Genomic DNA, 115,343 nt, shown 5'->3' with positions numbered 1-115,343 from the left:
TTTTTATTGATCTCTTCAAAAGCTGCATCAAGGTATCTTTTTTCTACCCAGCTTAGCTTTTCCAGAACGTGTAAATCCATCTTCGGATATAGGAAATGTAAGGTATTTGCTAATCGTAATCTTTTCTCTACCAAAGGCTTTCTGAAGTTGTTAGATAAGAGGTATTCATTATAGATGGTTTCTTTGTCAAACTTCAATATCGTCAGGATTAAGGCAGTAACAATTCCTGTTCTGTCTTTTCCTGCAGTACAATGATAAAGAATCGGTTTTTCTGATTCCATAATCTCCGTAATGATCGTTTTTATGGTCTCCGGATTCTCCGTAACGTATTCACGGTAGAAATCTATCATTCTTTTGTCGGCATCAGAAGCATTTACTTTTCCTTTTAAAACCAACTTTCTTGCTTGTGACAACTGGTCTCCTTCATCTTCAAAAGCAGAATATTTCTTATAGGTAATCCCATTCGGAAGTTGATCCGGATTCTGAGAAATTTCTTTTGAATTTCTTAAATCTATAACTTCTGTTATCTCTAATTGCCCAATCTTATCAAAAGATTTCTTTTTAAGCTTATGAAGATGTGCACTTCTGTAGAACATTCCTTCTTTTAAAGTTCGTCCTTCAGTATTTTTAATATTGCCTAATGCACGGAAATTGTGAACTTTTTTGATTTCAAATACTTTTTCCGTTTCATTTTTACCATATTCCGGGGTTTCAAAATGCTGTGTTTTACATGAGAAAATACAGAATAATGAAATGGTAATAATTGGTATTTTAATTAATGTATTCAATAGTTTTTTTGTTTAGCCACAAAAGTTTTTGAACACTTAAACTTTTGTGACTTTTATGGTTTAAGATTTATTTTAAGTTTTGACTAAAGCCAATGGACTTGGTTTTATTTTTATTGATAATTATCCTTTAGATATTAATAGATCGTTGGATACTCTATCTCGTTGATACCTACAAAAAACAACACATCTCCTGATTCATATTGTACAGAAACGTCATCTTCAATCGCGAAATTCCGGGTTCCTATCCTTGAGATAATACTTAAACTTCCGTTTGTTAAAGGCCAGTTAAGACCTTTAGTTGTTATATTATTCACTGATGGAAAAGGATAAAGAGAAATCATTTTATTCTTTACACCTTTCAACTTAAAATCGTTAGGAATAAAATAATATTCGGAAAACTCATCATAGAATTTAATTTTCATGCGGTCCTTGAAGGCATAAGCAACCGTCAGATTACCAAGAAAATGATCCTGTTCTCCTCCACTTCCACCAAAAACATCAACTTCTAAAAACCCTTTTTCCAAAATAATTTCCAACGCCTTATGAAAATCTGTTTTGTCCTGATCTAAAGTAAGAATAAATTTATCCTGATACATATCTTCATCTGATCCGGAATGAGAATCAAAATCACCGGAAATAAAATCCAGCTTATCTAAAGGAAAACCCATTCTTTTAAGATAGTGAAAAGCGCCGTCCGTGCAGGCAATTAAACTATAATTTTCAGGATTGGGCAAAGATTCCGGAGCATCTCCGTTGATGAAAAGTAATACTTTATCTCTCATTCGGGTTCCAGTATTCTTCCGGTTCGTTGTTCAATTTTGAGATGTATCTTGCCAATACGAAAAGATAATCTGATAATCTGTTTAAATATTTAATGAGTTCCGGACGTACTTCTTCAGCCTCATTTAAGAACACCAATGAACGTTCTGCTCTTCTGCAGATAGTTCTTGCTGCATGTAAAAATGTTGCCGGTTTTCCACCTCCGGGAAGAATAAAATACTGAAGTGGCTCCAGCTTTTCATCAAAGGTATCCATCCATTGTTCCAATTCTTCAATTTCTGTTTCTGAAATAATGATGGGAAGACGCGATTTTCCGTTTGCCAGCATCAGTTTATCTACAGGTGTAGCTGCTTCTGAGCCTACCGTGAATAAATCAAACTGAATTTTCTTCAGTTGTCTCAACACTTCTTCATTTTCAATATGACTTTTTGCAATTCCGATGAAAGAATTCAGTTCATCTATATTTCCGTAGCTATCCACTCTTGCACTGGCTTTGGAAACTCTTGTTCCGCCGTATAGTGCCGTTTGGCCTTTATCTCCTGTTTTTGTATAAATTTTCATACTACTAAAATACTTTTTTTTGTACAATGTGAAAAGGAAAATTTAGCAATAACGTCCTATTCTGCCTGAAAAAATGATTAACTGACACTAGAAATTAATGTCAGTTAATATTTGCATATGGGGGCTTTATATCTTTTGAGATGACTTTGCCTTTGTTAAGAATGACAACGCAAATGCCAACCCTTTATTTATACATTAAAAAGTATAATTAACATTTAGCTGAAAAGTTGTTCCGTTAAATCCAAACTGATTCACCTCCCAAGGATATTTGAACCTTCCTCCAAGGTCCGTTACTACATCTCCTTTGCTGTCTATTATATCCGGATAAATATTAAATAAATTATTTACGACTCCGGAAACTTTAAGGTCATTCGTGATTTTATATGTTAAAACGATGTCTGTAACTACCTTTCCAGAAAATGTCTGATCTTTGGCAGGATCAGTTGCGTGCTGCCAAGTAACAGAACCAAAGTAAGTATTATTAAGATTAAAGTTAAACTTTGAAATATCATACGAAAGACTAAGAATAGTTTTTGTTTTTGGCCTTGCAGAGGTAATTCTGGATTGTTCTTTTCTATCAAAAAAGTTTTCTGAGTAACCATTTTCAGCCAAAATAGGTGGAACTGCAATATTATCTACTATTTTAGTTTCGTTATAATTGAAAGCAGCAATAATTCCCAATCTTCCTTTACCAATAGCTGAAGTGTAATAATTAGCTACAAAATCTACTCCCTGAGTAACTGTATTTACAGCATTGGTGAAAAACTTCAAGGAGGTTATTTTATTATTGTCTAATATTACTTCCACAGGGTTTGTTGTATCCGGACTACCCGGAGCACCGGTTTTGTAACCAATATCTCCTGAGAAAAGTACTCGGTCTTTAATTTTTATTCTATAATAATCTGCTGTAACAGTAAGGTTTTTAAAAGGTTTTACGGCAAATCCTCCAGTAATGTTAAAGGCTTTTTCAGCATTTAATTTTGGTACCCCAAGATCAGATCTTACAATTGGAGAGTCATTATTAAAAGTACCCTGATTAGCTACAGTATTCCCTGTAATTTTGGTTTGAACATTGGAATAATAAATTTGGTGTAATGAAGGGGCTCGAAATCCTGTCGAAACAGATCCACGGAAAACTAATTTATCATCTAACAACTTATATCTTGCATTTCCTTTCCAGGAAACATTATTTCCAAAATCACTAAATTTTTCATACCTCATAGTTCCTCCAAGTAATAAGTTTTTTGTAATATCCCATTCAGCATTCATATAAGCTCCAATATTTTGACGATTTTTCTTGACTTCATTTTGAGGCTGCAGTCCTGGAAATGATTCTGCACCACTTCCTACATAAGATGCTTCCTCTCCTGCCGTTGCCTGATAGTTTTCATTGCGCACTTCAACACCAGCTCCTAAAACGACCGCACCAAAATCCCGGTTGATATCTATGTTTCCTATAATATTACTAAACTGATGACCACCTGCTTTAAAACGGGTTGGTGAATTTACACCCAAAGATGTATTAATGGTGTTTCCTACAACATAATCTACGGCATTAGAGCCAAAGGTTGCACTACCATCGAAACTCCATTTTCCAAACATGCCTTTCCACCCGGAGGTTAAATTATAATCATAAACATCTGTTTTAAATTCCGGCTGAAATCCATTGTAAGGCTGTCCTTTTGGAGTTAATAAACCAAAATCTGAAGCTACCCAATAGGGTGTTCTATATAAACCATAACTAGTTCCATTCCTGTAAGTGGTACCACCAAAAGCATAAAATTTGCCTGTTTCACCTGTTGGCAATTCAAAATTTACAAACATATTGGCAACTTTTGTCTCCGGCTGTCCTATAATCATTCCTAAACCAGGATTAGCTTGCGTCCAGGCATTATCCACCCCAAAAAGTTCATCTTTTGTAGTAGATCCGGCACGGTTAGTTTTATTTTGGGAAGAATATCCCAATGTAAGATTCAAGCTTCCTTTTTTTGCAACCCGGATTCCCGTATTAAAATCTGCTCCGATATTAAAGCCGTCTCCCTTTGAAGTAATACCTGAAAAAAGATTGACTGTACTTTTTCCAACGCTGTTCTTAAGAATAATATTGATCACTCCTGCAATAGCATCAGAACCATATTGTGCAGAGGCACCATCTCTCAATACTTCTACATTCTGTAAGGCGGCAGATGGAATACTTTTCAGATCTGTACCTACCTCACCTTTTCCAGGTGTATCATTTACATAAATTAAAGCACTTTGATTTTTTCTTTTACCATTCACCAAAACTAATGTTCTGGAAGGCCCTAATCCTCTTAAATCTGCTGGATCAAAGTGAGCTGTTGCATCAGAAACAGTTTGTTGTGATGAATTAAAAGATGGCACGGCATACGTCAAAGCTTTATCAAAAGTAACCTGCCCTGTGGATTTTAATTGTACTGCCGAAATATTATCAATAGGAATTGCAGAGGTAATTATGGTTCTGGGTTTGGTTCTACCCGTAGTAACCACAACTTCATCTATATTGTTTTCTTTTACAGTTTCCTGAGCATATGCCATAGTACCAGCTCCGCTTAATACTAATGCACAGATTTTTTTATTAAAGATTTTCTTTTTCATGTCAAGTATTAATAATTAAATAAATTTAGAAAAAAATTAAATACTAAGCATAAAAACTAAACAAATAATAAGAATTACATCTACTACTTCATAAAAAGTTATTAATTTACGAACAATAAAATAATTAATTTACAGAATATAAAATGGCTTATTAATGAAATACAGCAACAATTTTATAATTTATACGAAAAATAATTAGCTTAAATCACAAATAATAATAATTTTATTCTTTCTGATCAGTGATTTTAATAGGTTAAAAATTGCATCTGCTATGGCTCGCAATAACTGGTTAAAAAAATGGCCGGCAAAAGCCGGCCAATCCAAATTATTTATTTACCTCTACGTATTGTATGATGGTCTGGTTTTTGGGATTGTAGATAATAGTACTACTATGGGGAAATCTTTTCAGCTTATAATACTGAATACTTTTATCGGTTTTAATATCTTCTAGAAAGCTTGTATCAAAGGTATTATCAGGAAGAAATTTTGAAAGAAGGGTTATTTTACTGATGATGCTTTGTCCATCAATTTTTCTTGCTGTTTTATCTGATTTATCTTCATCGGAAGTAGCCTGTTTTTCTAAAAAAGGAAGCACTACTGCGATGTCTGCCTTATATTTAAAGATATATCCTTCGGTACCTGTAGGAAGTTTTATTTTTTTCCCTTTTTCTTCTGAGATCATATCTGATCCGGCATTAGGAAAAACAGTATTGAACTTCACATCCTCAGAATTAGTCAATGAATTAATAGATTCGTTCACTGTTTTTTTAACAGTCTCTTCTACCGCTTCCTGCGCTTTCTGCTGTACTTTGTCCTTAGTTTCCTGAACCGTCTGGTCTATTTTTTCTTCAATTTTATTGCATGATACTAATAAAAAAGTGGCCATAACAGGCAAAATATACTTCTTCATAATTCTAAATAATCATTTTTCTTTTTATTAATATACTTCTCTTAAACGGAAAAGTAGTCTTCAATATTTTAGCAAAGAAATAAAATATTTTTTCAGCAGCAAAAATCCTCCTGACAAACTGTTGTCATCACCTGCTCTTATCTTTGTATCAACAATAACAAACAAAAACGATACATTATGACAACTACAGCAACTGCAACCAAGCAATTCATGACTACTGAGCAATTATTAAAGGACTGGCAAGGGCACAGAAACCTGACAAGAAGAGTGATTGATGCTTTTCCTGAAAAAGAATTATTTGAATTTTCAATTGGTGGAATGAGACCTTTCTCTAAAATGGCAACAGAACTTCTCAATATTGGTGGAGTTGCCCTAAAAGGAATCGTTGACAACAATATAGAAGCATACAGTGAGGAGGGGATTAATCCAAAGACTAAAGAGGAAATCCTGAAAAAATGGGATGAAGAAACTGAGGTAATCAATCATTATTTCAGACAAATTACAGAAGAGCGTTTTCAGGAAACTTTTAATTTATTCGGACAATATGAGTTCCCGGTATATGAGAATATCCTTTATTTCATAGACAATGAAATTCACCACCGTGCACAGGGATATGTTTATTTAAGAGCTTTAGGTATTGAGCCGCCTTTCTTCTGGGAGAGATTTTAATAAAAACTATTTAATAAACCATTTCATCTATTTACCAATAAAAGTCAATCCACCTCAGCAGTTCTCTGCTGAGGTTTTTATTGATGTCTTTCCATCATTTTGACTAGAATTTCATTCATCCTTATCCGAAGGCTTTCCGGCTCCAGAATAGTGGCATAATCTGCAAAAGTGATAACCCAACGAGGAAATCCATCGTTGATCCATTCTGTTTCAAAAGTAAGCTCCATTCCCTGCTCGGTTTCTACTTCTTCTACCAAGCCATAGTATTTTTTGGAGTTTACGATATGGGCCATTATTTTCTTATCAATCAACAGTTTGGCTTTGACTTTATTTCCATGTGATTTTCTGTAATCGTTGATCTGACCGTATTCCTGTAAAAAAGGAGTTTGTGTTTTGGAAATCTGCAGAATCCTGTCTACCCTGAACTGTCTGAAATCTTTCCTCAGCGTACAGTAAGCCATGATATACCAGAAATTAAATTCAAAAAAAATCCCTACCGCTTCAATAGTTCTGTTGGTTACTCTTGAATCTACCGTTTGATATTCAATATTCAACTGTGTTTTCTCAGCAATACTTTCCAGAATTATGGGAATTACATTCTTCAGAGAATCTTCTTCTTTCTGCTGAGTGTGAAAATTAAAAACATCAATCTGTTTTTCAACATTCTGAATCAGATTTTTATCCGAATGCCTCAACACTGAACGTACCTTTTCCATGGCGGTCTGATAGTGATTCCCCAAACTTTGATGGGAAAACTTCTGCATCAGCTTTTCAGCAGTAATAAAACTCAATACCTCTTCTTTGGTAAACATCACCGGTGGAAGCTTGTACCCATCCATTAGAGAATAGCCTGTTCCTGCTTCTCCAACAATTGGAATTCCCGCATTCTCCAGCGTTTTTACATCCCGATAAATGGTTCTTACACTGACATCGAATTTTTCAGCCAGATCCTGAGCTCTTACTACAGGTTTAGACTGCAGCTGGGTAAGAATAGCTGTTACGCGGTCGAGTTTTTTTAGATAGTGATCATTCATATTGCTTTAGCAAAGCTAAAATTCTTTTTTGAGGTACAACTTATAAATATAGCAGCTTTTTCATTAATTTTATTTCTTACAAAACAGAACTTTTTTATGCGTCACACCCATTTCATCCAGACTATAGAAAAAATTTTAAAGCTGGAACAACCGGTAATAGATGGGCTTGTTTCCCACCTGGAATCCAAAACTTACAGAAAGGGAGATTTCCTTTTGAAAGCTGATGAAACCTGCAGATATTTTTACTTTATTGAAAAAGGATTAGTCAAGCTTTTCTTTGATAATGGTGATAAAGATTTTATTATGACGTTTTTTGCTGAAAATGCTTTTTTTGCTGAACTGAGTGGTTTTCTTACCGGTATGCCATCAAAATATATGATTGTTGCTTTAGAACAAACTAAAGTCCTCCGAATCCATAGAGATGTGATTATGGATTTATGTAAAAAATATCATAGTGCAGAGACACTTTTCAGTAAATTATATTCAAAAGCTCCTGTCAATATGATGGGAAGGATCAGTGAAATGCTGGAAGATGACGGAAAAAAGCGATATTATAATTTTTTGGAACAGAGACCAGACCTTATTCAACGGATCAGTCTTGGAGATCTTGCTGATTATATTGGAATCACACAGGTTTCTTTGAGCAGAATCAGGGCGCAAAAATCTTAAATAGAAAATAACTGGGAAAGGCAAATAGCTTCTAACATAGAGTTTTCTTATAAATTTTGGTGACTATATATAATTTTACACCATTGTCATTGACTACGTCGAATCTTCGATTTCTGACGAAGGAAGAATCTCATGCGTGGCTTAGATTCTTCATTTCACTTCGTTACATTCAGAATGACAGAGTCATAGTAATAAGATAACCGTATTAGTGTAAAATTGTATATAATTACCTAAATTCTTTATTTAATTTCAACGTTCTGGAGATCCAATATTCTTGTATTACATCCTCATTTCTTTTGATATATTATTTATCATTTGTAAAAAAAAGCCAGAAAATTCCATTCTACATTTGTCATATAATTAATCAAAAACAAATATTATGTCACAAAGAATCAATGCATTTGCAATGGGAAACAAAGCTATAAATGCGCTAAACAACATGGGATTTCAGGTACAGAACTCTTCATTGGATAATCAGTTTTTAGAACTGTTGTATTTTCGGGTTTCTCAAATGAACGGATGTGCTTTTTGCCTGGATATGCACTCTAAAGAATTAAGAGCAAAAGGTGAAACTGAACAAAGAATATTTCTGGTAAGCGCCTGGAGAGAATGTGCTTTTTATACGGATAAAGAAAAAGCTGGCCTGCTTTGGGCAGAAAGCTTAACAACATTGAATGGCAAAGAAATTCCAGATGAAATCTATTCACATGTAAATCATCATTTTTCTGAAACGGAAATTGTAGACCTGACAATGGCCGTTATTGCAATCAATAGTTATAACAGAATTAATATTGCTTTCGGGGCGAACGTAGGCGCCTATCAGGTTCCTGAAAAAGCACATTAAACAATATTTATGAAATGTAAAAGCCTCAGCATAATTATGCTGAGGCTTTTATTTTAATTTTCTTTGAGAGTATTCACCAGTTTATCGAGATTTAAACTTCTCGCCGAGGCATCAAAGATTTCACGATAAGTTCCTTCTTTGTTATAAAGTTCATCATGAGTTCCGCTCTCTACTACTCTTCCTTTTTTCATCACATAAATTGTATCCGAATCCAGGATTTGAGATAATGAATGAGAGATAATGATAACGGTTCTTCCAGCTTTAATGGCATCCAGAGAATTTTTGATCTGTTCCGTGGCAATAGCATCAAGACTTGCTGTAGGTTCATCCAGAAATATAATCGGAGGATTTTTCAGAAACAGTCTTGCAATAGCAATTCTTTGTTGCTGACCTCCTGAAAGCTGAGTAGCATCATGCTGATATCCGGTAGGAAGATCCATGATCTGATCGTGAAGATATGCTTTTCTTGCTGCAGCCTGAATTTCTTCAAAATTGGCATTCATATCACCATAACGGATGTTATCTTCAATACTCCCCTGAAAAATGTGGTTTTTCTGAAGAACAAGTCCAAGATCACTTCTCAGAAATGTATTATCATATTCATTTAAATTTATTCCATCCAACAAAATTTCTCCTGAATCCGGCAGATAAAATTTACACAAAAGATTAATCACCGTTGATTTTCCTGCTCCGCTTAATCCTACCAATGCTGTTGTTTTTCCATTTTCGATTTTCATAGAAACATCATGTAAAGCATGTGTTCCGTTGGGATAAGTAAAGTTTACATTTTTAAGTTCAAAAGTTCCTTTAATTTTTTCCTCCACAAAACTTCCGTTCTGTTCTGTTTCATTATCAGCATTAAGAATATCAAAATATCCTTCGGCATAAATCATTGCATCATTCATATCATCATAAATTCTGTGCAACTGACGGATAGGAGCTGATACATTATTAAAAAGCATAATATGAAGCATAATTGCTCCAATGGTCATCTGCTGATCCAATACCAGATAAACAGTCAGAAGGATAATCAGTACTACTCCAAATTGCTCAATAAAGGTTTTTAAACCGTCATAAATAAAGTTGGTTCTTCTTGTGAACATCTGACTTTCCATCAGCTGCATCTGGAGATCATACTGTTTTTTACCTTCAAATTTTTCACGCACAAAACTTTTAATCACCATAATAGAATTCACCAGGTTCAAAAGGCCTGAAGTCTTCTTTTCTCTTTGATTTCGAAGTTGTCTACGAACTCCACTCAGTTTTTTAGCCTGCAGCGAACTTATGTAAAAATAGATCGGAACAATGATTGTAGAAACCAATCCTACATACACATTCTGCATATACATGATGATAAGCGCAATAATAGCATTGGAAAAAAGCGGAAGAATATCTATGAAAAAATTCTGGACAAGCTTAGTTAAACTTTCAATTCCACGGTCAATCCTGATCTGTAGTTTTCCAGATTCATGGTTTTCATCATTAAAGTAAGCGACACGATAGCTCAGAATTTTGTCAATAGCAGACTGTGCCAAAACAGAACTAACATTGATTCTGATTTTTTCCCCATAAAACTTCTGTCCGAAATTGATGAAAATATTCAGTAATTCTTTTCCCAATAAAATAATGGAGATGATGATAAGGATATGAATCCCCTCGGTCATAGGGTGCGGAAGGCGGGTCAATTTGGTAACTTCATCTACGGTATACTTCAGGACAATTGGGTTTACCTGTGCTGCCAGAGCTCCAAGAAAAGTAAGAAACAATGTTCCATAGATCATTAATCGGTAAGGTCTGATGAATGGAACAAGCTGTTTATAAATCCCGAATAAAGTAACTGTTCTGTTGAATGGTTTTGCCATAGGAAGTATTTAAACTGAAAAACGTACCGTTTCGAAAAGAAAAGGTACGTTTTTATTATTATTTTTAACTATTAATTGTTTAAATTTTATCCTTCATACATATACGTCGTAAGATAATGCAGTTCCGGCTGGCTTACTTTTTTAGATTCTGCCTCTGCCTGCTCCAGAGAATATTGTGAATTGATTTCTTTTTTCTGGAAAACAAATGAGTTATTTGCATTTTTATCCACTACCTCGGCAAAGATATGCTCTATCTCTGAGTTACCTAATGAAGCAAAACTGACATCTTCAAAACCATACATCAGTCTCAGATTATCATATTCCTTAAAGTTTTCATCAACAAATCCCTGCAGATGAGTTTTTGAATCAAAATTACCTGCCCAGATGTTGTAAGCATATTTTTTCTTCTTCGGTTTATCTAAAATGCTTTGATATACAAAGTTTTCTCCAAGATAAGCTTCTCTTACCTGCGGATCATTCGCAAGATCTTCGGGAAGACCTTCTTTCAGGATCTTTCCTTCAAACATAATATACGTTTTATTGGTGATCGCAAGGGTCTGCTGTACGTTATGGTCGGTGATCAGGATTCCAATGTTTTTATCTACAAGACTTCTTACAATCTTTTGGATATCTTCTACCGCAATTGGGTCAACTCCGGCAAACGGTTCATCCAGAAGGATAAAGTTCGGGCTTGTAGCCAAACAACGGGCAATTTCTGTTCTACGTCTTTCCCCACCGGAAAGAAGATCTCCTCTGTTTTTACGAACGTGCTGTAAAGAAAACTCCTCAATCAGCTCATCACATTTGATTTGCTGTTCCCGTTTTGAAAGTTTTGTCAGCTGCAATACTCCCATAATATTTTCCTCTACAGACAGTTTTCTGAAAACTGAAGCTTCCTGTGCCAGATATCCGATTCCTTTTTGGGCTCTTCGGTACATAGCATCTGTAGTAATCTCCTGTTTATCCAAGAAAATTTTTCCTGAAGTAGGCTTAACCAACCCTACGATCATATAAAACGATGTAGTTTTTCCTGCTCCGTTCGGACCAAGCAAACCAACAATTTCTCCCTGCTGAACCTGTACAGAAACGCCTTTTACAACTTTTTTAGGACCGTATTCTTTGATTAAGTTTTCTCCGCGTAAAATCATAGGGCAAATATATCAAAAATATAAACTTCACTTATAGGTTAATGTAAACTTGTTTATCTAAAATATGAAACTTGTTCACTTTCAGTTTGTGTAACTTTTTATCTTTTCAACCTACTTATTATAAAAAAATTCAATCAATTACAAACATTAAGAAATGGAAAATTACGGATATACTAAAACAGAAAATACAGGAAACCAACAGCAATACAATATGCCCTACCGTTCAGAAAAAAAACTTCCTGCAGCCCTATTAGGCATTCTTGTAGGCTGGCTGGGCTTAAATAAATTTTATCTTGGATATACCAAAGAAGGCATTATTCAATTGGTTCTGAATATTGTGACCTGTGGTGTTGCTTCTATTATTCCTTTTATTGAAGGCATCATCTATCTTTGTATGGATGACAAACAGTTTGATGACACCTATGTTCATGGAAGAAAACCTTGGTTATAATTAAATATCAACACTTTATGATATATTTTTATTAATTTAGAGTAACTAATTAATAAAAATATTCACCATGAAAAAATTAACAAAAAAAGATTTAAAACAAATCAAAGGAGGTTATTATTATACCTATCCTGATAAAAATGGAAACTGCTTTCCAGGATGGTATCTATGCCCAACAAAAATTTGTCTTTTAGACCATCCCGACAATCCGATACATCCTGAAGATCCCTTCTGCCAGGGAAAATAAATAAAAATCACTTCCAAGTAAGTCATATAAAAAGCTGTCTCAATGAGGCAGCTTTTTTATATTTTCATCAATTAATCTGGACAAGCTACATGGTTGATTGTACATGGATGCCAGATACCTTTACACATTGTCCCGCAATTCGGGTCATCAATGATTACTTCTCCTCCTTTAATTCCTTTCAATTGGTTTCTTTCAACCTTTTTCAAATTTTTCATAATTACCTAATTTTTAATTTTTAGAATTCTAATATAAGAATATTCTCCACATAAAGAATTATTATGAAAATATTTTAAAAATATTGCTAAAAAAAATAGACTGCCTTACTGACAGTCTATTTTCTTTTATGTATGGAAATTCTTTTATCTATTTAAAATCATTGCTGCTTCCTTAGCAAAATAAGTAAAGATCATATCTGCACCTGCTCTTTTGAAACATGTAAGATTTTCAATAATAGTTTTATCATTATCCAGCCATCCGTTCTGAACTGCTGCTTTCACCATTGCATATTCCCCACTTACGTTATAAACTGCAATCGGAAGATCAATAGCTTCACGTACTTTAGCAACGATATCCAGATAAGGAAGCCCCGGTTTAATCATAATAACATCTGCTCCTTCGTCGATATCTTTAAATACTTCATTCAAAGCTTCGCGGGAGTTGTGAAAATCCATCTGATACGTTTTTTTATCTTTCGGAATTTCAATATTTTCTTTTGGAGCACTGTCTAAAGCACTTCTGAAAGGTCCGTAGAAAGAGCTTGCATATTTGGCTGCGTAGCTTACAATACCAACATCTGCAAATCCGCTTTCTTCCAATGCTTCACGAATAACCTGAACTCTGCCATCCATCATATCGCTTGGAGCCACAAGATCTGCCCCTGCTTCTGCATGAGATACTGACATTTTTGCTAATGCCTCGTTGGTAGCATCATTTAAAATTTTCCCGTTTTCGATAATTCCGTCGTGTCCGTAGATTGAATAAGGATCTAAAGCAACATCAGGCATTACCACCATTCCAGGAACAGCATCTTTAATCGCTTTGATTGTATTCTGCATCAATCCGTTTTTGTTCCATGCTTCTTTTCCGGTATTGTCTTTCAGATTTTCGGATACCTTCATGTACAAATTGACAGCTTTTACGCCTAAAGAAAATAATTCCTTACATTCTTTTACTGTTAAATCTATGCTTCGCCTGAAAATCCCCGGCATCGACGGGATCGGTTCTTGCATGTTTTCGCCCTCCATTACGAAGATCGGCATTACAAAATCATCAGTTGTAAGTACATTTTCTCTTACCAAACTTCTGATAGATTCATTAACTCTAAGTCTTCTATTTCTTGAATGTATCATTTTGGAATACTTTTTGAATAAGTTTCTACAAATTTACTACAAGTTATACAAAAAACTATTGTATGAAATTGTAGAATTTATTATATTTGTTATATATATTCGAGAAATTATAAATTTGATGAAAAAACTTTTACTTTTAATTCTATTTATAGGCACTTTTGTTGGATTTTCCAACAATTTACAAGCTCAGCTTAGAGAGCCGGGTTCCATCACTCAGAAGGCAGATGATGGTGTTTTGCTTGCCTATCCAAATCCTGCAAAGGATTTCCTTATTATTAAGGCAAAAGATTCTTCTTTAAGAATCAAAAGTGTGACTTTTTATTCTATTTTGGGTATGCAAGTTGCCAACTATACAGTCAATATGAACTCCGGAGAGATTAATATTGAAAAATTAAAACCCGGAAAATATCTGATTCGTTATATTTTGAGCGACAATACGCAAAAAGTTACTCAAATCGTGAAACAATAAATTAACATCCTGATAATCATCAGGATTTTTTCTTTTATAGCAATCTCGTTTAATATTTCCGTAACTTTAAGGACTTTTTTCTACTAATTGTAAAAAACAACTTAATGCTAAGAGCTGAACATATTAAAAAGACCTATAATACCGGAAAAAAGGTCGCATTGGATGATTTCAGCATCCATGTTCCTAAAGGAAGTATTTATGGACTTTTAGGGCCTAACGGAGCCGGAAAAACATCATTCATCCGTATCATTAACCAAATTACCCAGGCAGACTCCGGAGAGATCCTAATCAATGGAGAAAAACTGAACCCCAATCACATCAAAGATATCGGTTATATGCCTGAAGAAAGAGGGCTATACAAGAATATGAGTGTAGGTGATCAGATTCTTTATTTCGGAGAACTGAAAGGGATGAGTAAAAATGACGCCCTGAACGAAGCAAAAAAATGGTTTGATAAACTGAACATCGACCAATGGTGGAAGAAAAAACTTTCTGAACTGTCTAAAGGGATGGCCCAAAAAATTCAGTTTGTGGTAACAGTACTTCACAGACCTCATCTTTTAATCCTTGATGAACCTTTCTCAGGTTTTGATCCTGTAAATGCTAACTTAATCAAAGACCAGATTATTGATCTTAAGAATAACGGAACCACCATCATTCTTTCTACCCACAGAATGGAAAGTGTAGAAGAAATGTGTGACTATGTGGCATTGATTAACAACTCCAAGAAAATTATTGACGGAAGAGTTTTTGATGTAAGAGAAAAATTCAAGAAAAATATTTTTGGAATTACTCTTTCTGAAGTAAACAACGAACAGCTGGAAAGCTTCAGAAATAAATATGAAATCTTCAACTTTTCCAATGAAAACAGCCTGGTTTCTTTTGACCTGAAAAATGAAGCTGATCAGAATAATATCCTTCTTGATCTTGTGCATGTAGGGAAAGTAAGATCATTTGACGAAAGAATTCCTAGTATGAATGAAGTGTTTATTAACGCTGTAAGTAACCATTCTTAATTTTATGAAAAATATTTTTTTAATTACAAAGAGGGAGTTTCTTACACAGGTTAAGAAAAAATCCTTTATCATATTGACTTTATTGGCACCTGTTATGATTATTGCCTTTGGTGCAGTGATCGGATTAATGTTTAAAGCCAATGAATCGCACAGTATTATTGAGGTTGTTGACAAAAGTGGTTTATTTATCAATCAATTAAAGTCTAATGATAAACTGAACTACGTATTCGTTTCTGCGGCAGATGAAAATTCTAAAATCAACAATTTAAAAGGAAACGAATCTCTGGACGGAGTTTTAATTTTACCAGAATTAAAAGGCCAGAATTACGAAGAACTTGAAACGGGAGCCAGACTTGTTATCAATAGTAAAATGGGCTTTGATACCAAACAAAAAATTGTTTCCGATATTACCAACGTTGTTAAAAAAGAAAAAATCAAACAATTGGGGATCCAAGAAACTCAATTGAATGATCTTGATAAAAGTTTCAGTCTGAAGACCATAAATGTTGCAGATAACAACAAAGAGGATTCTGACCTTACTTTCGGCGTTAAATCAGGACTTAGTATGGTTTTGATGTATGTTACCTTCATGTTCATTATTATCTATGGAGTAAGAGTAATGCGAAGCGTTCTGGAGGAAAAGAACAACCGTGTTGTAGAGATTATTATTTCTTCTGTAAAACCTTTTGAGCTGATGATGGGTAAAATCCTTGGAGTAACATTGGTTGCTCTTACCCAGTTTCTGATCTGGATTACCATGTCTGTGATTGGAGCTTTGGTTTTAAATACCGGATTCTCTCCTCTTCAACAGAATGTTCCGGGCGCCAATGAGCAAATTGCAGATAAACTGGATATGGCGCAGCTTGCTACTCAGATTTCCCACAGTTTATTGGAACTGAATTTCCCACTGATTATTTTTGTGTTCATTGTTTTCTTCCTTTTAGGATATATTTTCTACAGTTCCATTTATGCAGCTATTGGGTCTGCAGTGGATAATGAAACAGAAACTCAGCAGTTTACTTTATTTGCGATCTTACCATTAACCCTGGGGATGTATGGAAGTTTCTCATTAATGAATAATCCTGATGGCCCAATGGGCTTCTGGTTATCTATTATTCCATTTACTTCACCGGTAGCCATGATTGCCAGAATACCTTTTGGAGTTCCGGCATGGCAGATTGCATTATCTATTGTTCTATTACTGGCAACTACTGTATTTATGATATTCCTTGCGGGAAAGATCTATCGTGTAGGAATTTTGATGTATGGAAATAAAGCTACATTGAAAGAGCTTTGGAAGTGGATTAAAGGTTAATTCCCCAGGCAGGAAAAACGAACAACTTAAAAGGGCAAATTTACAAATATGTGAATTTGTCCTTTTTCTTTTTAAACATGAAAAGAAATCTATTTGTAAGGAGATTTCATCTGAGTTCTTGGATAACTAAAAGATAAAGAGGAATTTAGGTTTGACGCAAAGTCTTAGAATCTTCCTGTGATACTTTTTAAGAAGGCAAAGGTGGAATCAATTTCATTGATTCTTTTTTAAACGGATGAATAATCATTTAGGTTCATCATTGGTTTATTATAATTCTTAGCATTCTGAAGATAAATTGGTTAGACAATTCACCTTTTCTTTAAGTAAATAAGAATGTAATGCAGAGTTAGAGTAGTAACCAGCTTTTACACTTAGTCCATGGTTTACTTCCCTTATTTCTTTTATGTATTTAATTCAAAAAATCCCGGAAAGTAGTTTTCCGGGATTTCTTATTTATATTCTGAATAAAATGTTTTATTTGAATATATAGCTTAAGGTAAGAGCTATCACCTGTTCAGACTTTTTCTTATCAGTACCTTTGGTTTCTTTTTTAAGGCCAGGATAAGTATCCCCAAGACCTAAGTCATATTTTAAAGCTACTTCAAGTTGTCTCTTATAGCTATATCCTACTCCTAATCCTATTCCCCAGTTAAAGCTGTTTGCTTTTCCATTTACCCCTGAAGGCTGTGAAGGATCAGTAACATCCGGATCATAATAAGGTCTGTTTGCAGGAACATCTTTAACATTTTCGCTCAGCAAAAAGTTAAATCTAGGTCCCAATAGTCCAAAGAATTCAGATTCTGCTTCTGAAAAATACCCTTTGAAATAAAGAGGTACACTCAGATAGTTATTAGCATATACTGCATTATAACCATCCATATTTTTAGCATCACTATCTTTACCTGTTTCTCCGCCTCCATAGTATAGAACTTCAGGCTGAATATAAAACTGGTTTGTCTTTCCTACGGGAATTAAAGCCAAAGCTCCACCTTGAAAGGTGTATCTTGGGCCTGAAGGATTATGGGCATTAGATACTCTGGAATAGTTTAAGCCTGCTGTAAGCCCGAATCTTGTATTCTTCCACTGCACTTGTGCAAAGGATAAAACAGAAAGGGTTAAAGCTGAGGCTAATAAAAGTTTTTTCATATTATTTGGTTTTATATTATCCTAGAATCTTAGCTACAGTAGCACCAATATCAGCAGGAGAATCAACAACGTTGATACCATTCTCTCTCATGATTTCCATTTTTGCCTGAGCTGTATCTTCTGCACCACCTACAATAGCACCAGCATGTCCCATTGTTCTTCCTTTTGGAGCTGTTTGTCCAGCGATAAATCCGACAACCGGCTTAGTAGATCCACTAGCTTTATACCATCTAGCAGCTTCAGCTTCTAATCCACCACCAATTTCGCCAATCATTACAACAGCTTCAGTTTCAGGATCGTTGATGAATAATTCCAACGCTTCTCTTGTAGTAGTTCCAATAATTGGGTCACCACCAATACCGATCGCTGTAGAAATACCGTAACCTGCTCTTACTACCTGATCAGCAGCTTCGTAAGTAAGGGTACCTGATTTTGAAACGATACCTACTTTACCTTTTTTGAAAACGAAACCTGGCATAATACCAATTTTAGCTTCTTCAGAAGTAATGATTCCAGGGCAGTTTGGTCCAATTAATCTGCAGTCTCTGTCAGCAATATAAGATTTTACTTTTACCATATCAGCTACAGGAATACCTTCAGTAATACATACAATTACTTTAATCCCTGCTTCAGCAGCTTCCATGATAGCGTCTGCCGCAAATGCCGGTGGTACGAAAATAATACTTACGTTTGCTCCTGCTTTTTCAACAGCGTCAGCTACTGTATTGAATACTGGCTTTCCTAAGTGCTCGCTTCCTCCTTTTCCTGGAGTAACACCACCTACTACGTTTGTTCCGTATTCAATCATCTGACCAGCATGGAAAGTACCTTCGTTCCCTGTAAATCCTTGTACAATTACTTTAGAATCTTTGTTTACTAAAATTGACATTTTATTGTTGTTTTAATTTATTTATTATTTTATTAATGCTCACAAATTTACTCAAATTTCTTTGATTTTGGACAAAACCTTTGGAATTGTTTATTTGAGATTTCTCAGTTTTACTTCTTTTTTCAGATAAGTCTTGAAATCTTCGGCAAACATTCCGATATAGGTACCTTTTTCAAGGTCTCTGTTCACTCCGGTTTTCCCTAAAATTACAGATCCGCTCTCAATTTTATTTCCGGAAGCGATACCCACCTGTCCCCATAGGGTTACTCCATCTCCAATCACACAACAACCGGCAATTCCAACCTGAGAAGCTATTAAACATTTCTTCCCGATTATAGTGTCATGCCCTATCTGAATCTGATTATCCAAAACGGAACCTTCTCCAACCACTGTAGAATCTGTAACACCCCTGTCTATAGTGCATCCATTTCCTATTTCCACATTATTTTCGATCACAACATTTCCTACTGAAATCAAACGGTCAAAGTTTCCATCTAATTTCCTGTAATAGAAAGCATCACCTCCCAACACCGTATTAGACTGAATGATTACATTATCTCCAATAACGGTTCTATCACCAATCACTACATGAGGGAAAATTAAAGTATTTTTCCCAATTTTCACATTGTTTCCGATTACAGCAGAGGAGTGAATTTTTGTTCCCTCGCCAATTTCAGCATCATGAAGTTCTTCTGTGAAGTTGTAAATTCTTGTAAAATGGGTATTGATCTTATTAAAATCTCTGAAAGGATCATCAGAAATCAGAAGTGCTTTACCTTCAGGGCAATCTACTTCTTTATCAATCAAAATAATGGTAGCAGCAGAGTTGAGTGCCTTATCATAGTATTTGGGATGATTCACAAATACAATCTCTCCCGGTTTTACCATGTGAATTTCATTGGAACCCAACACTTCAAAATCTTCAGGGCCAACAAATCTGGAGCCAATCAAATCGGCAATCGTTTTAAGCTTTTGTGGAGAATGAAATCTCATAACAATAGATTTTCTTATAAAACAAAATTCGGACTGCTAATGCAAACCGAATTTATGTAAATTTTATTTATTCTTTTACTCTTTCTAAGTAACTACCGTCTTCAGTGCTTACTTTAATTTTGTCTCCCGGTTCAATGAACAAAGGAACCATTACTCTTGCTCCTGTTTCAACGATTGCGTTTTTAAGAGCATTGGTAGCAGTATTTCCTTTTACACCCGGATCAGCTTCAATAACATCCAGGTATACAGACTGTGGAAGTTCTGCAGAAAGTGGAGTTTCATCTGCTTCTTTCAAAATGATTGTTACTTCTTCACCTGCTTTCATCAAGTTTGAGTTTTCAATCATTTCTTTATTTAAATATAGCTGAGAAAAATCATCGTTATTCATGAAGTGGAATCCGTTCTCATCATCATAAAGATATTGGAACTTTCTTGTGATTACTTTTACTTCTTCAATTTTGTGACCTGCAGAGAATGTATTATCTAATACTTTTCCGTTTGTCACAGATTTTAGTTTTGTTCTTACGAAAGCAGGTCCTTTTCCTGGTTTTACATGAAGAAACTCAATTACTTTAAAAATATCATTGCTAAATTCGATGCAAAGACCTTTTCTAATATCGTTACTTGTTGCCATTAATATATATTATCTTTTTTTACTTAATTCTTAGCATTTTTAGTTGCTGTCTTTTCCTGTCCCGTATCCCTTTACAATACCTCTTGGAGAGTTTTGGATAAACTGAAGAATTTCATCTCTCTCAGCTGTAGGAAGCATTTCTTTTTCAATATATGCCAACGCTTGGGAAACGTTCATCTTCATTTGGAAAATAGCTCTGTAAATCTTTTGAATTTCAAAGATTTTCTCATTGGAAAAACCTCTTCTTCTAAGACCTACTGAATTAATACCAGCATAAGAAATAGGATCTCTTGCCACTTTCACATAAGGTGGAACATCTTTTCTAATTAAAGACCCTCCTGAAATCATCGTATGTTTTCCGATCTTACCAAACTGCTGAACAGCAGATAAACCTCCCATTACAGTAAAGTCTCCGATTTCAACATGTCCTGCAATACCGCAACCATTGGCAATAATCACATTATCTCCTATGATACAGTCATGGGCAACGTGGGAAGTAGCCATAATAAGGCAGTTGCTTCCTACTTTGGTATAACCTAAAGCTTTTGTTCCTCTATTTACTGTTACACATTCTCTTAAAGTAGTATGATCTCCAATAATGGTTCGTGTATCTTCACCATCGAACTTTAAGTCCTGAGGAATTGCAGAAATTACAGTCCCGGGAAAAATCTTACAATCTTTTCCTATTCTTGCCCCATCCATGATGGTAACATTTGGACCAATCCATGTTCCTTCTCCAATTTCTACATCCCCTGCAATTGTAGTAAATGGTTCTACAATTACATTTTTGCTGATTTTCGCACGTTTATCTACGGCTGCTAACTGATGAATCATTTAATCAACTTTATTTTTTGCAACTTGAGCCATAAGCTCTGCTTCTACTGCCACTGTGTCTCCTACATATCCGTACCCCTGCATGTGTACAATACCTCTTCTGATAGGTTCTATCAATTCAATTTTGAATATAAGGGTATCTCCCGGAATTACTTTTCTCTTGAATTTTACTTTATCAATCTTGATAAAATATGTAGAATAGTTTTCAGGATCAGGAACGCTTGCCAATACAAGAATACCTCCAGTCTGAGCTAATGCTTCTACTTGAAGTACTCCAGGCATTACAGGCTCCTTAGGGAAATGTCCAACGAAGAAAGGTTCATTCATTGTTACATTTTTTAATCCTACCACATGAGAGTCTGAAAGTTCAAGAACTTTATCAATTAATAAGAACGGAGGTCTGTGAGGCATAAGCTTCATGATTCCATTGATATCGAATACCGGTTCTTTTGTTAAATCAAAATCCGGAACGTTTTTCTTTTTCTGCAATTTCCACTGACGGTTTAATTTTTTTGCAAATTGAGTATTTACAAAATGGCCTGGTTTGTTGGCAATTACCTTACCTTTAATTTTCACTCCTGCCAAAGCTAAATCACCAATTACATCTAATAATTTGTGTCTTGCCGCTTCGTTCGGATAATTTAAGTTAAGATTATCAAGAATACCATTTGGTCTGATGGATACATTATCCTTACCAAAGGCTTTTTTCAATTTTTCTGTTGTTTCAGGAGTAAGATCCTTATCCACATAAACGATCGCGTTAGAGATATCTCCTCCTTTAATTAATCCGTGATCTAAAAGCATTTCCAATTCATGTAAGAAACTGAATGTTCTTGCTGAAGAGATTTCGTCTTTAAATTCGGTAATATTTTTAAGGGTAGCGTTTTGAGTTCCTAAGACTTTAGTTCCAAAATCTACCATAGTAGTTACTTCGTAAGTATCTGAAGGAATAATGGTAATTTCTGAACCTGTAGCCGGATCACTGTAGGTAAGAACTTCTTTTACTACAAGATATTCTCTGGCAATATTCTGATCTACAACTCCTACACTTTCGATAGCTTCCACAAAATATTTTGAAGATCCATCTAAAATAGGAGGCTCAGAAGCATCCATTTCCAACACTGCATTGTCTATATCACAACCCACTAAAGCAGCCAAAAGGTGCTCACAGGTAGTAATTTTTACGCCAAGCTTTTCTAATGTTGTACCTCTCTCTGTTGCTACTACATAATTAACATCAGCTTCAACCTGAGGGTGTCCCTCTAAATCGGTTCTTACAAATACAAATCCCGTATTCTCCTTTGCGGGTTTGATGGTAAGTTTTACTTCTTTACCAGTATGAAGGCCTATTCCAGAAAGAGTTACCTCTTCCTGAAGCGTTTTTTGCATATCACTCATTAGTATTATCTTTTGAGTTATTCTCAAGATTATTTATTTTGTTGACTATCCCAGGTAGATTTCTGAAATGAACATAGCTTCTTAAATAGTCATTGTAGCTGATTGCCGGTGAACCATATAAAGTTTCTCTATCGTTAACACTTGAATTCACGCCGCTCTGAGCCTGAATTTTCACCTGGTTTCCGATTTTAATATGTCCGACAACTCCTACCTGACCTCCAATTTGATTCCAGTCTCCGATGGTAGTAGAACCTGCAATTCCGGCCTGTGCTGCAATTACATTATTCTGTCCTATTTTTACGTTATGGGCAATCTGGATCAGATTATCAATTTTTGTACCTTTTCCAATAATGGTAGAACCAATTGTTGCCCTGTCAATACTACAGTTTGAACCAATTTCCACATCATCTTCAATAATTACGTTCCCAAGTTGAGGAATTTTTTTGAATCCTTCAGCGGTGGGCTGAAACCCGAAACCATCTCCACCTACAACAGTATTGGAATGAATTACACAGTTGTCCCCAATAATACAGTAGTCATAAATTCTGGCACCACTGTCTATTTTACAGTTTTTACCAATTTTTACTCCTTTACCGATATATACATGTGGATAAATCTGTGACCCCTCACCAATTTTAGCTTTTTCCGAAACATATGTAAATGCTCCTATATAAGCGTTATCACCTATTATCGCTGAATCATGGATGGATGAACCATCTTCAATACCTTCTTTTCTTCCTCTCATTTCCTGATATAAGTTCATCAGAACCTGAAAAGATAGATAAGCATCTTTTACTACAATTAAGGTTGGGTTATAACTATTTTTATCCAGAAGTTTTTCTGAAACGATGATTACAGAGCATTTTGAGGTATCCAAAAAATGAGAAAACCGATCTTGTGCTATAAAAGAAAGATGTCCTGATTCTCCATTTTCAATTGGAGAAACCCCTGTAATAAGTGCATTCTCATCACCTATTATTTTTCCGTCAATAAAACTTGCAATTTGCGAAGCTGTGAATTCCATATTCTGCAAAGATAAGAAATTCTATAATTTGCAAACATTTTTTGATTTCAGATATTCAATTTTAATATTATTTAAGAATCCAAACGGGAGATATCCCTTGGAAACATAAGAATATAGCGAGTGGTTTTATTTACCATCAACCCTGATAAAAGCTGATCTTCCGACTCGTGAAGCTTCATTCTTTTCCCATTTTTCTGCAATAAATAAATCGGTTGCTTTTCGGTATCGTAAGGTAAAAGTTTTCTTTTTATTTCATGAACCAATTCTTTCCCATTATCAATTCCAAAAAATTCATTGGTGATTTTTATTTTTTCTTCAATAATCTTCCCATCAAAAGGATGCGATGAAATAATAGTCTTCGGAAGGTTTCTCTGGATAACACTTTTACACCAATAGGATAAAACGAAATCATCAGAATTCTGCCACTCTTTCATAGCCTGAATCACATCATTATCATCTAAACTGGTAAACCTTTCTATGTCTTCATCTGTTGCAGCACTCTTTCCACGATATAAAAAGTATTTCAGATTCTCTGTTGCCGGAAGTTCAATTCCCTGAGAAATTAAATATTTTGCTCTTTCAAGGATCTTCACCAACAGAAATTCAGCCAATGCAGATGTCTTATGATAATATACTTGCCAGTACATGAACATTCTGGCTGTTAAAAAGTTTTCTATAGAATAAATTCCTTTTGCATCAATCACCAACTCCCCTTCTTCACATACATTCATCATGGAAATAATTCTCTGGGTATTAATATTTCCTTCTGATACTCCCGTAAAAAAGCTGTCTCTTTTCAAATAATCTAACCTGTCAACATCCAATTGGGATGAAATCAGCTGATTAAAGAACTTTCTGTGGTATTGCCCCTGAAACATTTCAATAGCCATGGATAACTGGCCGTTAAATTCTTCGTTCAGTTTATTCATTAATAATAAAGAAAGTTTCTCGTGATGCCAGTCGTCCATCAGCATATTCTCCAAGGCATGAGAGAATGGCCCATGCCCAATATCATGCATTAAAATCGCCAACATAGCACCTTTTTCCTCTTCTTCGGAAATCTTAACTCCTTTCTGCTTTAAGGTTTCCAAAGCTGTAAACATCAAATGCATCGCTCCCAGGGCATGATGGAACCTTGTATGGGTAGCTCCGGGAAAAATCAGATTCAAAAGACCGGTCTGCCCAATCCTTCTTAATCTTTGAAAGTAAGGATGTTCAATAATATCAAATAAAATTTCGTGAGGAATTTTGATAAATCCGTGAACAGGATCGTTAATAATTTTTAGCTTATTCTGCATTGGAACGTCTGTATGAGTAAACAAAGTTAGGGATTTAAATTTGAAGGATGATTAAATTAGTATTAAAAGACTGGAAGCTAGAAGAGGGAGGCTGGAAGTTATTGAGTACAATGAGTAACAATGGTCTACTGATTTTCTGAATACTTACTCCATATTGATTTTTAGTATTAACAACCTCCAGTGGCTTCCTTCTTCCAGCTCCCAGCCTCATTACTTCCTGAAATTATTCATCAAAAAACCTTTGCTGTTCTTACATGAATCACTTATCTTTGAGAAAACTCAATCCTCTTGATGAGAAAATATTTTCTTTTCATTTTATTATTTTTAAATCTACATTTTTCCGCACAGGTTTTATCTGAAAATCAAAAACTGGAATCCCTCTGCAGAGTTTGGGGATTTTTAAAATATTATCATCCTCAGGTAGTCAAAGGGAATCTGAATTGGGACCAACAACTTTTCAAGAAGATAAATGAGCTTGAAAGAATCAATGACAAAGCTGCATTGAACGATCTATACTCCAACTGGATTGCAAGTCTTGGAAAAATTAAGGAATGTACAGAATGTCTACAAGAATCAGATAAAACTTATTTCCTGAAAAACTTTGATCTGAGTTGGATAGACAATTCCGCCACCTTTACTCCAGCTACTTCTCAAAAACTTCATTATATTGAAAACAATCGGAATATTGGCAACCATCATTATATAGGAAAAGGAGGACGAAAAATATTCTTCAGAAATGAAAATTCTTATGGGTCGCAATTCACTTCCAAACAGGTCAGCTTATTAGAATTGTTCAGATATTGGAACTATGTAGAATATTTTTTTCCCTATAAATATCAAACAGATCAAAATTGGAATGATGTTCTTACAGAAATGATACCCAAATTTATTAATGTTAATAATGATAACGATTATCAATTAACTTTAGCTGAATTGGTAACAAAGACTGATGATTCACACACTTATCTTTTTTCACCACTCATTAGTCTTCATCTATATGGAAACAGAAAACTTCCTGTAGAATATTCCTATGCAGAAGGGAAATTAGTTATTACAAGAATTAATGACAATCGATTTCGTGAGAAAACTCCATTCAACATCGGTGATGTTATTTATGATGTGAATGGAAAAACAATTCCACAAATGGTTAACAGCCTTGGAAAACACGTCCCTGCATCCAACTCCTGGGGAAAGGTGAATAAGGTAAAAAGTAAACTTCTTTTCAGTAATAGTGATTCGCTTTCCGTAAAGTTAGAAAGAAACGGACAAAATCTGGAGGTGGCTGCTAAAACGTATTTTGTTAAGGATATTATTATTAAGAAAGTGCCAGTTCCTCAAAAATGGAAGTTTCTGGATGAGGAAAAGAAAATCGGATACGTCAATATGGGAGTCCTGGCTAAAGATGAAGTGAATGAAATGTACAGAGAACTGAAATCTTCGGAATCTATCATTTTCGATCTTAGAAATTATCCCAAGCTTACCATCATCCCTTTAAGTCAATTATTACTTCCCCAATCTACCGTTTATTATCAGTTTAACTTTCCGGAAACTAATTATCCCGGAAAATTTTATAGTAGAAAGAACAATATTGGCAGGAAGAATCCCGATTATTATAAAGGAAACATAATCGTTTTGGTAGACGAAAATACGCAAAGTCAGGCAGAGACCACAACCATGATGTTCAAACAGCATCCCAAATCCAAAGTGATCGGGAGCAATACTTCGGGAGCTAACGGAGATATTATCAAGTTTAGAATTGCAGACTTAGATACTTGCTTTACCGGCCTTGGCGCTTATTATCCGGATGGAAGAGAAACCCAAAGAATCGGGATTATTCCTGATATCCTTGTCAAACCAAGTGTGGAAGGAATAAAAAACGGAAAAGACGAAGTTTTGGAAAGAGCCTTGCTGTATATTAAAAATAAGAATTGAAAAGCTACAAAAATGGGAAATATCACGGGGTATTTCCATTTAACTAATATTTAACTTTTAAACTCTCGAATTTGTGAGAATTTAAAAGGATTTGGTCAACATTTTGATACAATAACCATGTAAAAAATAAATTATGTCAGAAAAGATATTATGGATAGATGATGAAATAGATTTACTTAAACCTCACATCGTATTTTTAGAAAAGAAAGGTTATCAGGTAACCCCTGTTAACAACGTGAATGAGGCTTTGGAACTTATGGATTCAGAGAAATTTGCCCTAACACTCATTGATGAAAATATGCCTGGTATTTCCGGGCTGGAAGCAATTCCTATGATTAAGGAAAAAGATAACTCTCTAAAAATAGTAATGGTAACCAAAAGTGAAGAGGAACACATCATGGAGGAGGCTATTGGTTCTCAAATTGCAGATTATATCCTAAAGCCTGTAAATCCTAATCAGATATTACTTTCGTTAAAAAAGAATCTTCAGCAGGATAATCTTGTAGAACAAAAAACTATTTTACAATATCAGCAGGAATTCAGAAACCTGTCTATGGAACTATCCTACTTGAGAACCTATCAGGATTGGGCTGAATATTATAAAAAAATCCTAAGCTGGGAAATTAAGTTCGATAAGGTTGCAGATAATGAATTTGCAGATCTTTTACAATCACAGAAAGAAGAAGCTAACATTCAGTTTGCTAAGTTTATTGAAAAAAATTATGCAGACTGGCTTATTGACTCTGATAAGCCTCTGATGAGCCACACGCTTTTCAAAGAAAAGGTAAAGCCTGAGGTAGAAAAGGATAAAGTACTTTTATTAATGGTTGACAACCTTCGTTACGACCAGTGGAAAGTGATTGAGCCTTTATTTACGAAGTATTACAATAAAGTTTCGGAAGATTATTATTACAGTATTCTTCCAACCGCTACACAATATGCAAGAAATTCCTTCTTTGCAGGTTTAATGCCATCAGAGATTGAAAAACGTTTCCCGGATAAATGGTTTAATGATAATGAGGAAGGAAACAAAAATGAGTTTGAACGTGACTTTCTGGAAGATCAGATGAAAAGAATTGGCCTTGGATCCAAATCTATGAAGTATCTGAAAGTATTGAACGCAGATTTTGAAAGAAAGATCTACGATGACTTCAATCAGCATAAAAACAATGACTTATTGGTGATTGTCTATAACTTCATTGATATTCTTTCTCATGCGAAAACTGACAACCATATTGTGGATCAGCTTATCCGTGATGATAAAACGTTCCGTTCTTTAACACTTAACTGGTTTGAAAACTCTTCATTGATAAAGATTATTAAAACAGCAGCCGAAAACGGATATAAATTAGTTATCACAACAGACCACGGAACTGTTTACGTTAAAAAGCCAAGTAAAGTAGTTGGCGACAGAGAAACATCTACCAATATCCGATACAAAACAGGGAAAAGCTTAACGTATGACGACAGCGATGTTTGGGCAATTACCAATCCGGAAAAACTTTTCCTTCCAAAAGGAAACTTAAGTTCGAAATATATTTTTGCTAAAAACAATATATTCCTTGCTTACCCTAAGAACTACAATCATTTTGTAAATTACTATAAAGAAACCTATCAACATGGTGGAATCTCATTGGAGGAATGTATCATTCCTATCAGTATTTTAGAACCCAAGTAGTTTTTTAAATTTGGCGTTTAAAGCAGGAAAAATCAAATGATTTTTCCTGCTTCTTTTTTTATAGTCTGTAAGAGTTCATATCTTCGTAAAAAATAAAAATATGTTCATTATTTCGCTTACGTATAAGGTAGCCATTGAAAATGTTGAGCACCATATTCCAGAACACAATTCCTTTCTTCAAAAATATTATGATTCAGGACTGTTTATTACTTCGGGAAGAAAAGAGCCACGAACCGGGGGAATTATTGTCTGTAACGCTTCCTCTAAAAATGTAATTGAGCAGATCATTACAGAAGATCCTTTTCATATTCATCAGGTAGCAGACTATGACATCACTGAATTTATCCCTACGAAATACAACGAGAATTTTAAAATATTTATAGAAGACTAATGAGATTAATTACCTACAATGTTAATGGAATCAGAGCCGCATTTACCAAAGATTTTTTGGGTTGGCTTACCACCGCCGATCCGGATGTGATCTGTATTCAGGAAAGTAAAGCCGGAAACGATCAGATAGACATCGAAAGCCTTGAAAAATTAGGATACCATAGTTATTGGCATTCAGCAGTAAGAAAAGGCTATAGCGGGGTCGGAATCGCGTCAAAAGTAAAACCCAATCACGTGGAGTACGGTTGTGGTATCGAAAGTTATGATAATGAGGGAAGAATTATCCGTGCTGATTTTGATGGATTCTCTGCAATTTCAGTATATGTACCTTCTGCATCGAATATTGAAAGACTAGATTTTAAGATGCAATTCTGTCATGATTTCCTTGAATATATTAAAAATTTAAAGAAAGAAATTCCCAACCTGATTATATCCGGTGATTTTAATATCTGCCATGAGGCTATTGATATTCACAATCCTGTTGGTCTAAAAAATGTTTCAGGATTTCTTCCTATGGAAAGGGAATGGATGACTGATTTCATTAATGAATGTGAATTGATTGATAGTTTCAGGTTTTTTAACAATGAACCTGATAATTATACATGGTGGAGCTACAGACAAAATTCAAGGGAAAGAAATAAAGGCTGGAGATTGGATTACAATTTCACCTCCTATAGCTTAAAGGATAAACTTACGCGAGCTGTTATTTTAAAAGAAGCTGTTCATTCCGATCACTGTCCTGCCCTATTGGAATTAAATGTATAATGATCCTTATATCTAACAAAGCAAAAGCCAGCTGAAATCAGCTGGCTTTTTTTAATTTAAATCATAAAATTAATCGACAATTTCATATTCGACCGGAATAGTACCATGATTAACATCTCCGATCTCATCGAACGCTGCTTTAGACATGTCTAAAGATCTTGATGAATGGAAAGGCCCTCTGTCATTAATTCTCACTATTACCTCTTTACCATTCTTAAGGTTTGTTACCTTAACGTTTGTTCCAAATGGAAGCGTTCTGTTTGCTGCAGTAAACTTTGAGTTATCAAAGATTTCTCCGCTTGCGGTTTTTCTACCGTTAAATTTATCGTGGTAGTACGATGCATAACTTGTTTTTTTCGCATCTAAGGCATTACTTGTAAACGAGTAAACACCTAAGGTTGAAATCATCATTATGATTACGAGAATGAATCTTTTCATCATTTTGAACTTTTATTGGTTTTGACAGGGCAAAAGTATCAGGAATCTCTTTATATCCCTATTCCAATTGTTAAAAACCGTTAACAAAAACCAAATTATATATTAACTACCTTTGTAAGACCCTATGAATAGGGATTTTAAACGCTACTGTTAAAAAACGTTAAAAAAAACATCAAAATGTTAATTTAATTAACTAATTCATGCATAATTCCAGAAGAACAAATTTATAAATAACTAAAATTCAAATAGTTACAAATTGTCAAAATATTGATTATACCCATAAAACTAACTTTAAAAAGCTGTAAATGTTAAGAATCGATATAGGATAAAATAGCTGATAGAATAGCTCAAGTGCTATATAACCAGATCATCTAAAAATATTTTAACAGCAATATTAATAGTAAAATTTATGCTGATTGGATTATTATCTCAAATCTTCTTCTATTTTCATCCATTAATCATCTGAAAGACCATCTTCTCTTTATAATCATTTTCCAAAAGTAAGTGTTAAGAATCAGATTAAAAAGCTTTTCAATAAAAAAATAGACTAACTATAGTTTACTTTTTCTATTATCTCAGATCTCAGGAACAGGATGATATCCAAAAGTGGTTCAATTCATTAAATATGTTGCACATTGCTCGTAAGTTAATTATAGCTCTTTTAAAGTGATTAAAACTAATTGAACAATAAGAAGCTCAGATGGCTTATAACTGGCACCATTACATTCTCATTTAAAAGATAAAAAAAACCAACGATTAAATCGTTGGTTTTAATATGTAATTAAATAAAAATTCTTTTATTTTAAGTATTCTAATACATAATCGTATGTTCCGTTAGGATACACTACAGACATGCTAGGTGAACCTGTAATTGCATTTCCAGCCGTAGTAACAACATTGTAAGAATATAAGCTTCTATCGTAAACTACTCCAGAACCTGATTTGTAAATAGTGATTGCATACATAGTTGTCATTCCACTAGGAGCAGGAATATTTACTGCTGTAGAAGTTCCACTAGCTACAAAAGATCCTTTGATAGCATAAACCTGCTTATCAACCCCTGGGCTAACATTAACAAGTGTATTTGTTGTTGTCTCAGCTGTTCCGATAGTTACTTTTGGAGAAACAGCCCCACCTAATGGTAACCATCTACCTGTTGTAACTGCAGCACTACCTGTAGCACTACCTGCAGCTATAGGATTGGAAAAATAATAAAATCCTGGTGCAACAGTAGATACTGTACTTGGGTTATTAGCTCCTGTTAAAGTATTTCCTGTTCCAGTATTGTAAACAATCATACCATCAAAACCAGTAGGAAAATTAATACCGTCAACATTATCCGTTTTAAAAACCCATGTAGTAAGGTTTGTTCTTGGATATACTAAACCTTTTCCGATTGTATTAGATGAATTTGCACTTTCATCAAAATTTGAACTTGCATCAAGAAATGCGTTCTCATCCGTAATTGTAGCAACCGTCTGTTGGTTAGTTGCAATTTGAGCAAAAGATAAATTAGACGAAAGGAAACAAAATATGCTAAATAAAACTATTTTTTTCATTGTATTGGATTTTTAAAGTGTTAATTATAAGATATTGTAACCCATCTTGTACCGTCAGAGACATACTGTTTCCCTCTAAATTGCAGAAGAGTATTAGTACCAGCAACCGGAACACCATTTGCTGATACTACTGTAACAGTAGAACTTGCTGTATTCTGATTAGAAATAACTACTACTCTACCAGCATTGGTAGGATCGGCAGCAGGTAATGTAATTGTAAGTCCAGCAGCAGCATTTGTTACAATAAAGAAATCATTCCCAGTGACCGTATAAGCAGCATTAACTGTAGTGGCAGAACCTACAATACCTTCATACCTTTGAGTAGTAGATGAACCACCACCTACAGGTTTCCAAACATTGTTACCGTTTGTACCGTCATAATAATAGAATCCTGTAGCTGTAACATTAGTTGTCTTAGCAGTAGCAGTTCCGTCTACTAAATTTACGAATACAAGCGCACCATTCTGAGCACTAGCTGCAGTAGCATCTCCATTTGCATAGGCTGCATCTTTAGCTAATAATTGAGCTCTTGACAAACGAGGGACTAATAAGGCGTCAGGTCTAGTAACGTCAGCGTTAGCTACAACGTCTAGAGTTGCGGCAGGTGTGGACGTGTTAATCCCCACTCTCCCTTGCTGAGCCTTGGAAAGAGCCGTAAAGGCAACGAGCATAGTTGCTGTTAATAAAAATTTTTTCATAAGTTTTTAAAGATTTTAATTACATTATTTTTCATCAAAATTTCCAAAAAGGAAAATGTATCTCAACTTGCGATTATTATCTTAAGGCTAATATAAATAAAAAAAAACATATTTTTTGAGTTTTAGCCCAATTTTAATAAATAACTTATTGATAGCATATGATTTAAAAACATTGCTTATTGCGCAAATTTAAGACATAATTTTTTAATTTACATACTTTATGATAGAAAATTAAAAAATCTTAACACTTAAAAATACAACATGCTGAAAATCAATTATTTAAAAAAAATACCATAAATTATTTATGTTAAATCCTATTAATATCTGATTTTTCACCTCTCAGAAAGCAAAACTTTTCTTCCTGATTAATAATGTTTTATATTTCTATAATAATTCACCGTATAAATCAAACTCTTCTGCTGAAGTAATCTTCACATCTGCAAATTCTCCGATGGAAATATAAGTATCTTCAGCGGATACCAAAACGGTATTATCTACGTCCGGAGAGTCGTATTCTGTTCTTCCGATAAAATAGTTCCCTTCTTTACGGTCGAAGATACATCTGAACACTTTTCCTACTTTTTCCTGGTTCTTTTCCCAAGAAATCTGAGACTGCACTTCCATGATTTCTTCTACCCTTGCTTCTTTTACTTCCTGTGGAATATCATCTTCCAATACATAAGCACCGGTATTTTCCTCGTGAGAATAGGTAAAGCATCCTAATCTGTCAAATTTCTGCTCTTTTACCCAGTCTTTAAGTTCCTGGAATCTTTCTTCAGTTTCCCCTGGGTATCCTACAATCAGGGTTGTTCTGATTGCCATATCGGGAACTTTTTCTCTGAATTTTCCTAAAAGAGCATCAGTTTTCTCATGGGTAGTTCCTCTTTTCATTGATTTCAACAGATCAGAATTGATGTGCTGAAGAGGAATATCTATATAATTACAAACTTTAGGTTCTTCACGGATAATATCTAAAACATCTTCAGGGAAACCACTTGGAAAAGCATAATGAAGACGGATCCACTCTACTCCTTCTACTTTTACTAATTCTTTCAGCAAATCTCCTAATGCTCGTTTTTTATAAATATCCAACCCATAATACGTTAGATCCTGAGCAATAAGAATTAATTCTTTGGTTCCTTTTTTGGCCAATTTCTGAGCTTCAGATACCAACTTCTCAATAGGAGTGGAAACGTGACCTCCTCTCATCAAAGGAATAGCACAGAAAGAACATGGTCTGTCACATCCTTCTGAAATTTTAAGGTATGCATAATGTTTAGGAGTAGTAGTTAATCTCTCCCCTACCAATTCATGCTTATAGTCTGCACCAAGATGCTTTAATAACATAGGAAGATCTCTTGTACCAAAATACTGGTCTACATCCGGAATTTCTTTAACCAAGTCTGGTTTATATCTTTCAGAAAGGCAACCTGTAACGAATACTTTTTCTACTTCACCTCTGTTTTTAGCCTCTACATAATCTAAAATGGTATTGATAGATTCTTCTTTAGCATTATCAATAAATCCGCAGGTATTAATAACAACAATATCCCCACGGTCTTCGTGAACCACTTCCTTCCCATTGGCTTTCAGCTGGCTCATTAATACCTCAGAGTCATATACATTTTTGGAACATCCAAGTGTAACTACATTGATTTTTTTCTTCCCTACCGATTTTGTACGCATCTTTTTGATTTTGAGTCTGCAAAGATACAAAATATTAAAGAGTAAAGATTACAAAAATAAAAACCACTTTAAAAAAGTGGTTTTCAATAGTATACTTTAAAAGTTTTTTTCTTTAAAGCCAGGGGCATTTTGGTCTTTTTCTGAAAGGACGGCATCTTTTTCATCAATCTGCCAATCTATATTCAGGTCAGGATCGTTAAATCTTACACTTCCTTCCGATTCTTTATTATAAAAATTGTCACATTTATAAGAGAATACTGCATTTGTGCTTAATACAGAAAAACCATGTCCAAAACCTCTTGGTACATAAAGCTGCAACTTATTTTCTGCTGTAAGTTCAATTCCGAACCATTTTCCGAATGTAGGAGAATCTTCTCTAAGATCTACCGCCACATCCCATACGCTACCTTCAAGACAAGAAACTAGTTTTGCCTGGGCATGCTCCCCTTTCTGAAGATGTAATCCTCTTAATACGCCATAAGATGATTTAGAAATATTATCCTGAACAAAATGTCCGTTCATTCCTGTAAGTTCTTCAAACTTTTTTTCGTTGAACTTTTCAAAAAAGTAACCTCTATCATCTTCGAAAATGGTAGGCTCTATAATATAACAGTCTTTAAGCGGGGTTTCTTTAATTTTCATAATTTATTGGATCCTTAATTAATTATAGGGTTTCAAATTTATTTTAATATTTTGAAAAATGTTCTCCATAAAATACTCAAATCTTCTTTGAAAGAAATATTTTCAAGATAGTTCAAATTCATTTTTACTTTATCCGGAAATATTATATTATCGTTATACGACAAAGGATCTTTCTGAGATTTTAGCAAAGTATCTTCATTACTATATTTAATACTCGCTTCGGAAGTTAATCCGGGTTTTAATTGTAAGACTTTACGATCTTCTCCCTCCAGGCTATCATAATATCCTTCAATATCAGGACGAGGCCCTACAAAGCTCATGTCACCTTTTAAAATATTAAAGAGCTGAGGAAGTTCATCAAGTTTATACTTTCTGAGTATTAATCCTATTGGGGAACTTTTTCCTTTTTTGGGGTCAATTGTTTTTAATTTATAGATCATAAAAACCTTTCCATTCTGTCCAACTCTTTTTTGAAAAAAAATACCGTTAGACCAGGTATCCAGGCTTGATATTATAAATAAGAGAATGAGTAGAGGAAATAAGGGAAATAATAAAAGAATTGATAAAACACAATCAAAAATAATTTTCCCAAACCTTCTATAATTCATCAGAAAAAATATTAACCTTTAAAAAACTTATTGATTATAGTTGCAATCCTTTCTTTTTCTTCTTCAGTAAGATTAGATCCTGATGGTAGGCACAATCCGTTCTCGAATAATTTCTCAGAAATATTTGTTCCATAATAAGGAGCATCAGCAAAGACAGGTTGTAAATGCATTGGCTTCCAAAGCGGTCTTGATTCAATATTATCTTCTAAAAATGCGAGTCTTAAATCTTCTCTGTTTTTTCCAGCAATATCTGGGTTAACAATGATTGCAGAAAGCCAATGATTGGAATAAAAGTCTGAATTCGGTTCAGAGAACACTTCTACTCCATCGATATCTTTAAAAACCTCAACATAAAAGTCATGCATCCCTCTTCTCGCCTCTATACGATCTTTCAGCACCTCCATCTGACCTCTTCCGATTCCTGCCACAATATTACTCATTCTATAATTGAATCCGATATGAGAATGCTGATAGTGAGGAGCATTGTCACGAGCCTGAGTTGATAAGAAAACAATCTTATCTTTGTCTTCTTGTGTATGACTTACCAATGCACCACCGCCTGAAGTAGTAATAATTTTATTTCCGTTAAAGCTCAGAACTCCGAAACGTCCAAATGTTCCACAAGCTTGCCCCTTATATGTTGATCCCAAAGCTTCCGCTGCATCTTCAATTAGATCTATTCCAAATTCTTTCGAAATCGCAATAATTTCATCCATTTTTGCAGGCATTCCGTATAAGTGAACAATAATGATAGCCTTTGGTTTCTTCCCTTTTTGAATTCTGTCTTCAATGGCTTCTCTTAATGCTTTTGGACAGATATTCCATGTATCCGGTTCACTGTCTACAAAAACAGGAGTTGCTCCGCAATATGCAATAGGATTTGCAGATGCAGAGAATGTCATAGATTGGCAAACTACTTCATCTCCGTGTTGAACACCTGATTCAATTAACGCAAGGTGAATGGCTGCTGTTCCTGCAGATAGAGCAGCAACTTTTACGTCTTTATTTAAAAATTTTTCTAAATCTTCTTCAAAGCCGTTCACGTTAGGCCCCAACGGTGCCACCCAGTTTTCTCTAAAAGCTTCGTTGATATATTTTTGCTCGTTACCTCCCATATGTGGTGAGGAAAGCCAGATTTTTTGTGACATTGTATTTTTTTTATTGTGCACTATATCCTCCATCAATTAATAAATCAATTCCGGTAATCCATTTTGATTTATCTGAAATTAAAAATGTAATTCCATTCACCACATCTTCAACTTCCCCTATGCCTAGCGGATGCATTTTTTTTATTTCTTTTATGCTTTCTTCACTGATTGAATCTAAAATTTTAGATGACATTTCAGTGGTAACCATACCTGGTGAAATACAGTTCACCCTGATTCTCTTGGAAGCTAATTCTAAAGCTAATGCTTTTGAAGCTGTAACCAGAGCACCTTTAGACATGCAATACGCTGCTTTAGCAGGCTGTCCTAAACTACCCATCACAGAACTGATAAATACAATAGATCCGCCTTCAGAAGAAAAATTCCCTTTTTTCTGAAGAATTTTAGTGATCAATAATGCAGGAATAGTATTTACCTGAAGAATGTCAGTTAGAAAATCAGATTTTACAAATTTTAACGGAATTGTCCCTTCTTGACCAGCAGAATATACAAAGCCTGTAAAAGGTTCACCAGTTTCTTTTGCTGAGGAAGAAATAGCAGCTTCTAATTCTTTTTCATCTTTTACATCCACTGCAAAATAACTATGCCCGGATCCTTCACATGATTCCAGAACTTCTTTTAATTTATCTTCTGATCTTGCAATAAGTACTAATTTAGCTCCTTTCTTAGCAAGGTCAATAGCTGAGGCTTTACCTATTCCTGAAGAAGCTCCAACAATTAATATTTTGTGATTAGCTAATTCCATTCTATTTATTTTTCAATCATCTCAATGATTTTATCCATAGAAGTCATTTCACTGATTTCTTCTGGTTCGAATGATTTATCAAAAGCATCTTCTAATTCAACGATAAGATTCAGGTGCTTCAATGAATCCCAATTTTCGATATTTCCTTGTGTAATTTCAGTTGGAAATTCATTAACCGGCATTTCAAATACTTCAGCCATTATTTCTATAATCTTTTCTTTCATAGTTTTTATTTTATATTAATTGTATAATAATCTTTTATTTCGATATTTTGACTTGGATCAAAATTATAATATTTAGATCCATCCTCAAGCTCTTTTTCTAGTACAAACCCTACTTTTTCCAAAAAATCTTTTGTCATTACATTCTTTTTGCTTGGAATGTACTCTGCTTTCAAAGGCTTATTACTTATAGAAGTTAGATTTTTAATGATACTCAATAAGGTTATCTTCTCAATTTCCCGCCCCAAAATACGACAGCTTAGTAAATAAGAATCTAAAAAGAACTCATCTTCATTTTCATCGATAATGCATTCGATAGTTATTCCGTTATCTCCAAACTTGTCTTTAACATTAGCACAGAAAATATGTCCTCCATTATCCATCTTTGCTTTCAAATCTTCCTCCGTATAACGTTGAGTACGGAGATTGAACTGATTGGTTTTTTGGGTCATCTGCGCCAATCTGGTAATATTACCATCATTAGCTGGGATAATGTCTACCACAATATCAAGACTGGACAGATAATCATCCATATTTTCAAAAACCTTTTTACTCTCATTTCGGAAAAAGTTTTCTTTGTATTGTTCAGTCTTTTTTATGTCTTCGTTAGACAATTCAAAAGTTGAAAAATATTCATTATAAACACTCCAAAAGAAATTAACCAACTCGTAAGGTTTTTCTGGAAAATCCGGCACAGTTACTTCGGGTAAAAATTCTTTCACCAATCCTCTCTCAATTGGATTATCATCAATAAAAACAAAACTATCTGTACCTATATTAAGTTCTTCTGCAATCGATTTTATATTTTCAGCTTTATTTTGCCAATTAATTCGATAAGCAGACAGTACTTTATCATTGATTAGATTATTAAGATTATTATTCCAAAGCTCTTGTACATCTTCAAAGTTATTTTTACTACAAACAGCAAGAATAACTCCTTTACGGGATAATTCTAGTAGTAATTCCTGAAAACTTTTAAAGGCATTTCCCGGATAATCTTGTCCTAGTTTAACCCCATGCACTCCATCTTCACCTACAACTCCTCCCCAAAGTGTATTATCACAATCAAGAACAATACATTTCTTTCTTTTCAGACTTATAAAATCCAACTGTGACAAAAACCATTTTTTAAAAGGCTTAGCCAATTTAGGGTTAATAATCATCTGCGAAGTAAAAAAGAATCTCCAATCTACTTTGTCTAAATGTTGTTTTTCAAAGAATTGATTAATGTCTATTATCTTAAGATTAGACTGTCTAAGCATAAGATCTTTTAAAAAGACATTATTAAACTGAGAAATAGCATCAGAAACTTCTGCATTTTTAATTTGCCAGTTATTTTGAAAATTTTCAGATAGAGTCAGTATTACAACTCTTTTATCAGTAATTAAGTTTGTAATTAATGAAATCTTTGATTTAATTTCCTCAATCTCGTCTATTTGATTATCAGGAGTTTTACTTGGATCTACCTGATAGAACAATATAATATTGTCAAAATCCTCCGTGGGTAATGATACATCACCATAGCCACTGAATATTGAAGAATTATCAAAAAGATATTCTACAGTATAATTTCTATAAATATAATTTCTCATCATTTTTCCAGTAATTCAATAAGTCCCAGATTAGGATTATATAAAAAACAAATGTTTCTTCCATTAAACGCTACTGCCGGGGTTGGCGAAATCACCTGCACAAAACGTTGTTTTTTAAGTTCTTCTATTTTTTGCTTAAAGTTTTCCACTTCGTAACAGATATGATATAAAGATGATCCTGACTTAGATAAAATTTTAGAAACAGGATTTTCTTCTGCAACTGGTTCAACCAATTCAATTAAATGATCGTTCTCATTTTTTAAGAACAATAAATTCACGCCTTGTAGCGGATCAAAAATAACTTCAGAACACGTTTCGTATCCTAAAGATAAAAATGTTTTCACGCTTTTCTCAATGGACTTAGTTGCTAATCCATAATGGTGTACTTTCATTAGTATTCTGTTAATTCGCAAATATGTGTATTAGATAAGTCTATTGATGCAGCTGCCCAAGACAAACCTGCTCCAAAACCACTTATAATAATTTTTTTATTTTCAGAGTTCCAATTCCTTAATTCACTTACAATCGTTAATGGAATGGTTGCAGAACTTGTATTTCCAAATTTGTCTAAACTTATTGGCACATTTTTCATGTCATATTTCAGTTTTTTTGCAAAAAACTCTATCATGAATTTATTCGCCTGATGGAAAACTATAGATCCATAGTCTGCAATGTTAGTACCTGTTTTTTCTAAAAGCTCTTTAATGCTTTTCGGAACTACACGTAGGGTAAAATTGAAGACATCAATTCCGTTCATATACACCTCCAAATCATTTCCTATACTTCCGTCTTCTCGTTCTTTTTCAAGCAAACTTTCTTCCGAAAATGGTTTTCTAGATCCTCCTCCTGGAACACAAACCGCACTCCAACCTTCTCCATCTGTATGAAGTACAGCATTGAAATCACCTTCCCCTTTCTCTAGTAAAGTTGCTGTTCCAGCATCTCCATACAATAAGGCATTTGTTTTATCCTTTGGATTAACTATTTTTGAGAATGTTTCACCATCTAAAAGCAAAACACGGTTTACATTTGGTAAGTTCAGATAGGATAATGCAGTGGTCAATGCATAAACATATCCACTACATGCTAAAGAAACATCAAAACATAGAGTATCTTTACTTAATCCTAATCTATGCTGTAGAATTGGAGCTGTTGCCGGAATTCTAAAGTCTGACGTCTGAGACATAAAAATCAGGACATCAATAGTACTTCTATCGATATCCATTTCATTTAATAATTGTTCTGCGGCATTGTAACATAAATCAGATGCACAAGTATCCTTATCTACAATACGACGTTCTACAATTCCAACAGATTCAATTGTTTTCTTAAGTTCATCTTCGGGGAAGAGATCCCCAAGGCTTTCATTTTTTACTATGTTTTTAGGAACACAGGCAGAAATACCTTTAATCAATACATTGGGTATCTGAATAAATGCCATAATTATCCTTTTACGATATTATAGATGTCTTGGATTGTTTCGGATTTCTCAATATCCTTACTGGATAATTCTGCATCATATTCTTCCTCCATAACGGCCAGTAAACCTAGCGCTGCTAAAGAACTCCATTCTTCTAAATTTTTGAACTGTGTATCCATTGTTAATTCTGATGCTTCAGTATCATCAAAAATTGTTGCAAAGTCTTCTATAAATTTATTTTCGTTCATTCTTAATTTATTTTTTAATTATATTTTCATTTTCACGGCAGGAATTCCTATATAGGTTCCTTCATCTTTGATTGTTCTCAATAATATCGCACCAGCACCAAGAATATTTCTATTTCCGATTTTCTTTTTCTGGATTACCCCACAGCTAAATCCAAATAAGTTAAGATCCTCTATAATTACAGCTCCTGAAATCTGAACATTTGGACTAAAAACATTATAATCGCCTACGATGTCATCATGTCCTAAAGTAGCTCTGGTATTAAAAATATTAAAATTCCCTATTGTTGTATTGCAACTAAAAATAACATTCAAAGATAATATATTTCCTTCTCCTAAATGAATTGATTCTTTTCCTAAAAACTGAACACTAGGATGGATAATATTTGGAAATATTAAATTAGGATTATTGAGTCTATTTTTTATTTGATAAATTAGCTGAGGACTACCTATTGCAATAGCAACTTCCAAAGGATAATCAACATGATTCAAAGCATCCACTTTTCCAAGTACTTTTCCAAAGCGGTTCTCATATAAGTCATCAGCATCATCATAGAATCCTACAAATTCATACTCTACCCCTTCATGTTCTAACTGGTCTCTCCAAATACAGTATACTTCCTGCCCAAATCCTCCTGCACCTATTATTGCTATTTTTTTCATTATTTTCTAATTAAATCCATTAAAAGCTTCTGTTGTTGCCTGTCCTTCCTGAGAAATTCCCTCTTTTATAAACACTTTTTTTATAGTAAGGAAGAATATCTTTACATCCAAAGAAAAGGATAAATGATCTACATACCAAACGTCTAATTCAAATTTTCGTTTCCAGGAGATTGCGTTTCGTCCATTTACTTGAGCCCAGCCTGTAATTCCAGGTCTAACATCATGTCTTCGTTTTTGCTCCATATTATATAGTGGAAGATATTGAGGTAATAAAGGTCTCGGCCCTATTAACGCCATATCACCTTTCAGGACATTTATTAATTGTGGAATTTCATCCAAGGAAGTTTTCCGCACAAAGGATCCAATTCCTGTCAATCGGTCAGCATCAGACAACAAATTCCCATTTTCATCTTTTTTATCGTTCATTGTCTTGAACTTCACAATACTAAAGATTTTCCCGTTTCTACCTGGTCTTTTTTGAAAGAAAAAGGGTTTACCTTGATTAGCTATAAATAACCCTATGGTCACAATAATAAATATTGGAGCGAAAAGAATCAGTCCAACAAACGCTATAAGAAAATCAAAAAATCTTTTGAAAAAATATCTATACATTTTCAATATATTAATTTCTTAACATTTTGTTCCAATATTCTATGTTCTTTGTAGTAAACAAACTTTCTAGCCATCCCTCTATAGATAATTTTTGATATAAACTATTTTCTAATGGCTGAAAATCTTTTTCAAAAAAAGCTTTATCTAAAACTAACTTTTCCCGATCAATAATATAAAAATTATTTTCATTATAAAAAGGATACTTTTTTATTTCCGAATTGGTAGTAATAAGTTTTTTGTTTGCACCAATCGCCTCAAAAGTTCTCATTGTGAGCCCTGTCTGATAAGGATGATTAATATCCAAAATTACTTTTGATTGTTTATAAAACTCTACCATTTCTAGAGTTGTCAAAGAATTAAAACTCAATTTTTTATAATCGAATTTTTTAAATGTAGGATCAATTATACGTTTAATAAAATAAACCAATTTCCCTTGCATAAAAAAGTAATTGAATGCCGTTAGACCATTCGTCTCACACCATTTACTAAGTTTATTAGCAATAATATATCGATCAGAATGAGCCGTTCCTAAAAATAATAAATCGTATTTTTTACCTGTAGAATCATTTAAATCAGCTTTAAATTGATCATAATAAAAAAGCGGAAGAAAGTTAATATTAAATTTTTTTGCATCCTCCAAATCAAATGAAAATGATTTATCATACAAATCTAAATGGTTAGAGGTGTTAGGAGTATTTTTAAAGGAATCCCAATTGTAAAAAATTAAAATACAATTGGGATTTATTTCTTTAATTTTTCTTAAAAAAAATGCAGGTACAACCTCTCCCCGAATGACCAATACATAATCCAATTTCGTTTTATCCAGGTCCTTTAATATTGAATTATAATATTTAATAATATCATTTTTTATCAACCGTGGAGCAACTCTTAGAATACCCTTTGTAAAATTATTACTAGCAGGCCTTTCATCATAATGAATGGTATTAGCACCATACGATTTTAATTTATCAATAATTAGATTATAGCCTCCAAAATTCTTTACTAAAAAAAACAGTATATTTTTACCTTTTAATGAATATAAATCCACAAGTATATTATTATTTATATAATCCTTTAGCTTTCATCTCGTCAATCGATTTTTGATACCGATCTTCCTGTACTTCTTGAGTATTTACCCAATCTGTAAACTTCTTAAGACCTTGTTCAAAAGTAACTTTTGGTTCAAATCCCAAAAGAGTATTTATCTTAGTTAAATCTGCATAATTATGACGAATATCTCCTAAACGATAGTTTCCTGAAACTACGATAGGAACTTCTACCCCATAATTTTTAACCAATCCATTTGCTACTTCTAAGACATTGGTTGCAATACCAGTCCCAACATTAAAAACCTGATTATTTGCTTCTTCTTTTTCTAACCCTAAAATTGTTGCATCTACAACATCATCAATAAAAACAAAATCCCTGCTTTCTTTTCCATCTTCAAAAATGTTGATTTTATTTCCATTTTTAATTTGGGTAGAGAAGATAGATAAAATTCCGGTGTAAGGGTTTTTTAATGATTGCCCCGGACCATAAACATTTTGGTAACGAAAGGCAACTCCTGCGATCCCAATTGTCGGACATACCGTTAAAACCATTTGTTCTTGATTCTGTTTAGTAATACCATAAACAGAAGAAGGGTGTATTTTAGAAGCTTCATCAGTTCCCACTAAAGTTAGTGCAGAAGAGCCTGGATATTTTACTTCAAAATCTGCTTGATCCATATAATCAGCAGTACGTTGTGTAGGATAAACTACACCTAATTCTTTACTAATATATTTTCCTTCCCCATAAATAGAACGTGAAGAAGCAACTATTACCTTTTTAATGTTATGCTTTGTATTTACTAATAGATCTAATAATAAAGCGGTTCCATTAATATTAACGTCAATATACTTTTTCACTTCGTACATAGATTGTCCCGTCCCTGTCTCAGCAGCATAATGTACAATAGCATCCTGCCCTTCGATAGCTTTTTTCCAATCATCTTCGCTGGCCACTGTTCCTAAAATAAAATTCACTTTATCTTTGATGCTTAAGTATAACGGCGATGTTTCAGCAGGATTTTCTCCATGAATTTGTGGTGAAAGATTATCTAAAACTGTTATATTATAACCTTTATCAATTAGTTTTAATGCTAAGTTAGAGCCTATAAAACCTGCCCCACCTGTGATAAGTATATTTTTCATAAAATGATTTTAATTATTTAAAAGTACCATTTGGATTGGTTTTCTCCCATGTCTTGGTTTCAAAATTATATTTTTTTACAATTCTTGCTGGCGAACCTACAATTACGCAGTAGTCTGGAAAAACACCTTTAACGACAGAATTGGCACCTACAACACATTGCTTTCCAAGTATTGTGCCAGCTTGTATTGCAGCTCCAATACCAATAAAACAATTTTCACCTATTATTGTTTTTTTTATTATTAATTTTTGTTTTAAAATGTGTTTATCTATTTCTGTATAATCGTGATCTATGTTGGTTATAAACACATTAGCTAAAATTGTACTAGAAGCACCAATGACAAGTTTATCTCCGGAAGTAATATGTACATTTTGTCCAATCGACACATCTTCATTTATTACTAATGTTGAATTTTCACCGTATACTTCCAGTCTAACATTCGGATAAATTCTAACACGTTTTTTTATAAAAATCTTATTTATTCCTGATAATGCAGTAGGGTTTCCCATGTAGGAAGGGATACCGAATTCACCAAAGAAAGGTTTATAAATTAAAGCTCTTAAAGCCCAAAAATATTTAATTAACATAATTATTATAGATTCATTAACCGTGTGAGCCCCAAATATAACAATTGGAACCTATCTCTAATTTTTTTATATAAACTTTGATTAGAAACCCCTGCTGTTGTTGATGTATTCTGTCCATGTCTTCTGAACAACATACAAGGAGTATCAATAAATTTAACTTTATATTTAGCATCAGCAATAAAACCTATCCACCAATCATGAAACAGAAATAATTTTTTGGGAAAAGGTAAAATATCGTTTAATAATTCTCTTCTAAATGCTAAACAACATCCAAGGTATGAGCTGCGATAAAAATTTTTAAAAAAACCTTGCTTAGAATTATTGAGTACAAAATATGATTCATGAATTACTTGAAGATGTTCATCAACAACTTTACAATTGGAGACAATAACTTCATAATCCCTAAGGCCTTCAAGACTTAGCCTTACTTTATTTGGTAACCAAACATCATCCTGATCTGACAGGAATATGACATCTCCGCTACATACATTTAAAGCATTTTCAAAATTACCAACAACACCTTTACGATTTGTATTATGAAATATTTTTAGCCTAGTATCATTATATTTTTCTATAATCTCAAGCGTATTGTCTGTAGAACCATCATCAGAAATTATAACTTCATCATTTTCATCTAATTGAGGTAGAATACTGCTAATTTGTTCCCTAATATATTTTCCCCCATTATAGGTACAAATACATACAGAGATTTTATTTTTTTTTGTCATTTGCAAGATTCGAAAATTTCAGTTTGTAAAAATACTAGTAATTTTGTAAATATAATATTAAAAGTATGATTAATTATAAGAACGTATTTTTGTTGCTATTACTGCTATGTACTAATTATATTTTTGGACAAACAAAAATATCAATAAATGTTACATCATATGGAGCTAATGGTAAGGATCAAATAGATGATACAATGGCTTTTCAAAAAAGCATTGATGAATTGGCAAATAAGAATGGGGGTACACTTATAGTTCCAAAAGGGACTTATTATATCAGTCACTTAACTTTTTTTGGTCAAAAATACAGTAATATCAGTATAATAGGAGATAATGCAACTATTTCCCAACTAGTTCCCAAACAACGTAAAACAATACGTGAAGGGTTATTTAAAACTTTTGCACAAAGATATGCTGCCGACGGATGCTTTGTTTTTGATGCACAGGTATCTAATCAGAAGGATGATCGTTACAGTATAAAAAGCATCTATATGCGTGGTTTGAGTTTTAAATCTAATGTTGAAAAAAATGGTTTTGATGAACTTCTTCACCAGGTTTCAGCTCATGGTGTAAGTAATTTCACCATTGAAAACTGTAACTTCATTGGGTTTTACGGTGATGGAGTTGCTATTAATGCAGGAACAGATTTTAACATTAATTCATATGCATACAATAAAGACGTAAAAATTAAGAATTGTACATTTGATGGAGTCAATAAAAACAATAGGCAAGGAATCAGTATTTATTATTGTGACACTTTCATTATTGAAAACTGTAATTTTAAAAATATAACAAGATCCGATATGCCCGGTGCCATAGATATTGAACCTGATCGTGATTTTTTAGTTTCCAGAAATGGTAGTATCAAGAATTGTAATTTTGATAACATTGGAGGCATAGCAGCAATTACTATTATTTTACAACCCTCTACAGATCTTAATGCTTTTTCAAATAAAAATTATATCGTCGAAAATTGTAATTTTAAAAACGTAAACAGTTCCTTAGCGATTATAGGAAACGACTCTTTTAGATCCTTTAACAATAAGGAAAATGCAGTTATTTTCAAAAATTCTAAAGTAGTGACTTCTTTTAGTGCTGTTGATTTCAGAAAAGCATATGGTGTATTAGTTGACCAGGTGGATTTTACTAACATATATAATACCGGAAATAATGTTGTTACAGAGGGAGGAGCAACAAATATAACTTTTCAAAACTGTACTTTTGACGGCATTAAAAATAAAAATGGTCTTGGATTCCATGGGGAAACTAAAAGAATTAATTTTATAAACAATATTTTCAAAAATTTTACAGCAACTGGTGTAACGATCAACGATATTAATGGGGTTGGAGAGTTTAGCAACAATAAGTTTTTATCAACTCAATCTAAAAATAGCTTACCCCTTATAACTCAATATTATTTGTCAAAAAAACAAATTTTAAAAATGAAGTTTAATAATAATATCAGCGAACAGAATTTTAGTCCTTTAGATATTAACTTTTTTTATAAGCCTAAATAACCACCTTCCTATGCAAAGTAAAATTACCCAAAAGAGACCAGCAGGTATAAAAAAAATAATCACTGACTTCTAATATTTTTTAATCTCAAAATATGCAAGGCAGCAAATTTTTCTGCCTAAGTAAATCGAATTTTAAGAAATTGTAATGATTTATATTGATAACAGAGCTTAAGTAAACGCGGAAGGTCTACAGAAAAAAATATAGATAAAGAATCTTTTCCTTTATAAAATACTTTTAAGTCTTTTATAAACATCTTGTACCTGATAAGGGCTTGCTCCTTAGTATGGTTAACTGATGAAAAATCCTGGACCAAATGACATGGTATAATTCCTAACTTATCAATCTTATTTTGTTTTACTTTATGAATAAAATCATGATCACAAAAATCAAGAAATAAATCTGGATTATATCCCCCAATCTTTTCAAAAAAATCAGTATTAATCATTAATCCGGAATTAATACAACTTACTCCATCCAATAAGATTTCATTAGTGGTAGGAACCTCCATAGGATAAGATCTAAAATATCTATAATTAGCAGGAGACATTAAATTTCCATTACTAAATACTAAGGGGCAGTGTATTTTCAGGGCAGGGTTAATTTGTAAATAATTTGAAAAAAAATCTAAGGGAAGTTCTGTATCTTGATCTAATAATACTATCCAATCTTTCTTCAGTTTTTGAGCCAGCTTTGAAAATTCGTTATAAGCATATGGTAAACCTTCATTTTTATAAGTTGTCAGATAATGAACATCTATTCCTGTCTCCGTTAAAATCTCTGATTTTACAACTTCATTTCCAGATTTTGGCGTATTATCGTAAATAATAACCGTAATATTTTCCTCTTTTTTATTATATTTTAAAATACTTTTTATTAGAGATTGATAGGTTATACAACTCTGTAGGGTTTCGTTGTATAAAACAATACCAAAAGCAATATCTTTTTCTAAAATAGCCATGATGAGTATTCTTTAAATAATTCTGAAATAAAAATAATGTAATAAAAAAACACAAAAGAAGTTGCTAACACTATAAAATATGCAAATATTCTCAATTTCTTGTGGAATGCGAGGATCAATAAAGGAAATAGTACAATCTGAATAATAGATAACAACTCAAATGTCCTCAAAGAGAAGGTAAGACCAGTTGTACTAAATAAGAAAAAGAAAATTAAAGAAAGGCAATGTATTTTCAGCATCAGATCAAAGCCTTTATAATTAATTTTTTTTCTTTTCCAATATAAAATTACGAGATAGAATAATGAAATTAATATTTTAAAATTAAATAAGTTTATTTTTTTGTCTTCATAATCTTTTGCAGTAAGATAAACTGCAGCTTTACTATAAATACTATCCAGGTGTAGAATTTTAATAAAATTTAAATTTAACAAAGGAACTAACAAACTAAAACCTAATGCAATAAACAGCCATTTATATTTTATATTAAATTTGCTAACAAACCATATAATTATAAAAATAGCTGAAGAGGAGTGAAATAATAATGCAAGGCCTATTTTAGCAAAAAAAACTTTATCTCTTCTTTCTTCCAAATCTTTCAGAGACCAAAGTAAAATTCCTGAAGAAACTGATGCTCTGATCGTAGTCATATCCTGTATAAAGAATAGATTTCCTACATATAATAATATTGCTAATACAAAAAAACGGTAATCTTTTATTGCAAAAATCTTAATTCCCAACGATATAAAAGCAAAAGTCACAAATGACCACCGCGCATAATCTCCAGTAAACCAACTTATTACATAAGGAATAACAAATACTGAAACTTCAGTTTTAAGATCAAAAAAATTCCCTCGTAATGCTTCAGAAAAAAATTCTTTATATAGAAAATAATCATTATCAATATCTTCGTTTCTTGTGCCCGCAAAAAGAGCAAGCACCACTACTAAGATACTACATACTATATAGGTATTCCTTTTATTTTTAAATAAAGAAATTATAAAACTAAAAATATATAAATATAAATATACAAACATAAACTAGTCAACATTTTTTAGGTTTAGCATTAAAAATCTTTAAATCCAAGCACAATTTTTATTTGTGTCTCTTCATGAATTCCGCTTTTATTGCAGAACTTTTTTAAGATTAATCTCTGTATTCCTACTTTGTAATGCTTTTGCTATTTTGATATTCCGCTCGCTTTTAAGAGCCTCCAAACCTTCATTAAAACTCTGATAATGAATATACTCATAATTAAGCTTATAAAAATCGCCAATCTTTTCAGAAAGTACGATAGGAATTATTCCATAATATAAATATTCAACCATTTTGGTTGGACAAGCCACGTTATTGACCACAATATCATCCCGAAGAATGAAACCATAATTTGCTTTAGCATAATATTCTACTAATTCACCAGGCAAAACAGATAAAATCTTTATATTGTCATTTAGGATACCTTGACTTTTAAAAATATTCTTCATTTTTTCAATTTCACCGGTTAAAATAATATAATTTATAGTAGGTGAAAGATTATTCTTAATTATTTTGCACATAAGCTCAATATTTTGCCACTTTTGGGTATTCCCACTATAGATGACATTTACTGCTTCATTAACGCTATTTACATCAATTAGCTGATCAGCGACCAAATTACTGGGCATTATTGTATAAACAATATAATTGTGATTACCCGGATGTTTTTGAAGATAATATTCCTGCATAGCTTCAGTAACACAAATTATATTCTTGACTTTCCAGAAAATGATAGTTTCCAAAATCTCAAATATTCTTGAATGAACAGGAAGATTATTCAAAAGCAATTCTTCAGGTACAACGCCATGAACATCTAAAGCATATTTACTATTAAACGTTAACAAGAGTGGAATAACATTAGGCAATACATTAAACAAAGAATGTATATAGATTAATTTTGATCTAAAAAAAAGTTTAAAAATTAATAGGATATGTAAAAAAGCATTACAGCGAATAACCGTTACTTTATCTTTTTTTTCTACTTGTTTTTTCACATTCTTCAAATAGGAAACAGATAAGTATACTCTTTCATCTGACAAGAAAAAAGTGTCAATACTCTGAATTCTCTGAATCATTCCATCCTTAATATTTTCTTTATTAGGGTAGTCAGCTAAAAATAAAATCATAATTAATCTTTTAAAAAAAATAATTTTCTAAAAATAAATAATAATAAAAGGAGATAAATAAAATAATTTAATGCATATCCGTAACTTATTCCCACAAATCCAAAATAATTAATGAATAAAATAGATAAAATTACAAACAATAAATTGTAAAAAATTTCTGTAAATAAACTCAATTTAATCATTCCTCTGCCTACCATCTGAAACCCTAACACCCATGAACAGATTTTAAAAAAGTCTCCGATAAACTGAAATAAAAAAAGTTCCCCAGATTTTGAGAAACTAGCTGTTGACAAAATTTGTATAACTAAATTTCTGGCACAATAAATAATTATAAAAACCAGTAATGCTGCTGGTATTATAAGTTTGTAGGCATTAATAATCTCAGCCCTCAACTCTTTTTTCAATCTTATTTCTGAAACACGAGGTAAATAATAAGTTGATATAGAAAGCGAAAAAAACAAAAGACTGTAAGTTGATATTCTGGTAACCAGCTCCCAGTAACCAGCCTCAACATATCCGAGATGGGAAATAATATATTTTCTAACAAAAAACTGAGAGGTCGGAACAAGTGCTGTAGAAGCAATAGCTAATAAGGCAAATTTAGACAACTTTAGCCCCTCCTCTTTGTTGAATGGAGAACTAAAATTTTCCTTGTTCAACCATTTTTCATTTCTTACCATATAAAGGGTAAGTAAAAAAATAATAGATTGATTAGTAACAAGACTTACTAATGCTCCGAAAATATTGAGTTCATAGATAAAAAATGCAGAAATAATCAATCCAAGTATACTCCCATAGATATTTATCTTATTAAATTTTTCAAAATTTTTATATCCATTCAGTATGGATAATAAAAAATTATTAAGACCATAGAATAATACTGTAAAACCAAAAATGATAATAACATTCTTGTAATCTGTGGTCTGTAAAACATAATTTGAAATTTGGGAAGAAAATACAATTAATAAAATACCAATACTAATTCCACTAAACAAAACAATTTTAAATGCAGTGGATATAATATGAGTTATTTTTTCTTTCTCAAAATTATTATACTCAGCTATATATTTAACAATCCCATTGTTTATAGTTCCTCCAGCAAAAACAAGTATTACTGAAATGAAACTTGACAATTGCCCGATCATCCCCAATCCTTTTGGCCCCAATATTAAAGCAATTATCTTACTTAATAAAAAGGCTGTAATTATTTTCACCAGTGCAGAAACAGAAGAAAATAAAGAAGATACAACAAATCCATTATTCTTCAGGCTGCTAAGTTTATTTTTAATTTTTCTCACTTAAGGAAGAAATAAAATTCACAATTCTTTCGCTTGCTTTTCCATCACCATAAGGATTATGTAAATCACTCATGGCCTTATATCGTTCTTTATTATTTAGCAAATCATTGGTTTCATCTACAATCATTTTCTTATCAGTTCCTACAAGAATAACTGTACCTGTTTCAACAGCTTCAGGGCGTTCGGTAGTGTCACGCATAACCAAAACAGGTTTGCCTAAACTCGGTGCTTCTTCCTGAACACCTCCGGAGTCCGTAATGATTAGATAAGACTGATTCATAAGCCAGACAAAAGCCGGGTAAGCCAATGGATTAATTAATGTGATGTTATCAATATTTGAAAGAATCTCGTAGACAACATTTTTAACATTTGGATTTAGATGTACCGGATAAATAATCTGTACATCTGGGTTTTCTAATGCAATTGTTTGTAATGCCTCACAAATATTGATAAATCCTTTTCCATGATTTTCTCTACGATGCCCAGTTACCAAAATAATTCGTTTACCGAGATGAATTACTTTTTTTAAATCCTCAATTTCTTTATTCTCAATACTTCCCACAATTGAAGTACTTTCTAACAGTGCATCAATAACTGTATTACCCGTTACCAATATCTCTTTTTCAGAAATATTTTCCTGTAATAAATTATTTTTGGAGCCCGTTGTTGGGGCAAAATGATAATCCGCTATTCGTCCACTTATTTGTCTGTTCATTTCTTCAGGAAACGGGGATCTCTTATCATAAGTACGTAATCCTGCTTCAACATGACAGATTTTGGATCCAGAATAAAAACCTGCAATAGCAACAGCCATACTGGTTGTTGTATCACCATGTACATAAACAAAATCAGGTTTGAATTCTTCTAAAACACTTCCCATTCCCACAATAATATTAGCTGTAAGGGAATATAAATTTTGATTTGGCATCATTAAATTGAGATCATAATCGGGAATAATTTGGAAAAAATCCAATACTTGATCTAGCATTTCACGATGTTGAGCTGTAACACAAACTCTGGTCTCAAAGTTTTTATTTTTAGCAAATTCTTTTACTAAAGGGGCCATTTTTATAGCTTCCGGTCTTGTACCAAATACTATCAAATTTTTTATTATACTCATATTCTAAAACCTTTTCCACCATTTTTTTTCTTCAGCATTATATCCATAGCCATATTTATTACCATATCCAAGATAATCTTTGCTTACATCATTCAAGACAAATCCTACATTTTTAATTTTTTGAGAGTCAATGCTTCTGTTAGCAAACTCTATTAATGTATTTTCGGTATATCTTGATCTGGTAACATATAATGTTGCATCAGCCATTTCAGCAAAAAGGAAAGTATCTGTTACTAACATTAGTGGTGCTGTATCCAAAATAATATAATCATATGAATCGTTTAATGCATCAAGCAATTTTTCGTATCGGCCATTTGTAAGCAATTCTGTTGGATTCGGAGGAATACTTCCTGAATAAATTACATCCAAATAAGGATTAAATGTAGATACGTGAATAATATCTTTAAGAGCTGTTCTATCATCATATAAATACTCAGTAAGCCCTAAAAGACCTTTTCTTGCAGCATTATATCTTTGAAGCTGCGGGTTTCTGATATCAGAACCTATAATAATTACCTTTTTGTTTGGTGTTGCAAGAGTAAGTGCGAGATTTACAGAGACAAATGTTTTTCCTTCCCCTTTAACAGTTGAAGTAACAAAAACAACTTTTGCCCCTTTCTTTTTAGGTAATAAGAAATTCATATTGGTAATAAGAATTCTGAAAGCTTCTGCTAAAGGTGACAGATCATTAACTTTCACCAATTCATCTTGGCCTCTTTCAAGACTTGGGATCTCTCCTATAATAGATTTACCATGTGAAAGCTTTTCAAGATCATGTTTAGATTTTATTTTATTATTAAAGAATTCTTTACAATAAATAACAAGGAATGGTAAAATTAAACCAACAAGTAGAGAAGCTGCCAGATAAAGCATTTTTCTAGGAGCTACAGGATTAGGAGATGCATACGCATAATCAATAATTCTAGCTTTACTTGCTGTAACAGCCAATGAAATTGCTGTTTCTTCTCTTTTTTGTAATAGAAGCAAATACAGGTTTTCTTTTATCTGTTGCTGTCTCTCAATGCTTCTAAACATCTTTTCCTGTGCAGGAATTTTAGTAATTTTTGAACTTATACTATTTTGTTCACCCTGATATTGATTCTTTGCTAGTTGTAATCCTGTTCTATTTTTCACCAGACTTTCCATAACGGAACCTCTCAGAGCAGATATTTGTTTATTAAGGTCAATGATTAAAGGGTTTTGAGGCGTAGCATTTTCAAGCAATCTATTTCTCTCCAGAACTAGCTGATTATAAGCCGATATATTAGTAGAGGCAGTCGTATTATTCAATCCTACATTGGAAGGCAATACCTGGGTATTATTTTGTCTTCCCATAAAATCGATTAAAGCATTGGTAAGTTCAAGTTGAGACTCCAATTCAATTTGTTTTGATCTTGCCTCAGCAGATGTTTCAAGATTTATTTTAGCTTCTGTTGATAAATCTGTAATTTGATTGCTTGATTTGAAACGTTCTTTTTCATTTTCAACTTGTCCTAGTTCCTTTGAAATAAGATTGATTCTATCATCAATGAAGTCTTTGGTTTTTTGAGACTCAGAGTTTTTATCACTGATAGCATCATTATTATATGCTTTTACCAAAGTATTTACAATATCCCTAGCTTTATTGATATTCGCATAATTTAATGACAAATTGATAACTGTAACATCCTTATTAGCTAGGCTTACCCCTAACATTTTTTGCAAATAATTCACAGTACCCTCTAAAGAAGAATAGGTAAAATATATATTGCTAATATCTCCTGCCTTAGTTTTATTGAAAGCAGGATTTTTGCTAATCAACAGATTAACATAAGGTAAACTAATTGTTTTATTAAACTCTGTTTTAATTTCCGGGAAATCATCACTTGTTAAAACAATATTTTGCCCAGAAACTTTAATGGTTACAGGTGTTATTTTATTCGGATAATCTTTTTCGTTAATAACCTGAATAATAAAAGGTGATGTTTCTTTATAAAGTTCCTTATCATTTAATTTAGACTTAGCATATATTGAAGTTTGTAAATTATTCTGCTTTACAACCTCCTGCATAAGTTTTTTAGACTTGAAAATTTCTATTTCATTATCAATACTATTTGTCCCCATTCCTCCAAAACCGGATAAGTCTTGTAACATGCCAAATTCACCTGCTGCAGAAGGTGTCTTTTTAGCATCTTTAATCAATACCGATGACTGAATATTATAGATAGGAGTAGCAAACTTTAAATAAAAATAAGTTGCTATTAAACATATAATAGGTATAATAATAAACCATACCCAATTTTTCAGGTAAGGTTTAATTAATTCTTGAATATTAATTTCTTTTTCTGATTCTTCAATAACTGGGCTATCCATTATTTAGTTTTAAATTTTAAAATTTTCTATGTTATTTAATAACAAGTATTTATTAATTAATTTTCTAATTAGAGTCTTGCATCCACTAAGCTTCTATCTATACAAGCCTTAGTATCAAAAATAACACTATCTTCTTTCTTTATTTTTCCAAAATCTAATGAGAGAAACTCTTTGTGAGATACAGCAATAATAATTGAATCATATTTTTTATTTTCCTCAAGCTGATCAAGAATAGTTACCCCATATTCATGTTTTACTTCTTCTTTATCTGCCCATGGATCAAAAATATCTACCTCTACACCATAGTCTTTTAATTCATTATAGATATCAATAACTTTTGTATTTCTTACATCAGGACAGTTTTCTTTAAAAGTTACACCTAAAATTAAAGCCTGGGAATTTTTGATAATATTTCCTTTAGCAATCAGCAGCTTTATCACTTTTGACGCTATAAATTTCGAAATTGAATCATTTACCCTCCGTCCTGATAATATGACGTCAGGATGATAACCCAGTTGCTCAGCCTTATGTGCCAGATAATATGGATCTACGGAAATACAGTGTCCACCAACAAGACCAGGTTTATATTTCAAAAAGTTATATTTTGTTCCGGCAGCTTCAAGAACATCATTGGTATCAATCCCCATTCTGTCAAAAATAAGAGCCAGCTCATTAACAAAAGAAATGTTTACATCTCTTTGAGCATTTTCAATGGCTTTTGAAGCCTCTGCAACTCTAATACTTGGTGCTTTATGAGTACCTGCTGTAATTATTTTTTTATATAAATCATCAATTTCCTGTGCTATTTCATCTGTAGAACCGGAGGTGACTTTCATTACATTGGTTAAAGTATTAATTTTGTCACCAGGATTAATTCTTTCAGGAGAATACCCTACAAAAAAATCTTCATTAAATTTTAATCCTGAATGTTTTTCCAGAATTGGAACACATTCTTCTTCTGTACAACCAGGGAACACAGTAGATTCAAATATAACAATATCTCCTTTCTTAATAATTTCTCCCAGCATCTTTGATGCAGTAAGCAATGGATTCAGGTCAGGTGCATTATATTTATCAATAGGCGTGGGCACAGTTACAATAAAGACATTACATCCGGCTATTTTCTGAATATCACTTGTCCCTCTATAGCCACTATTCCCTTTTGATTCATTATAACGGTTTAAACAGTCTTTAAGTTTATCAATATCCGCCTCTAATGTCGAGTCATGACCATTATTAAGTTCATTAATTCTTTCTGTATTAATATCAAAACCCAACACCGGATAATGATAAGCAAACTCCAAAGACAAAGGTAATCCTACATATCCTTGTCCAATAATGGCTATATTATATTTCATTCTTTGTGATTCTTTCAAATAATTAAATTAACAATGGGAATTTGATAATTTAATCACATCCTTTTATTTTTTACTAAATAAGCCTATAACAACAGCAATAGCTGTAACACCAATAGAAATAGCAGTCAGATAAAGCCCTGTGTTAGGGTTCTGTCTTGATGCAATTTCTTTTGCTTTAGTTGACTGAACAATAATGGCGTCCCCTTGTTTTAAGTTAAAAAACGGAGAGTTAATTAAGTTAGCATCCTGCAAATTAATTTTACCATGAGTAACAGTCCCATTTTCAGTTCTTATTACTAGCACATCTGTTCTTTTTCCATACCCGGTTAAATCACCAGCAAGTCCCAAAGCATTCAAAATAGTTGCCTGTCCGTTAGTAATGGTATAATCTCCTTGTCTATTAACCTCCCCAAGTACTGTGATTTTAAAGTTAGTAAGTCTTACGCTTACAGTTGGATTAATAACATATTGGCTTACTTTTTCTCTTAATTCATTTTTAACTTCAATAAGCGTTTTATCTGTTGTACTAATTGTACCAATAACCGGAAAATCTATATTGCCATTATTATCTACAATATAAGTAGGTCCTGATGATGTAGTCATTCCCTGATTAGGCATATTTCCTCCTGCTAGGACATTGTTAGTCTGAATCAACTCAGAGGAGGAATAATTCTGATTAAATGGCCTTACGACATCCATATCTTTAGCAGTAATAAGAATAACTAGTTGATCTCCTATTTGAACTGTATTACCTGAATTTTTTGCAGATGATTCAATGGCGACTTGTTCTATATTCTGCATATAGTTTAAATCATTCTTAACATTATCTTTAACCTTACATGATACTAATAAGAGTATAGAAAACAGTCCTAATATTCTACTTTTCATATTTTAAAATTGTACAAATATACATTTATATTTTTTTCCTATTTATCCAAAACCTCGTAGATGGAATTATTACTTATAAATTCCGGTACGATTAATTTAAGAATCTTAACCACTTCTACTTTTTCCTGCATTATTGAGGCTTCTGTTATTTGGTTTACCAAACGTTCTATTTCTGAAAACGACATTGTAGGATCTTTGGAAATCATAATTTTCTCATTATGTGTAGGAAGGGTTTTTGCATTGTCGCTTAACAGCTCTTCGTATAGTTTTTCTCCAGGTCTTAGTCCTGTATAAATAATCTTGATATCAATATTAGGTTCAAAACCTGATAGTTTTATCATTCTTCTTGCTAAATCGAGAATCTTAACCGGTTCTCCCATATCGAAAACGAAGATCTCCCCTCCATGCCCCATAGTTCCGGCCTGAAGAACAAGCTCACAAGCTTCCGGAATGGTCATAAAATATCTTACAATATCAGGGTGTGTAATGGTAACAGGTCCTCCTGCCTCAATCTGTTTTTTGAAGTGAGGAATAACGGATCCGTTTGAACCCAAAACATTTCCAAATCTTGTTGTAATGAATTTTGTTGTATTGCCTTCAGCATGTTGTAAAGACTGAACAAATAATTCAGCAGCTCTTTTAGAAGCTCCCATTACATTGGTAGGGTTTACTGCTTTATCCGTTGAAATCATTACAAATCGGTTGACATTGTAACGACTGGATAAAACCGCAATATTCTTTGATCCTAAAACATTTACACGAATTGCTTCGTTTGGATTATCTTCTACAAGAGGAACGTGCTTATAAGCTGCCGCATGGTATACCATTGAGAAGTTATAAGCCTGAAATAATGGCTCTACTCTATGAATATTAGACACATCAGCTAATACAAACTTGAATCTGATATGAGGAAATTTTTCCTTCATTTCAAGCTCAATATCATATAAAGGAGTTTCCGCCTGGTCTAAAACAACAATTAAAGATGGTGTAAACTGTGCAACCTGTCTTATGATTTCACTGCCAATAGATCCTGCACCACCTGTAACCAAAATATTTTTACCATGATGTCTGCTTTTAACCTCCTCATTTTCAATCTTAATTGGCTTTCTATTAAGTAAGTCTTCAATCTGAAGATTTCTAATAGATCCTCCCAAATCACTATCCCTTAATTTTTGTACTGAAGGGGCTTTAAATACATTAAGATCCTTTTCTAAGAATAGATTAACCCAGGAGTTCATCTCGTCCTTAGCCATCATTTCTTTTACAATAATGATTCCGTCAACAACAAGATCATCTTTTGTACTATTTTCAATTTTTTCTTTTGCATAGATTGGTTTGCCAAGAAGTGATGCTCTTTTTGAATCTGTTCTCTGCGTTAAAAATCCTACTACCTGATAGGGAAGATTTGGATTATCCAAGATAGCTCTTGCAATGGCAATAGACTGCTCATCAATTCCCAATACTAAAATTCTTTTCTTTAATGCACTTCTTCTATATTCTCTTACTATATGAAAAAACTCTTTTACATAAAGTCTGAAGAGAAATAATCCCATAAAAGAGATCACAAAATATAAAACCAGATAAGGAGTGAGAATAAATTTACCTCCTGTAATCCAAAAATATGCAATATTTATCGTGGCTACGACAAACATGGTACAAAAGCACGAAATAAGGAGTTTAAATAAATCTATAAAAGTAGAATGTCTGATAATCCCTGCGTAGGTTTTAAAAATATACATAAAAACAGTATTCACCAATATGATAAAAGCAAAAACAATACTTTTATCTTCATGATAAATAAATTCTTTTTGTGTAATTTTTTCTATAATATAGGTAGAAAGGAATAGAGATATAACTAGAATAATAATATCTATTACTAATATTATCCATCTAGGAAGATATCTTACGTCCGAGAGATTGACAACATTATCTCCTCCAAATATTTTTTTTCTGAGAGAATTTACATTGTCTATTTTTGTGTTCATATTTTTAGTTAGTGTAAGATCCAATTATCCACCAATGATAATTTCGATACAATCATGCAAAAATAAAATAAAATTTTATTTAGTTACTGAAATCAAAAATAAATTTGATGTTTAACTATTTTCTGAAATCATTAGAAGTCAGTTAATAGAGCAAAGGGTTGACAAAAATCATACCATAAAAATTCAGCAGGGGGTGATATTTACGAAGAATATTCTTTCATAAAAAACTATTTTCTTCTTTTTTCAGTTTAAAAAAGTTGATTTTTAAGATTTAATCAACATTCAGTCAAAAATATCATTTATTTTCTCATATTCAAAACCTCTGCTCATCAAATATTTTATAGTCTTTGCTTTTTTTTGATATTCCTGAAGCCCTTTTTGCTTAGAAAAATATTCTTCATAAATTCTCGTGATAGTTTTTATATAATCATCTTCATATATTTCATCAAAACACATATTAATTAGCTTTTCAGAGATTTGCTTCTGCTTAAGATTCATTCTGATTTTATTCCTGCCCCAATGTTTGATGTAAAATTTCCCTCTAATATAGCTTCTGGTAAACCTTTCTTCATTAAGATAATTTTCTTTCATGAGGTAAAGGATAATTTCTTCCTTTGCCTCATCAATCAGTAAAAACTCTCTCATTTTCTGCTCTACCTCGGCATGGCAACGATCCTGGTATACGCAATAGTTCACCAGTTTCAGTTTGATTTCATCAAAAGTAAAAGATTTTTTTTCCATATGAATAAAAAAAGAATGAGCTTCCGCCCATTCTTTATACTATATATTATAAGCTTTATTAGTAGTTAAATAATGCTTTACCTTCCATTAATTCATTCACGTTCTTTCTTACAGATGCAAGAACTTCTTCATTCTTGATATTATCTACTACTTCAGAAATTAATCCGGCAATAGTTTCCATATCATTTTCTTTCAATCCTCTTGTCGTAATAGCAGCCGTTCCTAATCTGATACCAGATGTTGTAAATGGAGACTTATCATCGAAAGGAACCATATTTTTATTACATGTAATATCGGCAAGTACCAATGCTTTTTCTGTTTCTTTACCGTTTACTCCTTTATTTCTAAGGTCTACCAACATTAAGTGATTATCTGTACCTCCACTCACGATATCAAATCCTCTGTCAGTCATCGCTTTTGATAACGCTTGAGCATTAGCCTTAACCTGTTTTGCATACGTTTCGAACTGACCATCCAAAGCTTCTCCGAAAGCAACCGCTTTACCAGCAATAACATGCTCTAGCGGACCTCCTTGGATTCCCGGGAATACAGCTCCATCCAATACCTGGCTCATCATTTTTATTTCTCCTTTTGGAGTTTTGTGACCATATGTATTTTCAAAATCTTTCCCCATCATAATCATTCCTCCTCTTGGACCTCTTAAAGTTTTGTGAGTAGTAGTGGTTACTACGTGGCAGTGTTCAAATGGTGAATTTAATAATCCTTTTGCTACTAGCCCTGCAGGGTGAGCGATATCAGCCCAAAGTGTTGCTCCGATTTCGTCTGCAATTTCTCTGTATTTAGCATAATCAAGATCTCTTGAATAAGCAGAGAATCCTGCGATCATCATTTTTGGTCTTTCTCTTAAAGCAACTTCTCTCATTTGGTTATAATCGATAAGACCAGTTTCTCTTTCTACTCCGTAAGAAACTACTTCATACTGAATTCCTGAGAAGTTCACTGCAGAACCGTGAGTAAGGTGCCCTCCCATTGAAAGGTCCATTCCCATAATTTTATCTCCTGGTTTCAAAACAGCAAGATAAATGGCTGCATTTGCCTGAGATCCGGAATGTGGCTGTACGTTTACATAGTCTACTCCGAAAAGTTCTTTTGCTCTGTTGATCGCTAAAGTTTCAACCTCATCTACAACTTCACATCCTCCGTAATATCTTTTCCCGGGATATCCTTCAGCATATTTATTTGTAAGTACACTTCCCATTGCTTTCATCACGTTTTCAGAAACAAAGTTTTCTGATGCGATAAGCTCTAATCCATGGGCCTGTCTTTGTCTTTCCTTTTCAATCAGGTCGAAAATAATATCCATTTTACTTTTAGTTTTTGAAATTTTTCACCCCAAATGTACGGAATTTTCGTTGAGATTTTGGCATCAAAAAATATGATTTTAGACCTGATATTTCATAAAAGCTTTAAAGTATTGTCTATTTATGAATTTTGTTTAACACCCCCCTGCAATAATTTTTAATGTTGCGTTTGATACCGATCAGTATTTCATACATCTTAAAACTTTTCTTCCGAGAATTCTTTATTAACCATCGCTCCTGCTAAATTACCTTGTGCCACTGCACTTGCTACAGATCGCATCATAGTTACATTATCGCCACAGGCAAAAACTCCGGGAACTGATGTTTTCTGCATGAAATCTACTTTGATAAATCCCTGATCTGTCAACTCACAACCTAAGTCTGAAACATCAAGATTCTGCTCAAAAGGTATCTTCGCATATAAAGCTTTTAAAACAATGGTTTTCCCATTTTTAAAGACAACTTTTTGAATCTGGCCATTTTCATGTTCAATGCTTTCTATCTCATCTTCATTAACACCAATTTCATGATCTTTCAATTTTTTTGTCTTTTCCTGAGTAAGACTGGATTTTCCATTGGTAAATAAGGTCAGTTTCTTGGTCATATTAAAAATCAGTTTTGAAAACTCAAAAGCCATATCACCGTTGGCTAGAATTCCCGTCACTTCATTTTTCACCTCATATCCGTGGCAGTACGGACAATGTAATACAGAAATTCCCCAACATTCAGCAAACCCCGGAATATCCGGCATAATGTCTTTTATTCCTGAAGCTAAAATAATTTTTTTCGCATAGAATCTTTCACCGGAAGATACTTCAGCTTTAAAGCCATCAACGTTCTTCATTAATTTTACAGCTCTTTCGTCAAAAAAATATACAGTTTTGTACTGCTCAACATCAGCTTTAGCAAGTTCTGCAATTTTTCTTGGAGTTTTACCATCATGGGTAATAAAATTGTACGAATGCGGAGTCTGCCTATTACAAGGTTTTCCTTCATTAATAATTAAAACATTTCTTAAAGATCTTCCTAAAGACATTCCAGCAGATAATCCTGCATAGCTTCCGCCGATAATAATCACATCAAAGTTTTTATTGTGCATAGTAATTTAATAATTGATGACGCAAAGTTAAAACAAAAAACACTATCGCAACTGTATTGCGATAGTGTTTTTTTATGTTCTTATTCGATTTTATTTATCGGTTTCTATATTTTCAATTTGTGCATTAGTGCTAGTCCTGCCTTTAACTGAAACAATTTCATCCCGAAGTCTCTTTCTGATGTCTATTGTAGCACCTTCAAAACTGAAAATTACAGTACCTTTTTCTCTGGCATATGGATTGGTAACAGAATCTGCCATTACAGCATGTTCAAAAAAAGCACCGGTCTCTTCAAGCTCATCTTCAGGACGGTTTTTAATTCTGATTAGATTCTTATATTTCTTGCTTAAATCAAACCAATTGATATAATCAGCATTGAATGACACCGCTTTTATACCTTTATTAGAGTAATAATTAATAGCTCCGGCCTGCCCATAATTATCACACAACACCAAAGTATTTCCGGTTTTTGATAATCTGGAATACTCTTTATCAACTTTCTGAGCAAGTTCTTTCCAGCCTAACATGTCTGCAAAATCCTGAGGTAAAGGATGATCTTTTCCATCTTCCCAACGCAAGAGCCCAAACTTCCTATAAGATTCAGAATTCTCTGCTATAGACTCAGGGCTTTTATTAGGAAATGCAAGATTATATATAGGCATAAACAAAAGTAAAGGATGTAAGATACAAACCGGCTTAAGAAACCTCTGCCATCCGTTTTTTAAAATATTCTCAAGATAAACTGATCCAAAACCAATATAGATAGGATAAATACCTATGGCGTAATAGTCTTTGGCTCTAAAAAAAATAAATAATGATATGGTGATAGCATATCCCCAGAAAAAAAAACGAAACTTTTCAAAAGACTTATAAAACAGTAAAGCATAAAATCCAAAAAGAATAACAAAAGTTACTCCAATGAAGAATAAAAACTGAGATTTCAGGAAATCAAATCTGTCAACATTAACCAATTGGATTTTGGAAAGTTCTTTCATGTGATGAATGACCGGAAAGCCATGATTATATTGCCATACAATATTGGGAAGAATAATCAGTAAAGCTAAAAATGTGGCTCCATATGTATGAGGGTTTGTGAAAATTTTTCTTTGTTTGGTTATTAAAAGTGCAGGAATAAATCCTAATGCAAGAAAAGCAATATTGTATTTATTCAAGACACCAATTCCGAAAATGATTCCCCCCCAATATAGCCATTTTGCTTTTTCGGTATTGACATATTTTATCAGGATATAGAAGAAAGAGGTCCATAAAAGGACGTCCAGTGAATTAGGCTGATACAGCATATTCAACCGAAGCAATGAGGAAAACAATAATCCCAAGGACGCAAGGACGCAAGCAAAAAGATTACCTTTTAATTCTTCAATTGCTTTCCAGACAACTACTATTGTCAATGCTCCGAATAAAGCAGGAAAAAACTTAACCCAAAATACAGAATCTCCAAGTATCTTTATTAGCCATGAAATCCATGAGCTTACAGGCGGAACAGAAAGATATCCCCAGGCAAGATGACTTCCCTGGTCAAGATGCAGGTATTCATCCCGCTGCAGATCATATTCCGGGCTTACTAAGGTATACTGAAGAACAAATTTTACAATGGTAAAAAGGATAAGAATCAGGACGTTTTTCTTCATGGCTATATTTTATAATTAAAAATAAGACATTTTAAGCTTCTGATTTATTACATGCTAAAATATAATAATACCTCCTGAACTTTAATAAAAAATCCCGAAGAATATATCTCCGGGATCTAACAGTTTAAAATGTATAGTGTAGTTTATTATTTGGCTTTCGCTTTTTCTTTCAACTCTTCTTTATCTTTATCTGATGGGTTCCAAACTTTCACTTCAGAATCTTTCGTAATATTGGATCCAGGAAGAACCTGAACATTAATTCCGTCGCTAGCTCCAAGTTTTAGGTATACTTTTTTAAATTTCCCATCTGCTTGCTTTACTTCTACAAAAGGAACATCTTTCCCTTGCTTCTTTTCATACTGAACTAAAGATTCATCAAGTAATAAAGCATTTTTCTGAGAGCTTAATACGATTTCCCCGTTCGCAGAGAAACCAGCTCTGATATATTCGTTGTTAGGATTTTCTACGTTTCCTTCTACCGGGAACTTGATGGTTCCTGCATTATCTTTTCCTTTTGGAGCAATCATCGTCAGTTTACCCGGGAAGGTTTTATTCTGTAATGCACCGATTACAATATTCATATCCATCCCTTGCTTCAATTTTCCTGCCTGAGCTTCATCAATTTCTCCTTTGAAGATCAGAGAGTTCAGGTCTGCTACTGAACAAATGGTTGTTCCTGCGTTAAAATTGTTCGCTTCAATCACCTGGCTTCCCAGTTTTACAGGAACTTCAAGAACGGTTCCCGAAGCTTTGGAACGAATTTGTGTGGTTGCCAAACCTTGACCCTGAAGTTCAGGAGTAGCTCCGGTTTTAGCAATCTGTAGTCTTTTTTGTGCTGTATTCAACTGCTGCTGAGCATTTTTAAGCGTCTGCTGCTGAGAGAATAGCTGCTGCTGGGAATTAAGAAACTCCTGTCTGGAAGCTACCCCTTGTTTATACAGCTTATCCTGCATTTCAAACTGCTTCTGCATATTTCCCACATTCATCTGTGCATTACTGATCTGAATCTGTGCATTCTGAACTTCCTGCTGAGCAGCATTTACTTCAGAGATACTTGGTACAATTTTCACAGTAGCAATAAGCTGACCTACTTCTACCCTGTCTCCTTCCTTCACTAAAATTTTATCGATGATCCCTGTAATGTTGGGTTTAATTTCAATTTCTTCCTTTGGAACAATTTTTCCGGTGGCCATTACCTTATCATCCATATTCTGAATGTTAGGTTTGCGGGTAAGGAAAGCCTCGCTTTCTTTGGAGTTTGATTTTACAAGATAACCAATCCCGGAGAACAATGCCACTGCAAATAAAAGCCCCAACACTATATAAATGGCTTTTTTCCAAGTGAATTTCTTTTTCATATGTATAGTTTATTTTTTATTAAAAGTTTTGAATGAATTAAAAATTAAAAGATGACTCTCTTCTATTTTCAAATTATTTTATTTTCAAATTATTATTCTGTTCTTAATGCTTCAATTGGTCTAATTTTCACCGCTCTCTGCGCAGGGATCATTCCAATAATTAATCCTAATATGACCATTACTGCCATGGCTGCAAATACATTTCCGTAGTTTACTGTTGGATTATAAAAAGGAAACGAGTCCTGCCCCTGGGTAGCCATATTTAAAATCATAAGCACAAAGATTCCAAACATAAATCCCAGCAACCCGGAAGAGAGTGTAATCACAACACTTTCCAGCAAGATCTGGTTTCTTACCTCAGCAGGTTTTGCTCCCAATGCTCTTCTGATCCCTATTTCTTTAGTTCTTTCTTTTACGGTAATCAAAAGAATATTTGAAATAGCAATAACTCCAGCCAAAATCGTCAATGTTCCAACAATAATAGTTAAAAGCTGCATCCCGGTAAGGAAACCTGTTAGTTTTTTAAACTCTTTTCCTAAATTGAAACTTCCAAAGGCATTGGTATCTTCTGGAGAAATTTTATTTTTTGCCTTTAATACCTGTTTTACTTCTTCTTCAACACCATTAACGTTAGCATTAGGCTTGCTTACAATAGCAAACAGGTCAATCTGTTCTCCGGCATTATACATTTTAGTGTAAGTGGATAGTGGAATAAAGGCTGTTTGATCATTCTCAAAACCACCCCCTTTCTTTACTCTGAAAACACCAATTACATTGAAAAATATTCCTTTTATATTAATAGACTGCCCTATCGGATTTTCTTTTTTCTTGGAATCAAAAAGGTTTTTATAGATTTCTTCTCCTATAACCACTACATTTTTATTTCCAGAAACGTCCGCATCATTGAGATAACGTCCGTAAATAAGTTTCTTTTCTGAAATTTTATTTCCTACTGCATAATCTCCTGTAAGAGAATAGGTAGCACTTTTCCCATTTCTTGATACAGATTCTCCGGGTGTTCCGGTAAAGCTTCCCCTTGCATTCTGAGGTGATATATAATCTACATCAATTATTTTTCTTTTGAGCATTTCCATATCGGACAGGTTCAAATGAACTTCTCTTCCTTTAGGAAAACCTTCGTAGGGAATAGATGTCTTCTGTGCCCACAGGAAAATAGAGTTGGTAGCAAATCCTGAAAACAGTTTATCAAAACCATTCTCCATACCTTTTGCTGCCCCAAGAAGGCTTACATACAAAAACATGCCCCATCCTACTCCAATCATGGTAAGAAATGTGCGGAGTTTATTATTCCTCAATGAATAATAAATTTCCTGCCAAGTATCTTTTTTAAATATGATATTCACCTTTTTGAATTATAAATTATTAATAGTCGAAAAGAGTAAATCAACAAATTGTTATCATTACTGCATTTCCAAATTATCTTCTTTTCAAATGATTATTCCGTTCTTAATGCTTCAATCGGCTTAATTCTCGAAGCTCTGTATGCCGGAACAAATCCTGCAATCAATCCGGAAAAAACCAATGCAATAAATGCCATAAAGATTGATCCCCATCCTACACTTGGATTTTTAATGAAAAACTCTTCAAGGCTATCACCTATCAGACTTAATGTTAAAACTCCGACTCCTATTCCCACAAATCCGGAAATTACTGTAATCACAACACTTTCCTGAACGATCAATGCTACAATTCCTGCCGGTTTGGCTCCAATGGCTTTTCGTACCCCGATTTCTTTGGTTCTTTCTTTTACGATATACACCATGATATTACTGATCCCGATAATCCCTGCTAATAATGTTCCCAATCCAATGAACCCTACAATTGCAGTAAGAACTGCCATAAAGACGAAGGTATCATTCATGTTTTTGGCATTATTCCAGACACGGACTCCATTTTCATCATCTGGAGACACACTCTTTCTTGCTTTCAGTTTATCTCTAAGTTCATCTCCATATTTAATGGCATCCTGAGGGTTAAGTAATTTATCATTATAGGCGATATAAACCGTATTTACTGTATCCGAACCTTTTTTCATCTGTTGTAAAGTGGTAATCGGAACTGTAATATGTCTTTCATCCCGGTCTCCACCATCATCGGAAAACACTCCTACCACTTTAAACATTGTTCCGTTAATATCCAGTTCTTTGCCTATGGAACCACCATTTTTAATAAGGTCTCTCTGAACCATTCTTCCGATAACGGCTACATTCTGTTTTCTTGCTAAGTCAAAGGAATTAATGTAACGTCCTTCAACAAGGTTTCTATTTTCAATAACCTGTTCTCCCGGCTCGGCACCATGAACCTGATACAAACCGCTTTCCTTTCCATATTTCACCATTAAATTGGTTGCATATCTTGGACTGGCTGCTCCTACTTTTTCCTTATCTGTATTCACAAGGAAATCGTAGTCGTCATTATTCATGCTTACACTTCTATCAGACTGTAATCCTTTATAAGCTAAGGTTGTTTTTCCTGTATAAATGGTAATCAGGTTTTTGGCATCACCTGCAAACCCTTCCGAGAAAGCATTCTGAAGCCCTTGTCCTATTCCAAAAAGTACAATGAAAATAAACAGTCCTAAAGCTACCGTAAATCCCGAAAGCACCGTCCGAAGTACATTACTACGGATAGAGCTGAATATTTCCTGCCAACGATCTAGGTCAAACATTTTTATTAATATTAAAAGATTGAAAAATTAAAAGAATAACATCATTCAATTTTCAAATTATCTCATTTTCAAATTCTCAAATTGCTTAAAGCACAATCTGCTTAATAAACTCATCACTTTCAATAATACCATCCTTCAGTATAACATTTCTCTTCGTTTGTGCTGCTACATCCGGTTCGTGGGTTACTACAATGATTGTTTTTCCTTCATTGTTAATATCCTGAAGAAGCTTCATAATATCATGAGTGGTCTTTGAATCCAATGCTCCGGTAGGCTCATCCGCCAATACTACTTTCGGATTGGTGATCAAAGCTCTTGCAATGGCTACCCTTTGCTTCTGTCCCCCTGAAAGTTCGTTAGGAAGATGATCTGCCCATTGTGCAAGACCTACTTTTTCCAAATATTCCAAAGCCTTTTGATTACGCTCTTTTCTTGGTACATTTTGATAGTACAATGGAAGAGCTACATTTTCAAGAGCGGTTTTATAACTGATAAGATTAAAAGACTGGAAAATAAATCCTAAAAATTTACTTCTGTATTCTGCAGCTTTTACTTCTGATAAATGCTCAATAGGAACGCCATCCAATTCATAGGTACCTGAATCTTTTTCATCCAGAATACCAATAATATTAAGAAGGGTAGATTTTCCGGAACCGGAACTTCCCATAATGGAAACAAACTCTCCTTCTGAAATATTCAGATTGATTCCCTTCAAAACATGAAGCTTGCTTTTTCCTGTATCGTATGATTTATGTAAATCCTGAATTACTAACATTAAGTGATGTATGTTTTATACCCAATAAGTAGATGATATTTTCAATTTGTTACAAGAATGAAAATTTATTCAAATTTTTTTTTGTTTAATATCTTAAACCTTTATTTAAAGTGATTTGTCAATTTTTGTTTAACTGTAACTTGAGTTTTCCATGCATTTATCCCCTATATAGCCCTCTAGCCTATTATTTGTGCCTGTTTCATGTAAATGTGGAAAACTTTTACAGCTAAAAGTCAGCCTATTAGTATTTACCTCTTTCAAAATCAGTTCTTTTTTTCGAACTTTGTAAATAGATTTTGCTCAGAAAAGAAAACTTTCAATGTGAATAACTTAAATTCACAACCATCACAAAAACAAAAAGTTATACACATTCTGAACATTTTCCACAGAGATCTGAATTATTTAATTATAAAGATATTTAATATGGGAATTTTTGATAAGAGAGTAAGCTATAAGCCATTTGAATACCCAGAGGTTCTGCAATTTGTAGAAGCCATCAACAAATCATTCTGGGTACATTCGGAAGTGGACTTTACTGCAGATGTACAAGATTTTCATTCGCAGTTGGAGCCACATGAAAAAAATGCTGTGAAAAATGCGCTTTTAGCCATTGCACAGATTGAAGTGTCTGTAAAGACATTCTGGGGGAATTTATACAACCACCTTCCGAAACCTGAATTCAATGGATTAGGATCTACTTTTGCAGAATGCGAGTTCCGTCATTCTGAAGCATATTCCCGTTTATTGGAAGTATTAGGATATAATGACGAATTCCTTAATGTAATTGAGATTCCAGCTGTAAAAGGGAGAATTGAGTTCCTTGGAAATGCCTTAAAACATGCCAACTCTGCTACTCCTAAAGAATATGTTTCTGCACTATTGTTATTCAGTATCTTAGTAGAAAACGTTTCTCTTTTCTCTCAATTTGCCATCATCCTTTCTTTCACAAGATTCAAGGGATTCATGAAAAATGTTTCCAATATCATCGCATGGACTTCTGTAGATGAGCAAATTCACGCTAATGCAGGAATCTACCTGATCAACAAAATCCGTGAAGAACAACCAGATCTATTAACAGACAGCGATATTGAAGACATCTATACGCTTGTAGATGAATCTATCGCAAGAGAAGGAGATATTCTTAGTTGGATCTTTGAACTAGGTGAAATTGATAACGTATCTAAAGAAGATCTATTGAACTTCATGAAGTATCGTGTAGATGACAGTTTGAAGAAAATCAACATGAAAACAAGATACAACATCACTCCGGAACAATACAGACCAATGGTATGGTTTGAAGAGGAAGTTTTCGCAAATTCACTAGATGATTTCTTTGCAAAAAGACCTGTAGATTACACGAAACACGATAAGAGTATTACAGCAAACGACTTGTTCTAATATAAAGGCGCGAGCGAAGCGAGCGTCAAAGCAGAAAGTATTAGGATTAATAATTTCTCATACTTCAAAACAGAACAACAGTTAACTTAATAAGCACAAATAATATGATTAATGTAATGGTAAGCTATACCGTAAAACCTGAATTTGTTCCTGCCAATAAGGCCAATATTCAAAAGTTCCTTGAAGATTTTAAAAATTTAGATCAGTCAACATTTGAATATAAGGTTTTTGTAAAGGAGGATGGCGTTACTTTTCTACATTATTCAAACTACATTAATGAAGATGTTCAGCATGAAGTTTTGAATATTCCGTCTTTTAAGGAATTTCAAAGGTTGAGAGATGAAAGCGGGCTGAATGACTCTCACAAAGTAGAATTTTTACAATCAATAATATAAAAAAACAAAATTCCGGAGCGGGAATTTCATTCTGGAATTCGAAAATATAACATCTATGGAAGAGCAAAATTCAAATATATGGTGGCTCAACGAAGAGTCTGAGCAGATGCTGAACAGAGGATATCTGTTGAAAGGTGAAACGGTAGACGGAGCTATCGACAGAATTACCACTGCTGCTGCAAAAAGGTTATACAAACCGGAACTTCAAGCAGCATTCAAAGAAATGATTACAAAAGGATGGATCAGCTTCTCCTCTCCTGTATGGGCTAATATGGGAACAGAAAGAGGTCTTCCAATCTCTTGTTTTAACGCTCACATTCCGGACAGCATTGAAGGAATTACTCATAAAATGGGTGAAGTTATCATGCAGACAAAAATCGGAGGGGGAACTTCAGGATATTTTGGAGAACTGAGAAACAGAGGAACAGCTGTTACTGATAACGGAAAGTCTTCAGGAGCTGTTTCATTCATGAAGCTTTTTGACACAGCTATGGATGTTGTTTCCCAAGGAGGAGTAAGAAGAGGTGCTTTTGCTGCTTACTTAGATATTGACCACGGAGATATTGAAGAGTTTTTATCCATTAAAGATATTGGTAGCCCAATTCAGAACCTATTTACCGGAGTATGTGTACCAGATTACTGGATGCAGGATATGATAGACGGTGATATGGAGAAACGTAAAGTTTGGGCAAGAGTATTAGAAAGCCGCCAGCAAAAAGGTCTTCCTTATATTTTCTTCACAGACAACGTAAACAGAAACAAACCACAGGTATATAAAGACCTTGGAATGACGGTAAACGCAAGTAACCTTTGTTCTGAGATCATGCTGCCTTCTACTATGGAGGAATCATTCATCTGCTGTCTGTCTTCTATGAACCTTGAATTATACGATGAGTGGAAAGATACAGATGCTGTTAAATTAGCCGTATATTTCCTGGATGCTGTTTTATCTGAATTCATCGATAAAACTGAAGGAAACTACTACTTACAAGGAGCAAGAAACTTCGCAATGCGTCACAGAGCTCTTGGATTAGGAGTTTTAGGATACCATTCTTACCTACAAAAAAATATGATCCCGTTTGAAAGTTTTGAAGCGACTCAGTTTAACGCAAGAGCATTCAGACATATTAAAGATCAGGCTGAACAGGCTTCAAGAGAACTTGCCAACATCTATGGAGAACCGGAAGTATTGAAAGGATACGGATTAAGAAATACCACCACAATGGCTATTGCTCCTACCACTTCAAGTTCTGCAATTTTAGGACAAACTTCTCCTGGAATTGAACCTTTTTCTTCTAACTATTATAAAGCAGGTTTGGCTAAAGGAAACTTTATGCGTAAGAACAAATACCTGGCAAAACTATTGAAAGAAAAAGGATTGGATAACGAGGAAACATGGAGAACCATCATGTTGAATCACGGTTCTGTACAACACCTGAATGAGCTTACTCCTGAAGAAAAGGCAGTATTCAAAACATTCAAGGAAATCTCTCCAATGGAGATCATTTCTCAGGCTGCCCAAAGACAGCAATATATTGACCAGGCACAGTCTCTGAACCTTCAGATTCCATCTACAATGCCTGTAAAAGATGTAAACTATCTGTATATCGAAGCTTGGAAAAAAGGAGTAAAAACTCTTTATTACCAAAGAAGTTCTTCCGTTTCAAAAGAAATGATGGTGAACTTTGTTTCATGCTCAAGCTGCGAGGCATAAGATCAAATAATAAACACGCTATATTAGCAGAAGCACGCCGGATGGCGTGCTTTTTTATTTGTGATAATGTTCAATCCTAAAATAAGTTTTAGCTAAAGCCATTGAATATATTTGTAATTATCTTCTTAAATAATGAGAATTTTTTCCCATCACTTATTGCTCATCATTCATTACTCATAAAAAAGGCCCGGAAAGAAAATCCGAACCTTTGAAAGAAGTATTTGTAAAAAGAAGTATTAAAAATTATATCTTACACCCAGTTGTGCCTGGAATCTTGATGCAAACTGATCGATGGTATAAGCAGATCCCGGTGTTTTAAAGTTATAAGTAGGATCTCCTGCTGACAGTTGCCCCGTTGCAATATTTCCTGCCTTGGTAAGCCCTACACTTGCCGTAGAGTTGAACGTGTTAGGCACAAAGTACACCTTACCCCAGTCTTTGTTCAGTAAATTGGTGAAATTGATGATACTTAATGAAATCTGAATATTATTCTTAGATTTTTCACTCAGTCTGATCTCATCCATAATTCTGATATCTGCCTGAACATTCCAAGGTGTTGTATCTCCATTTCTTTCCGTAAACTTTCCTCTTCTGGATTTCAGATAATCATTGTTATTAACGAAGTTTTCATAATCCGCAACCTGTTGTTGAGCACTTACCAGTACATTTCCTGATCCATCTTTTATAGGAACAATATATTTTGCAGCTTCACCAGCATCTTTAAAGATATAAGCAAGACCAGCTGCCTGTCCTGTATTGGCAATCGTACTGTTTACAAATCCCCATGAGAAAGGATTTCCTGATTGTGCGTTAAAATACACATTGGTATATAATCTGTTAGATTTGGAAATATTAAATGCATATCCCAAATTGGCCACAATTCTATTTTTGATTGCAAAATTGGAAGTTGTTAGCTGAGCATCATTTGGCGTCAAAGACTGGTTCATCTGCCAGTTACTTTCCATAGAGTTTCTGATACCATTCGTAATATCCTTAGCATCACCATAAGTATAAGCTGCAAAGAAATTAAATCCGAAATTATATGATTTTGAAATCTGAGCTGTCAGGTTGTAACGATACCCTTCTTTTGTATTGGATAGTAGATAAGCATTAGAGAAGTTACTATTAATATTCGTTGTGTAGATCGGCATTTCGTGATTCACATCATAGCTGTAGTACGTCACATTATCTGTTTTATTCACCTGTTGGAATTTCAGATCATAAAGTACTTTCGTATAAATTCCTTCCAGTGTCAGTTTATATCCGGCAAGCGTATAATCAAATGCCAGGGAACTTCTCCAGACTCTTGGCATCTTAAAGTTATTATCAATAAGGTCAACCTGTACTTTAGATGAATTCTGCCATTTCGGGAAATTAGCTCCTATTAGAGGGTCTCCATTAGTTGCAATCTGTGTCGCTGTTGGCGCATTATAATCATAGCTTCCAAAGCCAACGCCATCATTATAATAAGCATACCCTAACCATGCAAACGGAATTCTTCCCACGAAAATACCGGAACCTCCTCTTAACACCATAGATCTGTCTTCCGTAACATCAATGGTAAATCCTAATCTTGGTGATAAAGTAGGTTTATTAAGATAACTATTGGTTAACTGGCTTAATGGAGTATAGTTGTAAGTATTTCCGAAATAAGGATCCTGAGGAGAGTTATTAACCGTCGGACTTAATTGTGGCTTATTAGGTAAATCTGTATAATCAACTCTAATTCCCGGTGAAAGTCTCACTCTCCCCCAATTGATCTCATCCTGCAGATATAATGAAAGAAGATTTACTTTATATTGGGCATAAGGATTGTCGAAAAGGTCTTGTCTGCTGTTTCCGCCAAAAGGATAAGTTCCTCTTACCCTTGCAGGAGTCCCGTTATAAAAATCATTTAACGATTTATAAGATATTCTTCCATTCAAAGCATTTACAAAACCATAATTGATATTGTATAGCTCATTGTGAGTTCCTAATAAGAAAGTATGATTTCCTGTTTTATAAGTAAGGTTATCCGTAATTTCAAAAGTTTTCTGCTTCATATTGAAAACAGTAGCTTCCCTATCATTCCCGAACAGAATAGTTCCACCATTATGAGTAATTTCCACCTGTGGGAACATAGCATTGCTGGAAGTAGGATCTCTGTAATCATGAATAGAAGAATATCCAACTACTAAATTATTATTCCATTTATCATTAAAACGGCTCTTCAACTCAAGAGTGGTAGTGGATGCAGTATTTTTCTGAACAAAATCCATACTGGAAAATCTAAAGTTGGCTCCATCTCTTTCAAGATTGGAAGCTTGTGAAAACACTGTATTATTTTTGATGGATAAAGTATGCTTATCATTGATCTTCCAGTCCAACTTGTTGAAAAGTTTAGCACTTTCAGAAAAGTTATTATATCCATTGAAACTTCCTATATCAAATCCGTATTTCTTTTGAACAAAGTCTGAAAGTTTCTGAGCCACCGATTCATCTATCAATGCATTAGGATCATTCGCATTATAAAATATAGGATCTACCCTTTTGGTATATTCAAGATTGGTAAATAAAAATACTTTATCTCTCACTACAGGCAGCCCTACTCTTCCTCCATAAATAAAATCGGAAAAATCACTTGGCATTTTGGAATTATCCCCTACCCTGTTTCTTCCTGTTATAGCAGCATTTCTTCCATATACATACATGGAACCTGTAACATCATTACTACCACTTCTGGTTACGGCATTGATACTTCCCCCAAGGAAATTTCCAAGTTTCACGTCATAAGGAGCAATATAGACCTGTACATCCTGAATAGCATCCAAGCTTATCGAATTGGAACGCGTACTGCTTCCAGGCATTCCAGAAGTTCCCGTCTGTCCACCCAATGAAGGACTGAACCCAATGGCATCATTATTAATTGAACCATCAATAGTAACGTTGTTATAACGGAAATTCGTTCCATTGAAAGAGTTATTGGCACTTTGCGGAATTAGCTTGGTTACATCCTGAATCCCCCGGTTAATATTAGGGAGTCCTGAAATCTGAGCCTGGTTGATTCCCACTCCATATTTTACGTTGGTCTTTTTTGAAGTGATCTTCACCTCGTCAATTGTCTTTTCCTTATTGCCAACATCTACTACAGGCAGGTCATTATTTCCTAAAGAAAGCTGCAGATTGGAATTCTCGTAAATAACCTGTGAACCGTCAGATATCTCAATTTTATAAGGACCTCCCGGCTGAAGATTGTCCAAGCTAAACTGTCCTTTGCTGTTACTCTTAGTTTCAAAAGTACTATTGGTAGGAATATGTACTACCTTCACTGTAACTTCGGAAGAAATACCTTTTAATCTTCCAAAAATTTTAGAGCTGGTTTCCTGTGAAAATGCAAACCCAAAAGATAATAAAGCAAAAGCACAGATCAATTTTTTCTTCATATTTTTATTGCTACAAAACTTACTGTAAAATTATACCGACTCAATATGAAGTATGGTAACATAGAATTAACATTACATAACATGAAGTTTAATATTTCCTTAAAAAAAACTTAATGTACATCACAAATTTCATCCTCGATTTTATATCGTTTCTATGAAAATTACAGCAAAAAAATGATTAATTTTAAACATTAAAACCGCTTAATATGAAATTCGGACAAGTAGAAGACCCTTCAAAAATAGACTTCACCCTTCCCAAAGATCACTCGAGAACCAAAGAAATTTTAAGTCTTAATAAAAAAGGACTGGAAAACATTTCTATCGGGTGTGCCAAATGGAATAAAACAGACCTTAAAGGATTTTATCCCAAAGGAACCAAGGATGAGCTAACATATTATGCCACTCAATTTAATTCCATTGAATTAAATGCCACATTTTATGGAATGCCCACGCCGGATCAGGTAAAAACATGGAAGGAGAAAACTCCGGAAAATTTCAAATTTTTCCCTAAGATCACCAATACTGTTTCTCATTTCAGAAGACTTATTGATGTTACAGAACCGGTTACCCATTTTGCTTCAGCAGTCATTAATTTTGATAAAAAACTGGGAATGGCCTTTCTTCAGCTTCACGATAACTTTAAACCCAAAGATTATGACAGACTGGAAAAATTCGTAAAAGAATGGCCCAAGGAAGTTCCTCTTGCCATAGAATTAAGAAATACGGAATGGTTTACCGATGAGGAAATTCTGAATACCACCTGTGAACTTTTTGAAGCCCATAATATCACAAACATCATTGTAGATACTGCCGGGAGAAGAGATATGCTTCATATGCGCCTTACCACTCCTAACGCGTTTATCCGCTATGTTGGAGCCAATGCAGAAAGTGATTATGAAAGACTGGATGATTGGTTAAAACATCTTACCCAATGGAAAAAAGATGGTCTTCAGAATCTGTATTTCTTCGTTCACCAGAATATTGAAAAAGCTTCTCCACTTCTTTCCTCTTATTTCATCAAAAAAATGAATGAAGAATGGAAGACCAACATCCATATTCCCCAAATGGCCACTGAAAGTACAGGAACCTTATTTTAAATAGACTAATTTTAATTAACAGCACGAATTACAATAAAAGCCTTTTCATAACGGAAAATTTTATACATTAGAGTAATACCCTATTTATCTTGAAAAAGGTATACTAAAAAAATAAATGTCATGAAAAAGGAAATTTGTACAATCAGTGTCTCCAGCAATTCGCTTGGAGATGAATATACCTTCTATGAAGACCATACTATAAAAAGAGTATATGACAATCATAGCCTGAACTCCAACAAAACAGAATGGCTGGAACCTCATCAGATCAGTAAACAAAATAAGGATAAATTAATAAGAGCATGTCCTGAAGAATTTAAGGAACAGATTATGCACCTTCTGGATTATCCTTAATAAAAAAACTCTCGCAGATTTCACAAATACAACAGATTGGTATCATACAATCATCTGCCGGAACAGTAAAATCTGCGAGAGAATATATAATTTAGTTCTTATTATTTTTCTTAAGAAGTAATACCAGGTTAAGAAATAAAAGCAGAAAATCCAACGTAATCCAGATTCCCAGCTTTGTGTTTTCATAATTGTAGGCATCTATCTGTTTTTTAGCTGCATCAGACAGTTTCATACTTTGGTTGATATAATTCTGCACTTCCACAATCTGATCTATATTCTTATTAGGAACAGAATGCTGTGAAAAATAAACCAGATTCTTCTTTCCGAGATACCCTACAATCCAATACTCATCAGACTTGTCCATTTTCAGGTATTCCACTCTGTAATATTCAGGACGTATTTTCCCGACATGTTTAGGTTCAAGTTTAGTAGTATTATCAATTTTATTAACATTGATAAGATAAAAATCCAATGCTTGAGGAAGTTTATTGATGACCTGTAGCCCTACAGAGTTATCCACAAACGCCACAGCACTTTTCTTTATAAACCAATAGGTAAAAATTGAGATGGAAGAAACCACTGTTACAATACGGAACAGTCTTGCCCATTTCGCCATTCTTCCCGATTTTATTTTATATAAAACCAGAGAAAATATACACGCCCAAAAGATAACAAGAATGAAAAATACCATATTGCAAAGATACTGATTTCAGATTTTTTGAGAGCATGTTAGTCTACATTCCACTCTTTATAAAACTGATCTAAGAAATTCAGCATATAATCATGCCTTTCCTGTGCCATTTTTTTTCCGTGCTCTGTATTCATCAAATCCTTTAGAAGTAATAATTTTTCATAAAAATGATTGATGGTTGTCCCGTTAGATTTTTTGTATTGTTCTTTAGACATATTTAAATCAGGCTGAACATTGGGATCATACATTGGATTATTTTTAAACCCTCCAAAGTTAAACGTTCTGGCAATTCCTATCGCTCCAATAGCGTCGATACGGTCAGCATCCTGTACAATTTTCAGTTCAATAGACGGATTAGCAGGTGCCTGGCCTCTGTTTTTAAATGAAATATTTTCGATCACAAATAAAACCTTTGCAATGGTTTCATTGGGAACATTTTGACTTTCTAGAAATTCTCTGGATATTTTTGGAGCTATTGTCTCATCTCCGTTATGAAATTTAGGATCTGCAATATCATGCAATAATGCAGACAATTCTACCACATCCTGGTCACAATCTTTTTCTGTTTCAGCTATTTTTTTAGCCAGCTTCCACACTCTTTCAATATGGAACCAGTCATGTCCTGCTTCAGCTCCTTCCAGTTTTTCTTTTACAAATTCTACGGTGTTGTTAATCGTACTTTCCATTAATAATCTATCAGTTCATTTAAAATAATATCCCAGAGCTTGTGATTGTAATTTCTAAAAAAATTAACATGTCCGATTTCTTTTTTTTCAGACTCTGTAGTTTTTACCAGTCTGTAAGTTGGTTTAAGGTTAGGATATGTGTTGTTTAAAAGACTCAGAACTCCTTTTTCTGTTAACCATACATCATCTTCTGCACGAACAACAAATACTTTCTGTGTTAAATTTTTAGAATAATCATCAATCTTCTCCAACAGTCTGTTGGTTGATTTTTTGTTTAAAATTAAGGTTCTCCAGTCATATGCACAATTTTTTGGAAGACTTTCTCCAAGTCCAAACCAATTTGCAGGAAAGTATCCTAGCAATGAAGTGGTTAATGGCTGTACAATTCCAAATCCGAGATACGCTTCAATCTTTGTTTTCAGTCTGAGATTTCCTACAAAAGCATTCTGAGTTCCTACGAATATCAATTCTTCAAACATTTCGGAGTCTTTATTCATTCCTAAAATCAAAGCACCTACGGAATGTCCCAGGCATAATTTTCTGTACTCAGGAAAATGATTTTTAATGTACGTTGTTACAGCTTTAAAATCTTTGGAGCCCCAGATTCTCATAGATCCATGAAAACCTTTCATATTTTCTGGTTTAGACAACCCTATTCCTCTGTAGTCATATGTAATCACAGTAAATCCTTGCTCCGAAAAGTATTTGGCAAAAGAAAAATATACCTGTTGCTTAACGCCCGTTGCCGAGTTAATGAGCAATAATTTCCCATTATTTTTTTCTGGCTGAAAAAGATGAGCAGCCAGGAAAGCATGGTCTTCTGTGGTAAGTATTAGTTTTTCCATAGGATAAAAAGAAAAAATCCACTATAAAAGTGGACATTTTCAGTATATAATAATGTTTAGTTTTAAACTTTCGATATGCCGTAAATAGCTTTAAGAAAAGAAATCTGACATTCTTGGTAAACCAGTCTGTGACCCTTTATTTCCTGAAACCCGTGATGAAACCTCATTTCCAAACTTCACACAGTCTTCAACAGAGTTCCCATGACAAAGGGCAATCGCAAATCCAGAAGTAAATGCATCTCCCATTCCCATCTTATAAACGGTCTTCTCTTTATTCTTTCTGTAATACTTCATTTCTGTACCATCAAAATAAATGGTAGAATTGGTATCGTCCCTTACAAACACTTTGTTAAAGTATTTTTTAAGAACCTCTTCTCTTTTTTCTTCTCCAAAAATGATGAACAACTCATTACTTTTGGCAACAATAAAGTCTACCTCCTCCAGAATTGCATCATTTACTCTCATAGCAGGAGAAGCATATAGGCCTACTTTTTTACCATATTTTTTTGCTTTTCTTACGGTATATTCTACAACATCCATAGAAACCTCAAGCTGTACGAGGATTAGGTCTGAAGTATGAAAATAGCGGTCCGCTTCGTCAATATGAGAGACACTCAGATATTTATTCGCTGCAGGTACTACCACAATAGCGGCATTTCCCTCAGAGGTCGTCACATAAGCTGTTCCTGTTGACTCTTTATCTGTTTCATGTACAAAGCCTACATTTACATTTTCGCCTACCAGATTTCTCATGATTTGCTGCCCCAGGGGATCCATTCCAACACAACCTATAAAATAAACACTGGCACCTAATCTTGCAGTTCCTACTGCCTGGTTGGCTCCCTTCCCGCCAAAATAGCTCTCTGAGTTAACAGCCAGAACGGTTTCGTTAGGCGAGGGAAGTTTATCGGTTTCCAAAACAAGATCTATTGAGGAGCTCCCTACAACGATAATTTTTGGTTGTTCTGATGAGAAATTCATTGTGTTTGATATTAGTTTAAAAATTATAACAGACTAAATTCCGTGCCAAAAATAACTAATTTTACCTAACTTATTTCAATAAATTCTGTAATAATCTTCACTGGTGATTGATTTTTATCATAAGCAATATAGCTGGCATAAAAACCTTCCCCATATCCGGTCTCAAAAGCAAATATAGTCCCAGGATGAGCTTCTGAAGGCTTTAAAAATGCATATTGATCTATCGCACCGTTTTCATCGAAGAAATACTCATGGAAAAACTCTTCATAGATTCCCATGAAGTCTCCGCCTTTATTGTGATAAAGCTTCTGTTCCAATTCATTAAGACTGTTTTGGGTATCCACATCCATGAAACAGCCCATACCGCTTTCTACCGGATATCCGAAAACTTCTCCTTCTGTCAGTTCTTTAATATTCTGTCCCGAAGTAGTTGCCAGCTTCCAGTCTTTAATTTCCGCAGTATTAAAAATAATTTCTGCATAGGCTACACAATTGCTGTCTCTTTCCTTATGCAATATCACAGAAAATTCTCCTTTTGGGAATTCTGTAGAAAAAGAAAGCATATCATTGGTGATTAAGGGATCACAAGCTACCAGCTTTCCACTGGATAGATAAATCTTCCCTACTTCAAAACTTTCTAACAAGGGACTTTCTACAAAGTCCTTCGAAAATAGTTTTTTTATGTTTTCTATATGTTTCATTTTATTGTATTACTTATTCTTAGTGTCAGGCTGAGCGGAGTCGAAGCCTTTTTGATCATTCTTATTAAAATAATCAGAATGACTTTTATTTTGACAAACAGATAATTCTTTTAGTTTATCCCAATTATCATTTATAATAGCCTCCTTCTTCTTTCTACTCTAACCTTTTACTTGTTTTTCAAACGCTATCGCTTGAATAATGTCATTAAATACATAAAAGAAGACTAGTTCAACCGGTCTTCTTTTATAGGTATAACTTTCAGGAAATTTACCTGATTGATGTTGAGCCAATCTAACTTCAATATCATTGGTAACTCCTGTATAATAGGAGTTATCGGAACATCTTAAAATATATACGAAATACTGTTTCATCTCATTTTAAAAAGGCTTCGTGAACATTCGTTCGCAGATTTTTCATCTGTGCTCAGCCTGATATTCCAACAACTTCTTTCATTATTGGGTTTATTTACAAACTTTTCAGCTTCTCTTCCAAGATCGCAATCTTGTCAAGAGCATCTTTTTGCTTCTTACGCTCTACCTCTACAACTTCAGGTTTAGCATTAGCAACAAATTTTTCGTTAGAAAGCTTTTTATCTACTGAAATCAAGAATCCTTTAAGATACTTTAATTCTTCTTCAGTTTTAGCTTTTTCTTCTCCTAGATCTAAGTTTTCACTTAAAGGAATAGAAACTTCCGTTGCCCCTACAAGGAATGTAAAGCTTGGCTTATCTGTTTTCTGTCCGAAATGAATTTCAGAAACATTTGCCAGTTTTCTTACTACTGCTTCATTAGCAAATTCAGTAGCATTGGTATATATTTCGGCGGCTTCTCTTGGTGAAACCCCTTTTGTCTGACGGTAATTTCTTACTCCAGAGATCAATTCTGCTGCAGTCTCAAAGTTTTTAATGATCGTCTCATCAAACGCACCAGCTTCTTTCTGCTGAGCAACCACTAAAGCTTCTTCAATATTTCTTTCAGAAATCGTCTGCCATAACTCTTCTGTTAAGAAAGGCATGAACGGGTGAAGTAACTTCATTAGTTCTCCAAAGAAATATATTGTTTTGTTATACACTTCTTTAGAAATACCTTCTCCATAGTTAGGCTTGATCGCTTCAAGATACCACCCACAAAAATCGTCCCAAATTAATTTATAGATCAAATGCAGGGCATCAGAAATTCTGAATTTTTCAAACTGATCGTTGATCTCAACAATGGTTTTATTCAATCTATTTTCAAACCATTCGATAGCCTGATTATCTGTAGCAATAGCCGGCTTGTCTTCATGATTCCACATATTGATTAAACGGAAGGCATTCCAGATCTTCGTCATGAAGTTTCTTCCCTGAAGCATCAAGTCTTCATCAAAAAGCAGGTCATTTCCTGCTGCAGAACTCAATAGAATACCTACACGAACACCATCAGCTCCATATTTATCCATTAACTCAAGCGGATCCGGAGAGTTTCCTAAAGATTTTGACATCTTTCTTCTCTGCTTGTCTCTTACGATTCCTGTGAAATAAACATTTTTGAATGGAACTTCTTTTCTGTATTCCAATCCTGCCATAATCATTCTGGCTACCCAGAAGAAAATAATATCCGGACCTGTAACCAAGTCAGAAGTTGGATAGTAATAGTTGATATCTTTATTTTCTGGATCAAGCAATCCATCAAATACAGACATCGGCCATAACCATGAGGAGAACCAGGTATCTAGTGCATCATCATCTTGTCTAAGACCTTCTATTGTTAATTCCTGATTTCCTGTTTTTTGTTTTGCTAATATTAAAGCTTCTTCTTTAGTTTCAGCTACTACAAAATCTTCATCTCCTGCACCGTAATAGTATGCTGGAATCTGCTGTCCCCACCAAAGCTGACGGGAAATATTCCAGTCACGGATGTTTTCCATCCAGTATTTGTAAGTATTTTTAAATTTATCCGGATAGAATTTAACTTCGTCATCCATTACTACATCCAATGCTGGTTTAGCAATTTCAGACATTTTAAGGAACCACTGTACTGAAACTTTAGGTTCAATAACAGCCCCAGTTCTTTCGGATGTTCCTACTTTATTTACATAATCTTCTGCTTTTAGTAAAAGATCTTTTTCTTCTAATTCTTTTGCGATCTGCTTTCTTACATCAAATCTATTTTGTCCCGCATAGTGGAGACCGTGCTCGTTAAGATTTCCATCATCATCCAATGCATCAATCATTTTCAATTGATGTTTCTTACCGATCTCGTAGTCATTGGTATCGTGCGCAGGAGTGATTTTTAAAGCACCTGTTCCAAACTCGATGTCAACATATTCATCTTCGATAATAGGAATTACTCTATTAACGATGGGTACGATTACATTTTTACCTTTTAAATGAGCATATCTTTCATCATTAGGATTGATACATACAGCAGTATCTCCAAAAATAGTTTCAGGACGTGTAGTAGCAACTGAAAGGAATTCTTCTGAACCTTCAATCTTATATTTAAGGAAATATAATTTTCCGTTCTGCTCTTTAAAAATCACCTCTTCATCTGAAATATTGGTCTTCGCTTCCGGATCCCAGTTTACCATTCTGTATCCTCTGTAGATCAATCCTTTGTTATAAAGATCTACAAAGCTTTTGATAACCTGTTGTGAAAGCTTATCTTCTAATGTAAATCGGGTTCTGTCCCAATCACATGAACATCCTAATTTTTTAAGCTGCTCAAGGATTGTTCCTCCATATTTATTGGTCCATTCCCAAGCGTGCTCAAGGAATTGTTCACGGGTAATATCGGACTTGTTGATTCCTTCAGACTTCAGTTTAGCAACAACTTTAGCTTCGGTAGCAATGGAAGCGTGATCTGTTCCCGGAATCCAACAAGCGTTAAACCCGCGCATTCTTGCACGACGGACCAGAACATCTTGAATGGTATTGTTCAACATATGTCCCATGTGTAATATCCCAGTCACGTTTGGCGGCGGAATGACCACGGTATATGGTGGTTTGTCATTAGGTTCTGAGTGGAAATATTTGTTTTCCAACCAGTAATTGTACCATTTCTGTTCTGTTTCCTGTGGATTGTACTTTTCTGAAATCTGCATAAATTCTATTTCTTTGGCTTGCAATTTGCAAAAATAGTCTAAAGAAAAAAATTTTTAAGCATGAATTAAAATAATTTTTAACTTTGTTTCACAAAATTTATCTAACAAACATATTAACATTCAAGAATATGAAGAAATTAATCGCAGGAATTGCATTATTCGGAACATTTGCTCTTGCATCTGCACAAACAATTACGTTTGATAAAACCACTTTCGACTATGGTAACATTAAGCCTAGTTCTGATGGTACAAGATTCTTTACAGTAACAAACACTGGTGATAAGCCTTTGATCATTTCAAATGTAAAACCATCTTGTGGATGTACAACACCAGAATTTAGCCAGGATCCGATCATGCCAGGAAAATCTGCTAAGATCAAAGTTGGATACAACACAGCTCTTACAGGAGGGTTCAACAAAATGATTGAGGTTTTCTCTAACGACCCTGCTAACAGCAGAAGCGTAATCTACATCAAAGGAAACGTAGATGCTAGTGCTCCTGAAGCAAAAGTGTTAACTCCTGCAGAACAGAAAGAAGCCGTTAAAGCGGAGAAAAAAGCTGCAAAAGTTGCTAAAAAAGCTACTGCGAAGTAATTCTCTACTTAAAAATAAAGGAACCGTCTCTATTGAGGCGGTTTTTTTATTATATTTATAGTAATAGACACGCAGGATATTAGAGGATGAAAATTACATTCATACATCTATTTTTTAGGTTTTTGGCTAAAGCCTTTATTTGATCGGCCGGGCTTCCTTCGTAAACCCTCAGTTTATGCTCAGGATTATAGCCCACCCCTATTGATGTTGATATCCGGATGGATAACAGTTGTTTAGCGACAATATCTTTTATCTTTTATCTTTTATCTTTTATCTTTTATCTTTTATCTTTTATCTTTTATCTTTAAATAAAAAAATATATGGACACCAATTTCTCAGATGACTTTAGGGTAAATGGAAAATTCTCAATTAATAAAGCTTCCACATCATATAAAGGAAAGCTTACCAAAGAAGAAGGCACACAATTATTAATCCAGGAAAAAGAAAAGCTTCGTGAACTGCAGGAAAAGCTTTATGCTGATGGAAGTCAATCCCTTCTGGTTGTACTTCAGGCCATGGATGCTGCAGGAAAAGACAGTATGATAGAACATGTTTTTGGAGGGGTAAATCCTCAAGGCTGTAATGTAACCAGCTTTAAAACTCCAAGCTCAAAGGAATATTCACATGATTTTCTCTGGCGACACTATCTGGCTTTGCCTCAGAAAGGAATGATCGGAATTTTTAACCGCTCCCATTATGAAAGTGTTTTAGTCTGCAAAGTACACCCTGAATATAATTTAAGTGAAAAAACATGGTCTTCTGTAAAAGATTTCGACAATAAATTCTGGGAGAACCGCTACGAAAGCATCAGAAACTTCGAAAAGCATCTTGCCCAGAACGGAACTACAATCATCAAAATCTTTCTGAATGTTTCTAAGGATGAACAAAAGGAAAGACTTTTGGACAGAATCAACGAACAGGAAAAAAACTGGAAGTTTTCTGCTGGAGACCTTCCGGAAAGAGCCCTATTCGATCAATATATGGAAGCTTACGAAACGGCAATCAACGAAACTTCAAAGGATCATGCGCCATGGTATGTACTTCCTGCAGACAATAAGTGGTTTGCCAGAACGGCAGCCATTCAGATTATTATAGATACCCTGGAGAAAATGAATCTTAAGTATCCCCACCTTTCAGAAAAAGATAAAGAAGATCTGCAGCAGGCTAAAAAACAATTATTAGAAGAGTAACAAAAAATTTATTGGTAAACCGATTTACCATGAATATATTTAAAGACTTTTGAATGCAAATCTTCAAAGGTCTTTTTCCATGTGAACTGTCTGATGGTTTTCACCTTATTTTTACTTTCAGGCAATAAGAAGAGTTCAATTTCTTTTGGAATCCGCCAGAAAGATTCAGGCGGATTTTGTCTGAAAACATTGATGTAAAGCTTCAATGTTTCCAGATACCAATCCTGATGCTTATTATAATCATTAATTCCACCTACATTCGGAAAATGATGCAATTCTCTTTCCAGAATTTTCGGACAGAATTCTTTCCAATATTCAGTAGTATAGAGTAAATGCAGATGCCAAACTTTATCTACAGCTATGGAAGGAGATGCTCCATTTTTAGAAATACAGCATAAATAGACAAACTTTTTATACTCTTCAATGGCAAGCAAGCAGAACCTTCTCGTCCAGCCTTCAGTATGAGCCAATTTTCGGGTAAAAGGAATGATGACTTCATCCTGATCGATCTGGTAATCTGAAATCCTTTTCCACAAAGGACTTTGGAGATAATCTAGCTGGGTATCATCTAATAAAACGGAGATAAATTCAGGTTTCATGAGGTTAAAAATCTTAATTGATTATTGCTTTTTAAACGAGTATTCAATCAACCACCACATCCACAGGATGGAGGGGTATAATAGGTATACATCTCTTTTTTATAATGATGTTTGAGTAGATTTTCAAAATCTTCTCTCGTTATTTGCTTGTAAACATCTGTATCTGATAGGTTCAACTGAAAGTCTTTTTCAGGATGTGGATCTACGGTCACTGAAAGTATTGAATCTATAATCTGAATCTCAGAGATTTCTTTCCAGATCAATTGTCTTTCTGCCCTATGATTAAAAATTCCTTTTGAGCTGATAGTTAATATTTTTACAGGCTCTTCAACCGGTTTCATCCGTTCAGCAATGCAGCTAATCAAGATTTTTACTGAAGCATAAAGAAAAAAAGATATAAATAAAAGAACAACAATGGAGATTAAAATTTTAAACGGATTTTGGTTGGTAAACACAAGGAAAATCGTTGCACAAAAGGCTGCCAATAAACCAACTGAGGATATCATAAAAAGTATAATTGTAGAATACCCTGCCTTTTCCTGTCGTGATTTATATAAAGTAATTTCTGATTCCATTTTAATTCATTTTATCTGTATATACTCTTAAAATTAACAACCACATCCACAGGATGATGGAGTATTGTAAATATAGACTTCTTTTTTATAATGATATTTCAGTAGCTTTTCAAAACGGTCCTGTGTCATTTGTTTCTGGAGATCTGTTGTGGACAGGTTCAGTTTAAAATCTTTTTTAGGGTTGAAATCCACAGTTACAGAAAGCACAGAATCTATAATCTGTATTTCAGAAATATTCTCCCATTCAATTTCTTTATTTTCAGGGTAATAATTCATTCCTTCTCTCGAAATGTTTAAAACAGGATAAATGACAGGACGTTCTCTTTGTTTTCTTACGAGATAAAGAAAATACTTTACCACTTTATAGTTTAAAAACATAAATCCAATCAACAGAATCTTGTTAAGAATTTTTATAACGATCTCATTTGTTATCCCATAGAAAAGATAGGTCAAACATTGATCAATTCCCCAAAATAAGCCATATATGAACGCCACATACATTAGGATAACAATAAAACCTGGTTTTGCTTCTGGAATAGACTGTAAAATGTATTCTGTTTTCATCTCAATTTCTTTATACCAAATTTGAGATAACAAAAGAATACGAAAGTCGTTGATAAGTCTTGTTTAGTTTTCTAAAAGTCTTATATTAGAATTATAAATACATAATGTTTTGTTTTACAAATAAATACAAAACTGATTTTAAGAATAAAAATCCGAAGAAAAATGTATTGTAAAAATCACGAGAAAATCTATAAGCCGGATTTTGTACTTCCGAAGAAGCGCCTGTTATTTATCTACGTGGTACATTGCTGCAACACTTGAGCTGATTACCCCTCGGTTTTCAGGACGAGCCGCCCCTATTTCCATTACTGAAAAGAACCGATATACTTACCATTGCACCGCAAAGAGTTTACCTGGTTTCACTACAGCCGAACTGTACTTGCTTTCTGTTGCACTTGTCCTACCCTCACGGGTGACGGATGTTATCCGCTTTGCTGCTCTGTGGTGTCCGGACTTTCCTACCTCCCGTAAACGGGAAATCAACAAGCCGATTTTCTCGCGGATGCAAAGATACATAAATTTCACGGGAAAAGGAGGAATTGAAGTATTTACAAATTCGCTTAATCATCTTTATTTTCTCAACGTTCCGTACTCAATTGCTATTCACTATAATTATTCTTCCCCAATTACCACATTATTATTATCTTCGTGCCATTATACATCTATGGATTCCAGAGAAAAAGAATTTGCGCAGCTCATCAAAGATAATCAGGGCCTGATTATTAAAGTATCGCGCTTATATACCAATTCACTGGAAGATGAAGAGGATCTTTTTCAGGAGATTGTATTGCAACTCTGGAGAAGTTATGACTCTTTCAAAGGAAATTCCAAGATTTCAACATGGATGTATCGTGTAGCGCTTAATACAGCCATTACCCTCTTTAGAAAAAAAAGCAAAAGCCTTCCTACGAATGAACTGGACATCAACCACAAAGATTTTGTGGAAGATGATGATGAAAAACAACAACAGATTTCGCTTTTGTATACGGTAATCAAGACTCTTCCTAATATAGAAAGAGCCATTGTCATGATGTATCTTGACGATCTGCCTTACAAGGACATTGCAGAAAACCTCGGAATCACTGAAGTTAATGCACGCGTGAAAATGAACAGATTAAAGAAAACCCTTAAAGAACAGATGGAAAAATATGCCTGAATTTGATCTAGATAGCTTTAAAAAGACATGGCAGGAACAACCTGTAGCACCGAAATATGACAACAGCAAGATTCTTCAAATGCTGAATAGAAAATCACGTAATTATGTAAAATATATTTTCTGGATCAGTGTTTTTGAATTCCTGTTCTTTTCTCTTTTGGGCTTATTCTATTTCTTTCAGGATAATGAGTCCGACGGTTTCCGTAAAATATTGGAAAAACTAGGCACTCATGAAGCCCCTGAAGTGGAAAACAACTTCAGTCATTTCTATTTAGCTATTAAAATTCTGAGCGTATTAATTACAGCTTATTTTGTTCTGAAATTCTATCAGAATTACCGTAAAATAAAAATTGAAGAAAATCTAAAAGGTCTTATTACCAGAATTATCAGTTTCAAAAAAACAGTCAATGCTTTCATCCTGATTAGTATTGTATTACTGCTTGCATTTACTTTTGTATTGGTTGCTTTTATATTTTATACCTTAAATTCTCAAAATATACAACCTTCCGGTTCTGACCTTACCGTTATTATTGTTGCCATTAGCATCAGTACTTTGTTAGCCATATCTATGATCTGGGTGTATTACAGATTGGTGTATGGAAGTATCATCAAAAAACTTGATAAAAATCTGGAGCAACTTAAAGAGATAGATTCTCAGGAAAATTAGCATTCATAGGCTATAGTTCAAGATATTATTGTTAATTTTATTTCACCAAATCTTTTTACTATGCCTTTATCATATGTTTATGGAGCATCTGAGGTTCCATTATTAGGACAGACTATTGGAGCAAATCTTAAAAGTACTGTCGAAAAATTCCCTAATCAAGAAGCACTTATTTGTGTTCATCAAGGTTATAGAGCTACTTATCAAGAATTTTACAATCAAACAACCGCTGTTGCCAAAGCCCTGATATTTTTAGGCGCAAAAAGTGGTGACAGAATAGGAATATGGGCTTCCAACCGTTATGAATGGGTACTTCTGCAATATGCCACTGCCAGAATCGGAACCATTTTGGTGAACATCAATCCCGCTTACAGAACCCATGAACTTACGTATGTACTGAACCAGTCTGAAATTCGTTTTATTTTTTCTTCCTTAAGCTTTAAAACCAGCAACTACAAAGAAATGGTTGAATATGCCAAGGAAGTTTGTCCTACTTTAGAGCACGAAATTTTCTTCGATGATAGCTGGGAAGACTTTGTAAACAACGGCCAGGAAATTTCTGATGAAGTTCTCCATAGTTTTGAAGAACATGTACAGTTTGATGATCCTGTCAATATTCAATATACCTCAGGAACCACAGGGTTTCCCAAAGGAGTTACTCTTTCCCACCATAATATTTTAAATAACGGATACTTTATTGGTATCCGGTTAAAGTATACGGAAAAAGACCGCGTATGTATTCCTGTTCCTTTTTATCACTGCTTTGGAATGGTGATTGGAAATATATGCTGTACCGCTCACGGTGCCTGCATGGTAATTCCTAATGACAGTTTTGATCCCGATATTACGTTGAAAGCGGTTTCGGATGAAAAATGTACATCTCTTTATGGTGTTCCTACCATGTTTATTGCTGAACTTGCCGTAAAAGATTTTGATTCTTATGATTTTTCAAGTTTAAGAACCGGTGTAATGGCAGGCTCGGTATGTCCACCGGAAATTATGAAAAAAGTGGAAAACCTCATGAATATTAAAGAAATGAGTATCTGTTATGGAATGACGGAAACTTCTCCGGTATCTACACAAACTTTAATTGGAACTCCATTGGAGAAACAGGTCAGTACAGTAGGAACCATTCAGGATCACCTTGAAATAAAAATCATTGATGAAAATGGAAAAATTCTGAAACGTGGTGAACACGGTGAGCTTTGTACAAGAGGCTACTCTGTAATGCTGAAATACTGGAATGATCCCGAAAACACAAAAAAAGTACTGGACGATGCCCGCTGGATGCATACCGGCGATATGGCAGTAATGGATAAAGATGGATATATTACCATTTCCGGAAGAATTAAAGACCTTATCATCCGAGGTGGAGAAAATATCTCACCTAAAGAAATTGAAGACTTCTTATACACTTATACCCATATTCTGGATGTTCAGATCATTGGGGTTCCGAGTGAAAAATTTGGAGAAGAAGTTATGGCTTGGGTGAAAGTAAGAAAAGGATTTACTATTACCGAGCAGGAGTTATTAGACTATTGTAAAGGAAGAATTGCCCATTATAAAGTTCCGAAATATTGGAAGTTTGTGGATGAATTTCCAATGACCATTTCCGGGAAAATAAGAAAGGTGGAAATGCGGGAAATCTCTATGAAAGAATTGGGATTGGAAAGTAAAGCTTAGATTCTTGCTGAAAGTTTTAACCACAAAGTCTCAAAGTTTTTGAACATTAAGCTATTTTAAGTTACTGCTAACCGTTTGAAAAGTTCACTTAAGCACTTGAAAATCTATTATATATTAATACTATAATGAATATTACAATTGAAGAACTGGATATTCTCCCCATCGGAAGGGGGAGAAAATTCAAAGAATTTTTGACGGGGTGGTTCCACAATCTATCACCAATAGACAACAAGATCATCCCTTTACCATTATAAAAATAAAAAGCATTTCAGTTTTGAAATGCTTTTTATTATATTTTTAAAGTTCTTTTCTTAATCTTGCAACAGGAATATTGAGCTGTTCTCGATATTTTGCAATCGTTCTTCTAGCAATATTATAGCCCTGCTCTTTTAAAATCACTACTAGAGCATCATCTGTTAGAGGTTTTCTCTTATTCTCTTTACTGATGACTTCCTGAAGGTGGGTTTTGATCTCTTTAGTAGAAACTTCTTCCCCATCATCATTGGTTAAACTATCTGAGAACAGGTCCTTAAGATAAACAATACCGTTTGATGTATCTGCGTATTTGCTTTTTACCACTCTGGAAATGGTAGAAATATCAAATCCTGTAATGTCTGCCACATCTTTTAGGATCATTGGCTTCAGAGATTTCTCATCACCTGTAATGAAATAATCTTTCTGAAACTTAACAATAGCTGTAATGGTCTGCAGCAAAGTATTCTGACGCTGATTAATAGCATCAATATACCATTTGGCAGCATCCAGTTTCTGCTTGATAAACAAAGCAGCCTGCTTATGTTCAGAAGAGTTTTTATCGTGTGAATAAGTAGTAAGAATATCTTTATATTCTTCAGAAACTCTTAATGTAGGCGCATTTTTGCTATTAAGCATAGGAATAACCAACCCATCCTTCACCTGAATTACAAAATCCGGGATAATTTCCTGGTTGATGGTAATGGTTTGGGTATCGAAGTTTCCTCCAACTTTTGGTGACAGTTTTGAAATTTCATCCAAAGCATCTTTCAGGTCCTCTTCCTCAATATCGTATTTCTGAATGATCTTATTATAATGCTTATTGGTTAAGGCATCAAACTGATGTCTCAGAATACTGGCTGCTAAAGAAACGGCTTTATCAGAGCTCACTTTTTTTTCAATCTGCAATAATAAACACTCCTGAAGTCCTCTGGCTCCCACTCCGGGTGGATCCAGTTTCTGAACATAATTTTCAAGGATATCATCTACTTTTTCCTTAGTAGTATAAATTCCCTGTGAGAAGGCAAGATCATCTACAATAGATTTGATCTCTCTTCTCAGATATCCGTCTGTATCAAGGTTACCGATCAGGTATTCTGCAATCTTCAGATCTTCTTCACTGATATTAATCAGGTGAATCTGTTCCGTCAAATAATCATATAATGACTGTCCTTCGGTTAAAAGGCTTTCATTGTCAAATTCTTCATCATCCGGAGAGTAGTTACTGGATGCGGTTTTATAGCTAGGCTCGTCGTCGTAAAGATATTCGTTAACGTCGAAGTCTGTTTCAATGCTTTCTGTACCCTCATCCTGATAAGCATCTTCCAGAGAAGAAAAATCATCTTCCTTAGAATCCTCCTTTACAATTTCCAAAGCAGGGTTTTCTTCTAGCTCTCTCTCCAACTCCTCTTCAAATTCAAGAGTATGAAGCTGAATAAGCTTCATCAACTGGATCTGCTGAGGGGCCAGCTTCTGTCCTAATTTGAGTTGTAAGTGTTGTTTAAGCATATTAATATTGGCGTTTTAACATAACATATTCTACGAATTTAATAAATTTATTTGATAAAAAATACATTTAGCATGATTTTTGCTTTATACTTTTTACATAATAAACTATTGAAGAATAAAAAAAGCCTTATCTTAATGATGAAGGCTTTTTTTTATGATTCTAGAATTCAGCGCTTTTCGGCGTTCTTGGGAAAGGAATTACGTCTCTGATGTTCGTCATTCCTGTTACAAAAAGAACTAATCTTTCTAACCCTAAACCGAAACCTGCATGCGGTACAGAACCGAATTTTCTGGTATCTAAATACCACCAAAGTTCGTGTTCATCTACATGCATTTCTTCCATTTTCTGTTTTAAAACGTCTAATCTCGCTTCTCTTTCAGATCCACCGATGATTTCACCGATACCTGGGAAAAGGACATCCATTGCTGCAACCGTTTTGTTGTCTTCGTTCAGCTTCATATAGAAAGCTTTAATTTCTTTCGGATAATCGAACAGTACAACCGGGCACTCAAAGTGTTTTTCAACCAGATATCTTTCATGTTCAGACTGAAGATCTGCTCCCCATTTTTCAACAGGATAAACAAATTTTCCTTTCTTGTTTTCTTTTGAATTTAATAAAATCTCAATAGCTTCTGTATAGCTTACACGTTTAAAACGCTTAGCTATTACATTCTGAAGTTTTTCGATAAGACCTTCTTTTGCTCTTTCTTTTTCCGGTTTTGACTTTTGTTCTTCTTCAAAACGCTTGTCTAAGAACTCAAGATCGTCTTTACAGTTATCCAATACATACTGGATTACATATTTTAAGAAATCTTCTGCAAGATCGATATTATCTTCAAGGTTGTTGAAAGCAACTTCTGGCTCAATCATCCAGAATTCCGCAAGGTGTCTTGTAGTGTTTGAGTTCTCTGCGCGGAAAGTAGGTCCGAATGTATAAATTCTTCCTAATCCCATAGCAGCAGTTTCTCCTTCAAGCTGTCCTGAAACCGTAAGGTTGGTTTTCTTACCAAAGAAATCCTGAGCAAAATCAATGTCTCCCTCTTCAGTTCTTGGCATATTATTCAGATCGAAGTTGGTTACCCCAAACATTTCTCCTGCTCCTTCAGCATCAGCACCTGTAATAACCGGAGTGTTGATATAAAAGAACTGGTTTTGGTTGAAGAATGAGTGAATTGCAAAACTTACTGCGTGACGTACTCTGAAAACAGCTCCAAACAAGTTGGTTCTGAATCTTAAGTGTGCCTGCTCACGAAGCTTCTCCAAACTGTGTTTCTTAGGTTGAAGAATCGTACTTTGAAGTTCTTCTGTGAAGTTATCTCCTAAAATAATGATCTTTTTAGCAACAATTTCTACAGATTGTCCCACTCCCTGGCTTTCCACTACTTCACCTACTACTTTAAGAGAAGAAGCCGTGCTAATATTCTTGATGAGTTCTTCATCAAAATTTTCGAAATCAACAACTATCTGCAAATTATTAATCGTAGAACCATCATTAAGTGCAATAAAGCGATTAGCACGGAATGATCTTACCCATCCGTAAACTGTAATGTCATGATGTAATACTTTCTTGTAATCCTTTAGGATTTCTTTGATCGTTTGCTTTTTCATTTGTTGATAATAAATTTTCGTATAAAAATTAATGGTCGCAAAGTTACAAAAAAACGGCGCAAGTTGATGATTGCGCCCTCTTTAAAAATCATTTATCAATTATTTCAAGTTTCAACTAGGAAAAATCACACTTACAAACTGTCATCTTCTCCTCTTTTTACATAAAATTATCTGAAAAAAATTATCTTTGAAAAGCTATAAATTATAAATAACAGGAAGTTCCAAGATCTAAAATTAAATAGTCTTTACATGCAATACAAAATATTTATCGTTACTATTTTTTCAGCCTTAACCCTGAATGCTCAATCTAATAATTTGGCACCTTCAATCCCTGTTACGGATCATTCTTTTGGAATAAAAATACTTGATGAGTACAGAAATTTAGAAAACCTGCTAGATCCTAAGGTTGCCCATTGGATGAAATCTCAATCTGATTTCGCTGTTTCTGTATTCAATTCAATCCCTAATAAAAACTATTATTTAGATAAAAGATTAGAGTTTGACAAAAGAGAAGGATACTCTATATATGATTTAAAAATAACCGAAAATGACAAATATTTTTATTTAAAACGGAATGTAGGAGAAAGAACTGCAAAAGCGTATTATCGGGATGGCTTTGGTGGTAAAGAAATCCTGCTTTATGATCCTGCTAATTTTATTTCATCAAAAAAACTGGCTGGTATTTCTAAAAACAATTTTGTAATTAACCTTATAAGCCCTAGTTGGGATGGGAGTAAAGTTGCAATTTCATTAACCCAAGGAGGTAAAGAATTATCAGAGGTCATTATAATGGATGTGGACAAAAAAAATATTTATCCACAAACAATTATCAATACCAACCCAGCCAGCATTGGTGGTATTAAATGGCTTGATGATAATAACGGTTTCTTCTATACCTATTATCCTGTTGTAGATTTACAATCAAAAGATTTCAGAAAAAACACTCAGGCTATGCTTTATAAAATAGGAGAAGATCCTAAAATATTACGTGATATTTTTTCTGGCACCCATAATCCTGATTTAAACATTAGCCCAACGGAATATCCTGCTATATTGGTTTTCAATCCTGAAGATCAGTATTACACTGGAATTTTAGTAGATGCGGAACGTTTCAGAAAAACATTTTATATTGATAAAAAGGATTTACTACAGGAAAAAAAAGATTGGAAGCTCTTATATGATAAAGATGCTAAGGCATTTTCAATAAGATCATCAGGCAATGACATCTATTTTTTATCAGGATATAATTCTCCCAATTATAAATTGTGTAAAACCAATTTTACCACTAGAAACTTTAAAGATCCTGAAATACTTGTTCCTGCAAAAAAGGATGAAGTAATCAATCAATATACTCTTACAAAAGATGGTATTTATTATGTAACCACCAAAAATGGTGTTGAAGCTAAATTATATTTATATCAAAATGGAAAAGAAATTCCGATTAAACTCCCTTATATTTCAGGCAATATAGAGTTGCAGTCAAAAGGGAAAGATCATTCAGACCTATGGGTCAATTGTTCAGGATGGGCCAATGATGAGCAGCGTTTTAAATATGACGTCTCCACCAATACCTTTAAGCAGGAAAATATTACACCCATTATAGAATTCCCAGAGTTTGAAGATATTATTGTTGAAGAAGTTTCTATAAAATCCTATGATGGGACAGAGGTACCATTGTCTATAATTTACAATAAAAACATTAATAAAAATGGGAAAAACCCTTTATTCATAGACTGTTATGGTGCATTTGGAGAGTCTTCAAAACCTTTCTTTGCTAAAAGTTATCTATTATGGGCAAACCAGGGAGGAATTGTTGCTATTCCTCATGTAAGAGGTGGAGGAGAAAAAGGATATCAGTGGCACGTAGAGGGACAGAAAGATAAGAAACCTAATACCTGGAAAGATTTAATTGCCAGTGCTGAATATTTAGTTGATAAAAAATTTACTTCTCCTGAAAAAATGGCAATTTGGGGCGCGAGTGCCGGAGGTATCGCCATAGGAAGAGCAATGACAGAAAGACCAGAATTATTTAAAGCTGCTGTAATAGAATCAGGTGTGCTTAACACTACCCGATTTGAGAACAATGGTATTCAGGCAACCAGCAGCAAAGAATATGGAAACCCAAATGATTCGATAGAATTCAAGGGATTATTGGCTATGGATTCTTATCAACACATCAAAAAGGGGAAAAAATATCCTGCTACTTTAGTTTGTGCCGGAGTTAATGATCCAAGAGTCTCTCCGTGGCAATCGACTAAATTTGCAGCTAAATTATTAGCAGACAATTTTTCCAAAAATCCCGTACTGTTAAATATTGATTATGAAGGAGGTCATGGCGGTGATATTCCTGTAGCTCAGAGATATGCTAACTTATCCAATATCTTTGCATTTATGCTTTGGCAGCTGGGACATCCAAACTATCAACCTAACAAACCGAAAAAGTAAAGCTTTTGCTCTACTTATCTATTTTGAATATTACATTATTTTAGAAAGATAATAAGAATAGGTTCTAATAAAGAGAGTGCAATCTGATGATTGCGCTCTCTTTAAAAAATCATTTATCAATTATTTAATGCTTTAATTAAAGAAAATAGTCTTTTTTCTCTGCTTTCCGTTCCTGATTTTCAGAGCATGATAACAGCTTGGAACATCGTATTGCCATTGAGGAAGAAATACAATAATCAGGATAACATCAATATGAGAAACCAATCCCAGGATCACAGCCAGATCAAAAGTCCAATCTGCTTCCTGAAAACCGATCAAATAGGTAAAGGCCAACAAAAGACTCAATCCCCACATTTTTGCTAAAAAGGCATGTGTACAAGTTTCTTTTCCGAATTTCCAGATACTAACAATATAGCACAATGCTTCCATAATGAAGATCAGCAAAATACTTTTCCATTCATTAATAATCAGATCCGGATTCAGGAAATAAGAAGCAAATCCCAGAGATAACCAGAAGACAAGATCGGTCTGACTGTCCATTCGTCTTAATTTTTCTGAAGAAATACCAGTGTTACGGGCAATAATTCCATCAAAAATATCGGTAAACAGTCCAAAATACATCAGAATCAGAATATATTTTCGAGCTGCTTCTCCTACATAATATCCCAGATACAGAATGATAAAGGCTGTAATAAAGCGGGACAAAATCAATAGATAAGGTATATTTTTCATGACTATTATTTTTAAAAATTAATGAGGGGTAAACTTCTTTTATCATTTTTGTTCCATATTCCAATTTGAAGTCCTTTGATTTTTTTAGATCTGTTAAGAATACCTATTTGGACTCCTTTCATTTCATTTGAATAATTACTAAGGCCTATCTGCAACCCCTCTGTTTTTTCTGAAGTATTAAAGGCTGATGCACTTAACCCTTTCATTGTGGCTATGTCATTTCCTATTATCGAAATTAAAATTCCATTCCCTTGGTCTAGAGAATTACTCCAGCCCGCTACTGAAACTCCGCTTACTTTTTTCCCATAATTATAAAGGGAAACGGATAATCCGTGATGAATTACTTTTTTTCCATATCCTGCACCAGAAACTGTAAGCCCGTTTACAATAAGAAGTGTCCCATCGTCTCTTTGTTTAGCCGGATCAGCAAACATCCAAATGAGAATACCTAAAGGATTAGGTTCAAGATTTAAACCATTAATTTTCTGGGTTTGTCCAGCATGATTATCTAATAAACTTCCCCCAAATCCTATGGCAATTCCATTTACTTCTTTTACTTTTCCACTCAAAGGTGTCAGTGAAACAATTTTACTTTTTACAGCAGTAAGAGAGTCCTGCCCATATATTGCCTCTTGTAATAAAAAGAAGCAGATAACTAAAATCTTTGTTTTCATAATTTATTATTTTAAAATTACTATTCAAAAATATCTGTGAAAGGTTTGATTAGAAAACGAAATTGGCTCCAATGGAAAACCGAAAACCCTTCATAGGAAAGTGTTTGTACTTCTCGAATTCCCAATTGTATCCCATTTCAGCCGTAAAGAATTTATAAAAAGTGACTCCAAATTTTGGAGAAATGGTATAAGGAGAAACTCCGGATCCCGTATATAAGCTGGTCACAATTGGGTTATACTTTTCAAAAGAGGCTATTTTCCGGAAATAATCTAATTCAGGAATTACGATGAATTTTCTTCCGTGCAGATCCCACCAATTGAAATGCCCTCTCAAGCTCACATAATTGTTTTCATTAATGGGAATCTTCGGACCTATCGATAAAAACGCCTTATTACCCATGGATGTGGCTTCAATTCTGGTACATAAAATAGCACCAATAATTGCCCAGTCTTTATCACTGCCAATCTGAGCTTTACAAAAACTGCATACAGAGACTACAATACATAAAATTAAATTTTTCATTGTATTTTTTTTTGTAAAACTATTTCAATGTTTATATACCCTCAATGTGAAAAAAAATTAAAAAAAATATCCTGTTTGTGAAAATCGCAAAACACATTTACAGAGTTACTTTCAAAGATGGGTTTCCCTTGAAAAAAACATTACATTTGTGAAAATCACAAAGCCATGCATCAGGAAGTATTACTACAACAGATCAGGAAGAAAATTGGAAACAGGTCATTGAATGACGAGATCGCCAATATTCTCAATATTAGCTATGATGCGGCACATAGAAGAACTTCACTGAAGGCTAAATTTAGTTTTGAAGAAGCCCTTGAACTTGCCAAATATTACCAAATATCATTAGATCAGTTTCTGGGAACGGAAAATCAATTGGTGGTCCAGAGAACACGGCCTGTAAAAACCACTGATGATCTTTTAAATTACTTTGAAAACTCCCTTAAAATTCTGAACGTTTTTCAGGATATTACCAATTCGAAAGTTTATTATTCAGCTAAAGATATTCCGTTTTTCTATACGATTTCTGATTCTGTTTTATCCCGTTTTAAGTTTTATGTATGGATGAATTTATTGAATCAGGATAAGTTTTTAAGTCCTTTTCACGATTTCAACATGCAGTATCACTCAGTGAAAAATGAAATGCTCCGAGATTTGTATGATAAACAAAATGTTACAGAAATCTGGAATGACACAACGATCTTGAGTGTTTTAAGACAGATTTCTTTTTATTCTGAAATGGGTTTACTCAATAATAGTGATATTGAATTAATCTTGGAAGACCTGAAAAATCTATTGATAGAATTAGAAAACAAAACACTGGAAAAATCTAACTTTCAGATTTACATCAATGATCTGGTGATTTTAAACAACAGTATCTTATTTAAAAATGAGCAGCAGTGTTCCTTTTTCATCCCGTTCAGTATGTTCGGATATATGATGACCAATGATAAGATCACCTGTGAAGATTCTTTAAGCTATTTTGAGCATCAAATCAAAAATTCGAGATCTTTGAATGAATCCGGAAACCGGGAAAGGAAAATATTCTTTAACAAAATGTATCAACAGATTGAACAATTAAAACAGAATTTATCATGAATACTTTACATAATGGCGAATATTTTGGTCATACCAATGATATTGTTAATCTTGACGGATTAATCATCACAGATACTGAATATACTCATCCTTATGTAGATTGGCATTATCATGAAAATGCTTATTTTACTTTTTTGCTTCAGGGAAATATGATTGAGGGAAACAAAAAAGAAATTTACGAATGTTCTGCAGGTACATTACTTTACCATCATTGGGAAGATCCGCACTATAACAGTAAACCGGATGTTTTTACCAGAGGCTTCCACATCGAAATCACTCAAAATTGGTTGGAACGGTTTGACATTCAGAAAAACAAAGTTGAAGGCAGTTTCAATATAAAAAATCCAGCCTTCAAATTATTGGTACATCAGATCTTTAAAGAAACAAAAACCAATAGTACATCTTTTGAAATGGCGGTCAGTCAGTTATTACTGCATCTTTTCAGTCAATTAACCCATGAAAAGGAAAGCAAAGATAGAAAACCGTTGTGGGTAGGTCAGATTAATGAGATTTTACATGAAAACTTTGCTGAAACCCTAAATCTGGCCGAACTTTCTAAAACGCTGAATATCCATCCTGTTCATTTAAGCAGAGATTTTCATAAATATTTCCATTGCAATCTGGGAGAGTACCTCCGGAAATTAAAGATTAATAAATCGATGGAACTTCTCAATTCACCATCTTCTTTAACGGATATTGCTCTGGAATGCGGTTTTGCAGATCAAAGTCATTTCATCCGGTGCTTCAAAGAAAATATAGGTATCACGCCATTGAAATACAGAAATCTGCTGAAAACCTGCTGAAATTTTTTCAAATAAAATTACCATTCACGATTTGGATACATCATTCTCCGATTCGGCTACATTTTCATTTGGGTAAGTTTTCATCTTTGTACCATCATTTAAACAAAAAAATATTTAAAAATGGAAACAAAAAAAGTATGGTTCGTTACAGGGGCTTCAAAAGGCTTAGGATTCGAATTGGTAAAAAAATTATTATCCGAAGGATTTCAGGTTACTGCCACTAGCCGTAACGTTGAATCCCTCATTTCAAGCATTGGAGAAGCTTCAGAAAATTTTCTTCCACTCGGCGTCAACATCACAGATAACGACGATATAAAATCCGCGATTGTCAAAACTGTGGAATATTTCGGCAGAATTGATGTAGTTGTCAACAATGCCGGCTACGGACAAATCGGAACACTGGAGGAACTTACCGATGAAGAAACAAGAGAAAACTATGCTGTGAATGTTTTCGGAACCTTAAATGTGGTAAGAAATGCCATGCCCTATCTTCGTGAGCAAAGATCAGGAAACATCTTCAATATTTCTTCTGTTGGTGGATATTCTGCTAATTTTCCAGGTTGGGGAATCTACTGCTCAACAAAATTTGCTGTTGCCGGATTTACAGAGGCTCTGGCTGAAGAAGTAAAAGATTTTGGAATTCATGCTACGGTTGTTTATCCAGGATACTTTCGTACGGATTTCTTACATAAAGATTCTGTGAGAACCCCTTCAAATCCTATTCAGGCCTATGAAGCTGCAAGAAAATCGGAGCAGGCTCATCTTAATGAAATCAACGGTAATCAGCCTAATGATCCCGTGAAAGCAGCTGATGTTCTGATCCAGATCAGCAAAGAGAAAAATCCTCCTGTTCATTTATTATTAGGTGTAGGAACGATGGAATTTCTCAATAACAAAATTGATATCTTAAAGAAAGATGCTGAAAAATGGGAAAACCTGACTGTTTCAACAGCAATTTAATATCATCATGATATCCATCAACTCCGTTCATTCTGAGCGGGGTCGAAGTCTTTCTAAAACAATACGTTATACTTTTACAAAAACAATTAACTTAGCTACTATGAAACAACCTGTTCGTTTTAATTCTATTACAGATTTTCATACTTTCTGCAGTCTTCCCAACCCTGAGCATCCTCTGATCAGTCTGATAGATTACAGTAAAGTACATTATATTGTGGAAGATGAAGAATTGAAATGGATTCAGAATTTTTATTCGATCGGGTTGAAGAAAAATGTCAATCCTAAATTCAATTATGGACAGCAGCAATATGATTTTGATTCGGGAGTATTATGTTTTGTTTCGCCACAGCAGCTTTTAAGTCTGGAAATAAGACAGGATGTTCAAGTAGAACCTACAGGATTTTTATTGCTGATTCATCCTGATTTTCTTTGGAATACATCATTAACAAAAAAAATAAAATCTTACGATTTCTTCAGTTACCAGGTAAAAGAAGCTCTTTTTCTTTCAGATAAAGAAGAAAAAATTATTGTTGAAATTCTTAAAAATATTGAGCGTGAATATCAGTTGAACACTGATAAATTTACACAGGAACTGATTATTGCACAGATTGAATTACTACTGATTTATTCTGACCGTTTTTATGAGCGTCAGTTTTTTACCCGAAAAAAATCAAGTCATGAATTACTCCATAAATTTGAAGAGATTCTCTCCGGATATTTTGAAAGCGGAAACCTTATAGAAAATGGAATTCCCTCTGTAAAATGTATTGCCAAGCAGATGAATATTTCACCCAATTACCTAGGAACCTTACTTCGTCTTCATACGCAGCAAAACACACAGCAGCACATTCAGAATAAATTAATTGATTCCGCGAAAGAACGTTTAAGCACTACGAGTTTATCCGTGAGTGAAATTGCTTATGAACTCGGTTTTGAGCATCCACAGTCTTTCAGTAAGCTGTTTAAACAAAAAACAAATCAGTCACCGGGAGAATTTAGAAGGCTGTTCAATTAGAACACATGATTATAAAATAGCAATGTTAATTTCATTCTATTTTACTGGAAAGAAGTTTATTATTTTTGTTCAAATACTTCTTGCCATGAGACCAGTTCTATTATTGATATTTATTTTCACCTTCTATCTTTACCAGGGACAAAGTAAAAATATAATCAATCCTGAAAAAACTGAGAATCCGATTCAGAAAAAATATTCCGGGAAAATTGTTTTTCTTAACAAAAACATAGCTCTTGAAAATCTGAAAGATTCGGATATTCTCATTTCTTCTGTATTCCAGGAAAATGGTGATCTGGGAATTCATGCCTATTTTGATAATTCTCTGGTTAATTATCTTCATCAAATTGAACCTGCCTGGACAATCGATGAGCTCCTTAAAAACGGAAATTATCAATTCTCATTTCTGGTCGACGGAAAGCTGATTTACACAGAAAATCTCAATGCAGGTGCCGGAACTCCAGAAAATAAAAAGATGAAAACCACATTAAGAATTCCTCTTCTCAGCAGTAAGAATGAAGATTCATGGGGAAGATACTTATGGATGCGTTTTTATATGCAGCATAACGGAATTGATGCACTAACAAGCGGAAACCATATTTTAAAAATTGAAATCCGTCCTTATCTAAAAACAGAAACAGTACAGACAGGGCCTATTATTGCTGAAGGAGAAGTAAATATCAATGTTCCACAAAAAAATATTTCAGAGCAACAGACAGCTGTTCAGCTTATTCAACCTAACCACGAGTGGAAAATCTCTAAGGAAAAATTGAATACTGAAACGATCAGAAATCTGAATAAAAAAATTGCAGAAGAAAGATTCAAAAATATTAGCAGCATTGTTATTATTAAAAACGAAAAGCTTCTTCTGGAAGAATATTTTAACGGATCCGGAAGAGACTCTTTACAGGATACACGTTCGGTTGGAAAAACATTTTCTTCTGCGTTGATGGGCATCGCTATCCAAGAGGGGTTTATTAAAAACGAATATCAAAATCTGAAGGAATTTTATGATTTAAAATCATTTAAAAATTACTCATCCCGAAAAGATAGCGTTACTATAAAAAGCCTGTTAACGATGAGTTCTGGTTTTGATGGGAATGATCAGAATTCTGAATCTCCAGGGAACGAAGAAAATATGTACCCTACCGATAATTGGGTGAAATTTACCTTGGATTTACCTATGACTGAAAATAAAATCGGGAAAAACTGGAATTATTTTACCGCTGGAGTTGTGGTAACAGGTGATATTTTAGATAAATCGCTTCCCAAAGGATTGAAAAAGTATGCCGATCAAAAATTATTTCAGCCTCTTGGAATCAAAAACTACAAATGGCAGTCTACTCCTCAGCAAAAACCTTCTTTAGCAGGTGGCCTACGGATGAGAACCCTAGATTTTGCAAAATTCGGACAATTATATAAAAATAACGGAATCTGGAATGGAAAAACGATCTTAAATACGAATTGGATAAAGAAATCTTTCACCAACTACTTCACAGATAACAAAGATTTTGAAGGCTATGGATATTTGTTCTGGAGGAAAATTTATAAAATGGGAAACAAAACTCTGGAAGCTTATCAGTGTAGTGGCAATGGGGGAAACAAGATCATTGTATTTATAGATATACCAGTTGTAATGGTTATTACAGCTACAGCATATAATAAGCCTTACGCTCATTCGCAGGTTGACAAAATAGTAGAAGAATATCTTTTACCAGCCTTAATGATGGGTAATGAATAATTTCAAAAATAATGATAGGAAATTGATAAATGAGACGGAATGATTGTTACATCAACACAGTTATTCGTCTTTCTTCGAAGGAACCAGAAAAACGTCAATAAGACCTTCAGGAAGTTGCATTTTGATCGTTCTTTCGTCTTTGTCAACGTCAAGAATCCAGTCTTTAATCATAGGAATAACTACTTCTTTTCCGTCCAAATTTGTGATGAAATACACCTGTGCCGTCTGATCGTTTACAGATCTGATCACTCCACAGTTATTATCATTTTCATCAAGAATTTCAAATCCGATGATTTCGTGGTAATAGAATTGCTTACCTGTAAGTTTTGGAAGAGAAGCCAACGGAAGGTAAACACTTTTGCCTAAGGCCTGGTCCACCATTGCTTCAGAAGAGTTTTTGAATGCAAGGTTCAGAGCATCTAATTTGCTCCATGATGATTTTTCAATAAAAAATGGAACCAATAATCCGTTGATTTCAACGAATATTGATTCCAATTTATTGTAAAGCTCGGGTTGGTCGGTATCCAATTTAAGAATAACGTTACCCGCAAGTCCGTGTCTGCGTGTGATTTTCCCCAACAAATAGCAATCTTCTTTACGCATAACAGGAAATGTTCTTAAGCTTCAGTGTTTTCTTCAGTTTCAGCAGGAGCTTCTCCTTCTGTAGCAACTTCTTCAGCAGGTGCGTTTGCAGCTTCTTCAGCAGCTTTAGCATCAGCTTCAGCTTGTGCAACAGCAGCAACTCTAGCTTCGTTTACTTTTACTTCAGCATCTAGAGCAGCTTTCTTAGCATCAGCTTTAGCAGTAGCTAAACCTTCTACTTTACCTTGTACTTTAGATTCCTTAGATTCTAACCAAGCATTGAATCTTTTTTCAGCTTCAGCTTCGTCAAAAGCACCTTTAGCAACACCACCTTGTAAGTGTTTTTTGTAAAGAGCACCTTTGTAAGATAAAATAGCTCTAGCAGTATCAGTAGGCTGAGCACCGTTGTTTAACCACTGTACAGCAGAATCAACGTTCAACTCGATAGTTGCTGGGTTAGTAATTGGGTTGTAAGTTCCTAGTTTCTCGATGAATCTACCATCTCTTCTAGCTCTAGAATCTGCAACCACGATATGGAAGAAAGGTTTTCCTTTTTTACCGTGTCTTTGTAATCTGATTTTTACTGACATAATGTTTGAATTTTACGGGAACTCGTCCCAGTTAAATATTTAAGAGTGCAAAGATAATTATTTTTTTGATTTTATGGCGTAAAATCAAAATATTTTTTTGATTATCATTGAAGCTTTCTTTTTATATTTACTTTCCCTTAAAAGACCATTAAATGAAAAGTATTTATATCACAGGAATGTCAGGAACTGGGAAATCATCAGTTATCCAAAACCTACAAAAAAAGGGATATACTACAATTGACACAGATTATGGAGATTGGAAAGAGCTGTCGTTATCAGACGGTACTTCAGAATGGATATTAAAAGAAAATAAGTTGAAGCAACTTTTCATGAGACCTCTTACCTCTCCCATCTTTATATCTGGATGCTGTGCCAACCAAACTAATATATATTCACTTTTTGATTATATTGTACTGCTTTCTGCTTCTGTTGAAACAATATTGAAAAGAGTTGCAGATAGGACTTCTAATCCTTATGGAACAACACTTCAGGAACGCAATGAAATCATTTGGAATTTTGAAAACATACAACCTTTATTACAACAGAACAATGATTTTGAATACAATACCGAAATGATGACCGTTGAAGAAATAACAACGTCACTGGAGGTATTAATCAAAGATTGATCATCATTTTTATCAATAAATCATAAGCTAACTAATCCAGTTTCCCCATATAGAAAAGCCCCAGACATTTCTGGTTCTCTTCAATAGTCAGAGACTCTTTCAAAGAGTCAACAATTTTCGGAGAACTCCAATAACACCCTATATTATTGGCTGTACAGGTAAGATACATATTCTGAACAGCCATTGAGGTGGCAGCAATCTCTTCCCATTCAGGAACCATCCCGCTGAAATTAACAACTATGGAAACGACCACATCAGCTTTATTGATTTTAAAACCGATATCATTAAATTTTTTCTCTAAAAAAAGCTGTTCAGGCTGTGTAGCTTTATAGATAGCCTGCATTTCTGAAGCCAGATTTACCTTTTCTTCCCCTTTAAATATCTTGAAACGCCAAGGTTTAGTACGTTTATGATTGGGAGCCAAAGTCGCGGAATGTAAAATTTCATCAATAACTTCCTGAGAAATTTCTGCATCAGTATAATCTTTTGGGAAAATACTTCTTCTTTGCTCTATTATTTCTTTTAAAACTTCTGCTTTATTCATAGAGACAAAAATACAACATGTAAGTTAATTTTCAGGAGGAGGGGATAAGATTTTGATGCGAAATACAAGGTTTTAAATTCCGAGACTTTAAGTACAGGAAATTTCGTTGTGGATTGGAGAAATGTAAAAGTCAATGATGAATGGTCAATTCGCTGCGCATGTCAATTTTTATGAACAACGGTAATTCACTATTGATGATAAAAGCTTATAACACGTCCACTATTTTCTGATGAATTTTGTTCAATGTAAACTCGTCACCGGCTTTCATTCCCATCATTTTTTTAGCCATGGGGCTTTCAGAAGAAATAGCGTAGAAACGATCTCCTTCAAAGAAAAATTCGCCTAATGATACTGAAATATAAAAACGGGCTTTATTGGTAATCACTAAAGAACCCAACTGAACCCTATCTGTAGAAGTATTCAGAACCTTGCCCATGTTTCGTTTGAGATCATTTAAAGCACCAAGCTGTCGCTGCATCTGATAGATTTCCTCCTGCATTTCTTCCCGCATGCTGTCATACTTTGGTGTTTTTTTAATTTCACGGCTGGCCTCCAGAGTAAATTCGATGAAGTTTTTAAGTTTCTCAATTTTTTCTGTAAGGGTGTTTTTTACAAAGTCTCTGATATTACTTTTTTCAAATACAGTCTTCTCCATACAATCGTTTCTTTATATAAAGATAATATTTTTAAATAATATTTACACTTTTACTCTCTTGCAAAAAACTCACCATCAACAAAATTTCAAATCAATTATTACGGTCATCAGTTATAAAAAAGCCTTGTAAAATTTTCTACAAGGCTTTCATTTTATTTTTCTGATAATTTCTTCAGGTCACTCAGTCCCTGTCCGAACATTTTATCCATATTGCTGTCCATCATAGGCTTCATGATCTTCATCATAGTATTCAATTCATTATCAATCATCCAGGTAACTTTGGTTCCATTTCCATCAGGAGTTAAAACAAGAGCACTCTTAGCATTTCCTTCAAAAGGTTTTATAAAATGAAGCTGAGTCCCCAGTTTTTCATTAGGTACTGTTTCCATAATAGATTGTTCCCCTTCACTGTCATCTCCTTTCCAGTGATAAGAATCTCCCATTTTATTTCCTTCCCCGGAATACGTAATCTTAATGTTTTTTATTTCTTTTGAAAAAGGATCCCACATATTATATCCTTTCAGAGAACCTACATACTGCCATACCTTTTCTTTAGGTGCATTAATGACAATAGATTTTTCGTAGTGATAATCTTTACTGAAAGCCAACATGGCAATTACAGCATATACGATAACCAGCAAAATGATAATGCCGATAAATTTTAAGAGTGTTTTCATAGTCTATATATTTAAGGTTATTTATTTCAAAATGAATCTCTCATCTGTTTTCAAAATTAAATATTCTGACACCATCCCCTCTTTGCATAGGACAAGATTATTTAAAGATAAGGCATTTTTGTCACAACTTGGCTTTCAGGCATTATTTTTGAGCATTTCAGCTAGGATTCCCGATGAATCCTTACATTTACGTTTAACTAAAAATCGAAAAATGAATATTTTAACAGAAAAATTTAACACTCCATATCACTCAGCACCATTCGGTGACATTAAAAATGAAGATTATCTTCCTGCTTTCAAGGAATTAATTCAAAAATCTGAAGAAGAGATCAATGCTATTGTTGACAATCCTGAGGCTCCTACTTTTGAAAATGTGATTGAGACTTTAGCTTACTCCGGTGAGCAGCTGGATGTGGTATCGAATATCTTTTTCAATTTAAATTCCGCAGAAACCAGTGACGAGATCCAGCAGATTGCTCAGGAAGTTTCTCCGATTTTAACGGAATATTCTTCCAAAATTTCTCAAAATGAAGCGCTTTTCAACAAAATCAAAAAGGTTTATGATGAAAAGGAAAAATATAACCTCAATGAAGAGCAACAAATGCTTTTGAATGAAACGTACAAAGGTTTTGTAAGAAGCGGTGCTCTACTGAATGAAGAAGACAAGGAAAAATTAAAGAAGATCAGTATGGATCTTTCGATAAAATCTCTTCAGTTCGGACAAAATGTACTGGCATCTACCAATGCATATTTCAAACATATTACAGATAAAGAACAATTAGCCGGAATTCCGGAAGCCATTGTTGAACAATTTGCAGAAGAAGCTAAAGAAAAAAATCTTGAAGGCTGGGTAGTCACTTTACAATATCCAAGCTATATTCCTTTCATGACCTATGCTGAAAACCGCGAACTGAGAAAGGAACTGGCATTAGCTAATGGTAAAAAATCTTTTGATGGTGGAGAATATGACAATCAAAACCTCATCAAAGAACTTCTTCAGTTAAAACAACAGAAAGCAGAACTTTTAGGATATAAAGATTATGCAGATTACGTGTTGGAAGAAAGAATGGCAAAATCGCCAGCAAAGGTTGTTGATTTTTTAAATGAACTTTTAACGAAGGCTAAACCCTATGCTCATAAAGAGATTGACGAATTAAAATCCCTGGCAAATGCTGATGGAATTGAAGACATGCAAAGCTATGACCACGCTTTTTATGCTGAAAAACTACGTAAACAAAAGTTTGATCTTAATGACGAAGAACTGAAGCCTTATTTCCCTTTAAACCAAGTACAGGATGCTGTTTTCGGGCTTTCTGGTAAATTGTTCGGATTAACATTTGAGGAAAGAAATGACATCCCGAAATACCATGAAGATGTGAAGGTTTACGAAGTAAAAGAGAATGGAAATTACAAGTCTCTTCTATATGTTGACTATTTCCCAAGAAAAGGGAAAAGAGCCGGAGCATGGATGACCAGCTACAAAAATCAGTACAAACAAAATGGTGAAAACTCACGTCCGCATATTTCTATTGTTTGTAACTTTAGCAAACCTACAAAAGATACACCTAGCTTACTAACTTTTCAGGAAGTGACTACTTTATTCCATGAATTCGGTCATGCCCTTCACGGAATGATGGCCGATACTCAATACCCTACTCTTTCAGGAACTTCTGTGAAATGGGATTTTGTGGAATTACCATCTCAGTTTTTGGAAAACTTCTGCTATGAACCGGAGTTCTTGAAAACATTTGCGAAACATTATAAAACAGGAGAAGTTCTTCCTGATGAAAAAATTGAAAAAATCGAACAGTCTAAAAACTTCATGGAAGGTTACCAGACATTAAGACAATTAGGTTTTGGTTTACTGGATATGAACTACCATACAAAAGTTGCAGAACTGGAGAACGAAAGTGTAAAAACATTTGAAGATCAATACACCAAAGCTACAGCACTTTATCCTACGAATCCTGAAACAGCGATGAGCCCAAGTTTCTCTCATATTTTTCAGGGTGGATATTCTGCCGGATATTACTCTTACAAATGGGCAGAAGTATTGGATGCAGATGCATTCCAATATTTTAAAGAAAACGGAATTTTCAATCCGGAAATTGCTGCAAAATATAAAGTATTGCTTTCTTCAGGAGGAACAAAAGACCCTATGGAGCTGTATAAAGCATTCAGGGGAAGCGAGCCGAAAGTGGAGAGCTTGTTGAAGAGGGCGTTTGGGTAAAAAATAATATTGAAAACCATTAAGACTTATTAAAGCTTAATGGTTTTTAAATTTAATACAGAATCCATGGAAATAATCAGAGATATTGTCTGTCAAGTTTATTACGATGGAGAATCATTTGAAAATTTTTTTAAGCTTTTGAAGTTTTATTTGCCCACAGTATGAAGTATTGAATTTGGATTACACTTTCAGAATTGATGAAAAAAGGCCTTGGAAGTGAAGAAAAAATTAAACCATATTTAGTTTAACAATTAACGGTACAATTATATTAGCTGAAACTTATTTAAACAATTTAAAACAAAAGTTAAATTCTGATATTTGAGTTATTACTTTTTTTAATTCGGCTGAATATGAGAATGGGCTGAATTTTGAAACAAAGTATTAATATTAATTTTCTTTATTATATATTTTTTATAGTTTCGCATCATAAAAACAATCATGAAAACGGTACTATTTTTATTACTTTTTATTTCGAATTTCGTCTATTCACAAATTACAATCAGAAACGAAAGCTTAGTTGAAAAACCTTATTATAAACCAAAATCTTTTGACAGCATAAGCAATCTTCAACTACAGGAAAGATTTGTAGATTATAAACAATATGTAGGATATAAAGTATTTTATAAACCTCAATCAAAGAAATACAAATCTTCTAGCAGTGAGAATTACCTAGATATTTTATCCGATTCAGATGGAAAATACTTTACCATTTTGGATATTACTGCCAGAGATAGATATTCTAAGGACCGAGAGTATAAAAAACTGGAAGATATGCCTTCGGATATTCTTAAAAATGTTGCAGAATTGAAAGTACAACTAAAAGATGATAAAACTGGAGACTCTTTATATTGGCATGTAAATATGGCAATCTCTATTCAAAATTATCCTTTTCTTCTCGTTCCTTATTTTGAAAAAGCTAAAAAAGATTTTGTAGGACAACGCTTGGTTGCTAAAAAAACCATTTCAGAATTAATTGACAGTAAAACAGGAAAAGTCTTGAATATTGAACCTAAAGAAATATGGTTTTGTGAAGATTTAAGCCTAACAGAAACTTCTAATCAAAAATATTTAACACCCCTTTTTTATCTTACTAATAGAAACTATTCAGTAGTTTTAGACATCGATAAATTACGCAAATCTTTCATTACTGAAGTACAATACGATAAAATTCAGGAGGAGAAAAAAATAGCAGAAGCTGAAAAGATAAAGCAGGAAAAAGCAGATGAGCAAAAACGTATTGCAGAAGATAAAAAATCCAAACAATTGTATATCAATAAGTATGGTGCAAAACTCGGAAGTCTAATTGCTGACAATAAAGTTGCCATAGGAATGAATAGGGAAATGTGTAGACTTGCATGGGGAGAGCCTTTGGATATCAACAGAATCACAATGAAAGGATACGCTCATGAACAATGGGTTTATGGTTTTGGAACCTATCTGTATTTCAATAATGGAATTTTGTCTACAATACAGGATTAAAACATCTCTAAGTTATCCCAATTTTAGATGAAATTTAAAATAACTCATAAAATATTTCTCACCAACCTAAAAACTTCTTTTCCGAAAATTAGAACATTCCTATTTCAAAAACTAGCTTGAATCAACGATGAAGATACTGCAAGATAGATAATTCTTTGCATTTTGGAATGCTCGTAAAAAGACTGACTCCGGTTTTTAAATAGAGTGACGGAGTTGGCAATTATCCATTTTTTAGTTAATACCTTTTTTAAAGGAATTTCAATTTATGAAGCTGCTTTCAGGTGTAAACCCAATAAAGTAACTTTAATATTAGATAAAAAAAGAAGGTTATTAGGGGCTTACCATTGCTATTGTCTGTTATAGATGAAATTTTTATCAGATATTCTGACTTGACACACTGGAAACCACAACTGAAGAAAGGCGATTATACGGAAGAAAAATAATTCAGTAATTTTAAATCATGAATACGATAACAAAAAGACTAGAAAACGTAAAAAAACTCCAAGCAAAAAGATGGGAGAACGATGATCATTGGGATACTTTAAACGATCTTTTAGTTAAAGAGTTAGATGAAATTCTACTTATTGAGCCTGAGAACACCTCTGCGTTAATCAATATTGGGGCAATTTATTCCGATATGGGAGAAAATGAAAAAGCTTTAGATTATTTAAAAATGGCTTTAAACCTCGGTTCAGAAGATAAAAATCTTTTTATAAATCTGGCTATTGTGATGATTTATATGGAAAAGCATCAGGCTGAATATTTAGAACATCTCGAAGATGCTGAGGGAAAAATAGAGAACCCGCTTACTTTTAAAGCATATTTTGACCCGCAATCTCATTAAAACTATGATAGAAAAATTAAGAAAATTAGAAGCAGCTTTTAATACATCTTTAAAAGCTGCTCTTAACGATATTGATCCTGAAAAGGTTGATGAAATTCTAGACAACAGAGATTCTTCAGTATTTTCAGATGCCTGGATGAATGCTTATCATGCTGTTGAAGGAAAAACATCAGACGAAGAAACCGAAGATGCTGTTACTCATATCCGAAAAGAAATTTTCATCTCCATCTTCAAAGCGACAGGTTCATCAGAACTACCAGCTTATATTTCCGATGATTTTGGATTGATTTCTTCTTACTTTATTCATAATATTGAAAGCAGCTGGGTAACCAATTTATTTTTCACTTATCTCAATCATCATATTCCTCAGGGAGACTTGATGAATACAGAGAAAACAATGAAGGAATTAATTCCATAAACAGGGCAAAACTGTAATTTCCAAAACGATAAAAAATGAGTACCATAGAACAGCTTTTCCAAACCTTAGATCAGCGCCACCGTCCTGAAGATGTAGCGGAAATGATCGTTGAGTTGATGAAAGGTCAATTAGCCATTCATGAGCTTGCTACTTTGAGCAAAGCCGCCAACCGTTCTCTGAAAAACAGTGTTTATGGGTATACCTCAATGCTTGAAACTTTTGGGAAAGCCATTGGTGCTGAAAAACAAATCAAAAAGGCTATTGAAATCTTTAAGCTTGATGAAAAAGAAAATTCAGGATATCACAGTGTAGCCGGAATTGAAATATTTTTAAAAGAAGTTTCCCCATTAATTCATAAAGAAGTCGGAGAGAATAATTTCAAAAGCGACAGGCTTAATAAAGATCTTAGAAAACTGGCCGGACTGGATATTTCCAAGCGAAATTACAACAAGAAGTGGCGACTTTTAAAACGAATTGAAATCAGACTTCAGAAATTCATTCATGAATCCAAGAAGATTGAGCTTCAAAAAATAGCCAAACATGGGCTTTCTCATACCATCAGTTTTGAAAATTTCAGCAAAGACCTGAATACGGCCTGCTTTATCGCTTATTTCAATGCAAGAAGTAACCTTAGAAGTACCTTCACCAATCAAAGTCAGGAAAGACCATTTGATGAAATTTGTGAAATGCTGTTCAACAGATGTCTGAGAGACCCGGCTATGACTCATTGGGAAGCTATTTCCTATATTTATACTGATGCTAAAGTTTTAGATCACCTGAATGATGAACAAAAGGGTAAACTCTTAGGTAAATGGACAAAGATCCTTGAGGAAATTTCAGATTACCTTGAAGAGCTCTGGAATGAAAATGATATCTACAGGAAAACAATGGCTGTAAAAAAAGGCAATGACTCCACTACCTGGAACAATACAGCCGGAGCCTGGAATAAAGCCAGGGATAACTGGATGAACCTGATTTATGCTTTGGGTCTTGATTCAGTTCTTAATGATATTTGTTTCGGAAAGGTGATGCGATTAATGGCTGCCGATGTTATTGCATGGCATTTATCAACCGGCGGAAAGATTGATCCTAACACAGAAGTTTGGAATTTAGTACCTTTGCCATGGGAGGTTTTTCAGGAAAAGACCTTCTGTAATAAGGAAATGATCGTTAATGCCTGTAAAGATGCTGGCATTGATCCTGAAAAATCAGGTTGGATTGCTCCCCACACTCATGGAGTAAGTGAGTTTAAGCCTACTCCGGAACTCGTACACGGAGTAACCGTTTCCAATCCTTTTCTGGCTAAAATCTTAAGACAAAACAAATATTTTTCAGGAAAACTCTGAAAACAAAAAATAAAGGATAGGTTAGTTCAGCGGTAGAACACCCGGCTCTTTAACCGGGTTGACGCAGGTTCGAGCCCTGCACCTATCCTGATTTCTGATATAGCTCAGTGGCAGAGCACCCGGCTCTTCACCCGGGAGGACACAGGTTCGAGCCCTGTTATCAGACCAACAAGAAATATAATAATTGTGAAAAAAACGTACTTCCTTTATACTCTTCCATTCCTATTTTTTTTAAGCTGTAAAAACGAAAAGAAAGATTCAATAGCAGAAACAAAAGCTCCGGCAATTAATCAGGTAGAAAAAACAGATTCTTTGGTTACTGCAAGAATTGATTCCTCTCAGGTTCCAAAAGCATTGAAGTATAAAGGAAATTTTAAAGACGGATTCCGATGGAAAGATAAAACAGGAGAATATATAGTGGTGACTTCTGAAACAGGAGTTTACATCAATGAAAATTTTCACCATGAAAATGATGGTAGTGATGCTGAAGTTTTTGCCCAATGCTATTCCTTGGAAAATAATCAACAGATATGGAAGATGAATGACTTTATCAAAGACTGTATGGTAGATATTGATGCCGCATTTAAGAAAAACTCTTTAAGTGTAACAGATCTTGATAAAAATGGTATCGCTGAAATCTGGGTAATGTATGAAATTGCCTGCAAAGGCGATGTAAGTCCTTCGGATTTAAAGATCATCATGTATGAAGGAAAACAAAAATTTGCCATGCGTGGGGAATCAAAAATACAAACAGGAATGGAAGACCAAGGGAAACCGGTATTTGAAGGTGGATCTTACACTTTTGATAAAACTTTTAAAGAAGGGCCGAAAGTGTTCAG

At 34.0% G+C, this 115,343-nt stretch carries 110 protein-coding genes, 2 tRNA genes, 1 other RNA gene and 1 pseudogene (2 of these 114 cut by a window edge); 38 read left to right on the top strand and 76 right to left on the bottom strand.

Annotated features, from left to right (window positions below):
- The 5 genes from J2772_RS15875 to J2772_RS15855 form a co-directional block, all read right to left on the bottom strand.
- Window positions 1–788, bottom strand: the 5' portion of a protein-coding gene (locus J2772_RS15875) for a tyrosine-protein phosphatase (protein ID WP_209918362.1). It extends 88 nt beyond the left edge of the window; the window shows 788 of its 876 coding nt (coding positions 1–788); it begins with the start codon at window positions 786–788; its stop codon lies off the left edge, out of view.
- A gap of 134 nt (window positions 789–922) precedes the next feature.
- Window positions 923–1,570, bottom strand: coding sequence for a thiamine diphosphokinase (locus J2772_RS15870; protein WP_209918360.1), 648 nt, complete (start codon window positions 1,568–1,570; stop codon window positions 923–925).
- Window positions 1,560–2,129 (bottom strand): cob(I)yrinic acid a,c-diamide adenosyltransferase, encoded by a 570-nt coding sequence (locus J2772_RS15865; protein WP_209918358.1) that lies wholly within the window; start codon window positions 2,127–2,129, stop codon window positions 1,560–1,562. The genes J2772_RS15870 and J2772_RS15865 overlap by 11 nt, the downstream gene beginning before the upstream one ends.
- A gap of 195 nt (window positions 2,130–2,324) precedes the next feature.
- Window positions 2,325–4,745 carry a TonB-dependent receptor plug domain-containing protein gene (locus J2772_RS15860; RefSeq protein WP_209918356.1) on the bottom strand — a complete coding sequence of 807 codons (2,421 nt, stop codon included), beginning with the start codon at window positions 4,743–4,745 and terminating at the stop codon, window positions 2,325–2,327.
- A 325-nt stretch (window positions 4,746–5,070) separates the two neighbouring features.
- Window positions 5,071–5,655, bottom strand: a complete 585-nt coding sequence (locus J2772_RS15855) for a hypothetical protein (protein ID WP_209918354.1) — start codon at window positions 5,653–5,655, stop codon at window positions 5,071–5,073.
- A gap of 177 nt (window positions 5,656–5,832) precedes the next feature.
- Between J2772_RS15855 and J2772_RS15850 the strand changes: the two genes are divergently transcribed.
- Window positions 5,833–6,324, top strand: a complete 492-nt coding sequence (locus J2772_RS15850; RefSeq protein ID WP_209918352.1) for a DinB family protein — start codon at window positions 5,833–5,835, stop codon at window positions 6,322–6,324.
- Between the two features lie 77 nt (window positions 6,325–6,401).
- Here the strand turns inward: J2772_RS15850 and J2772_RS15845 are convergent, their stop codons facing one another.
- A complete protein-coding gene (locus J2772_RS15845; RefSeq protein ID WP_209918350.1) occupies window positions 6,402–7,358 on the bottom strand; it encodes a helix-turn-helix transcriptional regulator in 957 nt (318 codons plus the stop codon).
- A gap of 96 nt (window positions 7,359–7,454) precedes the next feature.
- On the opposite strand from J2772_RS15845, the gene J2772_RS15840 reads away from it, so the two are divergent.
- Both J2772_RS15840 and J2772_RS15835 read left to right on the top strand, forming a co-directional pair.
- A complete protein-coding gene (locus J2772_RS15840; RefSeq protein WP_209918349.1) occupies window positions 7,455–8,027 on the top strand; it encodes a Crp/Fnr family transcriptional regulator in 573 nt (190 codons plus the stop codon).
- Window positions 8,028–8,406: 379 nt separating this feature from the next.
- Entirely contained in the window at window positions 8,407–8,871 is a 465-nt protein-coding gene (locus J2772_RS15835; protein ID WP_209918347.1) for a carboxymuconolactone decarboxylase family protein, read from the top strand.
- Window positions 8,872–8,924: 53 nt separating this feature from the next.
- Here the strand turns inward: J2772_RS15835 and J2772_RS15830 are convergent, their stop codons facing one another.
- Together J2772_RS15830 and lptB are read right to left on the bottom strand one after the other, a co-directional pair.
- Window positions 8,925–10,652 (bottom strand): ABC transporter ATP-binding protein, encoded by a 1,728-nt coding sequence (locus J2772_RS15830; RefSeq protein ID WP_209918522.1) that lies wholly within the window; start codon window positions 10,650–10,652, stop codon window positions 8,925–8,927.
- A gap of 503 nt (window positions 10,653–11,155) precedes the next feature.
- Window positions 11,156–11,881 (bottom strand): annotated as a pseudogene (lptB, locus tag J2772_RS15825) (LPS export ABC transporter ATP-binding protein); the annotation flags it as partial.
- Between the two features lie 154 nt (window positions 11,882–12,035).
- Between lptB and J2772_RS15820 the strand changes: the two are divergent.
- Together J2772_RS15820 and J2772_RS15815 are read left to right on the top strand one after the other, a co-directional pair.
- A complete protein-coding gene (locus J2772_RS15820) occupies window positions 12,036–12,332 on the top strand; it encodes a TM2 domain-containing protein (RefSeq protein ID WP_209918343.1) in 297 nt (98 codons plus the stop codon).
- Window positions 12,333–12,399: 67 nt separating this feature from the next.
- Window positions 12,400–12,576 carry a bacteriocin gene (locus tag J2772_RS15815; RefSeq protein WP_209918341.1) on the top strand — a complete coding sequence of 59 codons (177 nt, stop codon included), beginning with the start codon at window positions 12,400–12,402 and terminating at the stop codon, window positions 12,574–12,576.
- A gap of 71 nt (window positions 12,577–12,647) precedes the next feature.
- Here the strand turns inward: J2772_RS15815 and J2772_RS15810 are convergent, their stop codons facing one another.
- Together J2772_RS15810 and hemB are read right to left on the bottom strand one after the other, a co-directional pair.
- Window positions 12,648–12,791, bottom strand: coding sequence for a bacteriocin-like protein (locus J2772_RS15810; protein ID WP_209918340.1), 144 nt, complete (start codon window positions 12,789–12,791; stop codon window positions 12,648–12,650).
- 144 nt (window positions 12,792–12,935) lie between these two features.
- On the bottom strand, window positions 12,936–13,925 hold the full coding sequence (gene hemB, locus J2772_RS15805) for a porphobilinogen synthase (protein ID WP_209918338.1): 990 nt from the start codon (window positions 13,923–13,925) through the stop codon (window positions 12,936–12,938).
- A 118-nt stretch (window positions 13,926–14,043) separates the two neighbouring features.
- On the opposite strand from hemB, the gene J2772_RS15800 reads away from it, so the two are divergent.
- The 3 genes from J2772_RS15800 (at window position 14,044) to J2772_RS15790 (ending at window position 16,725) form a co-directional block, all read left to right on the top strand.
- On the top strand, window positions 14,044–14,394 hold the full coding sequence (locus J2772_RS15800) for a T9SS type A sorting domain-containing protein (protein WP_209918336.1): 351 nt from the start codon (window positions 14,044–14,046) through the stop codon (window positions 14,392–14,394).
- A gap of 104 nt (window positions 14,395–14,498) precedes the next feature.
- Window positions 14,499–15,410: an ABC transporter ATP-binding protein gene (locus J2772_RS15795; protein ID WP_209918334.1), complete on the top strand. Its 912-nt coding sequence runs from the start codon at window positions 14,499–14,501 to the stop codon at window positions 15,408–15,410.
- A 4-nt stretch (window positions 15,411–15,414) separates the two neighbouring features.
- Window positions 15,415–16,725 carry an ABC transporter permease gene (locus J2772_RS15790; RefSeq protein ID WP_209918332.1) on the top strand — a complete coding sequence of 437 codons (1,311 nt, stop codon included), beginning with the start codon at window positions 15,415–15,417 and terminating at the stop codon, window positions 16,723–16,725.
- A gap of 474 nt (window positions 16,726–17,199) precedes the next feature.
- On the opposite strand, the gene J2772_RS15785 is transcribed toward J2772_RS15790, so the two are convergent.
- The 8 genes from J2772_RS15785 to J2772_RS15750 all read right to left on the bottom strand — a co-directional run bounded on the left by J2772_RS15785 (window position 17,200) and on the right by J2772_RS15750 (window position 24,941).
- Window positions 17,200–17,871 carry a porin family protein gene (locus J2772_RS15785; RefSeq protein WP_209918330.1) on the bottom strand — a complete coding sequence of 224 codons (672 nt, stop codon included), beginning with the start codon at window positions 17,869–17,871 and terminating at the stop codon, window positions 17,200–17,202.
- A gap of 16 nt (window positions 17,872–17,887) precedes the next feature.
- Window positions 17,888–18,760 carry a succinate--CoA ligase subunit alpha gene (sucD, locus tag J2772_RS15780; RefSeq protein WP_002977143.1) on the bottom strand — a complete coding sequence of 291 codons (873 nt, stop codon included), beginning with the start codon at window positions 18,758–18,760 and terminating at the stop codon, window positions 17,888–17,890.
- A 90-nt stretch (window positions 18,761–18,850) separates the two neighbouring features.
- A complete protein-coding gene (locus tag J2772_RS15775) occupies window positions 18,851–19,753 on the bottom strand; it encodes an LpxD N-terminal domain-containing protein (protein ID WP_209918328.1) in 903 nt (300 codons plus the stop codon).
- A gap of 67 nt (window positions 19,754–19,820) precedes the next feature.
- A complete protein-coding gene (gene efp, locus J2772_RS15770; protein WP_045500255.1) occupies window positions 19,821–20,387 on the bottom strand; it encodes an elongation factor P in 567 nt (188 codons plus the stop codon).
- A 39-nt stretch (window positions 20,388–20,426) separates the two neighbouring features.
- Window positions 20,427–21,221: an acyl-ACP--UDP-N-acetylglucosamine O-acyltransferase gene (gene lpxA, locus J2772_RS15765; RefSeq protein ID WP_045500258.1), complete on the bottom strand. Its 795-nt coding sequence runs from the start codon at window positions 21,219–21,221 to the stop codon at window positions 20,427–20,429.
- Entirely contained in the window at window positions 21,222–22,619 is a 1,398-nt protein-coding gene (locus J2772_RS15760; protein ID WP_209918326.1) for a bifunctional UDP-3-O-[3-hydroxymyristoyl] N-acetylglucosamine deacetylase/3-hydroxyacyl-ACP dehydratase, read from the bottom strand.
- A complete protein-coding gene (gene lpxD / locus J2772_RS15755; RefSeq protein WP_209918324.1) occupies window positions 22,612–23,643 on the bottom strand; it encodes a UDP-3-O-(3-hydroxymyristoyl)glucosamine N-acyltransferase in 1,032 nt (343 codons plus the stop codon). The genes J2772_RS15760 and lpxD overlap by 8 nt, the downstream gene beginning before the upstream one ends.
- A gap of 71 nt (window positions 23,644–23,714) precedes the next feature.
- On the bottom strand, window positions 23,715–24,941 hold the full coding sequence (locus J2772_RS15750; protein ID WP_209918520.1) for an HD domain-containing protein: 1,227 nt from the start codon (window positions 24,939–24,941) through the stop codon (window positions 23,715–23,717).
- 291 nt (window positions 24,942–25,232) lie between these two features.
- On the opposite strand from J2772_RS15750, the gene J2772_RS15745 reads away from it, so the two are divergent.
- From J2772_RS15745 to J2772_RS15730, 4 genes are all read left to right on the top strand, one after another.
- Window positions 25,233–26,873: a S41 family peptidase gene (locus J2772_RS15745; protein ID WP_209918322.1), complete on the top strand. Its 1,641-nt coding sequence runs from the start codon at window positions 25,233–25,235 to the stop codon at window positions 26,871–26,873.
- Window positions 26,874–27,006: 133 nt separating this feature from the next.
- Window positions 27,007–28,551, top strand: a complete 1,545-nt coding sequence (locus J2772_RS15740; protein WP_045500272.1) for a bifunctional response regulator/alkaline phosphatase family protein — start codon at window positions 27,007–27,009, stop codon at window positions 28,549–28,551.
- 100 nt (window positions 28,552–28,651) lie between these two features.
- Entirely contained in the window at window positions 28,652–28,942 is a 291-nt protein-coding gene (locus J2772_RS15735; protein ID WP_209918320.1) for a YciI family protein, read from the top strand.
- A complete protein-coding gene (locus J2772_RS15730; RefSeq protein ID WP_209918318.1) occupies window positions 28,942–29,706 on the top strand; it encodes an exodeoxyribonuclease III in 765 nt (254 codons plus the stop codon). The genes J2772_RS15735 and J2772_RS15730 overlap by 1 nt, the downstream gene beginning before the upstream one ends.
- Window positions 29,707–29,775: 69 nt before the next feature.
- Here J2772_RS15730 and J2772_RS15725 read toward each other — a convergent pair whose 3' ends face one another.
- The 19 genes from J2772_RS15725 to J2772_RS15635 all read right to left on the bottom strand — a co-directional run bounded on the left by J2772_RS15725 (window position 29,776) and on the right by J2772_RS15635 (window position 45,507).
- Window positions 29,776–30,147, bottom strand: a complete 372-nt coding sequence (locus J2772_RS15725; RefSeq protein ID WP_209918316.1) for a septal ring lytic transglycosylase RlpA family protein — start codon at window positions 30,145–30,147, stop codon at window positions 29,776–29,778.
- Window positions 30,148–30,941: 794 nt separating this feature from the next.
- Window positions 30,942–31,703: a hypothetical protein gene (locus J2772_RS15720; RefSeq protein WP_209918314.1), complete on the bottom strand. Its 762-nt coding sequence runs from the start codon at window positions 31,701–31,703 to the stop codon at window positions 30,942–30,944.
- A 20-nt stretch (window positions 31,704–31,723) separates the two neighbouring features.
- Window positions 31,724–32,401, bottom strand: a complete 678-nt coding sequence (locus tag J2772_RS15715; RefSeq protein ID WP_209918312.1) for a hypothetical protein — start codon at window positions 32,399–32,401, stop codon at window positions 31,724–31,726.
- A 384-nt stretch (window positions 32,402–32,785) separates the two neighbouring features.
- Window positions 32,786–34,087, bottom strand: a complete 1,302-nt coding sequence (rimO, locus tag J2772_RS15710) for a 30S ribosomal protein S12 methylthiotransferase RimO (RefSeq protein ID WP_089737494.1) — start codon at window positions 34,085–34,087, stop codon at window positions 32,786–32,788.
- 96 nt (window positions 34,088–34,183) lie between these two features.
- Window positions 34,184–34,729 carry a dTDP-4-dehydrorhamnose 3,5-epimerase gene (rfbC, locus tag J2772_RS15705; protein ID WP_209918310.1) on the bottom strand — a complete coding sequence of 182 codons (546 nt, stop codon included), beginning with the start codon at window positions 34,727–34,729 and terminating at the stop codon, window positions 34,184–34,186.
- A 38-nt stretch (window positions 34,730–34,767) separates the two neighbouring features.
- On the bottom strand, window positions 34,768–35,337 hold the full coding sequence (locus J2772_RS15700) for a sugar transferase (RefSeq protein ID WP_209918308.1): 570 nt from the start codon (window positions 35,335–35,337) through the stop codon (window positions 34,768–34,770).
- An 11-nt stretch (window positions 35,338–35,348) separates the two neighbouring features.
- Window positions 35,349–36,485: an aminotransferase class I/II-fold pyridoxal phosphate-dependent enzyme gene (locus tag J2772_RS15695; protein ID WP_209918306.1), complete on the bottom strand. Its 1,137-nt coding sequence runs from the start codon at window positions 36,483–36,485 to the stop codon at window positions 35,349–35,351.
- Window positions 36,486–36,495: 10 nt separating this feature from the next.
- The gene (locus tag J2772_RS15690) at window positions 36,496–37,248 is read right to left on the bottom strand and encodes an SDR family NAD(P)-dependent oxidoreductase (RefSeq protein WP_209918304.1); all 753 of its coding nucleotides are present in this window, start codon (window positions 37,246–37,248) and stop codon (window positions 36,496–36,498) included.
- Between the two features lie 5 nt (window positions 37,249–37,253).
- Window positions 37,254–37,472: an acyl carrier protein gene (locus J2772_RS15685; protein ID WP_209918303.1), complete on the bottom strand. Its 219-nt coding sequence runs from the start codon at window positions 37,470–37,472 to the stop codon at window positions 37,254–37,256.
- Window positions 37,473–37,477: 5 nt separating this feature from the next.
- A complete protein-coding gene (locus J2772_RS15680) occupies window positions 37,478–39,061 on the bottom strand; it encodes an HAD-IIIC family phosphatase (RefSeq protein WP_209918301.1) in 1,584 nt (527 codons plus the stop codon).
- Window positions 39,061–39,453 carry a VOC family protein gene (locus J2772_RS15675; protein WP_209918299.1) on the bottom strand — a complete coding sequence of 131 codons (393 nt, stop codon included), beginning with the start codon at window positions 39,451–39,453 and terminating at the stop codon, window positions 39,061–39,063. The genes J2772_RS15680 and J2772_RS15675 overlap by 1 nt, the downstream gene beginning before the upstream one ends.
- On the bottom strand, window positions 39,453–40,502 hold the full coding sequence (locus J2772_RS15670) for a 3-oxoacyl-ACP synthase III family protein (RefSeq protein ID WP_209918298.1): 1,050 nt from the start codon (window positions 40,500–40,502) through the stop codon (window positions 39,453–39,455). Before J2772_RS15670 ends, J2772_RS15675 begins: the two co-directional genes overlap by 1 nt.
- A gap of 2 nt (window positions 40,503–40,504) precedes the next feature.
- A complete protein-coding gene (locus J2772_RS15665) occupies window positions 40,505–40,729 on the bottom strand; it encodes an acyl carrier protein (protein ID WP_209918296.1) in 225 nt (74 codons plus the stop codon).
- Between the two features lie 18 nt (window positions 40,730–40,747).
- Entirely contained in the window at window positions 40,748–41,389 is a 642-nt protein-coding gene (locus J2772_RS15660; protein WP_209918294.1) for a serine acetyltransferase, read from the bottom strand.
- Between the two features lie 6 nt (window positions 41,390–41,395).
- Window positions 41,396–42,001, bottom strand: coding sequence for a sugar transferase (locus J2772_RS15655; protein ID WP_209918293.1), 606 nt, complete (start codon window positions 41,999–42,001; stop codon window positions 41,396–41,398).
- A gap of 10 nt (window positions 42,002–42,011) precedes the next feature.
- Window positions 42,012–43,049 (bottom strand): hypothetical protein, encoded by a 1,038-nt coding sequence (locus tag J2772_RS15650; RefSeq protein WP_209918291.1) that lies wholly within the window; start codon window positions 43,047–43,049, stop codon window positions 42,012–42,014.
- 10 nt (window positions 43,050–43,059) lie between these two features.
- Entirely contained in the window at window positions 43,060–44,193 is a 1,134-nt protein-coding gene (locus J2772_RS15645; protein WP_209918289.1) for an NAD-dependent epimerase/dehydratase family protein, read from the bottom strand.
- Window positions 44,194–44,206: 13 nt separating this feature from the next.
- A complete protein-coding gene (locus J2772_RS15640; RefSeq protein WP_209918287.1) occupies window positions 44,207–44,779 on the bottom strand; it encodes an acyltransferase in 573 nt (190 codons plus the stop codon).
- Between the two features lie 5 nt (window positions 44,780–44,784).
- Window positions 44,785–45,507 (bottom strand): glycosyltransferase family 2 protein, encoded by a 723-nt coding sequence (locus J2772_RS15635; protein ID WP_209918285.1) that lies wholly within the window; start codon window positions 45,505–45,507, stop codon window positions 44,785–44,787.
- 65 nt (window positions 45,508–45,572) lie between these two features.
- Here J2772_RS15635 and J2772_RS15630 point away from each other — a divergent pair, with 65 nt between their 5' ends.
- Window positions 45,573–47,021 carry a glycosyl hydrolase family 28-related protein gene (locus J2772_RS15630; RefSeq protein ID WP_209918283.1) on the top strand — a complete coding sequence of 483 codons (1,449 nt, stop codon included), beginning with the start codon at window positions 45,573–45,575 and terminating at the stop codon, window positions 47,019–47,021.
- Between the two features lie 116 nt (window positions 47,022–47,137).
- Here the strand turns inward: J2772_RS15630 and J2772_RS15625 are convergent, their stop codons facing one another.
- From J2772_RS15625 to J2772_RS15545, 17 genes are all read right to left on the bottom strand, one after another.
- Window positions 47,138–47,980, bottom strand: a complete 843-nt coding sequence (locus J2772_RS15625) for a glycosyltransferase (RefSeq protein ID WP_209918281.1) — start codon at window positions 47,978–47,980, stop codon at window positions 47,138–47,140.
- Window positions 47,968–49,014: an EpsG family protein gene (locus tag J2772_RS15620; protein WP_209918279.1), complete on the bottom strand. Its 1,047-nt coding sequence runs from the start codon at window positions 49,012–49,014 to the stop codon at window positions 47,968–47,970. Before J2772_RS15620 ends, J2772_RS15625 begins: the two co-directional genes overlap by 13 nt.
- 87 nt (window positions 49,015–49,101) lie before the next feature.
- Window positions 49,102–50,139: a hypothetical protein gene (locus J2772_RS15615; protein ID WP_209918276.1), complete on the bottom strand. Its 1,038-nt coding sequence runs from the start codon at window positions 50,137–50,139 to the stop codon at window positions 49,102–49,104.
- A 2-nt stretch (window positions 50,140–50,141) separates the two neighbouring features.
- Window positions 50,142–51,437, bottom strand: coding sequence for an O-antigen translocase (locus J2772_RS15610; RefSeq protein WP_209918274.1), 1,296 nt, complete (start codon window positions 51,435–51,437; stop codon window positions 50,142–50,144).
- A complete protein-coding gene (gene wecB, locus J2772_RS15605; protein ID WP_209918518.1) occupies window positions 51,424–52,551 on the bottom strand; it encodes a non-hydrolyzing UDP-N-acetylglucosamine 2-epimerase in 1,128 nt (375 codons plus the stop codon). The genes J2772_RS15610 and wecB overlap by 14 nt, the downstream gene beginning before the upstream one ends.
- A gap of 9 nt (window positions 52,552–52,560) precedes the next feature.
- Window positions 52,561–54,909 carry a GumC family protein gene (locus J2772_RS15600; RefSeq protein WP_209918272.1) on the bottom strand — a complete coding sequence of 783 codons (2,349 nt, stop codon included), beginning with the start codon at window positions 54,907–54,909 and terminating at the stop codon, window positions 52,561–52,563.
- Between the two features lie 68 nt (window positions 54,910–54,977).
- Window positions 54,978–56,267 (bottom strand): nucleotide sugar dehydrogenase, encoded by a 1,290-nt coding sequence (locus J2772_RS15595; RefSeq protein WP_209918270.1) that lies wholly within the window; start codon window positions 56,265–56,267, stop codon window positions 54,978–54,980.
- A gap of 63 nt (window positions 56,268–56,330) precedes the next feature.
- Window positions 56,331–57,155, bottom strand: a complete 825-nt coding sequence (locus J2772_RS15590; RefSeq protein ID WP_209918268.1) for a polysaccharide biosynthesis/export family protein — start codon at window positions 57,153–57,155, stop codon at window positions 56,331–56,333.
- Window positions 57,156–57,193: 38 nt separating this feature from the next.
- Complete coding sequence (locus J2772_RS15585; RefSeq protein WP_209918266.1) at window positions 57,194–59,140, bottom strand: polysaccharide biosynthesis protein; 1,947 nt, start codon at window positions 59,138–59,140, stop codon at window positions 57,194–57,196.
- Between the two features lie 282 nt (window positions 59,141–59,422).
- A complete protein-coding gene (locus J2772_RS15580; protein ID WP_410494431.1) occupies window positions 59,423–59,887 on the bottom strand; it encodes a regulatory protein RecX in 465 nt (154 codons plus the stop codon).
- 52 nt (window positions 59,888–59,939) lie between these two features.
- Window positions 59,940–61,205 (bottom strand): serine hydroxymethyltransferase, encoded by a 1,266-nt coding sequence (gene glyA, locus J2772_RS15575; protein WP_209918262.1) that lies wholly within the window; start codon window positions 61,203–61,205, stop codon window positions 59,940–59,942.
- A 194-nt stretch (window positions 61,206–61,399) separates the two neighbouring features.
- Complete coding sequence (locus J2772_RS15570) at window positions 61,400–62,302, bottom strand: NAD(P)/FAD-dependent oxidoreductase (protein WP_209918260.1); 903 nt, start codon at window positions 62,300–62,302, stop codon at window positions 61,400–61,402.
- Window positions 62,303–62,392: 90 nt separating this feature from the next.
- The gene (locus J2772_RS15565; RefSeq protein WP_209918258.1) at window positions 62,393–63,949 is read right to left on the bottom strand and encodes a glycosyltransferase family 39 protein; all 1,557 of its coding nucleotides are present in this window, start codon (window positions 63,947–63,949) and stop codon (window positions 62,393–62,395) included.
- Window positions 63,950–64,095: 146 nt separating this feature from the next.
- The gene (locus J2772_RS15560) at window positions 64,096–65,307 is read right to left on the bottom strand and encodes an efflux RND transporter periplasmic adaptor subunit (RefSeq protein ID WP_209918256.1); all 1,212 of its coding nucleotides are present in this window, start codon (window positions 65,305–65,307) and stop codon (window positions 64,096–64,098) included.
- Between the two features lie 92 nt (window positions 65,308–65,399).
- A complete protein-coding gene (locus tag J2772_RS15555; protein ID WP_209918253.1) occupies window positions 65,400–66,671 on the bottom strand; it encodes an ABC transporter permease in 1,272 nt (423 codons plus the stop codon).
- A 92-nt stretch (window positions 66,672–66,763) separates the two neighbouring features.
- The gene (locus tag J2772_RS15550; protein WP_209918251.1) at window positions 66,764–67,996 is read right to left on the bottom strand and encodes an ABC transporter permease; all 1,233 of its coding nucleotides are present in this window, start codon (window positions 67,994–67,996) and stop codon (window positions 66,764–66,766) included.
- Between the two features lie 85 nt (window positions 67,997–68,081).
- On the bottom strand, window positions 68,082–68,771 hold the full coding sequence (locus J2772_RS15545; protein ID WP_045500352.1) for an ABC transporter ATP-binding protein: 690 nt from the start codon (window positions 68,769–68,771) through the stop codon (window positions 68,082–68,084).
- Window positions 68,772–69,194: 423 nt separating this feature from the next.
- Here J2772_RS15545 and J2772_RS15540 point away from each other — a divergent pair, with 423 nt between their 5' ends.
- The 3 genes from J2772_RS15540 (at window position 69,195) to J2772_RS15530 (ending at window position 72,278) form a co-directional block, all read left to right on the top strand.
- On the top strand, window positions 69,195–70,169 hold the full coding sequence (locus J2772_RS15540; RefSeq protein WP_027374636.1) for a ribonucleotide-diphosphate reductase subunit beta: 975 nt from the start codon (window positions 69,195–69,197) through the stop codon (window positions 70,167–70,169).
- Window positions 70,170–70,273: 104 nt separating this feature from the next.
- Entirely contained in the window at window positions 70,274–70,564 is a 291-nt protein-coding gene (locus J2772_RS15535) for a hypothetical protein (protein ID WP_209918250.1), read from the top strand.
- Between the two features lie 55 nt (window positions 70,565–70,619).
- On the top strand, window positions 70,620–72,278 hold the full coding sequence (locus tag J2772_RS15530) for a ribonucleoside-diphosphate reductase subunit alpha (RefSeq protein WP_209918247.1): 1,659 nt from the start codon (window positions 70,620–70,622) through the stop codon (window positions 72,276–72,278).
- Between the two features lie 236 nt (window positions 72,279–72,514).
- On the opposite strand, the gene J2772_RS15525 is transcribed toward J2772_RS15530, so the two are convergent.
- Complete coding sequence (locus J2772_RS15525) at window positions 72,515–75,700, bottom strand: TonB-dependent receptor (protein WP_209918246.1); 3,186 nt, start codon at window positions 75,698–75,700, stop codon at window positions 72,515–72,517.
- A gap of 206 nt (window positions 75,701–75,906) precedes the next feature.
- Between J2772_RS15525 and J2772_RS15520 the strand changes: the two genes are divergently transcribed.
- On the top strand, window positions 75,907–76,797 hold the full coding sequence (locus tag J2772_RS15520; RefSeq protein ID WP_209918244.1) for a DUF72 domain-containing protein: 891 nt from the start codon (window positions 75,907–75,909) through the stop codon (window positions 76,795–76,797).
- A 120-nt stretch (window positions 76,798–76,917) separates the two neighbouring features.
- Window positions 76,918–77,148, top strand: coding sequence for a hypothetical protein (locus tag J2772_RS15515; RefSeq protein ID WP_209918242.1), 231 nt, complete (start codon window positions 76,918–76,920; stop codon window positions 77,146–77,148).
- Between the two features lie 91 nt (window positions 77,149–77,239).
- Here the strand turns inward: J2772_RS15515 and J2772_RS15510 are convergent, their stop codons facing one another.
- From J2772_RS15510 to J2772_RS15480, 7 genes are all read right to left on the bottom strand, one after another.
- The gene (locus J2772_RS15510; RefSeq protein ID WP_245365241.1) at window positions 77,240–77,764 is read right to left on the bottom strand and encodes a hypothetical protein; all 525 of its coding nucleotides are present in this window, start codon (window positions 77,762–77,764) and stop codon (window positions 77,240–77,242) included.
- A gap of 113 nt (window positions 77,765–77,877) precedes the next feature.
- A complete protein-coding gene (locus J2772_RS15505) occupies window positions 77,878–78,525 on the bottom strand; it encodes an HD domain-containing protein (RefSeq protein WP_209918237.1) in 648 nt (215 codons plus the stop codon).
- On the bottom strand, window positions 78,525–79,370 hold the full coding sequence (locus J2772_RS15500) for an alpha/beta fold hydrolase (protein WP_209918235.1): 846 nt from the start codon (window positions 79,368–79,370) through the stop codon (window positions 78,525–78,527). Before J2772_RS15500 ends, J2772_RS15505 begins: the two co-directional genes overlap by 1 nt.
- 90 nt (window positions 79,371–79,460) lie before the next feature.
- Window positions 79,461–80,351 carry a ribokinase gene (locus J2772_RS15495; RefSeq protein WP_089737542.1) on the bottom strand — a complete coding sequence of 297 codons (891 nt, stop codon included), beginning with the start codon at window positions 80,349–80,351 and terminating at the stop codon, window positions 79,461–79,463.
- Window positions 80,352–80,416: 65 nt separating this feature from the next.
- Window positions 80,417–81,052, bottom strand: coding sequence for a DUF4241 domain-containing protein (locus J2772_RS15490; RefSeq protein WP_209918233.1), 636 nt, complete (start codon window positions 81,050–81,052; stop codon window positions 80,417–80,419).
- A 159-nt stretch (window positions 81,053–81,211) separates the two neighbouring features.
- Window positions 81,212–81,424, bottom strand: coding sequence for a GIY-YIG nuclease family protein (locus J2772_RS24350; RefSeq protein ID WP_317194512.1), 213 nt, complete (start codon window positions 81,422–81,424; stop codon window positions 81,212–81,214).
- A 94-nt stretch (window positions 81,425–81,518) separates the two neighbouring features.
- Window positions 81,519–84,134: a valine--tRNA ligase gene (locus J2772_RS15480; protein ID WP_209918232.1), complete on the bottom strand. Its 2,616-nt coding sequence runs from the start codon at window positions 84,132–84,134 to the stop codon at window positions 81,519–81,521.
- Between the two features lie 128 nt (window positions 84,135–84,262).
- Here J2772_RS15480 and J2772_RS15475 point away from each other — a divergent pair, with 128 nt between their 5' ends.
- A complete protein-coding gene (locus J2772_RS15475) occupies window positions 84,263–84,727 on the top strand; it encodes a DUF1573 domain-containing protein (RefSeq protein WP_209918224.1) in 465 nt (154 codons plus the stop codon).
- A 320-nt stretch (window positions 84,728–85,047) separates the two neighbouring features.
- Window positions 85,048–85,917, top strand: coding sequence for a polyphosphate kinase 2 family protein (locus J2772_RS15470; protein ID WP_209918222.1), 870 nt, complete (start codon window positions 85,048–85,050; stop codon window positions 85,915–85,917).
- Between the two features lie 8 nt (window positions 85,918–85,925).
- Here J2772_RS15470 and J2772_RS15465 read toward each other — a convergent pair whose 3' ends face one another.
- The 4 genes from J2772_RS15465 to rnpB form a co-directional block, all read right to left on the bottom strand.
- Entirely contained in the window at window positions 85,926–86,516 is a 591-nt protein-coding gene (locus J2772_RS15465; protein ID WP_209918221.1) for a glycine-rich domain-containing protein, read from the bottom strand.
- Window positions 86,517–86,563: 47 nt separating this feature from the next.
- Window positions 86,564–87,091 carry a hypothetical protein gene (locus tag J2772_RS15460; protein ID WP_209918219.1) on the bottom strand — a complete coding sequence of 176 codons (528 nt, stop codon included), beginning with the start codon at window positions 87,089–87,091 and terminating at the stop codon, window positions 86,564–86,566.
- A gap of 33 nt (window positions 87,092–87,124) precedes the next feature.
- Entirely contained in the window at window positions 87,125–87,655 is a 531-nt protein-coding gene (locus J2772_RS15455; RefSeq protein ID WP_209918217.1) for a hypothetical protein, read from the bottom strand.
- Window positions 87,656–87,830: 175 nt separating this feature from the next.
- An RNA gene (rnpB, locus tag J2772_RS15450) (RNase P RNA component class A) lies at window positions 87,831–88,154 on the bottom strand.
- Between the two features lie 165 nt (window positions 88,155–88,319).
- Between rnpB and J2772_RS15445 the strand changes: the two genes are divergently transcribed.
- The 3 genes from J2772_RS15445 to J2772_RS15435 are packed head-to-tail and all read left to right on the top strand — an operon-like array spanning window position 88,320 to window position 91,158.
- A complete protein-coding gene (locus tag J2772_RS15445) occupies window positions 88,320–88,811 on the top strand; it encodes an RNA polymerase sigma factor (protein ID WP_045500386.1) in 492 nt (163 codons plus the stop codon).
- Window positions 88,804–89,478, top strand: a complete 675-nt coding sequence (locus tag J2772_RS15440) for a beta-carotene 15,15'-monooxygenase (protein ID WP_209918216.1) — start codon at window positions 88,804–88,806, stop codon at window positions 89,476–89,478. Before J2772_RS15445 ends, J2772_RS15440 begins: the two co-directional genes overlap by 8 nt.
- A gap of 60 nt (window positions 89,479–89,538) precedes the next feature.
- Window positions 89,539–91,158 (top strand): AMP-binding protein, encoded by a 1,620-nt coding sequence (locus J2772_RS15435; protein WP_209918214.1) that lies wholly within the window; start codon window positions 89,539–89,541, stop codon window positions 91,156–91,158.
- A 297-nt stretch (window positions 91,159–91,455) separates the two neighbouring features.
- Here J2772_RS15435 and rpoN read toward each other — a convergent pair whose 3' ends face one another.
- Window positions 91,456–92,919, bottom strand: coding sequence for an RNA polymerase factor sigma-54 (rpoN, locus tag J2772_RS15430; RefSeq protein WP_209918213.1), 1,464 nt, complete (start codon window positions 92,917–92,919; stop codon window positions 91,456–91,458).
- A gap of 160 nt (window positions 92,920–93,079) precedes the next feature.
- Window positions 93,080–94,528: an asparagine--tRNA ligase gene (asnS, locus tag J2772_RS15425; protein ID WP_209918211.1), complete on the bottom strand. Its 1,449-nt coding sequence runs from the start codon at window positions 94,526–94,528 to the stop codon at window positions 93,080–93,082.
- 249 nt (window positions 94,529–94,777) lie between these two features.
- Here asnS and J2772_RS15420 point away from each other — a divergent pair, with 249 nt between their 5' ends.
- Entirely contained in the window at window positions 94,778–96,973 is a 2,196-nt protein-coding gene (locus J2772_RS15420) for a prolyl oligopeptidase family serine peptidase (protein ID WP_209918209.1), read from the top strand.
- Between the two features lie 132 nt (window positions 96,974–97,105).
- Here J2772_RS15420 and J2772_RS15415 read toward each other — a convergent pair whose 3' ends face one another.
- The 3 genes from J2772_RS15415 to J2772_RS15405 are packed head-to-tail and all read right to left on the bottom strand — an operon-like array spanning window position 97,106 to window position 98,902.
- On the bottom strand, window positions 97,106–97,705 hold the full coding sequence (locus J2772_RS15415) for a CDP-alcohol phosphatidyltransferase family protein (RefSeq protein ID WP_209918208.1): 600 nt from the start codon (window positions 97,703–97,705) through the stop codon (window positions 97,106–97,108).
- An 11-nt stretch (window positions 97,706–97,716) separates the two neighbouring features.
- A complete protein-coding gene (locus tag J2772_RS15410) occupies window positions 97,717–98,379 on the bottom strand; it encodes an LA_2272 family surface repeat-containing protein (RefSeq protein WP_209918206.1) in 663 nt (220 codons plus the stop codon).
- Between the two features lie 49 nt (window positions 98,380–98,428).
- The gene (locus J2772_RS15405) at window positions 98,429–98,902 is read right to left on the bottom strand and encodes a hypothetical protein (RefSeq protein ID WP_209918204.1); all 474 of its coding nucleotides are present in this window, start codon (window positions 98,900–98,902) and stop codon (window positions 98,429–98,431) included.
- A 165-nt stretch (window positions 98,903–99,067) separates the two neighbouring features.
- On the opposite strand from J2772_RS15405, the gene J2772_RS15400 reads away from it, so the two are divergent.
- The 5 genes from J2772_RS15400 to J2772_RS15380 all read left to right on the top strand — a co-directional run bounded on the left by J2772_RS15400 (window position 99,068) and on the right by J2772_RS15380 (window position 104,513).
- Window positions 99,068–99,997: a helix-turn-helix domain-containing protein gene (locus tag J2772_RS15400; protein WP_209918202.1), complete on the top strand. Its 930-nt coding sequence runs from the start codon at window positions 99,068–99,070 to the stop codon at window positions 99,995–99,997.
- Window positions 99,994–100,800 (top strand): helix-turn-helix transcriptional regulator, encoded by an 807-nt coding sequence (locus J2772_RS15395; RefSeq protein WP_209918200.1) that lies wholly within the window; start codon window positions 99,994–99,996, stop codon window positions 100,798–100,800. The genes J2772_RS15400 and J2772_RS15395 overlap by 4 nt, the downstream gene beginning before the upstream one ends.
- A 120-nt stretch (window positions 100,801–100,920) precedes the next feature.
- Entirely contained in the window at window positions 100,921–101,760 is an 840-nt protein-coding gene (locus tag J2772_RS15390; protein ID WP_209918198.1) for an SDR family NAD(P)-dependent oxidoreductase, read from the top strand.
- A 100-nt stretch (window positions 101,761–101,860) separates the two neighbouring features.
- Window positions 101,861–102,775: a helix-turn-helix domain-containing protein gene (locus J2772_RS15385; RefSeq protein WP_209918196.1), complete on the top strand. Its 915-nt coding sequence runs from the start codon at window positions 101,861–101,863 to the stop codon at window positions 102,773–102,775.
- An 85-nt stretch (window positions 102,776–102,860) separates the two neighbouring features.
- Window positions 102,861–104,513, top strand: a complete 1,653-nt coding sequence (locus J2772_RS15380) for a serine hydrolase domain-containing protein (RefSeq protein ID WP_209918193.1) — start codon at window positions 102,861–102,863, stop codon at window positions 104,511–104,513.
- Window positions 104,514–104,573: 60 nt separating this feature from the next.
- Here J2772_RS15380 and rimM read toward each other — a convergent pair whose 3' ends face one another.
- Both rimM and J2772_RS15370 read right to left on the bottom strand, forming a co-directional pair.
- The gene (gene rimM / locus J2772_RS15375) at window positions 104,574–105,116 is read right to left on the bottom strand and encodes a ribosome maturation factor RimM (RefSeq protein ID WP_209918191.1); all 543 of its coding nucleotides are present in this window, start codon (window positions 105,114–105,116) and stop codon (window positions 104,574–104,576) included.
- 14 nt (window positions 105,117–105,130) lie between these two features.
- Window positions 105,131–105,685 (bottom strand): 30S ribosomal protein S16, encoded by a 555-nt coding sequence (locus J2772_RS15370; protein WP_209918190.1) that lies wholly within the window; start codon window positions 105,683–105,685, stop codon window positions 105,131–105,133.
- 152 nt (window positions 105,686–105,837) lie between these two features.
- Here J2772_RS15370 and J2772_RS15365 point away from each other — a divergent pair, with 152 nt between their 5' ends.
- A complete protein-coding gene (locus tag J2772_RS15365) occupies window positions 105,838–106,311 on the top strand; it encodes an AAA family ATPase (protein ID WP_209918188.1) in 474 nt (157 codons plus the stop codon).
- 31 nt (window positions 106,312–106,342) lie between these two features.
- On the opposite strand, the gene J2772_RS15360 is transcribed toward J2772_RS15365, so the two are convergent.
- The 3 genes from J2772_RS15360 to J2772_RS15350 all read right to left on the bottom strand — a co-directional run bounded on the left by J2772_RS15360 (window position 106,343) and on the right by J2772_RS15350 (window position 108,187).
- Window positions 106,343–106,855 (bottom strand): nitroreductase, encoded by a 513-nt coding sequence (locus tag J2772_RS15360; protein WP_209918186.1) that lies wholly within the window; start codon window positions 106,853–106,855, stop codon window positions 106,343–106,345.
- A gap of 205 nt (window positions 106,856–107,060) precedes the next feature.
- Window positions 107,061–107,510, bottom strand: coding sequence for a hypothetical protein (locus J2772_RS15355; RefSeq protein ID WP_209918184.1), 450 nt, complete (start codon window positions 107,508–107,510; stop codon window positions 107,061–107,063).
- A 152-nt stretch (window positions 107,511–107,662) separates the two neighbouring features.
- On the bottom strand, window positions 107,663–108,187 hold the full coding sequence (locus J2772_RS15350) for an SRPBCC family protein (RefSeq protein ID WP_209918181.1): 525 nt from the start codon (window positions 108,185–108,187) through the stop codon (window positions 107,663–107,665).
- 211 nt (window positions 108,188–108,398) lie between these two features.
- Here J2772_RS15350 and J2772_RS15345 point away from each other — a divergent pair, with 211 nt between their 5' ends.
- The 8 genes from J2772_RS15345 to J2772_RS15310 all read left to right on the top strand — a co-directional run.
- The gene (locus tag J2772_RS15345) at window positions 108,399–110,417 is read left to right on the top strand and encodes a M3 family metallopeptidase (protein WP_209918179.1); all 2,019 of its coding nucleotides are present in this window, start codon (window positions 108,399–108,401) and stop codon (window positions 110,415–110,417) included.
- A 438-nt stretch (window positions 110,418–110,855) separates the two neighbouring features.
- A complete protein-coding gene (locus J2772_RS15340) occupies window positions 110,856–111,896 on the top strand; it encodes a hypothetical protein (RefSeq protein WP_209918177.1) in 1,041 nt (346 codons plus the stop codon).
- A 460-nt stretch (window positions 111,897–112,356) separates the two neighbouring features.
- Window positions 112,357–112,740, top strand: a complete 384-nt coding sequence (locus J2772_RS15335; RefSeq protein WP_209918175.1) for a hypothetical protein — start codon at window positions 112,357–112,359, stop codon at window positions 112,738–112,740.
- Between the two features lie 4 nt (window positions 112,741–112,744).
- Window positions 112,745–113,158 (top strand): hypothetical protein, encoded by a 414-nt coding sequence (locus J2772_RS15330; RefSeq protein ID WP_209918174.1) that lies wholly within the window; start codon window positions 112,745–112,747, stop codon window positions 113,156–113,158.
- Between the two features lie 35 nt (window positions 113,159–113,193).
- The gene (locus J2772_RS15325; protein WP_209918172.1) at window positions 113,194–114,504 is read left to right on the top strand and encodes a hypothetical protein; all 1,311 of its coding nucleotides are present in this window, start codon (window positions 113,194–113,196) and stop codon (window positions 114,502–114,504) included.
- A gap of 14 nt (window positions 114,505–114,518) precedes the next feature.
- A tRNA-Lys gene (locus tag J2772_RS15320) sits at window positions 114,519–114,593 on the top strand.
- 4 nt (window positions 114,594–114,597) lie between these two features.
- Window positions 114,598–114,670, top strand: a tRNA-Lys gene (locus J2772_RS15315).
- A gap of 20 nt (window positions 114,671–114,690) precedes the next feature.
- Window positions 114,691–115,343, top strand: partial view of a M949_RS01915 family surface polysaccharide biosynthesis protein gene (locus tag J2772_RS15310; protein ID WP_209918171.1) — the 5' portion only. The gene runs 43 nt beyond the window's last position; only the first 653 of its 696 coding nucleotides appear in the window; it begins with the start codon at window positions 114,691–114,693; its stop codon lies beyond the right edge, outside the window.

Origin of the sequence: Chryseobacterium jejuense, from assembly GCF_017877355.1 — a bacterium.
In the GTDB taxonomy this organism is placed as follows: Bacteria; Bacteroidota; Bacteroidia; order Flavobacteriales; family Weeksellaceae; genus Chryseobacterium; species Chryseobacterium jejuense_A.
This window is presented reverse-complemented; position numbering and strand designations above follow the sequence as displayed.

Coding starts and splice junctions, on each gene's coding strand:
- J2772_RS15870 (WP_209918360.1), bottom strand. CDS start 1,570: ATGAGAGATAAAGTATTACTTTTCATCAACGGAGATGCTCCGGAATCT.
- J2772_RS15865 (WP_209918358.1), bottom strand. CDS start 2,129: ATGAAAATTTATACAAAAACAGGAGATAAAGGCCAAACGGCACTATAC.
- J2772_RS15860 (WP_209918356.1), bottom strand. CDS start 4,745: ATGAAAAAGAAAATCTTTAATAAAAAAATCTGTGCATTAGTATTAAGC.
- J2772_RS15855 (WP_209918354.1), bottom strand. CDS start 5,655: ATGAAGAAGTATATTTTGCCTGTTATGGCCACTTTTTTATTAGTATCA.
- J2772_RS15850 (WP_209918352.1), top strand. CDS start 5,833: ATGACAACTACAGCAACTGCAACCAAGCAATTCATGACTACTGAGCAA.
- J2772_RS15845 (WP_209918350.1), bottom strand. CDS start 7,358: ATGAATGATCACTATCTAAAAAAACTCGACCGCGTAACAGCTATTCTT.
- J2772_RS15840 (WP_209918349.1), top strand. CDS start 7,455: ATGCGTCACACCCATTTCATCCAGACTATAGAAAAAATTTTAAAGCTG.
- J2772_RS15835 (WP_209918347.1), top strand. CDS start 8,407: ATGTCACAAAGAATCAATGCATTTGCAATGGGAAACAAAGCTATAAAT.
- J2772_RS15830 (WP_209918522.1), bottom strand. CDS start 10,652: ATGATCTATGGAACATTGTTTCTTACTTTTCTTGGAGCTCTGGCAGCA.
- J2772_RS15820 (WP_209918343.1), top strand. CDS start 12,036: ATGGAAAATTACGGATATACTAAAACAGAAAATACAGGAAACCAACAG.
- J2772_RS15815 (WP_209918341.1), top strand. CDS start 12,400: ATGAAAAAATTAACAAAAAAAGATTTAAAACAAATCAAAGGAGGTTAT.
- J2772_RS15810 (WP_209918340.1), bottom strand. CDS start 12,791: ATGAAAAATTTGAAAAAGGTTGAAAGAAACCAATTGAAAGGAATTAAA.
- hemB (WP_209918338.1), bottom strand. CDS start 13,925: ATGATACATTCAAGAAATAGAAGACTTAGAGTTAATGAATCTATCAGA.
- J2772_RS15800 (WP_209918336.1), top strand. CDS start 14,044: ATGAAAAAACTTTTACTTTTAATTCTATTTATAGGCACTTTTGTTGGA.
- J2772_RS15795 (WP_209918334.1), top strand. CDS start 14,499: ATGCTAAGAGCTGAACATATTAAAAAGACCTATAATACCGGAAAAAAG.
- J2772_RS15790 (WP_209918332.1), top strand. CDS start 15,415: ATGAAAAATATTTTTTTAATTACAAAGAGGGAGTTTCTTACACAGGTT.
- J2772_RS15785 (WP_209918330.1), bottom strand. CDS start 17,871: ATGAAAAAACTTTTATTAGCCTCAGCTTTAACCCTTTCTGTTTTATCC.
- sucD (WP_002977143.1), bottom strand. CDS start 18,760: ATGTCAATTTTAGTAAACAAAGATTCTAAAGTAATTGTACAAGGATTT.
- J2772_RS15775 (WP_209918328.1), bottom strand. CDS start 19,753: ATGAGATTTCATTCTCCACAAAAGCTTAAAACGATTGCCGATTTGATT.
- efp (WP_045500255.1), bottom strand. CDS start 20,387: ATGGCAACAAGTAACGATATTAGAAAAGGTCTTTGCATCGAATTTAGC.
- lpxA (WP_045500258.1), bottom strand. CDS start 21,221: ATGATTCATCAGTTAGCAGCCGTAGATAAACGTGCGAAAATCAGCAAA.
- J2772_RS15760 (WP_209918326.1), bottom strand. CDS start 22,619: ATGAGTGATATGCAAAAAACGCTTCAGGAAGAGGTAACTCTTTCTGGA.
- lpxD (WP_209918324.1), bottom strand. CDS start 23,643: ATGGAATTCACAGCTTCGCAAATTGCAAGTTTTATTGACGGAAAAATA.
- J2772_RS15750 (WP_209918520.1), bottom strand. CDS start 24,941: ATGCAGAATAAGCTAAAAATTATTAACGATCCTGTTCACGGATTTATC.
- J2772_RS15745 (WP_209918322.1), top strand. CDS start 25,233: ATGAGAAAATATTTTCTTTTCATTTTATTATTTTTAAATCTACATTTT.
- J2772_RS15740 (WP_045500272.1), top strand. CDS start 27,007: ATGTCAGAAAAGATATTATGGATAGATGATGAAATAGATTTACTTAAA.
- J2772_RS15735 (WP_209918320.1), top strand. CDS start 28,652: ATGTTCATTATTTCGCTTACGTATAAGGTAGCCATTGAAAATGTTGAG.
- J2772_RS15730 (WP_209918318.1), top strand. CDS start 28,942: ATGAGATTAATTACCTACAATGTTAATGGAATCAGAGCCGCATTTACC.
- J2772_RS15725 (WP_209918316.1), bottom strand. CDS start 30,147: ATGATGAAAAGATTCATTCTCGTAATCATAATGATGATTTCAACCTTA.
- J2772_RS15720 (WP_209918314.1), bottom strand. CDS start 31,703: ATGAAAAAAATAGTTTTATTTAGCATATTTTGTTTCCTTTCGTCTAAT.
- J2772_RS15715 (WP_209918312.1), bottom strand. CDS start 32,401: ATGAAAAAATTTTTATTAACAGCAACTATGCTCGTTGCCTTTACGGCT.
- rimO (WP_089737494.1), bottom strand. CDS start 34,087: ATGCGTACAAAATCGGTAGGGAAGAAAAAAATCAATGTAGTTACACTT.
- rfbC (WP_209918310.1), bottom strand. CDS start 34,729: ATGAAAATTAAAGAAACCCCGCTTAAAGACTGTTATATTATAGAGCCT.
- J2772_RS15700 (WP_209918308.1), bottom strand. CDS start 35,337: ATGAATTATAGAAGGTTTGGGAAAATTATTTTTGATTGTGTTTTATCA.
- J2772_RS15695 (WP_209918306.1), bottom strand. CDS start 36,485: ATGTCACAAAAAATCTGGCTTTCCTCACCACATATGGGAGGTAACGAG.
- J2772_RS15690 (WP_209918304.1), bottom strand. CDS start 37,248: ATGGAATTAGCTAATCACAAAATATTAATTGTTGGAGCTTCTTCAGGA.
- J2772_RS15685 (WP_209918303.1), bottom strand. CDS start 37,472: ATGAAAGAAAAGATTATAGAAATAATGGCTGAAGTATTTGAAATGCCG.
- J2772_RS15680 (WP_209918301.1), bottom strand. CDS start 39,061: ATGAGAAATTATATTTATAGAAATTATACTGTAGAATATCTTTTTGAT.
- J2772_RS15675 (WP_209918299.1), bottom strand. CDS start 39,453: ATGAAAGTACACCATTATGGATTAGCAACTAAGTCCATTGAGAAAAGC.
- J2772_RS15670 (WP_209918298.1), bottom strand. CDS start 40,502: ATGGCATTTATTCAGATACCCAATGTATTGATTAAAGGTATTTCTGCC.
- J2772_RS15665 (WP_209918296.1), bottom strand. CDS start 40,729: ATGAACGAAAATAAATTTATAGAAGACTTTGCAACAATTTTTGATGAT.
- J2772_RS15660 (WP_209918294.1), bottom strand. CDS start 41,389: ATGAAAAAAATAGCAATAATAGGTGCAGGAGGATTTGGGCAGGAAGTA.
- J2772_RS15655 (WP_209918293.1), bottom strand. CDS start 42,001: ATGTATAGATATTTTTTCAAAAGATTTTTTGATTTTCTTATAGCGTTT.
- J2772_RS15645 (WP_209918289.1), bottom strand. CDS start 44,193: ATGAAAAATATACTTATCACAGGTGGGGCAGGTTTTATAGGCTCTAAC.
- J2772_RS15640 (WP_209918287.1), bottom strand. CDS start 44,779: ATGTTAATTAAATATTTTTGGGCTTTAAGAGCTTTAATTTATAAACCT.
- J2772_RS15635 (WP_209918285.1), bottom strand. CDS start 45,507: ATGACAAAAAAAAATAAAATCTCTGTATGTATTTGTACCTATAATGGG.
- J2772_RS15630 (WP_209918283.1), top strand. CDS start 45,573: ATGATTAATTATAAGAACGTATTTTTGTTGCTATTACTGCTATGTACT.
- J2772_RS15625 (WP_209918281.1), bottom strand. CDS start 47,980: ATGGCTATTTTAGAAAAAGATATTGCTTTTGGTATTGTTTTATACAAC.
- J2772_RS15620 (WP_209918279.1), bottom strand. CDS start 49,014: ATGTTTGTATATTTATATTTATATATTTTTAGTTTTATAATTTCTTTA.
- J2772_RS15615 (WP_209918276.1), bottom strand. CDS start 50,139: ATGATTTTATTTTTAGCTGACTACCCTAATAAAGAAAATATTAAGGAT.
- J2772_RS15600 (WP_209918272.1), bottom strand. CDS start 54,909: ATGGATAGCCCAGTTATTGAAGAATCAGAAAAAGAAATTAATATTCAA.
- J2772_RS15595 (WP_209918270.1), bottom strand. CDS start 56,267: ATGAAATATAATATAGCCATTATTGGACAAGGATATGTAGGATTACCT.
- J2772_RS15590 (WP_209918268.1), bottom strand. CDS start 57,155: ATGAAAAGTAGAATATTAGGACTGTTTTCTATACTCTTATTAGTATCA.
- J2772_RS15585 (WP_209918266.1), bottom strand. CDS start 59,140: ATGAACACAAAAATAGACAATGTAAATTCTCTCAGAAAAAAAATATTT.
- glyA (WP_209918262.1), bottom strand. CDS start 61,205: ATGGATATTATTTTCGACCTGATTGAAAAGGAAAGACAAAGACAGGCC.
- J2772_RS15570 (WP_209918260.1), bottom strand. CDS start 62,302: ATGCACAATAAAAACTTTGATGTGATTATTATCGGCGGAAGCTATGCA.
- J2772_RS15565 (WP_209918258.1), bottom strand. CDS start 63,949: ATGAAGAAAAACGTCCTGATTCTTATCCTTTTTACCATTGTAAAATTT.
- J2772_RS15560 (WP_209918256.1), bottom strand. CDS start 65,307: ATGAAAAAGAAATTCACTTGGAAAAAAGCCATTTATATAGTGTTGGGG.
- J2772_RS15550 (WP_209918251.1), bottom strand. CDS start 67,996: ATGTTTGACCTAGATCGTTGGCAGGAAATATTCAGCTCTATCCGTAGT.
- J2772_RS15545 (WP_045500352.1), bottom strand. CDS start 68,771: ATGTTAGTAATTCAGGATTTACATAAATCATACGATACAGGAAAAAGC.
- J2772_RS15540 (WP_027374636.1), top strand. CDS start 69,195: ATGGGAATTTTTGATAAGAGAGTAAGCTATAAGCCATTTGAATACCCA.
- J2772_RS15535 (WP_209918250.1), top strand. CDS start 70,274: ATGATTAATGTAATGGTAAGCTATACCGTAAAACCTGAATTTGTTCCT.
- J2772_RS15530 (WP_209918247.1), top strand. CDS start 70,620: ATGGAAGAGCAAAATTCAAATATATGGTGGCTCAACGAAGAGTCTGAG.
- J2772_RS15525 (WP_209918246.1), bottom strand. CDS start 75,700: ATGAAGAAAAAATTGATCTGTGCTTTTGCTTTATTATCTTTTGGGTTT.
- J2772_RS15520 (WP_209918244.1), top strand. CDS start 75,907: ATGAAATTCGGACAAGTAGAAGACCCTTCAAAAATAGACTTCACCCTT.
- J2772_RS15515 (WP_209918242.1), top strand. CDS start 76,918: ATGAAAAAGGAAATTTGTACAATCAGTGTCTCCAGCAATTCGCTTGGA.
- J2772_RS15510 (WP_245365241.1), bottom strand. CDS start 77,764: ATGGCGAAATGGGCAAGACTGTTCCGTATTGTAACAGTGGTTTCTTCC.
- J2772_RS15505 (WP_209918237.1), bottom strand. CDS start 78,525: ATGGAAAGTACGATTAACAACACCGTAGAATTTGTAAAAGAAAAACTG.
- J2772_RS15500 (WP_209918235.1), bottom strand. CDS start 79,370: ATGGAAAAACTAATACTTACCACAGAAGACCATGCTTTCCTGGCTGCT.
- J2772_RS15495 (WP_089737542.1), bottom strand. CDS start 80,351: ATGAATTTCTCATCAGAACAACCAAAAATTATCGTTGTAGGGAGCTCC.
- J2772_RS15490 (WP_209918233.1), bottom strand. CDS start 81,052: ATGAAACATATAGAAAACATAAAAAAACTATTTTCGAAGGACTTTGTA.
- J2772_RS24350 (WP_317194512.1), bottom strand. CDS start 81,424: ATGAAACAGTATTTCGTATATATTTTAAGATGTTCCGATAACTCCTAT.
- J2772_RS15480 (WP_209918232.1), bottom strand. CDS start 84,134: ATGCAGATTTCAGAAAAGTACAATCCACAGGAAACAGAACAGAAATGG.
- J2772_RS15475 (WP_209918224.1), top strand. CDS start 84,263: ATGAAGAAATTAATCGCAGGAATTGCATTATTCGGAACATTTGCTCTT.
- J2772_RS15470 (WP_209918222.1), top strand. CDS start 85,048: ATGGACACCAATTTCTCAGATGACTTTAGGGTAAATGGAAAATTCTCA.
- J2772_RS15465 (WP_209918221.1), bottom strand. CDS start 86,516: ATGAAACCTGAATTTATCTCCGTTTTATTAGATGATACCCAGCTAGAT.
- J2772_RS15460 (WP_209918219.1), bottom strand. CDS start 87,091: ATGGAATCAGAAATTACTTTATATAAATCACGACAGGAAAAGGCAGGG.
- J2772_RS15455 (WP_209918217.1), bottom strand. CDS start 87,655: ATGAAAACAGAATACATTTTACAGTCTATTCCAGAAGCAAAACCAGGT.
- J2772_RS15445 (WP_045500386.1), top strand. CDS start 88,320: ATGGATTCCAGAGAAAAAGAATTTGCGCAGCTCATCAAAGATAATCAG.
- J2772_RS15440 (WP_209918216.1), top strand. CDS start 88,804: ATGCCTGAATTTGATCTAGATAGCTTTAAAAAGACATGGCAGGAACAA.
- J2772_RS15435 (WP_209918214.1), top strand. CDS start 89,539: ATGCCTTTATCATATGTTTATGGAGCATCTGAGGTTCCATTATTAGGA.
- rpoN (WP_209918213.1), bottom strand. CDS start 92,919: ATGCTTAAACAACACTTACAACTCAAATTAGGACAGAAGCTGGCCCCT.
- asnS (WP_209918211.1), bottom strand. CDS start 94,528: ATGAAAAAGCAAACGATCAAAGAAATCCTAAAGGATTACAAGAAAGTA.
- J2772_RS15420 (WP_209918209.1), top strand. CDS start 94,778: ATGCAATACAAAATATTTATCGTTACTATTTTTTCAGCCTTAACCCTG.
- J2772_RS15415 (WP_209918208.1), bottom strand. CDS start 97,705: ATGAAAAATATACCTTATCTATTGATTTTGTCCCGCTTTATTACAGCC.
- J2772_RS15410 (WP_209918206.1), bottom strand. CDS start 98,379: ATGAAAACAAAGATTTTAGTTATCTGCTTCTTTTTATTACAAGAGGCA.
- J2772_RS15405 (WP_209918204.1), bottom strand. CDS start 98,902: ATGAAAAATTTAATTTTATGTATTGTAGTCTCTGTATGCAGTTTTTGT.
- J2772_RS15400 (WP_209918202.1), top strand. CDS start 99,068: ATGCATCAGGAAGTATTACTACAACAGATCAGGAAGAAAATTGGAAAC.
- J2772_RS15395 (WP_209918200.1), top strand. CDS start 99,994: ATGAATACTTTACATAATGGCGAATATTTTGGTCATACCAATGATATT.
- J2772_RS15390 (WP_209918198.1), top strand. CDS start 100,921: ATGGAAACAAAAAAAGTATGGTTCGTTACAGGGGCTTCAAAAGGCTTA.
- J2772_RS15385 (WP_209918196.1), top strand. CDS start 101,861: ATGAAACAACCTGTTCGTTTTAATTCTATTACAGATTTTCATACTTTC.
- J2772_RS15380 (WP_209918193.1), top strand. CDS start 102,861: ATGAGACCAGTTCTATTATTGATATTTATTTTCACCTTCTATCTTTAC.
- rimM (WP_209918191.1), bottom strand. CDS start 105,116: ATGCGTAAAGAAGATTGCTATTTGTTGGGGAAAATCACACGCAGACAC.
- J2772_RS15370 (WP_209918190.1), bottom strand. CDS start 105,685: ATGTCAGTAAAAATCAGATTACAAAGACACGGTAAAAAAGGAAAACCT.
- J2772_RS15365 (WP_209918188.1), top strand. CDS start 105,838: ATGAAAAGTATTTATATCACAGGAATGTCAGGAACTGGGAAATCATCA.
- J2772_RS15360 (WP_209918186.1), bottom strand. CDS start 106,855: ATGAATAAAGCAGAAGTTTTAAAAGAAATAATAGAGCAAAGAAGAAGT.
- J2772_RS15355 (WP_209918184.1), bottom strand. CDS start 107,510: ATGGAGAAGACTGTATTTGAAAAAAGTAATATCAGAGACTTTGTAAAA.
- J2772_RS15350 (WP_209918181.1), bottom strand. CDS start 108,187: ATGAAAACACTCTTAAAATTTATCGGCATTATCATTTTGCTGGTTATC.
- J2772_RS15345 (WP_209918179.1), top strand. CDS start 108,399: ATGAATATTTTAACAGAAAAATTTAACACTCCATATCACTCAGCACCA.
- J2772_RS15340 (WP_209918177.1), top strand. CDS start 110,856: ATGAAAACGGTACTATTTTTATTACTTTTTATTTCGAATTTCGTCTAT.
- J2772_RS15335 (WP_209918175.1), top strand. CDS start 112,357: ATGAATACGATAACAAAAAGACTAGAAAACGTAAAAAAACTCCAAGCA.
- J2772_RS15330 (WP_209918174.1), top strand. CDS start 112,745: ATGATAGAAAAATTAAGAAAATTAGAAGCAGCTTTTAATACATCTTTA.
- J2772_RS15325 (WP_209918172.1), top strand. CDS start 113,194: ATGAGTACCATAGAACAGCTTTTCCAAACCTTAGATCAGCGCCACCGT.